67 protein-coding genes (1 of these 67 cut by a window edge) are annotated in these 94,576 nt (G+C 62.8%); 37 read left to right on the top strand and 30 right to left on the bottom strand.

Annotation, left to right across the window (positions count from 1 at the left end; translation table 11 throughout):
• From GE027_RS05800 to GE027_RS05790, 3 genes are all read left to right on the top strand, one after another.
• Window positions 1-1,443, top strand: a 1,443-nt coding sequence (locus tag GE027_RS05800) for an Ig-like domain-containing protein (protein ID WP_153556229.1), incomplete at its 5' end; no start/stop codon positions are given.
• A 253-nt stretch (window positions 1,444-1,696) separates the two neighbouring features.
• The gene (gene speA, locus GE027_RS05795) at window positions 1,697-3,631 is read left to right on the top strand and encodes a biosynthetic arginine decarboxylase (RefSeq protein WP_153556228.1); all 1,935 of its coding nucleotides are present in this window, start codon (window positions 1,697-1,699) and stop codon (window positions 3,629-3,631) included.
• Between the two features lie 88 nt (window positions 3,632-3,719).
• The gene (locus GE027_RS05790) at window positions 3,720-6,194 is read left to right on the top strand and encodes a right-handed parallel beta-helix repeat-containing protein (protein ID WP_153556227.1); all 2,475 of its coding nucleotides are present in this window, start codon (window positions 3,720-3,722) and stop codon (window positions 6,192-6,194) included.
• Between the two features lie 21 nt (window positions 6,195-6,215).
• Here GE027_RS05790 and GE027_RS05785 read toward each other — a convergent pair whose 3' ends face one another.
• Window positions 6,216-7,517, bottom strand: coding sequence for an NTP/NDP exchange transporter (locus GE027_RS05785; protein ID WP_153556226.1), 1,302 nt, complete (start codon window positions 7,515-7,517; stop codon window positions 6,216-6,218).
• A gap of 56 nt (window positions 7,518-7,573) precedes the next feature.
• Between GE027_RS05785 and GE027_RS05780 the strand changes: the two genes are divergently transcribed.
• Window positions 7,574-8,734, top strand: coding sequence for a hypothetical protein (locus tag GE027_RS05780; protein WP_153556225.1), 1,161 nt, complete (start codon window positions 7,574-7,576; stop codon window positions 8,732-8,734).
• A gap of 212 nt (window positions 8,735-8,946) precedes the next feature.
• Here GE027_RS05780 and GE027_RS05775 read toward each other — a convergent pair whose 3' ends face one another.
• Together GE027_RS05775 and aroB are read right to left on the bottom strand one after the other, a co-directional pair.
• Entirely contained in the window at window positions 8,947-9,657 is a 711-nt protein-coding gene (locus tag GE027_RS05775; protein WP_153556224.1) for a ThuA domain-containing protein, read from the bottom strand.
• 8 nt (window positions 9,658-9,665) lie between these two features.
• Window positions 9,666-10,775 (bottom strand): 3-dehydroquinate synthase, encoded by a 1,110-nt coding sequence (gene aroB / locus GE027_RS05770; protein WP_153556223.1) that lies wholly within the window; start codon window positions 10,773-10,775, stop codon window positions 9,666-9,668.
• A gap of 73 nt (window positions 10,776-10,848) precedes the next feature.
• Between aroB and GE027_RS05765 the strand changes: the two genes are divergently transcribed.
• The 3 genes from GE027_RS05765 (at window position 10,849) to GE027_RS05750 (ending at window position 15,332) form a co-directional block, all read left to right on the top strand.
• Window positions 10,849-11,466, top strand: coding sequence for a hypothetical protein (locus GE027_RS05765; RefSeq protein WP_153556222.1), 618 nt, complete (start codon window positions 10,849-10,851; stop codon window positions 11,464-11,466).
• Window positions 11,467-11,770: 304 nt separating this feature from the next.
• Window positions 11,771-13,768 (top strand): DUF5684 domain-containing protein, encoded by a 1,998-nt coding sequence (locus tag GE027_RS23300; RefSeq protein ID WP_237607317.1) that lies wholly within the window; start codon window positions 11,771-11,773, stop codon window positions 13,766-13,768.
• A 250-nt stretch (window positions 13,769-14,018) separates the two neighbouring features.
• On the top strand, window positions 14,019-15,332 hold the full coding sequence (locus GE027_RS05750) for a porin (protein ID WP_153556221.1): 1,314 nt from the start codon (window positions 14,019-14,021) through the stop codon (window positions 15,330-15,332).
• Window positions 15,333-15,721: 389 nt separating this feature from the next.
• Here GE027_RS05750 and GE027_RS05745 read toward each other — a convergent pair whose 3' ends face one another.
• Together GE027_RS05745 and ruvX are read right to left on the bottom strand one after the other, a co-directional pair.
• Window positions 15,722-16,957, bottom strand: coding sequence for a HEAT repeat domain-containing protein (locus GE027_RS05745; protein ID WP_153556220.1), 1,236 nt, complete (start codon window positions 16,955-16,957; stop codon window positions 15,722-15,724).
• A gap of 141 nt (window positions 16,958-17,098) precedes the next feature.
• Window positions 17,099-17,656 (bottom strand): Holliday junction resolvase RuvX, encoded by a 558-nt coding sequence (ruvX, locus tag GE027_RS05740; protein WP_153556219.1) that lies wholly within the window; start codon window positions 17,654-17,656, stop codon window positions 17,099-17,101.
• A 243-nt stretch (window positions 17,657-17,899) separates the two neighbouring features.
• Here ruvX and GE027_RS05735 point away from each other — a divergent pair, with 243 nt between their 5' ends.
• From GE027_RS05735 to xerC, 7 genes are all read left to right on the top strand, one after another.
• Window positions 17,900-24,313 carry a hypothetical protein gene (locus GE027_RS05735; protein ID WP_153556218.1) on the top strand — a complete coding sequence of 2,138 codons (6,414 nt, stop codon included), beginning with the start codon at window positions 17,900-17,902 and terminating at the stop codon, window positions 24,311-24,313.
• A gap of 75 nt (window positions 24,314-24,388) precedes the next feature.
• Window positions 24,389-24,943, top strand: a complete 555-nt coding sequence (locus GE027_RS05730) for a response regulator (protein WP_153556217.1) — start codon at window positions 24,389-24,391, stop codon at window positions 24,941-24,943.
• Window positions 24,944-24,984: 41 nt separating this feature from the next.
• Window positions 24,985-27,105: an excinuclease ABC subunit UvrB gene (uvrB, locus tag GE027_RS05725; protein WP_153556216.1), complete on the top strand. Its 2,121-nt coding sequence runs from the start codon at window positions 24,985-24,987 to the stop codon at window positions 27,103-27,105.
• Between the two features lie 358 nt (window positions 27,106-27,463).
• On the top strand, window positions 27,464-27,853 hold the full coding sequence (locus tag GE027_RS05720; protein WP_153556215.1) for a hypothetical protein: 390 nt from the start codon (window positions 27,464-27,466) through the stop codon (window positions 27,851-27,853).
• A 442-nt stretch (window positions 27,854-28,295) separates the two neighbouring features.
• A complete protein-coding gene (locus GE027_RS05715) occupies window positions 28,296-29,306 on the top strand; it encodes a hypothetical protein (protein WP_153556214.1) in 1,011 nt (336 codons plus the stop codon).
• Window positions 29,307-29,348: 42 nt separating this feature from the next.
• On the top strand, window positions 29,349-29,591 hold the full coding sequence (locus GE027_RS05710; RefSeq protein WP_153556213.1) for a hypothetical protein: 243 nt from the start codon (window positions 29,349-29,351) through the stop codon (window positions 29,589-29,591).
• Window position 29,592: 1 nt separating this feature from the next.
• On the top strand, window positions 29,593-30,495 hold the full coding sequence (gene xerC, locus GE027_RS05705; RefSeq protein ID WP_153556212.1) for a tyrosine recombinase XerC: 903 nt from the start codon (window positions 29,593-29,595) through the stop codon (window positions 30,493-30,495).
• A 73-nt stretch (window positions 30,496-30,568) separates the two neighbouring features.
• Here the strand turns inward: xerC and GE027_RS05700 are convergent, their stop codons facing one another.
• Window positions 30,569-31,390, bottom strand: coding sequence for an enoyl-ACP reductase FabI (locus GE027_RS05700; protein ID WP_153556211.1), 822 nt, complete (start codon window positions 31,388-31,390; stop codon window positions 30,569-30,571).
• A gap of 62 nt (window positions 31,391-31,452) precedes the next feature.
• On the bottom strand, window positions 31,453-31,881 hold the full coding sequence (locus GE027_RS05695) for a 3-hydroxyacyl-ACP dehydratase FabZ family protein (protein ID WP_153556210.1): 429 nt from the start codon (window positions 31,879-31,881) through the stop codon (window positions 31,453-31,455).
• 263 nt (window positions 31,882-32,144) lie between these two features.
• Here GE027_RS05695 and GE027_RS05690 point away from each other — a divergent pair, with 263 nt between their 5' ends.
• From GE027_RS05690 to GE027_RS05665, 6 genes are all read left to right on the top strand, one after another.
• Window positions 32,145-33,416 carry a lactate racemase domain-containing protein gene (locus GE027_RS05690; RefSeq protein ID WP_153556209.1) on the top strand — a complete coding sequence of 424 codons (1,272 nt, stop codon included), beginning with the start codon at window positions 32,145-32,147 and terminating at the stop codon, window positions 33,414-33,416.
• A gap of 208 nt (window positions 33,417-33,624) precedes the next feature.
• A complete protein-coding gene (locus GE027_RS05685; protein WP_153556208.1) occupies window positions 33,625-34,437 on the top strand; it encodes an SDR family NAD(P)-dependent oxidoreductase in 813 nt (270 codons plus the stop codon).
• 548 nt (window positions 34,438-34,985) lie between these two features.
• Window positions 34,986-37,469 carry a DUF1592 domain-containing protein gene (locus tag GE027_RS05680; protein ID WP_153556207.1) on the top strand — a complete coding sequence of 828 codons (2,484 nt, stop codon included), beginning with the start codon at window positions 34,986-34,988 and terminating at the stop codon, window positions 37,467-37,469.
• Between the two features lie 5 nt (window positions 37,470-37,474).
• Window positions 37,475-38,818 (top strand): DUF1552 domain-containing protein, encoded by a 1,344-nt coding sequence (locus tag GE027_RS05675; RefSeq protein WP_153556206.1) that lies wholly within the window; start codon window positions 37,475-37,477, stop codon window positions 38,816-38,818.
• A gap of 433 nt (window positions 38,819-39,251) precedes the next feature.
• Entirely contained in the window at window positions 39,252-42,581 is a 3,330-nt protein-coding gene (locus GE027_RS05670) for a PSD1 and planctomycete cytochrome C domain-containing protein (protein ID WP_153556205.1), read from the top strand.
• Between the two features lie 12 nt (window positions 42,582-42,593).
• Window positions 42,594-44,045 carry a DUF1501 domain-containing protein gene (locus GE027_RS05665; protein ID WP_153556204.1) on the top strand — a complete coding sequence of 484 codons (1,452 nt, stop codon included), beginning with the start codon at window positions 42,594-42,596 and terminating at the stop codon, window positions 44,043-44,045.
• On the opposite strand, the gene GE027_RS05660 is transcribed toward GE027_RS05665, so the two are convergent.
• Window positions 44,035-45,399 (bottom strand): PQQ-binding-like beta-propeller repeat protein, encoded by a 1,365-nt coding sequence (locus tag GE027_RS05660; RefSeq protein WP_237607316.1) that lies wholly within the window; start codon window positions 45,397-45,399, stop codon window positions 44,035-44,037. The two genes, GE027_RS05665 and GE027_RS05660, sit on opposite strands and share 11 nt — an antisense overlap.
• Before the next feature lie 95 nt (window positions 45,400-45,494).
• Here GE027_RS05660 and GE027_RS05655 point away from each other — a divergent pair, with 95 nt between their 5' ends.
• Together GE027_RS05655 and GE027_RS05650 are read left to right on the top strand one after the other, a co-directional pair.
• A complete protein-coding gene (locus GE027_RS05655; protein ID WP_153556203.1) occupies window positions 45,495-45,986 on the top strand; it encodes a SixA phosphatase family protein in 492 nt (163 codons plus the stop codon).
• Between the two features lie 15 nt (window positions 45,987-46,001).
• A complete protein-coding gene (locus GE027_RS05650; protein WP_237607315.1) occupies window positions 46,002-47,231 on the top strand; it encodes a metallophosphoesterase in 1,230 nt (409 codons plus the stop codon).
• A gap of 90 nt (window positions 47,232-47,321) precedes the next feature.
• Here the strand turns inward: GE027_RS05650 and GE027_RS05645 are convergent, their stop codons facing one another.
• The 7 genes from GE027_RS05645 to GE027_RS05615 form a co-directional block, all read right to left on the bottom strand.
• A complete protein-coding gene (locus GE027_RS05645) occupies window positions 47,322-48,011 on the bottom strand; it encodes a response regulator (RefSeq protein WP_153556202.1) in 690 nt (229 codons plus the stop codon).
• A 2-nt stretch (window positions 48,012-48,013) separates the two neighbouring features.
• Complete coding sequence (gene phoU / locus GE027_RS05640; protein ID WP_153556201.1) at window positions 48,014-48,706, bottom strand: phosphate signaling complex protein PhoU; 693 nt, start codon at window positions 48,704-48,706, stop codon at window positions 48,014-48,016.
• 6 nt (window positions 48,707-48,712) lie between these two features.
• Entirely contained in the window at window positions 48,713-49,570 is an 858-nt protein-coding gene (gene pstB / locus GE027_RS05635; RefSeq protein ID WP_153556200.1) for a phosphate ABC transporter ATP-binding protein PstB, read from the bottom strand.
• A 33-nt stretch (window positions 49,571-49,603) separates the two neighbouring features.
• The gene (locus GE027_RS05630) at window positions 49,604-50,899 is read right to left on the bottom strand and encodes a PstA family ABC transporter permease (RefSeq protein WP_153556199.1); all 1,296 of its coding nucleotides are present in this window, start codon (window positions 50,897-50,899) and stop codon (window positions 49,604-49,606) included.
• Complete coding sequence (pstC, locus tag GE027_RS05625) at window positions 50,896-51,855, bottom strand: phosphate ABC transporter permease subunit PstC (RefSeq protein WP_237607314.1); 960 nt, start codon at window positions 51,853-51,855, stop codon at window positions 50,896-50,898. The genes GE027_RS05630 and pstC overlap by 4 nt, the downstream gene beginning before the upstream one ends.
• A 7-nt stretch (window positions 51,856-51,862) precedes the next feature.
• On the bottom strand, window positions 51,863-52,918 hold the full coding sequence (locus GE027_RS05620) for a PstS family phosphate ABC transporter substrate-binding protein (RefSeq protein WP_153556198.1): 1,056 nt from the start codon (window positions 52,916-52,918) through the stop codon (window positions 51,863-51,865).
• Window positions 52,919-53,186: 268 nt separating this feature from the next.
• Entirely contained in the window at window positions 53,187-54,572 is a 1,386-nt protein-coding gene (locus GE027_RS05615; RefSeq protein WP_153556197.1) for a sensor histidine kinase, read from the bottom strand.
• Between the two features lie 198 nt (window positions 54,573-54,770).
• On the opposite strand from GE027_RS05615, the gene GE027_RS05610 reads away from it, so the two are divergent.
• Together GE027_RS05610 and GE027_RS05605 are read left to right on the top strand one after the other, a co-directional pair.
• Window positions 54,771-55,967 (top strand): nucleoside monophosphate kinase, encoded by a 1,197-nt coding sequence (locus GE027_RS05610; RefSeq protein ID WP_153556196.1) that lies wholly within the window; start codon window positions 54,771-54,773, stop codon window positions 55,965-55,967.
• Between the two features lie 64 nt (window positions 55,968-56,031).
• A complete protein-coding gene (locus GE027_RS05605) occupies window positions 56,032-56,934 on the top strand; it encodes a sugar phosphate isomerase/epimerase family protein (protein ID WP_153556195.1) in 903 nt (300 codons plus the stop codon).
• A 106-nt stretch (window positions 56,935-57,040) separates the two neighbouring features.
• On the opposite strand, the gene sucD is transcribed toward GE027_RS05605, so the two are convergent.
• The gene (gene sucD / locus GE027_RS05600) at window positions 57,041-57,919 is read right to left on the bottom strand and encodes a succinate--CoA ligase subunit alpha (RefSeq protein WP_153556194.1); all 879 of its coding nucleotides are present in this window, start codon (window positions 57,917-57,919) and stop codon (window positions 57,041-57,043) included.
• A gap of 109 nt (window positions 57,920-58,028) precedes the next feature.
• Entirely contained in the window at window positions 58,029-59,213 is a 1,185-nt protein-coding gene (gene sucC / locus GE027_RS05595) for an ADP-forming succinate--CoA ligase subunit beta (RefSeq protein ID WP_153556193.1), read from the bottom strand.
• A 256-nt stretch (window positions 59,214-59,469) separates the two neighbouring features.
• Between sucC and GE027_RS05590 the strand changes: the two genes are divergently transcribed.
• The 3 genes from GE027_RS05590 (at window position 59,470) to GE027_RS05580 (ending at window position 65,155) form a co-directional block, all read left to right on the top strand.
• Window positions 59,470-59,658, top strand: coding sequence for a hypothetical protein (locus tag GE027_RS05590; protein WP_153556192.1), 189 nt, complete (start codon window positions 59,470-59,472; stop codon window positions 59,656-59,658).
• Between the two features lie 277 nt (window positions 59,659-59,935).
• Window positions 59,936-61,324, top strand: coding sequence for a hypothetical protein (locus tag GE027_RS23890; protein WP_237607313.1), 1,389 nt, complete (start codon window positions 59,936-59,938; stop codon window positions 61,322-61,324).
• 411 nt (window positions 61,325-61,735) lie between these two features.
• Window positions 61,736-65,155 (top strand): PVC-type heme-binding CxxCH protein, encoded by a 3,420-nt coding sequence (locus GE027_RS05580; protein ID WP_237607310.1) that lies wholly within the window; start codon window positions 61,736-61,738, stop codon window positions 65,153-65,155.
• 410 nt (window positions 65,156-65,565) lie between these two features.
• Here the strand turns inward: GE027_RS05580 and GE027_RS05575 are convergent, their stop codons facing one another.
• Together GE027_RS05575 and nadC are read right to left on the bottom strand one after the other, a co-directional pair.
• The gene (locus GE027_RS05575; RefSeq protein ID WP_153556191.1) at window positions 65,566-66,972 is read right to left on the bottom strand and encodes an undecaprenyl-phosphate glucose phosphotransferase; all 1,407 of its coding nucleotides are present in this window, start codon (window positions 66,970-66,972) and stop codon (window positions 65,566-65,568) included.
• 98 nt (window positions 66,973-67,070) lie between these two features.
• Window positions 67,071-67,997, bottom strand: coding sequence for a carboxylating nicotinate-nucleotide diphosphorylase (nadC, locus tag GE027_RS05570; protein ID WP_153556190.1), 927 nt, complete (start codon window positions 67,995-67,997; stop codon window positions 67,071-67,073).
• A gap of 131 nt (window positions 67,998-68,128) precedes the next feature.
• On the opposite strand from nadC, the gene GE027_RS05565 reads away from it, so the two are divergent.
• Entirely contained in the window at window positions 68,129-68,515 is a 387-nt protein-coding gene (locus GE027_RS05565; protein WP_162006590.1) for a ComEA family DNA-binding protein, read from the top strand.
• Between the two features lie 4 nt (window positions 68,516-68,519).
• On the opposite strand, the gene GE027_RS05560 is transcribed toward GE027_RS05565, so the two are convergent.
• On the bottom strand, window positions 68,520-70,037 hold the full coding sequence (locus GE027_RS05560; RefSeq protein ID WP_153556188.1) for a sensor histidine kinase: 1,518 nt from the start codon (window positions 70,035-70,037) through the stop codon (window positions 68,520-68,522).
• A 295-nt stretch (window positions 70,038-70,332) separates the two neighbouring features.
• Here GE027_RS05560 and tnpA point away from each other — a divergent pair, with 295 nt between their 5' ends.
• Complete coding sequence (tnpA, locus tag GE027_RS05555; protein ID WP_153556187.1) at window positions 70,333-70,785, top strand: IS200/IS605 family transposase; 453 nt, start codon at window positions 70,333-70,335, stop codon at window positions 70,783-70,785.
• Between the two features lie 530 nt (window positions 70,786-71,315).
• Here tnpA and GE027_RS23020 read toward each other — a convergent pair.
• Complete coding sequence (locus GE027_RS23020) at window positions 71,316-71,654, bottom strand: hypothetical protein (RefSeq protein WP_202617335.1); 339 nt, start codon at window positions 71,652-71,654, stop codon at window positions 71,316-71,318.
• Between the two features lie 208 nt (window positions 71,655-71,862).
• Here GE027_RS23020 and GE027_RS05545 point away from each other — a divergent pair, with 208 nt between their 5' ends.
• From GE027_RS05545 to GE027_RS05535, 3 genes are all read left to right on the top strand, one after another.
• Window positions 71,863-73,350, top strand: coding sequence for a sugar ABC transporter ATP-binding protein (locus tag GE027_RS05545; RefSeq protein WP_237607308.1), 1,488 nt, complete (start codon window positions 71,863-71,865; stop codon window positions 73,348-73,350).
• The gene (locus tag GE027_RS05540; protein ID WP_153556185.1) at window positions 73,351-74,676 is read left to right on the top strand and encodes an ABC transporter permease; all 1,326 of its coding nucleotides are present in this window, start codon (window positions 73,351-73,353) and stop codon (window positions 74,674-74,676) included. It abuts the gene before it with no gap.
• A 105-nt stretch (window positions 74,677-74,781) separates the two neighbouring features.
• A complete protein-coding gene (locus GE027_RS05535; RefSeq protein ID WP_153556184.1) occupies window positions 74,782-76,032 on the top strand; it encodes a DEAD/DEAH box helicase in 1,251 nt (416 codons plus the stop codon).
• A 63-nt stretch (window positions 76,033-76,095) separates the two neighbouring features.
• On the opposite strand, the gene pncA is transcribed toward GE027_RS05535, so the two are convergent.
• The 3 genes from pncA to treZ form a co-directional block, all read right to left on the bottom strand.
• The gene (pncA, locus tag GE027_RS05530) at window positions 76,096-76,695 is read right to left on the bottom strand and encodes a bifunctional nicotinamidase/pyrazinamidase (protein WP_153556183.1); all 600 of its coding nucleotides are present in this window, start codon (window positions 76,693-76,695) and stop codon (window positions 76,096-76,098) included.
• A gap of 74 nt (window positions 76,696-76,769) precedes the next feature.
• Window positions 76,770-77,663: an aldo/keto reductase gene (locus GE027_RS05525; protein WP_153556182.1), complete on the bottom strand. Its 894-nt coding sequence runs from the start codon at window positions 77,661-77,663 to the stop codon at window positions 76,770-76,772.
• 58 nt (window positions 77,664-77,721) lie between these two features.
• A complete protein-coding gene (treZ, locus tag GE027_RS05520) occupies window positions 77,722-79,530 on the bottom strand; it encodes a malto-oligosyltrehalose trehalohydrolase (protein ID WP_153556181.1) in 1,809 nt (602 codons plus the stop codon).
• Window positions 79,531-80,126: 596 nt separating this feature from the next.
• Here treZ and GE027_RS05515 point away from each other — a divergent pair.
• Both GE027_RS05515 and GE027_RS05510 read left to right on the top strand, forming a co-directional pair.
• Window positions 80,127-80,585: a carbon storage regulator gene (locus GE027_RS05515; protein WP_162006589.1), complete on the top strand. Its 459-nt coding sequence runs from the start codon at window positions 80,127-80,129 to the stop codon at window positions 80,583-80,585.
• A gap of 99 nt (window positions 80,586-80,684) precedes the next feature.
• Window positions 80,685-82,172 (top strand): TlpA family protein disulfide reductase, encoded by a 1,488-nt coding sequence (locus GE027_RS05510; protein WP_153556179.1) that lies wholly within the window; start codon window positions 80,685-80,687, stop codon window positions 82,170-82,172.
• 132 nt (window positions 82,173-82,304) lie between these two features.
• Here GE027_RS05510 and GE027_RS05505 read toward each other — a convergent pair whose 3' ends face one another.
• The 4 genes from GE027_RS05505 to GE027_RS05490 form a co-directional block, all read right to left on the bottom strand.
• Window positions 82,305-84,077: a cation:proton antiporter domain-containing protein gene (locus tag GE027_RS05505; protein ID WP_237607306.1), complete on the bottom strand. Its 1,773-nt coding sequence runs from the start codon at window positions 84,075-84,077 to the stop codon at window positions 82,305-82,307.
• Window positions 84,078-84,305: 228 nt separating this feature from the next.
• Window positions 84,306-85,259, bottom strand: coding sequence for a Gfo/Idh/MocA family protein (locus GE027_RS05500; protein ID WP_237607304.1), 954 nt, complete (start codon window positions 85,257-85,259; stop codon window positions 84,306-84,308).
• A 14-nt stretch (window positions 85,260-85,273) separates the two neighbouring features.
• Entirely contained in the window at window positions 85,274-87,133 is a 1,860-nt protein-coding gene (locus tag GE027_RS05495) for an ATP-binding protein (RefSeq protein WP_153556177.1), read from the bottom strand.
• On the bottom strand, window positions 87,130-87,936 hold the full coding sequence (locus GE027_RS05490; RefSeq protein ID WP_153556176.1) for a hypothetical protein: 807 nt from the start codon (window positions 87,934-87,936) through the stop codon (window positions 87,130-87,132). The genes GE027_RS05495 and GE027_RS05490 overlap by 4 nt, the downstream gene beginning before the upstream one ends.
• A 202-nt stretch (window positions 87,937-88,138) precedes the next feature.
• Here GE027_RS05490 and GE027_RS05485 point away from each other — a divergent pair, with 202 nt between their 5' ends.
• Window positions 88,139-88,918: a tetratricopeptide repeat protein gene (locus GE027_RS05485; protein ID WP_237607303.1), complete on the top strand. Its 780-nt coding sequence runs from the start codon at window positions 88,139-88,141 to the stop codon at window positions 88,916-88,918.
• A gap of 256 nt (window positions 88,919-89,174) precedes the next feature.
• Here GE027_RS05485 and GE027_RS05480 read toward each other — a convergent pair whose 3' ends face one another.
• Entirely contained in the window at window positions 89,175-90,038 is an 864-nt protein-coding gene (locus GE027_RS05480) for an Lpg1974 family pore-forming outer membrane protein (RefSeq protein ID WP_153556174.1), read from the bottom strand.
• 143 nt (window positions 90,039-90,181) lie between these two features.
• Entirely contained in the window at window positions 90,182-90,931 is a 750-nt protein-coding gene (locus GE027_RS05475; RefSeq protein ID WP_237607322.1) for a ThuA domain-containing protein, read from the bottom strand.
• Between the two features lie 778 nt (window positions 90,932-91,709).
• On the opposite strand from GE027_RS05475, the gene GE027_RS05470 reads away from it, so the two are divergent.
• Both GE027_RS05470 and GE027_RS05465 read left to right on the top strand, forming a co-directional pair.
• Window positions 91,710-93,437: a BBP7 family outer membrane beta-barrel protein gene (locus GE027_RS05470; RefSeq protein WP_153556172.1), complete on the top strand. Its 1,728-nt coding sequence runs from the start codon at window positions 91,710-91,712 to the stop codon at window positions 93,435-93,437.
• 744 nt (window positions 93,438-94,181) lie between these two features.
• A protein-coding gene (locus GE027_RS05465) for a DOMON domain-containing protein (RefSeq protein ID WP_237607302.1) crosses the window boundary here: on the top strand, window positions 94,182-94,576 show its 5' portion. Its footprint extends 292 nt past the window's final position; the window shows 395 of its 687 coding nt (coding positions 1-395); its start codon is at window positions 94,182-94,184; its stop codon lies beyond the right edge, outside the window.

Below are 94,576 nucleotides of genomic sequence, written 5' to 3'. Positions count from 1 at the left end.
AGCGACATCGACGGCGACACTCTAACCGTTTCGCAGGTCGCCGACCCGACCAACGGTTCGGCGACGATTAACGGTGACGGCGACATCGTCTACACGCCGAACCTTAATTTCCACGGGACCGATTCCCTCACGTACCAAATCGACGACGGGGCCGGCGGCGCCAATACGGCCACCATCACCATCACGGTCGCGTCTGTCAATGACACGCCTGTCGCCGTCGACGACGCCGTGACGACGAATGAAGACACCCCGATCTCGATCGATGTCTTGGACAATGACGGCGACGTCGATGGGGACGCATTGTCGGTGGCCATTCACGAACAGCCCTCTGCAGGTTCCTTGCAATTAAATCTCGACGGTTCCATCACTTATACGCCTGTTGCCAACTTCTCCGGCATCGACTCGTTCGCCTACTCGCTTTCCGATCCCCAGCAGGCCAGCGACAAGGCCGTGGTCACCGTCACGGTCGTCCCCGTCAACGACGCTCCCAGGGCCAGCGACGACTCGGCGACCACCCCGGAAGACACGACCGTCACGATCGATGTCCTGGGCAATGACGTCGACCTCGACGACAGCGACCTGACCGTAACGCTCGACGGTCAGGCTGCTCATGGCACCGCGGTGGTCGATGCCCACGGTTGGATCACTTACACGCCCGCGGCAAACTTCCACGGCAGCGATACATTCCGCTACGAGGTTCGCGACGCCAGTGGTGCCAGCGACACGGCCGAAGTCTCCGTTATGGTAAACCCGGTGAATGATCCCCCGGTGGCCAACGCGGACGCAACAACCACGTCGCAGGACACCGCCATCACGATCGACGTGTTGAGCAATGACGGAGATGTCGACGGCGACACTTTGGCGGTCTCGCTCGCTTCGCAACCGGCCAACGGTTCCGCCGCTGTCAACGCCGACGGTACGCTCACCTACACGCCGGTCGCCGGCTTTTCCGGCGAAGACTCGTTCATCTATGAAGTTCGGGATGGGCAGGGTGGACGGGATTCCGCCACAGTGACAGTGACCGTCCAGTCCGGCACGCTGAACGTCGAGTATGCGCTGGACAGCCGCCGTATCAATCTGGGCAGCAATGGCAAGGTCTCGATTACGCTGTGGGGTACGGCCCAGCTGACCGGTTCCCAAATCGATCCCAGTTCCGTGGTTTTCGCCGGTGCCAATCCGTTGCGTTGGAAAGTCATGGACGTCGATGGTGACGGCCACGACGATTTGTTCCTGAAGTTTGCCGTGAATGATCTTCGTGACGTTCTGTCGGCTAGCTACAGCGAAGTAGATTCCAAAGCGAAAACTCGCAGCACGCCCACGGAATTGTCCGCACGGACGATCTGGGATCAGGCCATCGCCGGGTTTGAGATGGTCGACGTGTTCTTGGCCAGAGCCCAGGACGACGACAAGGACGGCAAGGGGCGTGGCAGAAGGAACCGCTGAGCCTCCTGCCTGCGATCGGCAACTCTCGGCGGATGTCACATGGCCATCCCGAATCAGCCTCGGAAATGAACCCGAAAAAAACCGATCACGGCTCGCGTGGTGGACGGCAACGTGGATAAAATCCCCCACTGTCGAACAAGCGCGGCTACGGTACCAGGCGATTCCGTCGAGTTCCGCGAGCGAACGGCGGTTGCTGTTCCCCTGTTCCCGCCCCTACCTCCCACCGGGCGGGCCTCGCGGCCCGCAACCTTTGATGTCGCTTGCCTCTGCGTCCCGAAACTGGACCGTTGCCGAGTCCGCCGAACTGTACGATGTCCAGCGATGGGGCAACGGCTATTTCTCCATCGATCCGGCCGGGAACCTGCTGGTCCACCCCAGCCGCGATCCCCAGCAATCGGTGTGTCTGAAAGAAATCTGCGATCGCCTGCAGCAACGCGGCTACGAGCTGCCGGTGTTGCTGCGCTTCAACGGCATTCTGCGCGATCGCCTACGCGAGATGCACGACTGTTTTGCCACAGCAATGCAGGCCAACGATTACCAAAGCCATTACCGCTGCATCTTCCCGATCAAGGTCAACCAACAACGAGAAGTGATCGAGAAACTGGTCGAGTTCGGAACGGAACTCGGTGCGGGGCTGGAGGCGGGCAGCAAACCCGAACTGATGGCGGTCGCCGCGCATTGCCACCCCAGCATGCCGATCGTCTGCAACGGGTTCAAGGATGACGAGTTCATTCATTTGGCGATGATCTGCCAGAAGCTGGGGCGGACCGTGATCCCGGTCGTGGAGAAGTTCAGCGAACTGGAGCGGATTCTGGTCCATGCCCAACAGCTGGATGTGCGGCCCAATATCGGCATCCGCGTCAAACTGGCCGCTCGCGGCCAGGGTCGCTGGCAGTCCTCCGGCGGCTACCGCAGCAAGTTCGGGCTGACGGTCAGCGAGGTGATGCGGGCGGTAAACCTGCTGGAGTCGCGCGGGATGCTGGACTGCTGCAAGTTGCTTCATTTCCACCTGGGCAGCCAGATCACGAACATCCGCCCGATCAAAGCCGCGATCAACGAAGCGGTGCGGGTTTACTGCGAACTGCATCGGCGTGGTGCCGGCCTCGAATACCTGGACGTCGGCGGCGGTTTGGGAGTGGACTATGACGGTTCGCAGACCAATTACGAATCCAGCATGAATTACACCACGCAGGAGTACGCCAACGACGTGGTCTATCAGATCAAGGTGGTGTGCGACGAAGCCCAGGTGCCGCATCCGATTATTTTCAGCGAAAGTGGCCGAGCCGTTGCCGCCCATCACAGCGTGTTGGTGTTTGGCGTGCTGGGGGTGACCACGCAAGGCGAACAGAACGAAATCCCAGCAACCCTGCCGGACGATTACGAACAACCCGTCGTGGACTTGCACAACACATACCGGGAAGTCAACGCACGCAACGTCGTCGAATCCTTTCACGATTGCCAGGCCAGCCTCGACATGGCAATGAATCTGTTTGCCAGCGGGTACCTGTCGCTGGAGCAACGCGTGGTCGCCGAGAATGTTTTCTTTGCCACCTGCCAGCGGATTCGAAAGTGCGTGCAGGACATGGACTACGTTCCCGAGGAACTGGAAAACCTGGACCGCATGCTGTCGGACAATTACTTCTGCAACTTTTCGCTGTTTCAGTCCGTTCCGGACAGCTGGGCGATCAAACAACTGTTTCCGATCATGCCGATTCATCGCCTGGACGAAGCCCCCACGCGGCACGCCGTACTGGGAGATATCACCTGCGACAGCGACGGCAAGATCGATCGGTTTACCGATCGGCGAAGCGTTAAAAACACGCTGCCGCTGCATCCCTTTGATGGTTCGCCCTACATGCTGGGGGCGTTTTTGGTGGGGGCTTATCAGGAGATCCTGGGCGACTTGCACAATCTGTTTGGCGACACCCACGCGGTGCACGTCGACGTCGATCCGGGCAACGGCCAGCCGATCATCCGCGACATCGTCGCCGGCGACACCGTCCGCGAAGTCCTCGGCTATGTGCAGTACGACGAACGCGACCTGGTGCGGCGCGTGCAGACGATGGTCGAGCAAGCGGTGGGAGAAAACCGCATCGACAACCAACAGGCGGGTCGCTTCCTGCGGTTCTACGAGCAGGGCCTATCCAGCTACACCTACCTGACGGGATCGTCCGCGGAAAACGACTAAGGGCAGGGCGGCGCGGCAGAACGGGTGGCGTTACAATGGGGATCCCTCCCCACCCGTCCTCCCCCAAACTTAACAACCCACTCCCGCCATGCTCCTGCATTCGTTTCGCCGCGGCCTGTTTCTGGCCACGCTCGTTTTGTCGACCAGTTTATCGTCCCTGGCGGTTGCCCAGGATGTGCTTTCGGCCACACCCGAAGGGCCGGCGACGCTGGACGTGGTCCTCGGCCAGCTGCGCACCTTGCGAGAGCAGGGCGATGCGGCCCCCAAAACGATTCGCTTGCAAAGCGGCACGTATCGGCTGGCCGAGACGATTCGCTTGGATGCGGCGTTGGTCGGCGAGGGGCTGACCATCGAAGGCGCGGCGGATCAACCCACGGTGCTGAGCGGGGCGATGGAACTGCAAGCCGACGACGGGACGGAGCAGGGACGTTGGCGATACGACGTGCCGGCCGCCTTCGCCACGGAGATTCCTCGTGTGCTGGTGGTCGACGGTCGCCTGCGTTCACCGGCGAGGCATCCCAACGTGGGCTACGCGAGAATCGTCGCCGCGGCGGAGAATCGCCGCAGCGGTTTTCGGTTCGATCCGGCGGACATCCCCGACGACGTTTCTCCGTATACCGGCGTCTGCGATCTGATCCTGCTGCACGATTGGTCCTCCAGCCGGTTGCCGGTGCGCACGCTGAACCATCAGAACTTCGTTCTGGAAACCGTCGGACCGATCGGTTGCTCGGCGCCGCATTACGCGATCGACCACTTCGAAAAACAACCGCGGTACTGGCTGGAAGGACACCCGGCGCTGGCCGACGTTCCCGGGGAATGGACCTTCGATCGCGAAGCCAACGAAGTGGTCTTGTTGGCCGCCAGCGACGAGCCTGCGCCGCGGGTAGAACTGCCCGTACTGGATCATCTGCTCCTCGCCGGCGATGACGAAGGCGGCCAGATCCAAAATCTAAACCTTCGAAACTTGACCTTCACCGGCTCGCGGTTTCCGATGCCTGCCGGCGGTCTCGCCGGGGCCCAGGCCACGATGCACGAACCGCGCAGCGAGCAAGGCGAACGGACGACGGGCAACCGCCCGATGCTGTCGGCGGCGGTACACCTGACACAGGCCCACGGCTGTGAGGTCACCGATTGCACGTTTCGAGCCCTTGGCAATACGGCCCTGTGGATCGGCAGCCGATCGGTGGACTGTTCGATCCGACAGTGCCGCTTCGAAGACATCGGTGGCAACGGGATCAACCTGGGCGAGAACAATTCGCGGCAGGTCGCCGGTCGTCCCTGGTATCAATCGGCACCCGAACAGGTGCCGCGCAACAATCGTGTCGAGGACTGCGACGTGCGCCGCGTCGGCCGCGTGCTGATGGGCGCGGTCGGGATCTGGGCCGCCCTGCACGAGAACCTGGAGATCGCCAACAACCGCATCGAAGACTGTCCCTACACCGGCATTTCACTGGGATGGCTCTGGAACGATGGCCCTTCGCCCGCGAAGAACAACAACGTGCACCACAATCAGATCCGCCGCGTGATGCAGGTGTTAAGCGACGGCGGCGGCATCTACACGCTGGGTCGCCAGCCGGCCAGCCGCCTGCACCACAACACGATCACCGACGTACCCCTGAACGCCGGCCGAGCCGAAAGCAATGGGATGTTCTTGGATGAGGGCACGACGGGCTTTACGATTTCCGAAAACCGATTTCGCCGTATCTCCAAGAGCCCGCTACGTTTCCACCGCGCCGGCGAAAACCTTGCCGAGCAGAACCAGTGGGAACTGGAAACCGCCGACACGCCGCCGGTCCGCTATAACAGCACGCCGGAAGAGAACATCACGCTGCGTGACAATACCGTGCTGCCGCGCCAGCCTCGCGTCTACTTGATCGGCAATTCTCTGACCTGGGACACCGTGCCGTCGAAACTACAACACTTCGTCAACTGGCATGTCGATTGTGGCAAGAGTCTTCAGCACATTCGGGAAGATCCGGCGCAGCCCTGCGTCACGTCTTCCCACCTGTGGCCGACGGCACTGGACCAATTGCAGTACGACTATCTGGTCGTCCAGCCGCATTACGGCACGACGCTGGACCAGGACCTGCGAACGATCGAGCATTGGTTGCAGATGCAACCCGCGGCGACCTTGGTGCTGCACACCGGCTGGGCCTTTCACGACAAAGCCGACCAGGAATACGCTTCGCAGGATGCCGAAACGATGACTCACAACGAAGCCTATTTCGCTGCCCTGCTCGAGACGCTTCGCCAGCGGCATCCGCAACGCACCATCCGCTCGACGCGAGCCGCCGAAGCCATCCACCGGATCTCCGCGGAGATCCAGCGGGACGAAGCTCCCTTTGATTCCCTGGCTCAGCTGTATCGCGATGCCATCCACATGACCGTCGGGGAAGGGCGTTACCTGATGCACAACCTGATGCGACATGCCCTGGATCAACCCCTGACCGATACAGGCTTCACGTTTTCACCGCAGCAACGGGATCGCAAAGCATACCTCGACGGCGTTCTCGCACATTTCACCTCGGCGGAGCCGCGCCCCACGACGTCCAGCGAGCAATAGCTTGCCGCGAACAGACCGTGATCAATCGACAGACCGGGTCGCCGCCGGCGCTACCGACGAGGCGCGCGTCCACGCGGCCAGACGCTGCTGCCGCCGCCCGAGCCACCAGCCGACGGCTCCCCACAACAGGGCCAGCGGCCCCATGACCGCGATGACGAAAGCGGTGCTCAACAACGCCGGCTGCAGCCAGCCCAGGATGGTGGCGCTGGTCGTATCGCCACCGCGCATGATGGCGGTATCGATGAAGTTCTTGGACTTGTACTTGTCTTCGCGGCTGACCACCGTAAACAGCACCTCGCGCGACGGCACGATCATGCCGTAGGTCAAACCGCTGCACAACACGACCACGACCACCAACGTTTCCAAGCGCGGTGCCAGGTTCAGTGCCAGAAAGCAACCGGCGTAGATCAGCGGTACCGTCACCAGCACCGGCGCGACGCCTTTGCGTCGCGCAATCGCAGCGAACACGAACGTTTGCAAGGCCAGCGTCAACAGTTGTGTGGCCAGATTCAGCATCGCGAACAGCGACGTCCGCTCGGTGGTGGATACAAACCGCTCGACGATTTCGATTTGCGTTAGGTACAGATGCGTTGCGGCGAATTGGCCCAGCAGCAGAAACCCACAGATCGTTAACAGGTACGGCGATCTAACGACGCGCGCCAGTCCGGCCCAAACCGACCCGCCGGTCGGACGAGCCAAACGGGTACTGGGCGTTTGCTCGGGCAACGTTTCGGCGTGCCGCTGCAATTGCGAAGCGAACTGCACCCCCAGTTCCAGGAACACGATCGGCAACAGCAGCAACCAATTTGGACCGAGCTGGCTGGCCAGCGTCGCGGTCAACAGCGATCCGGCCAACGCGCCGCAAGTCCCGCCGGCGGCCACCCAGCCGAACAGCCGTTTCGCCTGGGCGTTGCTGAACAAGTCCGCCATCACACTCCAAAACACCGACGTATTGAACAGGGCGAACAGGCTGATCCACACAAAGAAACCTCGCGCCAACCAAGGCTCCAGCCGCGGTGCGTCCAGCTGCGCCGCGGCCCAAAAAAGGGCGATGTTCACCGCGAAAAAACGGTAGACCGTTTTGACCAACCGCCGCCTCGAAAGGCGGGCTGCCAGAGCGGCGAAGAGGGGCGAAGCGATGACCACGGCCAGCAGCGTGGCCGCGAACAACCCAGGCAATTCCCCGGTCCCGCGCGCTACGGCAAACGTCTCCCGCACGGGACGCAACACAAAGTACGCCGCCAGAATGCAAAAGAACCAGGCGAACGCCCAGGCTACACAGCGGCGTTCGGCGGGAGTGGCCGTCGGTAGCGAGTTTCGCATCACGTTCATCGTATGGCTTATCCTAACGGTTCCTTCCCGTCGACGTGATACAGGCTATGTCCCACTTGCCTTCCGAAAACCCCTACCAGCCGCCGCGCGAGGTCGATGAGCAAGCCGTGCCGCCCCAGCCGGGGCCCATTCGGTATGCGGCAACGCTCACCGCCGAAGACCTGCGGCGCGCGCTCCGCAGCGATTCGCCGCTGCTCAGCGACGGTATTCTGTTGGGCGTCCTGGGCCTGTTGTTGATCGGGTACGTCGTCAACCAGATCTGGTGGGCCACTCGTTCCCTGGCTCCCTTTCCGGTTGCAGCCAGCGAAAACGTCTTCGCGCTATTAATCATCGGCATCCCGACGATGCTGGCCGCTACGGCGTTCTACCGTAAATGGTACGCGGCGGAACTGTACCTGAAACGTTATCCGCGAGCCCTCAAACCGCGGCAAGGGCAATTGGATGACGACGGTTTTCTGCTGCAAACCGACGACGGCGTGTCCTGGTGGCCTCATCATTCGCTGTTGTCATTCGAGCACCGCGAAGAACAATTTATTCTCGCCTACGATCTGCGGGGTGCCTCCAAGCAGATCCTTCCCGAACGCGGCTTCAGCGATCCGGCGACGGCCGGGCAATTGTTCACGCATTACGCGTTGCATAACCCGCGACCAGCGTTGGGGATTCTGGACGAGCGGATCGCTCGTCCGTTTGACGCCCCGGTCCACGTCGGCCAGCGCGGTGCCGATGCCATCGCCTTCGAGGGCATGCTACGCTCGGCCGATTTGACCGGTACGCCGCTGCCGGAGCTGCGCCGTCTCAGCGTCCGCAAGGTCGTCGCGGTCGTGCTGTTGCTGCACCTGGCCTGGATCCTGTTGGTGCTGACCGCTGGCTGGTACTACGCGGCGATGGCGCTGATTCCGTTGTTGGCGGTGGACTATTTGTTCTGGCTGTTCTTTTCCAGAACGCTGCGTCCGTTCAGCGACCCGGAACAACCGCTGATGCACATCTCCGGCTGGCTGGACGCCCGGCGGCTGACGCTGCTGAATAATATCGAACAATCCTCGACCGACTGGTCACGCTTTCACGGCTTCGGGCACACCGAGAACATCCTTTGGCTGCGTTTCGACCGCGACTCCGACCTCTTTATCCTGCTGCCCAAACGCTTCTTCGCCAGCGACGAGCAATGGGAACAAGCGGTCGAGCAGATGCGAACAAGCGTGGAGAGGTAAATCTCAAATCGCAAATCTCCTGCCTCCGGCGGAATTAATGTAGGGGAGCGGAGCGATAGAATGTAACGTTTTCTCCCCTCTCCCCCGCAGCCTGGCTCCGGCGGATTCACTGGTTGGCGTGCGAAGCTCTGGGCGCAACAGCCACGGCAGTGGCGACATGCACTAGCCCCAGGCGCGAGCCTGGGGTGTCGCCTGCGGGTAGACACAACCAACTACGGGCAGTGCTGGGCGTCGATTTGGTAGGGTGAACCGCTGGGGCGGGCCCAGCGGATGGCGTTGCCGAGGATCTTGCGGATGTTTGGGTCGTAATAGATCGGATACGTCTCGTGTCCCGGGCGGAAATAAAAGATTTTGCCTTTGCCGCGGCGAAACGTGCACCCGCTGCGAAACACCTCGCCGCCCTCGAACCAGCTGATCAAAACCAGCTCGTCCGGCTGCGGGATGTCGAAGAACTCGCCGTACATCTCGGCTTGAGGGAGGTCGAAGTAAGCCGCGTCGAGGCCGTCGACGATTTCGTGCGAGGGGTCGACGATCCACAGTCGCTCGCGCTCGCCGGCTTCGCGCCACCGCAACATACACCCGGTGCCCATCAAACGCTGGAAGATCTTGCTGCCGTGTCCGCTGTGCAGGACCAACAATCCCATGCCCTGCCAAACCCGCTGCTGCACGCGTGCGACCACTTCGTCGTCGACCTCGTCGTGGGCGGCGTGTCCCCACCACAGCAACACATCCGTCTCGTCCAGCACGGCTTGACCGAGCCCATGCTCTGGCTGGTCCAGCGTCGCGGTGCGTACGGTGACCTCGGCCCCCAATTGCTCGCCAACCGCCGCGGCCAACACGGCGTGAATACCGTCGGGATAGACCTTTCGGACCGCCTCGTCGGAGCGTTCGTGAACGTATTCGTTCCAGATCGTCACATGCATGGCAAGCCTTATTGGTCGCAACACTTTTCAATCGCGGCCACGATCAACGCCGGGTCGATGTCACCGACCAGTTCCACGTGACCGAGCCGCGTCGGCAGGACAAAACGAAGTTTACCATGGGCCACCTTCTTGTCGCTGCGCATCGTTTCCAGCATGGCCGCCGGGTCGGCATCGGGCCAGTGAACCGGCAACTGCAGGCGGGTCAACAGATCGTGCTGGCGAGCGATAAAAGCATTGTCGACACGGCCCAGCATCTGAGCCAGGTGGGCGGCCATCTGCATCCCGATCGCGACGGCTTCGCCATGCAGCAGTGACCAGTAACCGGCCGTGGCTTCGATGGCGTGCCCGAAGGTGTGGCCATAGTTTAGGATCGCGCGGCGTCCGCTGGTTTCGCGTTCGTCCTCGGCCACGACCGCCGCCTTGGTCTGGCAACTGACGGCCACCGCATGCCGCACGGCGGCCGGTTCGGCGGCCGCCAGCGGTTCGGCGTTCTGTTCCAGCCAAGCGAAGAATGCTTCGTCGGCGATCACCCCGTACTTGGCCACTTCCGCCAGCCCGCTGTGAAAGATCCGCGGCGGCAGCGTCGTCAGGGTCGCCGTGTCGATCGCCACCAACGACGGCTGCCAGAACGCGCCGACAATGTTCTTGGCGTCGGGCAAGTTAATTCCCGTCTTGCCGCCCACGCTGCTATCGACCTGCGACAGCAACGTCGTCGGCACCTGAACCAAGCGGATGCCGCGGTTGAATGTCGCAGCGGCAAACCCGGCCAGGTCTCCCACCACGCCGCCGCCCACGGCGATGACGACCGAATGGCGGTCCGCTCGATCGACTCGCATCTGCTCCCACAACTGCTCCAAACGCTGGACACTCTTGCTGCTTTCCCCGGAAAGCACCTCGGCCGCGTCCACGCGGACGCCCCCGCCGCGGAGCTGTTCGCCCAGCGGTTCGGCCCAACTGCTGCGGACCTCCGAGTCGTAAACCAGCACCGCGTGTGTCATATCGGGCAGACACTGCCGAATTTTATCGCCTACCCCGCTCCACCAGTCCGAACCGATGAAAATAGAATACGGTTGGGCCGACAGCGATACGGCGACTTCTTGCAGCGTTGGTTCAGCCATGAAATTTGAGATTTGAGATTTGAGATTTGAGATTTGAGATTCGAGATTCGACCCTTTTAGGACACGGCCTGCGATGACTCATTCTGACAAACCCGCTGCGGTAACGGAATCGGTGCACGGACCGACGCCGGCGATGCGGCGCGGCTGGTGGGTGTTGTTCGCCTTGGGACTGCTGGCCGTCGGCGTCGTGGGGGCGGCGCTCAGTGTGAAGCTGCGGCGAACCCAGACCGAACATACCAGCCAGTTCTTCGGCGAGGACGCCGTCGCGGCCCTGCAGTCCTCGCGACATTTCCGGTTGACCATGCCGCCTCTGGACGAGGCCGGAGAGGCCGAGCCCACCGAAGCCGAATTCCCCGAGGACGCCGCCGAGCCGGTCGATCTCGCGGACATCCCGGGCGTCAGCCACCTGCGGCGAGCGCTGCTGGACCAACGCAGCTACGACTGGGACACCCGCCGCAGCGAAGACATCGACAGCCTGGTCGCCGATTCGGCCCCCTCGGCTCGCTGGGCCACGATCGTGCTCGACGGCGAGGTACCGCATCGCCCCCCGATCACGCCGACCACCTTTCGGCTGGACCTGACCAACGGCTGGGTGGGCGTGCCGGGCCGCAGCGGCAGCGTCCGGCTGACCGGGCGTGTTCAGCGAGCGGTGCGCAGCAAGTTGTCGGCGATGTACAACGTCGAAGGCTGAAACGCATCGAGGGCGGGGACGCGTCGAAGATGGGGACGCGTCGAAGGCGGGGACGCGTCGAAGGTGGGACTAGGCTGAGTACATCCGGCGGACGGGTGCGTTTAGAGGTGTAACCGGGCCGAAGTCCCCGTTCTTTCAGGCTTTCCCGCCAAAACCGCTGCGAACGGGCGATCAAGGACGCGGCTTGGTTTAGAATAGTTGTTGCCCGGATTGAGGTTCGGGTCCCTCCAAAATCAGCTTGTCCTCCATCGGTCTCTTCTCCCTTCCCGGCGGTCCTTCGGGTGCCGCGGCGAGGTATATACGCATGAATTTGATCCAGCATCCGGCGTTGATGGCTCAAGATAACGCAGGCGCCTTGGCTGCGGCCGGGGCTTTTGCTGCGCTCGTAGTGCTCGTCTCTCTGGTGGTCGGCGTCCTGTTTACGGTGGTGATGATCGCCTCGTTGTGGAAGGTTTTCACCAAAGCCGGCAAGCCGGGCTGGGCGGCTCTGATCCCGGTCTACAACACGATCGTCTGGCTGGAAATCGTTCGGCGGCCGGTCTGGTGGGTGGTTCTGACCTTGATCCCGCTGGTCAACCTGGCGGTGTTGGTCGTGATGTGCATCGATCTGGCCAAGGTGTTTGGCAAGGGTCCCGGCTTCGGCATCGGCCTGGCCCTGCTGCCGTTTATTTTCTTTCCCATGCTCGGCTTCGGATCCGCGCTGCCCGGTGACGTTACCGGGACCGGAGCGGCTCCGACACCTGCGGCAAGCCGAACGGGCGAGGCCGCTTCGTCGCCAGCGGGGACTCGGGCGACCGAACCGGAGCCGGTCGATGCGGACCTGCAGCGCAAGTTCGTGCTCTTTCAAGCCGTCCCGGCGTGGATGATCAGCATGCTGGTCCACGTCCTGTTGCTGCTTGTCATGGCCCTGATGACCGTGGGTGTGGAAGAGCGCATCGTGAACGTGCTGAGCGCCTCGTCCAGCGGTGAAGAGGGTCCGGAGATCGATGAGTTCGCGCTGGAGCAACCCGAAGAAGATTTGCAGGAGACCGAGGAAGAGGTCACCGAGGAGGTGGTCGAGGTGGCCGAGCCGATCGACGAGATGGAACCGGTCGATCTGGACACGCCCTTGGACATGCAAACGGTGCCGATCAGCGTGGTCGACCTGGCCAGTACGATGGCTCCGGTGGCCGATTCGCTGCAGACCTTGTCGGCCGACACCAGCAGCGAACTGGGCAGCCGCAGCAGCGCGGACGTCAAGAAGAGGATGCTGCGCACCTATGGCGGTACCGAATCGAGCGAAGCCGCCGTGGCAATGGCCCTGAAATGGCTCGAGCGGCACCAGATGCCCAACGGCGCCTGGACGTTCGCCCATCAGGCGGTCTGCCGAGACCCGGCCTGCGACCGGTCCGGCACTCACGCCGAAGCCGTCAACGGCGCGACCGCCCTTGCGTTGTTACCGTTTTTGGGCGCCGGGCAAACCCAATTCGCCGGCGACCACAAGAAGACGGTCGAGCGGGGGCTGGCGTTCCTGATCAACAATGGCAAACGCAAGAACCTGGGGGGGCTGCCGTGCTTGGACTTTACCGAGAAGGGCGGCAGCATGTACTCGCACGGGCTGGCCGCGATCGCCCTGTGCGAAGCCTATGCGATGACCGAGGATCCGCGACTGGCCGCCCCGGCGCAAGGGGCCCTGAACTTCATCATGTACGCCCAGGATCCACGCGGTGGCGGCTGGCGGTACCAACCGCGTCAAGCCGGCGATACCTCGGCAACCGGTTGGCAGATCATGGCGCTCAAAAGCGGTTACATGGGCCATCTGACGGTTTCGCCCGCTTCGATCCGCGGCTCGACGCTGTTCCTGGATTCGGTCCAGTCCGACGACGGCGCCCTGTACGGCTACACCGCGCCGGTGGCCAATCGCGGGCAACATCAAGCCTGCCACGCCGTGGGGCTGCTGTGCCGGATGTACCTGGGCTGGGACAAGAACCACCTGGGGATCCAAAAGGGCGTCCAGCACTTGACCGAGATCGGGGTCTTAAAAAACAACATCTACTACAACTACTACGCCGCCCAGGTGCTGCGGCAGTACGGTGGTTCGCAGTGGGATCAATTCAACAACGAACTGCGGGACTGGCTGGTAGCCGAACAGTCCGACAGCGGCCCCACCAAGGGCAGCTGGGCATTCCCCAATGCCGGCCACGGCACCGAGCACGGCGGACGGCTGTACATGACCGCCATGTCGACGATGATCCTGGAGGTCTACTACCGCCACATGCCGCTGTATGCCGACAAAGCCGCCGAGGAAGAGTTCCCGCTGTGAGAGCCGCGGCCGCCGACGCGTCCGAAGCGGCCGATTTGTCGTTCCAATCGGCAAAGTTTTACACACCAGCAAAAGGTTCCTGATAACACCGACCAGTCTTTTGTGGCCTAATCCACCCGCTCATGCCGACCTTCCTTAGCAATCGGCGAATCTTGCTGCGTTCGCACTCCAATCGCCGTCGATACCGGGGCCATAGCGTTGATGTGCCAATGCGGTGCGATCGGGAATTGGTTGTTGCGAGGAATCCGGCATGCGGTTGTTGCGAATCAGTCTGTTGTTGGCGGCCGTGGTCTCGCTGGTCACGCATGGCTACGGTGAAGAGATCACGTTCACCGACCTGTCGCTGGACGCATCGGCCCGGCCGACCGTCGAACAGACCAGTTGGTCGATGCAGACGCTGAGCGGTTGCAACGTGGAGAAACCCGTCAATGGTTGCAACCGCTGCAACCGTCGCGAAGGCCGTCAGATCGACTGGTTGGGGCTGGATGATGTGCGGGTCGGCGGCTGGCTGCAACTGGGTTACCACAGCAGCGGCCTGGGCACCAATCCGCGAGCCAAGCGGTTCAACGACTACCCCGATCACGTCCAGCTGCAACAGGCGTGGTTGTTCGCCGAAAAACTGGCCGACGGCCGCCACGGCTGGGACCTCGGTGGACGCATCGACTACGTCTACGGCACCGACGGCCCCAACACCCAAGCCTTCGGGACCGACGAGTTCGGCGACGATGGCGACTGGGACAATGACTGGGACAACGGTGGCTTCTACGGCCACGCCCTGCCGCAGCTGTACGGCGAAGTGGCCTACGGCGACGTGTCGGTCAAGTTCGGTCACTTCTATACGATCATCGGTTACGAAGTGGTCGCCGCGCCGGACAACTTCTTCTACAGCCATTCCTGGCAGATGAACAACATCGAACCCTTCACGCACACCGGCGTGCTGGGATCCTTCGACCTGACGCAGCACATGACCGCCTATGCGGGTTGGACCGCCGGCTGGGACAGCGGCTTTGCCGACAACGGCGATGCCTTCCTGGGCGGCCTGGCCTGGGTGTTGACACCGCGTTTCAGCCTGACCTACACCACGTCGATCGGGCGGCTGGGTGAATCGATCGACCGCCTCGGCAACGACACCCGTCTGCCGGTCAACTTTGCCGAACGCGGCCACATGCACTCGCTGACCACGCGTTACCGGGTCAGCAATCGGCTGGCGTTCATCTCCCAAAAAGACTTCATCGACACCGAGCTGCAGGACGGTACGAACTGGCGTCGCGGCAGCGGTTTCACCAACTACTTCCTGTATGACCTGAATCGTGATTACAGCGCGGGCCTGCGGTTCGAATGGTGGCAGGTCGACGGAGCTCGGTTCGTGGGCAACCGCGGACAAAAGGACGTCTACATGCTGACACTCGGCTTGAACTGCCGCCCGGCAAGCAACCTGATCGTGCGTCCCGAAGCTCGCTGGGACTGGGGCATCAACGAGAGCGGCATGGCCGTGTTGAACCTGAACGAGAACGGCGAATCCAGTCAGTTCACCTTCGGCGTCGATGCCATCGTGACGTTCTAAGTAAAGCAGCATGGGCCCCGCTGGCCCGTATGCATCGCGTCATCAGCCGCAACGCGCTAGCGTCCGGTTACCCCGCGCACCGCGTCATCAGCCGCAACGCGCTAGCGTCCGGTTACCCCGCGCACCGCGTCATCAGCCGCAACGCGCTAGCGTCCGGTTACCCCGCGCATCGCGTCATCAGCCGCAACGCGCTAGCGTCCGGTTACGCCGCGCACCGCGTCATCAGCCGCAACGCGCTAGCGTCCGGTTACGCCGCGCACCGCGTCATCAGCCGCAACGCGCTAGCGTCCGGTTACCCCGCGCATCGACAGCGCAAGGAAACCGGACGCTCGCACCCGGCGGCTGGCATTGCCCCCCTACACTTGTCCGTCTGGAAGGCGAACGTGCTGCTACCGATCGCGGCGGAGATCGCCGCGGTAGCTGGACAATTGCTGGGCGAAGTACTGTCGCCAACGCGGCTCGTCGTACTGGAAATCGACTTCTGGGGCGATCACTTTCAGGGCCGCCAAGACGTGGGGATTGGTTTTGCGTTCTTTCTTGGTGGTTGGTTTGCCGCCCATCTGCAGCCCACCGGCGCCGCCGTTCTGCCCCATCATCACGTTCATCTCGGTCGAAGGGCCTCCCTTGGGAACGACGTGTTCGGTTACCAGCGCGTCGACCAATTGAAAACGCAGTTCGGGGTTGGGCAGTTCGGCCAGCGCGGCCGCCGCGCTGTTGACCTCTTTGTTGTTCGAACTCTTCAGCATCGGGGCGTATGTGAACTGAGCCGAACGGTAACCGTACTGCGACAAACGCTCCAGCGCCGCTTCGCGGATCACCGGATCGGGTTCTTTGACCCCCACTTCCACCAGCGGCCTGACGGCGGCCGGCGTTCTCATTCGCCCCAACAGATCCACCCACAATAATCGCAGCGACTGCGGCTGGTGCCGGTTGCGGGGATCGGTCAATTCATCGCCGATAGCCACGGCGGCCAGCGGGTCATCGATCGCCTGCAGCGCCTGCAGCGCTTCGGCCGCGCGGTCCCCGCCCCGTAGCACGGTCTTGCGCAGCCGCGCGATGTCCGGAGCCCAGCGTTTGATCTTGGTTTGGGTTTCCTTGCTGGCCAATTGTTCGGCCAGGTCCTCGGGCAGATGGTATCGACCGCCGGAGCGTACCAAGCCGCGTTCGCGTTCCCATTGGGCTCGCGGAATCCACTCGTCGCGCCGTTTGACGTAGCCCAAAGCTTCGCGAGCCGTGCCGTGCTCGGGATCCAACTCGATCACACGCCGCATGTGAAAGCGCGACTGCGCCTTCAACCGGTTCTTGGTGCACCACCGCGCCATTTCGAAATGCGCTTCGGCGTCATCGGGCACCGCCGCGGCCAAGCGGCGGTACTGCTCGGTCAATTCATCGCTGCGGGTTCGCCGGATGTCGCCTTGCGGCAAAGCCACCCGCAAACCGTCCTCGGTTTCCAACAGCGTGTAGGGACGCTTGGCGTTGTCCACCGAACGCGCCTTTCCGGTGACGCGAACCCCGTTGGTCAGCTCCAGCGTCTGCTGGGCCTCGAGCGGTGCGGCAGCCCACGCCAACCCAGCGGCGGCCAGCGCCGCCACCACCTGGTTTCGAACCGCGGCGAATCGTTTCATTGGCTTCAAATGTTTCAAACGTATTAACCGTTTCAAATGCCGTAACCCTCACCTCACTGCGTCGCTGAAGTCGCCAGCCTTTGGACGCCCCCCCCAAACTCTGGCGAGTTCAGCTACAACACGATTATAGTCCGCGGGGCGTTAATCGGTCGAATCTTGAAGGTCTTCCAGGGCGGTTTCGGAACGTGCCGCGGGCGGCTCGTCCAGCGGATGGCCCGGCAAATGGTCCTCGGCGGCGTAACGGGCGGCTTCGAGGTAGGCTTCCAGCAGGATCTGCGCGGCCACCGCGTCCAGCCGTCGTTTGCGTTTGGCGTTCTTCATGCCCCCGGCTCGCAGCCGCCGCGTCGCATCGGCCGTGGTGAAACGCTCGTCGAAAAGGCGTACCGGCAGACCGGTGGCCTCGTACAACCAGCGGGCGAACCGGCGGCTCTCGCGACTCTTCTCGCTCTCGGCCCCATCGCAGTGGATGGGCAGCCCCACGACGAATCCGGCCAGACGTTCGCTGCGCACCAACGAACGGAAGAATTCGGTTTCGCGATCTTTATCGCTCCGCTGCCACACCTCCAAGGGGCTGACCAGAATCCGCCCCGGGTCGCAGACCGCGATCCCGACCCGCACCGTGCCGTAATCCACCCCGGCCAAGCGGCCCGAAGTCGGAAAAGCCGGAGGTTCCGCAGCCGCACCTGGCTCCTTGTTCACCGTATTTGCTCGCTATTGGTAGGAAGTCCCATCAAAATAAACAGGGCTCTTCACGGCCCTCCGGGAACCAGCGCCGGCCCGCCGCGTCTAGTCTCCAAGCCGCTCGGCTGTCCCCAGCCGAGACCGCAAAAAGCCGTTCGGCTGTCCCCGGCCGTGCCCCCCACTCATCCGGATTGTCTTACCATGAAGCGACCTACCCGCCTTCGCCTCCTTGGCTCTCTGGCGTTTTTCTCGGCACTTCTGATGTTAGGCGATCCCTTGCCCCCTGCCCATGCCGAACCGATTGGTTTGATCGAACGCTACGCGCTGGCCGACGACCGGCAGGCGATTCTGGACGAATTAATTCCTGGCAGCGAGGACTATTACTACTACCACTGTTTGCACTATCAGGTCCGCGGGCAACTGGACCTGGCCGAAGCGATGCTGGGCAAATGGGAAAACGACACCAAAGCTGGCCGCAGTGCGCTGTTGGTGTCCATGCGAGATCGGCAACGCCTGCTGACCTACGGCACGTCGCCCGATCGCACGATCGAGTACCTGCGGCAGCGGCTGAACATCAAATTGGACCACGCGGCTCGTCCCCTGCGCGGCACCCGCCAGTACCCGGACACGTTGCCCGCCGACGCATTGGCCGCCGACGCGATGATCGACCAGGCGCTTCGCCACAACCAGGCACTGACGCAGCCGGGATTGATCCGCCTGGGACAGCGATTCGCCGAAGACGACGCGGCCGGAGTGCCGGTGGATCTGGCTTGGTTGCTCGAGCGGGTCGACGGAGCTTGGATGCCGCATCTGGACGACTTGGTCATCCGCCAACTGCAAGGGCGACGTCCGCAGGACCGTCGCTTCGGCGACTTGACCGCCCATCACCAGTTGACCCTGCCACAGCTTCACCGCGTATCGGAGAGCGTCCCGTCAGTGGCGACCAGCGACGCTTTGGTGCACGAAATCCTGCTGCGTCTGCGTCCCGACGACGACACCGACCCCGGACAACAACCCGAGGCCCGCCGAGCTTACCTGATTCGACTGGACCAGTACGTCTCGAACCTGCCCGACGCTTGGAACAGTTTAAAAGCTGCGGTCCTGTACCGGCGACTGGAGGCCGATCTGGCGGCCGGAGAACCCGACCGCTCCGCCTTTGTCCGATACTTGAAACTGCCGCGCAACAGCCCCGTCATGCTGCCGCGTCTGCGTGCCGGGTCCCGCCACCTCGCTAACTTGAGCGAGGATTTCTCCGACGTCGCCTTGGTCCCGCCCATCGGCAATGAAACATCCTTGGTGCGGCAGTATCTGGAGATCTTTCTGCGCGACGCCGACGGTCCCGACGCGTTCGCGGGCTTGCTGCGGGACGACTACCTGAACGACGTGTTCGCCGAAACAAAACTGCTGTACGGCGTGGGAGATCCCCAGCGATGGTATCGGTTGCTCCATCCGGCCGATCAACAACAGCTCAAAGACCGTGTCGAGCTGACCCTGGCGCCGACGAATCCGGCCTACACCGATCCCGAAGCGCCGGCGGAAGTGACCGTCGACATCAAAAATGTCAAAGAACTGGTGGTACGCGTTTACGAAATCAACACCCACGCGTACTACCGCACCCACAACCAAACGATCAACACCGACATCGACCTGGACGGGCTGGTGGCCACCGAGCAGCTTCGTATCCAGTATGACCAACCCAGCGTTCGCCGGCACCGCGAGACGATCTCGCTGCCCGGGATCGAAGGCCGCGGCGTGTGGGTCGTCGATCTGTTGGGTGGTGGACGCCGGACTCGGGCTCTGATCCAACGTGGCGAACTGCAATACGCGCTGAAACAAACGATCGACGGCGTCCAGATCGTGCTCTTCGATGAAGCCCGCGAGGTGATTCCCAAAGGCCGGGTCCGCATCGGCTCGCAGCAGTTTCTTGCCGACGACGATGGCGTCGTCACGATCCCCATGGGCGACAAACCGCTGACTCGCAACGCCGTCATGATGGATGACCGGCTAGCGATCACGGCGACGATCCAGCAGCCGGCCGAGCAGTACTCGCTGGCGGCGTCGATCCTGTTGGTCGATCAACAATTGCAGCCCGGCCGCACCGCTCGGCTGACCATTCGACCGCAACTCTTGCTCAACGGCGAACGTGTATCGATATCCCTGCTCGAGGACGCGACGTTGACGATTGTTTCGACGGATTCCCAAGGCGTTCAGTCCAGCAAACGAATCGAACCTCTGCAGCTGGACGACGTGAACGAAGCAGGCGCAGCGTTTCGCGTGCCCGACCGGCTCAAGCGGCTGGAGGTCCGGCTGAGCGGTTACGTAATGCGTCTGTCGACCGGGCGTCGCCAGAACCTGGAAACGTCGGACAGTTGGTCTCTGAACGGATTCCAGCAAACCGAACACACCGTCGACGCGTTTTTGACTCGCGATGGCACGGACTGGATCATCGAAGCGAGAGGACATAATGGCGAGGCCGTGGGTGCGGTCCCACTGAACCTTCGGCTGGTGCCCATCGTCAGCGGGCACGAGGTCCAGCGAACGCTGCAAACCGACGACGATGGCCGCGTCCGCTTGGGCTCGCTGGCGACGGTGCGGACCATTCATTACGGCGTCGCCGGCGGCCCCGTCCACCGGCGCACGGTGCATACCGACCAGGCCCTCTGGCCGCGACGGCTGCACGGCGTGGTGGGCCATCCGCAGCAGTTACCGATCGTCGCACCCGAGGACGCGCAACCGCTCATCGGCGAACCGCGTTTCGTGCTATTCGAGCTCCGCGGTGACCGGCCCTACCAGGACCGTTCCCAACACTTGCGACAGACCGCCGGCCAACTTCGTTTCACGTTGGACACGCCCGGCGACTACCGCTTGCTGGACCGCCGACAAGACCGGCAGGTTTCGATCGCAGTGACCGCCGGCACGCTGGTGCAGAGCATTGCCACCGGACAGGTCCGCCAGTTAGAGGTTCCGCGTCGCGATCCGGTCGCCATCGCCGAAGTTCGCCGGCAGGACGGGGATGTGGTGGTTCAACTGGGTGGCGATGCCGGGCTGGCGCATGTGCACGTCGTGGCCAGCCGCTACTTGCCCGCTCGTCCGGCATGGCAACAACTGAAACTGCCCGCAACCGGTTCCCCCGAAGCTCGCTACCTGCAACGCATGCAGAATCTGTACCTGAGCGATTTGGAACTGGGTGAAGAGTACGCCTACGTGCTGCGCCGCCAGTACGCCCAGAAGTACCCGGGCGTGATGCTGCCCCAGCCTTCGCTGCTGCTGAACCCCTGGGCCACCGAGGAAACGGAGAACACGACGCAGCAGGCCGCCGACGGCCAAGCCCCGGCGCCGTCGGATCGTGCGGGCATGCGTGGAGGGGAGCCCGCGGCCGAGGCCGGCCAGCGCCACGACGATCGGCAGACCGCCAGCGCTTCCTACGACTTCCTTCGTCGCGGCGCCGGCCTGGCGACGAACCTTCGTCCCGACGATCAAGGCAGGGTTCGCATTCCTGGCGAACTGGTCGCCGCATTCCCGATCCTTCAGATCGTGGCCATCGACCCGGCAACCGTCGTGCAGCGAACCGTCTACGGCCGGTACCAACCGGCGGAGACGCGTGATCTGCGGCTGAGCCGGGCCCTGGATCCGCAGCGGGCCCTGGCTTTCGAACGGACCGTCCGGGTGGCCTCGGCCGAGTCGCCGCTGGAACGAAACGATCTGGGAGCGGCTCGGCTGCAGGTCTACGCCAACGTGGCGGATCTGCTGACGCTGTACAACACGTTTTCGAAAGAGAATCGGCTGGAGGAGTTTCAGGTTCTGGGTTCTTGGCACGAACTGGAAACGGCCGATAAATATGACGCGTACGGCCGCTTGGCGTGTCACGAAGTGCATGTGTTCCTGTACTTCCACGACCGCCCCTTCTTCGACGACGTCGTGCGTCCCTACCTGCAGTCCAAGAAGGAAACGCAGTTCATCGATCACTGGTTGCTCGACCGGGACCTGACGCCATGGACCGTGCCCTGGCAGTACGCAAGGCTGAACGCCGCCGAACGCGCCCTACTGGCCGTCGCGGTGCCAGAGGTACGGGCGAGTGTACTGCGGGATTTGAAGCAGCGAGTCGAGCTGCAGCAGGACGACGATGATCGCATCCGGCAAGCCATCGAATGGGGACTGGCCGGCCAACAACTGCAAGACGCGTCGCCGCAATCCCGTCGGAACGCGATGTACTTCGGCAGGCCCGGCGAAGCGAGCGACAGGGAGGCGTTGGGACGCGTGCTGGAAGAAGCCGAGGAGCGGGGCGAATCGCTTCCGGAAATGGACATGGATGGCCTGGACGTGATGATGGACGATAAGGCGGACTTCGCAGCCCCGCCGGTCGATCGTTACCTCCGCCCTCGCCGGCGCGGGCGAGCGGCGCAAATGTTCCAGCACCTGGACGCAACCAAGCAGTGGGCGGAAAGCCATTGGCACTCGGTGCGGGTGGCTCAGGCCGATGCGGATCTGATTCCGGTCAACGCGTTTTGGCTGGACGTCGCTCGGCACGGTGCCCCCAACCAAGACAACGCCGACGCAAACGATACAAACGACGCCAAGAGGCCCGGCCTTCACCGCGTCAGCGAACACCTGTTGCTGCCGACGGAAAACCGCCACGCCGCCCTGATGGCGCTGGCCCTGTGTGGTTTGCCCCTGGCCAGCGGTGACGTCGATCTGCCCGAAGCAGACGAAGACCAGTACGCGCCGCAGCACCCCGTGGCCGTGGTCACCAAGCGACTGCGAGAGCTGCAGGCGCAAACCGGCGACACGCGTTTGTTGGTCGCCCAACGCTTCGAGCGGCTGGACCAACAGGCAACCGAAATGGACGCCGCTGCGACCGCCCGCGTCGCTCCCGAGGAATACCTCACGCAAACCGGGTACCTCGGGCAAATCGTTTTGACCAATCCCACGCCTGCGCCGATGACGGTCGAGGTGTTCTGGCAAATCCCCGCCGGCTCGCTACCGTTGGCCGGGTCGCTGGCCACCGACAGTGCGACGATTCGCCTGGAGCCGTTCGCCGTGGAACGCCGCGAGTATCGCTTTTATTTTCCCACAGCGGGCCGGTTCACACATTACCCTGTGTGCGTTTCGATCGCCGAACAGACGGTCGCCCGTGGCCAGGAACGCACTTTTAATGTGGTCGAAACGCCCACGACCACCGATTCCCAGTCCTGGCAAGCGGTGGCCCGCAGCGGCACGCCAAAGCAGATCGAAGCGTTTCTGAGCGAGGCGAATCTGCATCGGCTGGACCTGTCGGCCGTTGCCCATCGGCTGCGGGACCGCGCCGTTTACGACGTCGTCATGCAGGCGCTGGACAAGGTCCGTCTCTGGCCCGCGGAGCTGCTGGCCTATGCGCTGCACCATCGTGACGAGGATCGGATGCGGCAGTACCTGTCGATGCAGCGGCAACTGGTTCAATCCGCCGGTCCGGTGCTCAACAGCGAACTGCTGCGGATCGAACCGGTACAGCGAGCCCTGTACGAACACCTGGAATACGCCCCCTTGGTTCGCGCCCGAATCCATCCGCTGCGCGAGCAACCGGAGATCCTGAACAATCGCTTCCTGGAACAGTACCGCGATTTTATGCGGGTCCTGGCCTACCAAACGGGTCCCTCGACCGAGCAACAGCTGGCCCTGTGTTACTACCTGTTGATCCAGAACCGCATCGACGCGGCCCTGGAGCGTTTCCAGCAAGTCGATTCGGCGTCGACCGCGTTACAGCTTCAGCGAGATTATCTGGCCGGCTACCTCGCCCTGCATCAGGGCGACCTACAGACCGCCGCGGAAATGGCCGCTCGGCACGCCGAGCATCCGGTGCCGCGGTGGCGCGAGCGATTCGGCCAGTTGGCCCAGCGGCTGGAGCAGCACCGGGACCTGCGAGCCGGCTCGGCGCTGGTCGCTAGCAACCCGGCCGCTGCCGATGGCACCCCATCCGATGGTTCGGATCCGGCCGATGGTTCGGATCCGGCCGATGGTTCGGATCCGGGCCGCCCAGATACCGCTGGCAGCCCGGCGGTGGACGAGTCGGCGGCGGACTTGGCTTTGATCGATCGCCAGCGGCGTCAGGCCCAAGCGGCGTACCGCCAACCCAGCATCCAGTTGCAGCTGGACGGGAGACAGATTCGCATCGCGCATCGCAACGCCCGCGAGGCCACCGTCAACCTGTACGGCGTGGACTTGGAGCTGTTATTCAGCAAGACGCCCTTCGTTCGCGACGACCTGGGGCGGATGGCCACCGTGCGGCCGGCGTTGCGCAAGAGGATTTCGCTTCGTGACCAGGGCGTGACGGTCCACGCCATCGACGCCTCGCTGGCCGAACAGACCTTGTTGGTGGAGGTGATCAGCGGTTCGGCGCGGGACACCGTGCTGTACTACGGCGGCAACCTCCGCACCTACCTGTCCGAAGGCTTTGGTCAGCTGCAGGCCAGCGATCGCACCAGCGGCCAGCCATTGGCGGGCGCCTACGTCAAGGTTTACAGCCGCACCGCCGACGGCCAAGTCGCCTTCTACAAAGATGGCTACACCGACCTCCGCGGCCGGTTCGATTACGTCTCGCTCAGTGCGCCGGCCCTGGGGAACGTGCAGCGTTTTGCGATTCTGGTGCTGGACGCCGAGAGCGGTGCTAGCGTCCACGATGTCCCTCCCCCGACGCAGTAGCCCCGCGGGTTGGCTAGCCCAATTGGTGGGAGATGCTAGAATGCCCAATCCACTTTCGGGACCAACGATCCCTATATGGCATCGGCTTCCAGCCTGCGCGTCGCCAACTCCAGGCCGCAAACCGGTGTCCCCACCATCGAACGATGCCATCCACCATCGAACGGGCAGAAAATCAATATGGCCGACCTTCCGATCAGGCTTTTGTTAGTTGACGATGACGAATTGGACGTGATGGCGCTGCGGCGTGCGCTGCAGCGCGTGGACTTTGAGTATGAATTGCATGTCGCCAGCGATGGGGTCGAGGCCTTGGAAATGCTGCAGGACCGCGAGCGGATTCCCTGGCCGTTCCTGGTCTTTTTGGACGTGAACATGCCGCGGATGAGCGGCTTTGAGATGCTTGTTGAGATGCGGACCAACCCCACCTTGTCCCGCGTCCCGACCTTTGTCCTGACCACATCCGAAGCCGACGCGGACCGGCATTTTGCGTTTGACCAGCGAGTTGCTGGGTATATTTCCAAATCCCGCACCGGCCACGGCTACGAAAAGCTGGTCGACTTCATACAAACTTATTGGGAGATGGTGGATTTTCCTCCGCCCCTAGGCCTGCCGCCCGCCACGATTAACGGCTGAGCTCGGCCGTCCTCGCTGCGAAACCTTTCTTTGGAGTGCGAATGCCCAAAACCCAGCTTCCGCCGGCCCAGTTCCAACTGAACAGCCCCTTTCCGCCCGCCGGTGACCAGCCGACGGCGATTCAGTCGTTGGTCCAGGGCTTCCAGCAAGGCAAACGCACCCAGGTCCTGCTCGGTGCCACCGGTACGGGCAAGACCTTCACGATGGCCAATACCATCGCCCAGCTCGGCCGACCCGCTCTGGTGCTCAGCCACAACAAGACGCTGGCCGCCCAGCTGTACGCGGAATTCAAAGAGTTCTTTCCGCACAACGCCGTCCACTACTTCGTCAGCTACTACGACTACTACCAGCCCGAAGCCTACATCCCCCAGCGCGACGTCTACATCGAAAAAGACGCCTCGATCAACGAGGAAATCGATCGCCTGCGATTGGCCACCACCAGCTCGCTGGTCAGCCGCCGAGACGTCCTGATCGTGGCTTCGGTCAGCAGTATCTACGGCTTGGGTTCACCGCAGGATTACAAAGACCTGGTCCTGCACGTCCGCCGTGGCGAACAGACGCGGCGCGACCATCTGCTGATGAAACTGGTCGAAGTCCAGTACGACCGCAACGACGTGGCCTTTGAACGCGGCAAATTCCGCGTCCGCGGCGACAGCATCGAGTTGTGGCCCAGCTACGAAGAATTCGCTTACCGCATCGAGATGTGGGGCGACGAGATCGAGCAGATTTCGATGATCAAACCGGTCTCCGGCGAAGTCTTCGATACCTGCGACCAGGTCTATATCTATCCGGCCAAACACTTCGTCATGGGCGAGGACCGGATCATGTCAGCGATCGGCGCGATCAAGCAGGAGCTGGCCGAACGCCTGGAGGAGCTGCAAGGGCAGGGCAAACTGCTGGAAGCCCAACGATTGTCCGCTCGCACCCGGTTCGACATCGAAATGCTGCAGGAAGTCGGCCATTGCCCGGGCATCGAGAACTACAGTCGCGTGCTGGCCGGCAAAGCGCCCGGGGCCACGCCCGACACCCTGTACGATTACTTTCCCGACGACTTCGTCACCTTCGTCGACGAATCGCATGTGACCGTGCCCCAGATCCGGGCCATGTACGCCGGCGACCGCTCGCGCAAAATGACGCTGGTCGATCACGGCTTTCGGCTGCCCAGCGCCCTGGACAACCGGCCGATGAAGTTCGAGGAATGGGAACAGCGCGTCGGTCAGATCGTTTACGTCTCGGCCACCCCGTCGGAATACGAACTGGAGCAGTCCGGCGGCGAAGTGACCGAACAGATCATTCGGCCCACGGGACTGCTGGACCCGGTGATCGAAGTCGTCCCGGCACGCGGTCAGGTCAATCACCTGCTGGACGAAATCCGCAAGCGGGCCGAGATCGACGAACGGGTGCTGGTCACCGCCCTGACCAAGCGATTGGCCGAAGACCTGGCGACCTTCCTGCAAGAACAGAACGTTCGTTGTCGCTGGTTGCACAGCGAACTGAATGCGTTTGAACGCGTGGAACTGCTGCAGGAGCTGCGCGAAGGCAAATTCGACGCCTTGGTGGGCGTGAACCTATTGCGCGAAGGCCTGGACCTGCCGGAAGTCTCGATGGTGGCGATCCTGGACGCCGACAAAGAAGGTTTCCTGCGCAGCGAAACCAGTCTGATTCAGACCATCGGCCGAGCGGCTCGAAACGTTAATTCGCGCGTCATCCTGTACGCCGACAAAATCACCGATTCGATGCGTTTGGCGATCGACGAAACCGAGCGGCGTCGCGCGATCCAACAACAGTACAACGAACAACACGGCATCACGCCCCAGTCGGTGCGCAAATCGATGCGGGCCGGAATCGAACAGGATGCCGCCAAACGCAGGGAATCCACGGCCAAGGCCCAAGCCGAAAAGGACGGCCAGTACGTCACGATCGAGTACGTTGACGAACTTGAACGCGAGATGCTCGAGGCCGCCGAGGCCTTGGACTTCGAGCGCGCCGCTCAGCTGCGCGACCGCGTGTTGCAGTTGAAAGACGCCATCGGCCGGCCCCTGTCGGAAGTCGAACTGACCGGTTCCTCGTCCAGCTCCGGCATGGGTCGTCAGCAAAAACGCCGCAAACGCAGCACCAAAGGCACCGGCCGACGCTCCGTCCCCCGACCCAATCGCGGTTAGTGGGTTGTTGGTTGCAGGGCAAGACTCGTCCGCAAACGATTTGCCGTTGTGAGCGGAACGGCGCAAGCCGTCCGGTATCGCGAAACCGAACAACTTGTGCCGCTCCGCTACCAGACCAATCCGGGGACCGGCACGACCCCCACAACCGGACGGGGAATCTCACTTTGCTGTCTGCGAAGCGGTCTTGCCATCATCGGCGTGCTGCCGAGCGGTCGACAAAACGATCAAGCAACGCACGCACATTCCGCCACCCTGAGCCGTTTGGTCGCTAGCCCCGGTTCTTGACGCGGAATCCCCGTACGAGGCTGACTACCTGAAAACGGACTGACCCGATCGCCCGAGCAGCAGGAAGCTTTCGATGACCGCATCCATCAAACCACTCCTCATCGTCGCCGCCCTGGTCGGCATGTTTGCCGCCGCGCCCACGGCCCGAGCTCAGCAGCCCGCGCAAGCCCCCGAGTCCCAACGCGCTACCCAGCTGGATGCGGACATCATGGAGCTGTTCGACACGCCCAGCCCCAGCAAGCAGCGGGTGGACCAGGCGGCCAGCATCCCCTCGCCGGCTCAGCTGCGTCAGGCCCTGGCTTGGCACCAGCGTCTGCAGCGGGTCGCCCGCACCGAAGCGGCCCTGCGACGCGGCTATCATCTTTCCCGGCCGCCGGGTGTGGTGACGCCCTCGACCACGTCGCGATTTCCCTATCATCGCACCATCGTGATCCCGGTGTACGTCGACCACCTGCACCGCTAGCTCAGTGTCGCCTTTCGCTCCGTCGAAAGTAGTCCGAGACGGCTTCAGCAACTTTCGCGGAGCGAAAGGCAACACTGTCGAAAATCGCCCGAGACGGCTTCAGCAACTTTCGCGGAGCGAAAGGCAACACTGCCGAAAATCGCCCAGGACGGCTTCAGCAACTTTCGCGGAGCGAAAGGCAACACTGCGCGGAGCGAAAGGCAACACTGCCGAAAATCGCCCGAGACAGCTTCAGCAACTTTCGCGGAGCGAAAGGCAACACTGCCGAAAGGCGATACTTTTTTGTGCATTTTGATTCAACTCCGGCGTTGGGGATTGCCGATGCTGACCTGTGGGGGTGGAGGCGCTGCGCGCAGGCAACTGCAATCGGTGATCCATGCACGGTCGGAACTCGCATCGACGCTCTTCGCCAGCGCCTCACCGGGCGGCTGCCGCCTTCGTCGTGCTCTTGCTGCTCTCGGCGGGCTGTAGCGCAATCCCCGAAGTCCGCCACGGGGTCCGGGTCCACAACCCCTTCCCACAGCTGAAGACCGTGGCGATCCTGCCGTTCTTCAATCAGAGCAACGAACCGACGCTCGACGCCGGGTCGGTGACCGAAGCCTACTACGCGGCACTGCAAGCCGTTCCGGGATTCGAAGTCCTGCCCGTGGGCGTCTCCCAGCGGCAACTCGAGGCCTACGCCGCGGTGTATGGCCCGCCGCAGACCGGCCAGCAGTTCCAGGCATTCGCTCGCCTGCTGGGCGTCGACGCCGTGGTCCAGGGGGCGGTGACCGATTACGACCCGTATTACCCACCGCGGATGGGGCTGACCGTCCACTGGTACGCGGCCAATCCTAGTTTCCATCCGATTCCGGTCGGATACGGACTGCCCTGGGGCACGGAAGCCGAAGAGGACATTCCCTCGGAAGTGGTATTGGAAGCCGAGTTCGAACTGGCGCGGCAGCAATTGGCGACGCAGACGCCGCCGCTGCCCGCCGATTCCCCGCCGCCCGCCGGTTCGCCGCCCGCCGGTTCACCGCCTGGGCCGCCCCCTGTTCCTCAGGGACCGCCGCAGCCGCCCGCGGTCGCACCGGCCTTTGCCCAGGAACCGATCGCGAGCCTCGACGGCGGACTGCCGGCCGCGCTGCCGGCGGCCTGGCCCGACCCCAGCGGGCTGATCCCCGACGGCCCCCAGCCGTTTCCGCCGCCGCCGCGTCCCCAGCACGATCCGGTCCTCACACACACCCGGTTGTACGACGGTTCGGACAGCCGCTTCACTCGGCGGCTTGCCGATCACGTCTCGGCTGCGGACGATCGCCGCCCGACCAATTGGCAGGCCTACCTTAGCCGAACCGACGATTTTGTGCGATTTTGTTGCCACCTGCATGTGACGGAAATGCTTGAGGCGCGTGGGGGGGCGGATCAAAGCGATTTGATCCTGAACTGGCCCATCGGACGATACAGATCCCAGTGACGGGATCTAGTCCGACGACGCCAAGCCAACGAGCCACCACGGATGGAAAACGAAATCAACGTACTCGCTCTGGTCAAAGGGGAAGAGCGTTTCATGTTTCTGTTCGACGACAATAATCGCGACGAAACGCTGCGCACGCTGGCTCGCTTTGCTGCCAATCCCGAGCTGGACTTCACGTGGTACGACGCCGCGATGCTGAGCCGAAAGATTCGCGACGCCGTACCCGATCCCGAGCCCGCGCTCAGCCCCTCGCGAATCGACGCCTCGCTGCGAGGACGACGCTAGGATGCGGCGCGAGATTGCCCAGTTCCTGCGATACCTGGCCACCGAACGCAACGCCTCGGACCTGACGATCAAGGCCTACCGCGAGGACCTGATGGGTCTGGTCGAATGGCTCGAGCACGAGCACGGCCAAGTGCCCGCGGTGGACCGCCTGAGCCCCCAGGACCTGCGAGCGTTCCAGGCGGCATTGCAACAGGCCGAGTATGCGCGGAGTACGATCTCGCGCAAGTTGGCCTCGATGCGCAGCTTCTACCGTTTCGCCCAGCGGCAGGGCCTGGCCGATACCAATCCCGCCAAACCGCTGCGCAATCCCCGCCGTCAACGCAAATTGCCGCACGTCCTGTCCAATGAAGAAATGGGACGCCTGCTGGGCACTCCGCCGGGGACCGACCCGGCGGGCCTGCGCGATCGAGCACTTCTGGAAGTGATGTACAGCGCGGGCCTGCGGGTCAGCGAACTGGTGGGGCTGTGCGACGGCGACCTGGACTACGAACAACAAATCGTGACGGTCCGCGGAAAAGGCCGCAAAGAGCGGATCAGTCCGCTGGGTTCCTACGCCATCGAAGCCCTCGAGCGATATGAAGCGGTTCGCGAGCGGGATGCCAAGGAAAACGATCTGGGCCTCGAAGCGGCCGTGTTCGTCAACCGCTTTGGCCGCCGGCTGTCCACCCGCAGCGTCGGACGCATGCTGGAAAAGTACCTGGCCATCGCCGGCCTGGACACGCGGACCAGCCCCCATACGCTGCGCCACAGCTTTGCCACGCACCTCCTGGACCGCGGCGCCGACATCCGCAGCGTCCAAGAATTGCTCGGCCACAAAAGCCTGGTCACCACCCAGATCTACACCCACGTCAGCACGGCCAACCTGCGCGAAGTCTACGAACAAGCCCACCCCCGAGCCAACTAACCAGTGGCATAGGCTTCCAGCCTGTCAACAGTGGCATAGGCTTCCAGCCTGTCAGCAGTGCCCCCCGCGTCCGCTACTCCATCACCTTCTTCACCACCTCGGCATCGAAATAATTCGTCGACATACCGGCGTCGACGACGATTCTCTGGGCCGTGATTCCCGACGAACGCGGGCTGAGCAGGAAGGCGGCGGTCGAAGCCACTTCGTCGGTCGTCAGCGCACGGCCGCGCGGAATGACCTGTTCGGCGTACAGATACGAATCGACGTATCCCGGGATGCCAGCCGAGGCACTGGTCTTGAGCAAGCCGGCCGAGACGGCATTGAACCGGACTTCGGAAAAGCGGCTGAAGGATTTGGTCAGAAACGCCAGCGACGATTCCAAGGCGGCTTTGATCGGTGCCATGTAGCCGTAGCTCTCACTGGCCATCCGCGTCGTACTGATCCCGATCGTGACCACACTGGCATCGGCGGCGAACTGGTCTTTCAAGGCGTTGCACACAGCCGTCAGCGAGAAGCACGAGATGTCGACCGCTTGCAGGAACGCTTCGCGCCGCGTCTCGTGAAACGGCCGGATCCCATCGCGGTAATCGGCAAAGGCAATCGCGTGGACCAGGCCGGCCAGCGGCACGTCGTCGGCGGCCAATTCCGCGCCAAGAGCGTCGATCTGCCCTTGGTCTTCGACGTCGCAAACCAACACTCGCCGATCCTTTAACAACTTGGCCAGCGATTCGCGACGCGCCTCGCTGCGGACGCTGTAGACCACTTCCGCACCGGCCTGTTCGAGCAGCAGCGCGATCCGGTAGGCGACGCTTTTCTTGTTCGCCACTCCCATGACCAGGAAACGTTTGCCGCGGACGGCCAGGAAATCGAAAGCGGCAGGGGAGGGATCGGTCATCGGTCAGCCGAACAAGGGCGGAGGAAGGGAAAGAGGAGGAGGCAAACGCCGGAGCAGAACGCTTACTCCGGTGCCGAAACCGTGCAGGCAAAATCCAGTCGCGCGGCCAATTTGCCATCCAACAGGACGCGGCCGGTCAGGAAGAAAGCGTTGGAGACCCGCTCGTTGAGGGTCACTTCCAGCCGCACCGTATCGCCGGGCTGGACGACGCGTTTGAACTTCACGTTGTCCGCTCGCGTGGCCAGCGGAACCACGCCCGGGCCGCCCGGGGCAACCTTGCTCAACAGAATCGCCCCGGCCTGCATACAGCACTCGCACAGGATCACGCCCGGCACGATCGGCCGGCCCGGAAAATGCCCCTGCACGAAGAACTCATCGTCGCGGAACGTCTTTTCACAAACAATGCTCTGCTCCTCCTGCGATAACAAGCGGTCCAACAGTCGCATGGGAGCACGGTGCGGGATAGCAGCTTCGATCTGTTCGACGGACATCGTGGGGCTTGCGTGGCAGTAAGGTTAAGGGGTCAGGCGGATCGCACGAACATGGTAGGCTTTACTGTAGGCGACAAGCGGCCATTGTCCCAGCCGAGACCCAAAGTAGCTCGGCTGTCCCCAGCCGAGACGAGAACAGCTACCCAAACCCCAAGGGCGGCTCGAGCCCCGTCCATTGCCGCCGGCGCTTCGGGGCTTCATAATCGACACCCACCGTCCGGTGTCCAGCCGCCTGTCCACTTTCCTCGCCGCCCCCGCTGAACATGACCACCTATTTCGCCGAAGGCTCGGCGACCACCGACCTGTCGCGTGACGACATCCGCAGCGCCCTCGAGCAGACGTTTCAGTCGCTTGGCTCCCTGGACAAAGTGCTGATCCTGCCGCCCGATTACACGCGGCTGCCCAGTCGCGCCGGCGAGATCACCAGCCTGACCTACGAGATGCTGGGCAAGCGGGTGACCGACATCATGCCGGCGTTGGGGACGCATCATCCGATGAGCGACGCGCAGATCGCCGACATGTTCCGCGGCGTGCCGGCAGAGTTGATCCGCGAGCACCGCTGGCGCGACGACGTGGTCACGCTGGGCGAAGTCCCCAGCCCGTTCGTTGCCGAAGCCACCGAGGGGATCTACGACAAACCCTGGCCCGCCCAGGTCAATCGGCTGCTTTCTGACGGCGGTCACGACCTGATTTTTTCGGTCGGTCAAGTCGTGCCGCACGAAGTGATCGGGATGGCCAACTACAACAAGAACGTGTTCGTGGGCACCGGCGGGGCGAGGGGCATCAACGAGAGCCATTTCCTGAGCGCGGTCTACGGCATGGAACGGACGATGGGCCGCGCCGACACGCCCCTGCGGCGCATCCTGAACTACGCCCAAGATCATTTCTGCCAAGACATGCCGCTGTTGTACGCTCTGACGGTCATCGAAGAAGACCACCAGGCCCAGCGATTGATCACGCGGGGATTGTACATCGGCGATGACCACGAGACGTTTTACGAAGCCGCCAAGCTGTCCTACGAAGTTAATTTCGTGCACCTCGATCGAGCGCCGAAACACGTCGTGGCGTATCTGGATCCCAGCGAATTCACGACCACCTGGGTGGGCAACAAATCGATCTACCGCACGCGAATGGCGATCGCCGATGGCGGACGGTTGACCGTTCTCGGTCCGGCGGTCAAAGAGTTCGGTGAAGACCGCGAGATCGATCACTTGATCCGCAAATACGGCTACCGCACCACGCCCGAGATCCTGCGTGCGTTCGAGAACAACGCGGATCTAGCAGCCAACCCTTCGGCCGCGGCTCACTTGATTCACGGTTCCTCCGAAGGCCGCTTCGAAATCGTCTACGCCGCCGGCCAACTGAGCCGCGAAGAAGTCGAAGGGGTCGGCTACACCTACGCCGAGCTCGGGCCGCTGCTGGAGCGCTACCCGATCGACCAGTTGAGCGACGGCTGGAACCCGGACCGCGGCGAGGGCGAGTTCTATTTCGTCCGCAACCCCGCGCTCGGACTCTGGGAAGCTCCCCGCGGTTAGCAAAAACAGTGGCATAGGCTTCCAGCCTGTGAAATCAGTGGCATAGGCTTCCAGCCTGTGAAATCAGTGGCATAGGCTTCCAGCCTGTGAAAACAGTGGCATAGGCTTCCAGCCTGTGAAATCAGTGGCATAGGCTTCCAGCCTGTGAAAACAGTGGCACAGGCTTCCAGCCTGTGAAAGAAACCAGCATCCAACCCCCCCGCCCACCATGGCCCCCCACCCCTTCCGTCTAGACGGCCGCACAGCCCTGATCACCGGCGGCACCCAAGGCGTCGGCGCAGCGATCGCTCAAGCGATCGCCGCGGCCGGCGCGAGCGTGGTGCTGCACGGCCTGCGGGATGATGCCGTCGCTCAAGCCACCCTGGCCGCATGCCGCGACGCGGGCGTCCGCTGTGAACTGGTCACCGGCGACTTGGCCGACGACCAACCCGCGGCGACCGAGCGGTTGCTCTCACAGATCGACGCTCTGGGCTGTGCGGTCGATCTGTTGGTCAACAATGCCGGTGTATTTATCGACGAGCCGTTCTTGGAGATGGCGCCGGAGCGTTTTCAACGCACGCTGCAGATCAACGTCGCGGCCGGGTTTCATCTGACCCAGGCGCTCGCTCGCCGCTGGGTCGAAAGCGGCACGGCGGGCCGCGTCCTGTTCACCGGTTCGATCAACGGTTTCCTGGCCGAACCGGATCACGTGGCCTACGACTGCAGCAAAGGAGCTGTCGCGGCGATGGTGCGTTCACTGTGCGTGGCGCTCGCTCCCCACGGGATCCGCGTCAACAGCATGGCTCCGGGGCTGGTCCGCACGCCGCTGACCAATCCGGCGATCGACCTGCCGGGTTTCGCGGACTGGATGCAGCTGCACACGCCGGCGGGCCAAGTGCCCGACGCCTCGGTCTGCGGACCGCCCGCGGTGTTTCTGCTCAGCGACGCGGCCGCGCACGTCCATGGCCAAACGCTGTTGGTCGACGGCGGCATGAGCGTCTGGCAGCAACCCGACATGCCCGAGCACTGGCCAGGAAAATAAAAAAGTGGCATAGGCTTCCAGCCTGTGAACAGTGGCATAGGCTTCCAGCCTGTGAACAGTGGCATAGGCTTCCAGCCTGTGAACAGTGGCATAGGCTTCCAGCCTGTGAAAGCAACGTCTGAATCGAATCTAATTCCGCTACCTGACTGGGCGATCACCGAGGCCGAGCGTCGTCGCGACGAAATGCTCTCAGATCCAAATCCCGGCAAGACGCACACCGAAGTTGTTAATCGAATCCAGCAATGGCGGGATGGCTAGAACCGCACGGTTCCACCCGCTATTCGACGAAGATGTGATCCGAGATGCGACTTGGTACGAAACCAAGGAACCTGAGCAGAAGTCACGGCCGGGACAAAGCCGCTTCGAAATCGCCGTTTTAGCGGGTTTGCCTTGAATCTGGGGTGGCCGAGCCGCTATAATCAACCGTTCCCGCCTTAATAAACCCCCTTGCCAAAAAAGACCTGTTGTTGCCCCGGGCAATTGTCCGACGGTGATCAATAGCTGCTTCGGCAAGCTCCCACCCCATTTACCCCCACTTTGATCTGCTCATGCGGTTACGCGCAGTCATATGCTTGGTAACGCTTGCGGCGTCCTGCCTGCTGTCAGCCGATTCGCCCCTTCTGCCGGGTGGCAAATCCCTGTTGGCTGCCGACGCTGCGAAGCCGAGCCCGACTCCTCATTCGACCCCCGCCGAAGACTGGGCCGAGTCCGGTGCGGACTTGATCCGCTCCCACTGCCTGGATTGTCACAACGAGGACTACCAGGAGGCCGAGGTCGATCTGTCGCAGTTCGCCAGCGTCGAAGGCATCGCCGCCAACCAGGGGTTGTGGAAGCGAGTGCTGGAGATGGTTCAGTTCGGGGCGATGCCCCCCGAAGACGCCGAACCACTGAGCGACGACCAGCGTGCGGGCCTGGTTCAGTCTCTGGACCGCGTCCTCTACAGCGCGGCCTGCGACCTGGATCCTCGGCCCGGCAAAGTGACCGTACGGCGATTGAACCGCGCCGAGTACGACAACACAATCAGCGATCTGTTCGGCGTGCCGCTGAGCGTCTCGGACTCCTTTCCCTCGGATGAGGTCGGGGCCGGATTCGATAACAACGGCGACGTGTTGTCGATCCCGCCAATGTTGTTCGAAAAGTACATGGCGGCGGCGGAACAGGTTTCTCGACAAGTCATCTTTGATCCGCGCAACATCGAACGCAAAGACATCGAACATTCCGGCGATCAGATCCTGACCCTCGGCGATGCTTGGGTGGGCAGCTTCTACGGTCACTTCCTAGCGGCCGATACGATCGCTTGGACCGAGATGCAGGTTCCCTACACCGGCCACTATCGATTGCACATTCGCGGTGGCGCGACCGAAAAGGACCAAACGGTACGAGTCGGCGTGTTCGACGCCGAAGGCGTGTTGCTCGACTCCTGCGAATTGAAACACTACGGCAGCAGTGGCGGCAGCGCTCACAGTTCGGTGAAGGTGACGCTGAACAAAGGTCGCACGCGATTGTTGTTCGGCTTGCTGGAGCAAGACGCCGAGGCCCAGCCTGGCAAAACGGTCCTGGCGGGCGTCGAACGGTTGACCGAAGAAGAGATCGCGGCCGGACGCGCGGCGGTGGGCAAATCCATCAAAGTCGACCGCAAGGCCGCCGAACAAGACGTCGCGTACATGCTTCGCAAGGTCACACTGAATGGTCCCGAAGGCACGCCCGAAGGCTTGATTCCGGCTTCGCACCCGCGGATCCTGACGCACTATCCCGCCAAGGACCGCAGCGTTCGCGAAGCGGCCAAGCTATGCCTCCAGCCGCTGCTGCGGCGAGCTTTCCGCGGACCGGTCGATGACCAAACGGTTGACGCCTATGCGCGACTGACCGAACAGATGCACAAGCGAGAGAAATCGTTCGAGCGAGCGATGCAGGTGACCGTCAGCGCAATCCTCGTCTCGCCCCGGTTCCTGTTCCGCGTCGAACTGCCGCCGGAGAACGACACGCTCGAACCCGGCGCGGTCCGCCCCCTGACCGATCATCAACTGGCCAGCCGGTTGTCGTACTTTCTGTGGAGCAGCATGCCGGACGAGGAACTGCTGCGGTTGGCCGATGAAGGCAAGTTGAGCGACGAAGCGGTCTTGCGCGAGCAGGTTGCGCGGATGTTGAAAGACGAGCGAGCCGAGGCATTGGGCGAGAACTTCGCCGCCCAGTGGCTGGGGCTTCGCAACCTGGACCAGTTCGAACCCGACCCCACGCAGTTTCCCGATTTTGACGATTCCCTGCGTGAAGCGATGCGTCAGGAGACGTTGTTGCTGTTCCGCGATGTGGTCCGCGAAAACCGCAGCGTCCTCACGCTGCTGGATTCCGCCCAGACGTACGTCAACGAACGGCTGGCTGCCCACTACGGCATCGACGGGGTGGAGGGCGACGAGTTTCGTCTGGTGTCGGTGCAGGAGGCGGGTCGCAGCGGCATCCTGACGCATGCCAGCGTCCTGACGCTGACCAGTAACCCGGGCCGCACCTCGCCGGTCAAACGCGGCAAGTGGATCATGGAAACGTTGATGGGCACGCGTCCGCCGGATCCGCCTGCGGGCGTTCCCGAACTGGAGGAAACCGCGACGTCGAATCCCGACGCTTCGCTCCGCGTGCAGCTGGAAGCCCATCGCGCCGACCCGGCCTGTGCCTCCTGCCACCGCGTGATGGACCAATTGGGTTTTGGCCTGGAGAACTTTGGCCCCCTGGGCGGCTACCGCAGTGAAGAACGCGGCCAGCCGATCGACGCCACAGGCGTCCTGCCCGGTGGCCGCAATTTTGACGGCGCCTTGCCCCTGATCGAACAGCTTCGCAAGACCGAGAGCGAGGCCTTCGTCAACACCATGGCTGACCGCCTGTTGACGTTCGCCATCGGTCGCGAACTGACCCCCGTGGATCGTTGTTTCTTGACGGACATCGTCGCCGAATCCGCCGAATCGGAGCACCGCTTCGTGGCTTTGGCGACCGCTGTCGCACTCAGTAAACCGTTTCGCTTTCACACTCTGGAAGAGAAGTAATCACCATGTCGCAGCTGAATCTTAAACGCCGAACGTTTTTGCGTGGTGCGGGCGCCCTCGTGGGCCTGCCTCTGTTGGATGCCATGCTGCCCTCGGTGCAAGGTGTCGCCCAGGCGGCGGCCGGCACTCCGGCGACGGCGCCGACGCGCATGGCTTGCATCTTCTTTCCCAACGGCGCGATCATGCCCGATTGGACGCCCCAGGGCCAAGGGCGTGATTGGCAACTGTCCAAGACGCTCAAGCCTTTGGAGCCGTTCAAGTCGAAACTGAACGTGATCTCGGGACTGGCCCTCGACCAAGGACGCGCCCACGGCGACGGTGCCGGCGACCACGCTCGCTGTTCGGCCACGTTCCTGACCGCCGCCCATCCCGTCAAAACGGCCAGCAACATCTATGTCGGCGTTTCGGTCGACCAGGTCGCCGCTCGCCAATTGGAAGGCCAAACCAAACTCAGCTCGATCGAACTGGGGCTGACGACCAGCCGCAATGCGGGCAGCTGTGACAGCGGTTACAGCTGTGCCTATTCCTCGAACATCTCCTGGCGCAGCCCCACCCAGCCGATGAGCAAGGAGGTGACGCCCAAGGCCGCCTTCGAACGCCTGTTCGGCAACGGCGACGTCAAGGGTCGACGCGAACGCGATTTCTATCGCCAAAGCGTGCTGGACGTCGTGGCCAGTGACGCCAAGGCACTGCTGAAACGCGCCGGCGGTTCCGACAAACGCAAGATCGACGAGTACTTCTCGTCGGTTCGCGATCTGGAACGCCGCATCGAGTTGACCGAAGCGGAAGAGCGGGCCGCGATGCCCGATTTGAAAGTTCCCGATGGACGCCCGGAAACGTTCCGCGAACACGCTCGGTTGATGTACGACATCATGGTGCTGGGCTTCCAGACCGACTCCACCCGTGTCGCTACGCTGATGCTGGACAACGCCGGTGGCAACCGCGTCTACAAAGAAGCCGGCGTCAACGACGCTCACCACGCGCTAAGCCATCACCGCAACCACGCCGACAAGGTGAAGAGCCTGTCGATAATCGACCACTACCTGGTCGAACAATTCGCCTACTTCCTCGAGAAGATGGACAGTGTCTCCGAAGGCACCGGCACCCTGCTGGATCACAGCATGGTCATGTACGGCAGCGGGATCAGCGACGGCAACCGCCATCAGCACCACGAATTGCCGATCGTGTTTGCGGGCGGCGCAGGCGGCCAGTTCCGCACCGGCGAACACATCGTCCGCAAAGAGGAAACGCCGATGGCCAACCTGTTCCTGACGATGCTCGACACCCTGGGAACCCCAGCCGAATCGATCGGCGACAGCACCGGCCGGTTCACCGACATCCTGGCATAGAGGTTCGTCAACAGTTGATTTTCGAGTCTGGTCATAGCTGAAGTCGCCAGACTTTGGATCTTTTCGTTGCCTCGATCCAATCTCTGGCGAACTCGGCTACCCCAAAGTTAAACCTGGACGCGTTTACCAGTAATCGAGTGTCGCCTTTCGCTCCGCGAAAGTAGTCGAGTGTCGCCTTTCGCTCCGCGAAAGTAGTCGAGTGTCGCCTTTCGCTCCGCGAAAGTAGCCGAGTGTCGCCTTTCGCTCCGCGAAAGTAGTACAAAGCAGCTATAAACCACCTCCACAACTTTCGCGGAGCGAAAGGCGACTCTGTTTCCACAACTTTCGCGGAGCGAAAGGCGACTCTGTTTCCACAACTTTCGCGGAGCGAAAGACGACTCTGTTTCCACAACTTTCGCGGAGCGAAAGGCGACTCTATCTGGATGGCTCATCCATGCTCCGTTCTCTTCTCTGCTTCGTCCTTTTGCTGCTGGGCACCGTGGACGGCTTGGCCGAAACGGAAGTGGACTACCTGACGAAAGTCAAGCCGCTGCTGGAGACCAAGTGCTATGCCTGCCACGGCCGTCTGAAGCAGGAAGCCGGCCTGCGGCTGGAAACGGTGCCCCTGATGGAAGAGGGCGGGGCGGTGTATCCGGGCGATGCCGAGGCGAGTTCGCTGATCGAACGGGTGACGGCCGAGGACGATCTGCGGATGCCGCCGCCCCATGAGGGTTCGCCGCTGACGGCCGAAGAGGTCCAGATGCTGCGGCGCTGGATCGACCAGGGCGCTCCGGCTCCCGAAGAAGCGGTTCCCGGCGGGCCCCTGGAACACTGGGCGTTTCAGCCCATCTCGCGGCCGGCTGTTCCCGAAGTCGCCGGTGCCGATGGCTCGGCTGCCACGAACCCCATCGATGCCCTGCTTGCGGCCCGCCACGCCCAAGCCGGTGTTCGTCCGGTCGGCCTCGCCCCGCGTTCGCTGCGGCTGCGGCGGCTGTACTTGGATTTGATCGGATTGCCGCCGACCGTCGAACAATTGAACGACGATCGTCGCTGGGAGGTGATCGTCGACGAATTGCTGCACGACCCCCAGCACGGCGTCCGCTGGGCGCGTCACTGGATGGACGTGTGGCGATACTCCGATTGGTACGGCCTGGGCAAACAACTGCGTTACAGCCAGAAACACATGTGGCACTGGCGCGACTGGATCATCGCGTCGCTGAACGCCGACAAGGGCTACGACCGGATGATCCACGAGATGCTCGCTGGCGACGAACTCGCGCCCACCGACCGCGACGCCCTGGCCGCGACCGGTTTCCTGGCTCGCAACTACTACCTGTTCAACCGCACCACGTGGCTGGACAGCACGGTCGAACACACCGGTAAGGCGTTCCTGGGACTGACCCTGAACTGCGCCAAATGCCACGACCACAAATACGATCCGATCAGCCACAAAGATTACTATCAGTTTCGCGCCTTGTTCGAACCGCATCAGGTTCGTTTGGACCCGGTGCCGGGAACCAGCGACTTTGATGCCGATGGCCTGCCGCGCGTGTTCGACAACCACCTGGATGCGACCACACACCTGCACCTCCGTGGCGACCCCACCCAGCCGGATCTAGAGACGACGATTTCGCCCAGCGTTCCGGAGTTGTTTGCGTCCTACCAACCGCCCATCGAACCGGTCCGGCTGCCGCCGCAAAGCTACGCTCCGGCACTGCGTCCGGAAGCCCAGCAGAGCCTGATCGCCGCGGCCGACGCGAAGGTTGCTGCGGCAAAACAACGGCTGGACAAAGCCCACCAGGCTGTCGAGGTCGCTCGCCAGAAGGCTGATGCCGAACCGTCGACCGAGCCGTCGTTTCATTTCCACGACGACTTCGATGCGGCCGCGCCCGACGACTGGGAGCTGTCCGGGCCGGGTTGGGAGTATCGCGACGGGATGCTGATTCAGTCGCAAGCGAACCGGGACCAGGCATCGCTGCGGCTGCGTCACACCCTGCCACGAGATTTCGAAGTGCGGTGCCGGTACACGACCACCGGCGGGCCGACCTACCGCAGCGTGACCTTCCGTTTCGACGCCAGCGAGGATGGCCGGTACAGCCAATCGGTCTACACCAGCGCCCATGCGCCGGGTCCCAAGGTCCAGGTGGCGTTGTCGCGAGATGGCAAAACGCAGTACCCCGGCGACGGCCGCGTGGCGATGCCGATCCCGCTGGACAAACCTCTCAACCTGCGATTTGCCGTTCGCGACCGGCTGGTCAACGTCTGGATCGATGACGCTTTCGTGCTGGCTTACCAGTTGCCCGATCGCCGCCCCGAGGGCACGTTTTCCCTGGCTCCGTTCGATGCGACCGCAGCCTTCGATGCGATCACCATCCGCTCGCTGGCCGCCGACGTAACGCTGAAACCCGCGGCGAATGCCCCGGCGGCGGCCGGCACCAGCAGCGTCGCCGATGCCAAAGCAGCTGCCGAACGTGCGGCGGCGGCTTGGGAGTTAGCCAAAGCCGAACGCACCGCGCTGGCTTCGGCCTTGGCCGCAGACACCGCCCGTTACGCTGGCGACGATCCCACGGCCGCCGAATCGCTGGCAGAGCAAGCGGCCATCGACCAGGCGTTCCAGCAACGGGCCGAAGCGGCGTTGAAGTTGCTCGAAGCCGGCGAGGACGAGAAGAAACAACAGCAAGCCGAAAAGCTGGTGCAAGCGGCCGAGAAGCAGTTGCAGGCGGCCCGCGCGGGCGAAGGCTCCTACCGCAGCGTTCGCGCCTCGCGCAAGGCCCTCGAAACGCCGGAACACAAATTTGAAGACTACCCGGCGGTCTATCCGGCGACCAGCAGCGGCCGTCGGCTGGCCCTCGCCCGCTGGATGACGGCTCGCGAGAACCCCCTGACCGCACGCGTCGCGGTGAACCATGTGTGGATGCGTCATTTCGGTGAACCGCTGGTCGAGAACGTGTTCGACTTCGGCCTGCAAACGCCACAGCCAGTGCTGCACGAAGTGCTGGATTACCTGGCCAGCGAATTCATCGAATCGGGCTGGAGCTTCCGTCATCTGCACCGCTTGATCTGTACCTCCGACGCCTACCAGCGTGATACCTCGACCGCTGCGGCCGATCCGGCCAGCCTGAATGCCGACCCGGAAAACGATTTGTACTGGCACGCCCATACGCGGCGTATGGAAGCGCAAGTGGTGCGAGACACCGTCTTGCACCTGGCCGGCGTCCTGGATCTGGAGATCGGCGGACCCTCGGTCGCGGTCGATGGCGATTCGGTCCGCCGCAGCATTTACTTCCGCCATTCTCGCGACGATCACAATCGCTTTTTATCGATGTTCGACGATGCCGATCTGCTGCAGTGTTACCGCCGTGTGGAGAGCGTGGTCCCACAGCAAGCTCTGGCGATGGCCAACAGCAAGCTGACGCTGGAGATGGCCGGCCGCATCGGTGACCACTTGGCCGCCTCGAGCGGTGATGCGAACGGTCAGACAGAGGACGACGCCGTGATGGTGACCGGTGTGTTTACGGCTTTGCTGGGTCGCCAGCCCGATCCACAGGAACTGGCCGCCTGCCTCGAGTACTGTGACGCTCTGCGGCGCTTGTGGCGCGAGCAGCATAAAGAAGGGGGCACGTCGGCGGGTCCAAAGTCTGGCGACCTCGGCGACAACGGTAATCCAAAGTCTGGCGACTTCAGCTATGCGGCGGCGGACGATGAGGAAGCGTTTGCGCGGCGCGTGCGAACGCGGCTCGTTCACACCCTGATGAACCATAACGATTTTGTTTCGATTCGATAAAGAGACACGCCCATGACCATGCCCCAGAATCATCGCCAGGACCGCCGAGCGTTTCTCGGGGGAGCGTTGGGTTTCGGTTCGTTGGCATTGGGAACGATGCTGCACAACGACCTGGCCGCTGGCAGACCAGACTCGCTCTGGCAACCGCCCAGCGGCCAGCCTCATTTTGCGCCGCGAGCCAAGAACGTGATCTGGCTGTTCATGCGGGGCGGGGTCAGCCACATGGAAAGCTTTGACCCCAAGCCGATGCTGAATCGGTTGGCCGGCAAGTCGATCTCGGAAACGCCCTTCGCCCACGTCAATGATCCGGAACGGCTGAAGAACGTTCGCGTCGTGGTCGTTAACGATGCCAACGGTCAACAACGAAACAAGCTGTACCCCTTGCAGGTCGGATTTCGCAAACACGGTCAGAGCGGTATCGAGGTCAGCGACTGGTTCCCGCACATCGGTTCGGTCGTCGACGATTTGGCCGTGATCCGTTCGATGTGGACGACCGACGACAACCACGGGGCCCAGGTCCAGTTCCACTCCGGCCGCCACATGCTCGAACCCCGCGTGCCGACGATCGGTGCCTGGGTGAATTGGGGTCTGGGCACCTTGAACGAAAACCTGCCGCAGTTCATCAGCATGGGACCGCGGTTCTTCGATCGCCGCGATGGCCACTACCTGGGGCCCGCCTATGATGCCGTGCCGCTGAAGGTCGATCCGCAGAATCCGCTGGACTATGCCACGCCCGAAGGCGACATCACGCCCGCCGAGCAACGCCTCAGCTTCGACCTGGTACAGCGGCTGAATCACTTGACGGCCCAGCAGTACCCGGGCGATGCCACGCTGTCGGCCCGGACTAAGTCCTACGAACTGGCCTACCGGATGCAGACGGCCGTGCCCGGCATCATCGACTTTTCTGGCGAGACCGAAGCGACGCACAAGTTGTACGGCTTGGACCAGCCGGAAACCAAGGACTTTGGCCAACAACTATTGGCCGCCCGCCGCTTTGCCGAGCAGGGCGTCCGATTTATTCAGATCCAGCACGGTGGCGGTGCGGCCGGGGCCTGGGACCAACACTCCAAGTTAAAGGCGATGCATTCGAAACTGGCCGGACAGGTCGACCGGCCGATCGCCGGGCTGCTGCAGGATTTAAAACAGCGCGGCATGCTGGACGAAACTCTGGTCGTATTCGCAACCGAGTTCGGACGGACGCCGGGATCGCAGGGAGCCGACGGCCGCGACCACCATCCCTTCGGCTTCAGCGTCTGGATGGCCGGCGGTGGTTTGAAGGGAGGCGTCGTGCACGGGGCGACCGACGAAATCGGTTTCCACGCCGTCGAACAACCCCACTACGTGACCGACGTGCACGCCACGATCCTCCACCAACTGGGCCTCCAGCCGCAACGCCTGGAAGTGCCCGGCCACAAACGCTTGGAGCGAGACTTCGGCCACCCGATCACCGACATTATCGCCTAGCTAGATCCACCGCGACGATCTCTTTGTCGTTACGAATGAACGCCGTGCGGCCGGCATAGGCGGGATGACTCCACACGACCTGACGGCCCATCGCCGTGTTGGTCGGTTCGACAACGTGGAACCGGCCGTGCTCTTCATAGCCGTCGGCGGTCAACGTCGCCAAAATCAGATCGCCCGTTTCGCTGAACAACAGGTAACGATCGGTGCCGGCCAACCGCGTTAGGAAGACCGTGCCCTGTTTGACGAAGCGGCGCTGCTCGGGCTGGGTGAACTGGAACGTATCCCACAACCGCTTGCCGGTCTGGACGTCGGCAGCGATCAAGGACCCCTTGTGGCAATCCGCGCCGAAGATCACGCCACCGTCCATCAGCGGCGTGCTGTTACAGGTATACACCGCGTGGTTGCGTTCACCCCGCCACAGTTCGGTCACGTCGGGTTCGTCCTGTTTTAATTGCAGCATCACCGACGTGCTGTGGATACCGCTGGCGTACAGCCGATCGCCTTCACGCTGGGGCCGCGAAACCGACATCCCGTAACTGGGTTTCAGGTCGACGCTCCAGTAGGGCTGGCCATCGGCAGGATTTAAACTGACCAGGGCGTCGGCGTGCCAGACCACCAGTTGGCGTACTCCGCCGGCTTCGACGATGACCGGTGGACAATACCCGACTTCGCTCGCATCCAGCCCTTTCCAGCGGACTTCGCCGGTGTGTTTGTCAAAGGCCACTACGGTCTGCCCCTCGCCGCCCACCATGCAGATCAACAGATCGCCTTCGACCAACGGATGCGAAGCGAATCCCCAGATCGGCACCGGCGCCCCGAAATCTTTGGTAAAGCTGCGTTGCCAGACAACTTGCCCATCGTCGACTTGCAAACACAGCAGGTCGCCTTCGCTGCCCAGAAAATACACGCGGTCCTCGTCCACCGTGGGCGTACAACGCGGGCCGTTGGGATAGGAGATGCTGTAGGGGCGTTCGTAGGCATGTTGCCACAACGTTTCGCCGGTCTTGGCATCCAGACAGTGCACGCGTTCCTGTCCTTGCAGTTCCGCCCGTTGCCCGGGATCATTGACCACCTCGCCCGACCGCCGCAAATAATCCGCCACGAACACACGGTCACCCTGAACCGCGGGACCGGCGTAACCGGCTGCGATCGGCACGCGCCATTTGATGGGCAGTCCGTCGGCTGGGATCGAACGAATCAGTCCGTCCTCTCGGTACACGCCGTCGCGAGTCGGGCCCATCCACTGCGGCCAGTCGTCGGCGGCCAGCACGGCCGGAGAGAGCGTCTGTAGCCCCAGGCCGAACAGCAGCACACCTGTCGCAAAACGCAGTCGCAAAACCAGCAAACCCAGCATGTCTTAAGCACTCCCGGTGGACGGGGCGAGGGGAGAAAGCGTCCCAGCGGACACAGCCTAGTATAACGCGGCCGAATCGGCGACACTGCTCAATCATGACCAAACACCTGATCTTCATGCGACATGCCAAGAGCGACTGGGACGCGCCCCAGGCCGGCGACCACGACCGGCCGTTGAATCGGCGCGGTCGCGGTGCCGCGGACCACATGGCCGACTGGCTGGAGCAACACGGCTACGTCCCGCAGCGCGTGCTCTGTTCCTCGGCCGTCCGCACCCGCGAGACGCTCCAGCGGATGGCGGCCCGGTGGTCGCAGGACGTCGACGCACAGTACCGCGACGAGCTGTACCTGGCCGCGCCGGAACGCTTGCTGAACAGTGTTTGCAGCGAAGGCGGCAGCGCCGACACGTTGATGGTGCTGGCTCATAATCCGGGTCTGGAAGCCGTGGTCCAGCGATTGACGCGAACCTATCAGCCGTTTCCTACGGCCGCGGTCGCCGTGTTTGAGATGCAGCTGGACGCCTGGTCGAACCTGGACGTCGATGGCGGTCACCGCCTGCTGGCGGTGCAGCGTCCCAAAGAGCTTTAAAGGGAGTCGGCAAACGTGTTCTCTGGATCGCTGTCCTCTTGGTTCTGGTGGCCCTACCTGGCGGCCGCGGTCGTCGGCCATTTCGGGTTGTACTTGGCGATCTACAACCGCCTGAATTCACTGGGCATCCCTCGCCGCCGCATCAAGCGACTGGTGTGGGTGTTCCTGGTTATGTGTTTGGTGACGCCGCTGGTGATCGCCGCGTTGTATGACGACTTTTTGGTCCGCGCGTTGTTTGCCGAACCGCCCTGGCTGGCAATGCCCGCTGGCCTGCGCGCCTACACGCTGCTGTGCCTGGCCACCTGGATCTATCCCGGCATCGCTTGGCTGTGGACGCGTCCGATCTTCGGCTTCCAACACCTGCGGGTCGACAAGTCGGCGGAGTACGCGCGGGTCGCTCGGCAAACCGACCAACCGCTAGCGCTGACGCCCAAGTGCCGCTGGCAATCTCGGTTGCCCTTTAATCAGATCCTCGATCTGGCCATCGAGGAGAAGCAGTTACCGGTCGCGGGTCTGCCGCCACGCCTGGACGGTTTGAGAATAGCTCACCTGTCCGATATCCACCTAACCGGCCACATCGCTCCGGATTACTACCGGTACGTCGTCGAACGAGCGACGGCGTGGAACCCCGATTTGATGGCTCTGACCGGCGACATCGTCGACGTCGACCGCTGCATCGATTGGCTTGCTCCCTGTTTCCAGTCCGCGCGGGCGGCAGAGGGTTGCTATTTCGTACTGGGCAACCACGACACGCGCGTGGCCGATCCCGAACAGATTCGCGCCGCGATGACCCGCATCGGCTGGCGCGACGCCGGCTCACGAACGATCCGCAAAATCTTGCGAGGCGTATCAGTGGACCTGACCGGCAACGAAGCTCCCTGGTTTCCCGCTCCACCGGACCTGGCCAGGGGAGCCCCGGAAACCAGCGACGGCCCGGCGGGGCAGGGCGGTGACGCCGCTCCGGCGGACTTTCGACTGGCTCTGTGCCATTCGCCGGACTGCATCCACTGGGCGCGGCGCAGCGGCGTGGAACTGATGCTGGCCGGCCACACCCACGGCGGCCAGGGCCGACTGCCGATCCTCGGGCCCATCCTCTCGCCCAGCCGTCACGGCAGCCGCTTTGCGTCCGGCGAGTTCTACCTGGCGCCGACCACGATGCACGTCAGCCGCGGCGTCAGCGGCGTGCACCTGATGCGGCTCCGCTGCCCGCCGGAACTCGCCCTGTTGGTCCTGCGCGCGGCTTAGGCGATTCGAGTGAAGGGGCGCGGGCGGCTAAAGCCTGGACTCCAGCGCCTATGCGGGAGTAAGTTGTTCTCGCATCCCATCAACCAACAACTACGACGCCGTTTCGCAGAAACGGTAGCCGACGCCGCGGACGGTTTCGACCAGGTGAGCCTTCTCGTCCAGCTTCCGTCGGATGGCGCGGATGTGCACGTCGACCGTCCGCTCCATCACGACCGTGCCGTCGCCGAGTACCGCGTCGAGCAACTCGCTGCGGACGAACACGCGGCCGGGCGAACCGGCCAGCGTTTCCAGCAACCGAAACTCGCTGCGCGTCAACTGCAATGGGGTGTCGTCGACCGTCACTTTGAACCGCACCGGATCGATCACCACACCGTGCGCCCGAATCACGCCGTCGTCGCTGTCCGGCTGGTCGCGGCGGCACAGCGATTTTACCCGCTGCAGCAAGACCTTCACGCTGAACGGCTTGGTCACATAATCGTCGGCGCCCAGCGAGAAACCGATCAACTGGTCGGACTCCTCAGACTTTGCCGTCAGCATCAGGATGCGGATCTTGCGAGTTTCCTTGTCGGCTTTCAGACTGCGACACACGTCCAAGCCATCGATCACCGGCAGCATCAGGTCCAGGATCACGACGTCGGGCCGCCGGTGCTTGGCCTGGGCGATGCCGTCTTCGCCGTCACTGGCGAGAAAAACCTCGTACCCTTGCTGGCGCAAGTTGTAGGAGATCACATCGGCGATCGAGCGATCATCCTCGACAATTAATACGGACGCTTTGGCCATGATCAATGCTTCCCTCCGGACACCGGCGTCCCCTCGATGGTCTCATGTTGATGCCGCACGATCTCCCCTTCCACCAGGTAGATCACGTCCTCGGCGATATTGGTCGCCAGATCGGCGATGCGTTCCAGGTGGCGTGAGGCGGACAAGCAGTGCACCGCAGGCACGACCAAGCGGCTGTCCTGCATCATCATGTCCTGCAGGATTTCGATGATCGCTACGTTGTGTTCGTTCACCTCTTTGTCGCGCAGCCGAATCTGCCGAGCCATCGACGCATCCAGTTTGACAAAACAATCCAGCGCGTCCCGCAGCATCCTTACGGCGGCCGCACTCATCTCTTGCAAGCGTGGCGGAGCGTCGAATTCCCGGAAGGGAACGAAGCCTTGCGAGCGTTCGCAGATATTAACCGCGAGGTCGGCGATGCGTTCCAGGTCGTTATTGATCTTCAGGACTGCCGCGATCCGGCGCAGGTCCGCGGCAACCGGTTGGTGCAGGGCCAGCATCTTCAGGCATTCTTCTTCGATGCGAATCTCTTCCTGGTCGACGTCGTAATCCTCGTCGGCGACTTCCGCCGCCAGGTCCATCCGCCGATCGCACAGGGCCAACATGGCCTTGTCGATCATGGCTTCCACGCGTGACGACAAGGCCAGGACCGAACCGTGCAATCGCTCCATGTCTCGTTGAAAGTGTTTTGTCATCGGATGCTATCCAAATTTCCCCGAGACGTAATCTTCGGTTTGTTGTTCGCGTGGCCTGGTAAAAATCTGTTCGGTCGGCCCGCTCTCGATCAGTCGGCCTTGAAAGAAAAAGGCGGTTTGATCCGAGACGCGGGAGGCTTGCTGCATGCTGTGGGTAACGATCACGATCGAGTACTGCTGGCGAAGTTCGAAGATCAAATCTTCCACGCGAGCCGTACTGGCCGGGTCCAGTGCCGAACAGGGTTCGTCCATCAACAGGATGTTGGGACCGGTCGCGATCGCCCGTGCGATGCACAAGCGTTGCTGTTGCCCTCCGCTCAGTCCCAGCGCGCTCTTGTGCAGTCGATCTTTGACCTCGTCCCAGAGGGCGGCTTTCTTCAGCGCCCATTCGACCAGTTCGTCGGTTTCGCGGCGTGAAATGTTCATGTGCAGTCGCGGGCCGAACGCGACATTCTGGTAAATGGACTTCGGAAACGGATTGGGTTTCTGGAACACGATGCCGATCCGCCGCCGCAGCGCGACCACGTCGGTGGAACGCGCCAACAGGTCGACGTCGTCCTCGCCGACGTCGCCTTTGAGCACCAGATGTCCCTGGGCGTGGGCCCCGGCGACCACATCATTCATACGGTTCAACCACTTCAACAGCGTGCTCTTGCCGCAGCCGCTCGGCCCGATGAACGCCGTCACCTGATGGCGTGGCACGTCCAGCGAGAGCCCATGGATCGCCTGAAAATCCCCGTACCAGGCGTCGAAGTCTTTGATCTCGATGCGGGCCGGCCTCGCCGGCCGGGCGGACTCACTGGCGTCCTTACTGGCAAGCGGCCGCTCCACCACCGGCGGGCGGTTCTTGGATTTGGGTTCCATGGGTCGGACTTGAAGGTTCATGGGCGTTCTGCACTAGGTTTGGCGGAGACGTTGTCGCAGGTAGATCGCCAGGGAATTGACCAACAACAGGATCACCAACAACACGATGATCGCGGCGGCCGCCAGTTCCTGGTAAACCTGCTGTTGGCGTCCTGCCCAGTTATAGATCAAGACGGGCATCGTCACCGCGTCGTCCATCAAGTGTTGGGGCCCGGAGTTCTTGGCGATCGCCGCGCCCAACACCACCAGGATCGGCGCCGCTTCGCCGATCGCGCGGCCCATCGATAGGATCGATCCGGTCAAGATCCCGGGCAGGGCCGCCGGCAGGCACACATTCCGCGTCGTCTGCCAAGTGGTCGCGCCCAGCCCCAGCGACGCTTCCCGCATCGACGGAGGCACGCCGCGAAGCGCCTCCTGCGAAGCGATGATCACCACCGGCAGGATCACCAACGCCAGGGTCAGCCCGGCCGCTAGAAAACTGCGGCCCAGGGGCAGCCGAAAGTAGTACCAATCTTTCTGCGAGTAACGTCCGCCGGTGGCCCCTTCGCGCACCGTCCGTCGCCGCAGCTCCGGTTCGGTGGGTTTCTCGGTGCCCGGTTTCCACAGCGATAACGTGACCCGTTCGCCCGAAGGCAACATCGCTTCAACCGGTTCGGTCACCGTGATCGTCGCCTGCTGTAGATCCTGCTGCGGTATCAACACGACTTCGCCGCGCTGCAGGGTCAAGACTTGGTAGTAGTGACGCACACCCGCCAGCTCCAAACCGGCCGACTCGTTGACCGTGATCTGCCCGAACACATTGAACATGTACACGAACACGGACAGGCCCAGCAGCCCGTAGACGATCGACGGCACGCCCGCCAGATTGGAGATATTCAATTGCACAAATCCGTGCAGGCCCCGCATCGCCTTGTACAGGCCCGTGCAGACCCCGTCCCAACGTCGCTGCCCCAGCGGGATCCACCGCCGCAGAACTCGCAGCTCCGGACGGCGAGGCTTGAACTCTTCCAGGAATACGGCCGTTCCAACACCCAGGGGCAGGGCAACCAAGGCACACACGCCGCACACAAACAACGTCCCCACAATCGCCGGCCACATCCCGGCCTGCTCGGGATGCAATTCGCTGTGCGCATTGGTCAACAGGTCGACCGACAGTCGCGAACCGCCCTGAACCGAAATCGAAATCAGCAGCACCGCCAGGACCAGCACGCTCAGCATCGCAATCGCGATGCACAACAGGTAGAACCAGCGGCTGATTAATTTGCGACGACCAGCCTTGGCGGCTTGATCGTTTGCATCATCTCGCTGCAGCGCGGCAGGCATCGTCATTGATAGGACTCCCGGTAACGCCGACGTACCATTTGTCCCACGACGGTCATCGCAAACGTGATCACGAACAACGCCATCGCAACGCCGTACAGGCTGTAATACTGCACCGTCCCGAACTCGCTCTCGCTCTTGATCATCTCGACGATAAAACCGGTCATCGTCTGGGACTGCTCACGCGGGTCCAGCGTCGCTGTGGCTCGCGTTCCCGCCGCCAGGGCCACGACCATCGTCTCGCCGATCGCTCGGCTGAAGGCCAGCAAAAAGGCCGACACGATGCCCGAAAGCGCCGCCGGCACCACGACTTTGGTAGCCGTTTCAAACGGTGTACATCCCAGCCCGTAGGCGCCTTCCCGCAGCGACGTCGGAACCGCTTGCAAAGCGTCCTCCGACAGGCTGCAGACCATCGGCAGACACAGGATGCCGACGGCGATCCCAGCACTGGTGGCGTTGAAGGTGTCGAACGAACCACCGCTGATCCACTGCAGCCCCGGACTGATCACCAATATCGCGAAGAACCCCAGCACGACCGTCGGGATTCCGGCAATGACTTCCAATGTCGGTTTCAAAAGACTGCGAACCCGCCGCGAAGCAAATTCGCTCAGATAGATCGCGGTCATCAAGCCCAGCGGCAACGCGATCACCATCGCGATCACGGTCACCCGCAACGTTCCCGATAACAACGGCCAGATCCCGAAGCGAGCGTCTTCGATCTCTTTCGCCTGCAAAGCTGTCCAGCGCCCACCGCTAAAGAACTCGCCGAACTCAACGTATTCGCTGGCGAAGAAATGCCAGCTCTGCGTTACCAACATCACCAGGATGCCGACGGTGATCAACAACGTTGCCACGGCGCACGAGCCGAGTCCCACGAGGACGAGGCGTTCGGAAACACTCGCCCAGGCGGTCGACTTGAATCGGCGTTTGGTCAGCGCCGTCGGTTGTGTAATGGTTCCCGTCATGGCGTTGCTAGGAGCTGACCAGGTTGTCTTCGGTAAAGATCTCGGTCACCGAGCCACTGCGGCTGTTTCCCTGGGCGTCCACAAAGTGCGTTCCGGTTTTGACGGCTTCGAAATTCTCGATGGCGCGCGACAGCACCGGCTCGGGTAAGCGTACGTAGCCGACCCTCTCGGCGGTTTCAGGTGCCTTTTCCAGGAAGTATTCGACAAAGGTTTGCACCTGGGCCTTGTTCAGAGATTCGGCGTTGACATAGATGAACAGAGGCCGGCTGAACGGAGCGTACTGACCCGAGGCGATGGTTTCTTTGTTGGGAACGATCGCCTCGTTCAACTCTGGATTGACCACCGGCACCGGACGCAGTTTGTCCTGGTTCTCTTCGTAGTAAGCCACGCCGAAGAAGCCGATCGAATCCTTGTTGCCGGCCACCCCCTGAACCAGCACGTTGTCGTCCTCGTTCAGCGTCATGTCCTCACGCAACTGCCGCTTGTCCTCTTTGGCCAAGACTTCGTGAAAGTAGTCGTAGGTTCCCGAGCCGACGCCGGGGGCAAAGATTTTGATTTCGCGGTCCGGCCAGGACGGATCCACGTCGCTCCATTTGTCGACGCCACCGCCGGCGACGAAAATCTGTTTCAGCTGGTCGATAGTCAGTTGCTCGACCCAGTCGTTATCCGGATGAACGACCAACGTCAGGCCGTCATACGCAATCGGCAGTTCCACGAACGCAACGCCTCCTTCTCGACACGCCGCCACCTCGCCCGGTTTGATCGGCCGCGAGGCGTCGGAGATATCGATGGTCTTCTCCGCAAATTCGTTGAAGCCGTTGCCCGTGCCGGCACCGCCGACCGTGATATCGACGTTGGGAAACTCAGCGTCGAATTGTTCCTTGACCGCGTTGGCGATCGGCAACACGGTGCTGCTGCCGTTGATCTTGATTTCGCCCGTCAGACTGGACTCGCCGCTGGCGGGGCTGGTTGCCTCGCCCGGAGTGCTGGAGGAGTCGCAACCGCCCAGCAGGAGACTCAGCATCGCGATGCAAAGGGCGGTTCGGGTCCGGTAGATATTCATCGAGTCACGTTACCTGTGGGAAAGCGAACACGAAGCAGAAGGAAGCGGGTGATATCCGGAATTGTAAACCTCTATCGGCGGATCCCGAATTGTCACCACAGCACCGGCAGGCCGACGCCGGCGACTAACACAAGCCGTTACGCGGCAAGCACTTATGAACCACACAGCCGCGAATCACCGCCGGAAAACTCGGTGAAGTTATCGTTAAGAACGAGTGTTGCCTTTCGCTCCGCCGAAAGTAGCCCCCGCTCCAACCAACAACCAACAACTATCCCTCAACCCGTGGCAGGGTGACGGTGAAACAGCTGCCACGGCCCAACGTGCTGGTCACCGTCACGCTGCCTCCGAAGGCCTGCGTCAGGTGCTTGACGATCGACAGGCCCAACCCCGTGCTGATCATCGACCGCTCCCGGGCTCGGTCCGCTCGGAAGAAGCGTTCGAAGACGCGTGACAGATGCTCCTGGGCGATCCCAATACCGGTGTCGGTCACTTCGATCACCGCCTCTTCGCCACGGGCTTGCAACCGCACCTCGATCTCGCCGCCGGTCGGTGTGTACTTGATGGCATTGCTCAGCAGGTTATCCAGAATCGTGCGGATACCATCTTCATCGGCCATCACCGTGGCCTCCGCCTGAACGTCGACCGTCAGGCGGACACCTTTGTGACCGGCCGCGTCACGATGGACCTTCAGGGTCGCTTCGAGGACTTCCGCCAGCGGAAGCGCAACGAAATGGAATACCTCCTGTCCCGATTCGACCCGAGCGATCTGCAGGATATCCTGAATCAACTGATGCAGCCGTTCGGCTTGTTCTTCGATCCGGCCCACGAAGTCCAGGTTGTTGGCTTGATCGTTGATGGCCCCCAGTCGCAGCGTTTCGGTGTAAGCCAGAATGGCTGCCAGCGGTGTTTTCAACTCGTGGGACACATTGGCCACGAATTCATGCCGCAGGTTTTCCAGCCGCCGCAGTTCGGTAACGTCATGCAGCACCGCCACGGCACCTTGGGGCGGGTCCCCGGGCAGACAGGATGCCCGCACGCTGAGCGTTCGCACCGGAGTGGTCGTGGTTTGGATCTCTCGGCGCTGGACGCGGCCCGTCGCCAGACAGTTGCGCAGCGACTCGCCCAACGACCAATTGCGAGAGGCTTCCAGGAACGGCCGTCCCTCGGCGTCGCCGGCGACGAAATGCACCATCGTGCGGCTGGCCCGGTTGACCAACAGCACCCGTTCGTCGCGGTCGATCGCCACCACCCCATCGCCCATGCTGTTCAGCACCGCCGACAAACGATTGAATTCGGCTTGCAGGTCCTGCTGTCGATCACTTACCCCCTGCCGCATGGCTTGATGCGTTTCGGCCAGCCGAGAAAACGGATACCCGAGCGTCGTTGTGACCTGTGAAGCCGACTGGTCCCGCATCAATCGCTCGTTGTCTCGGATCACATCGTCGACTAGTTTCAGAACCGGCGTCAGTGCACGCTGGATCCCAATCAGACCGATGGCCAGCGAGGCCAGAACCGCGATCACCAGGGCCGCCCACGTCGACCAGCCAAACGTCGATGATCCGCTCATCATCAGCAGCAGGAGCACTCCCAAGGGGAGCGCGTGTCCCAGCCAAAGCATGCGGCGAATCCGCACCAATAATTCGATCGGGACCATGCACCACACGCCAGCTTCAGGAACTTTTGAGCTTTGGTTCTCGGAAAAAGCCTACCCCGGCCGCAGCGTCCTCGGTAGCCAGGCTGCGAAGCGGGCTGCAAATACGGTATAGTCGCAGCACGCTCCGGCGTACCAATGATTTGCTTCGCCGCTTCGCTGCTTCGTTGCCCCGCCCGCCTTCACCGCTTGCCGATATCGATGACTGAGAACCAGCCCCAACCCACCGACAGCGCCGACCTGGAAATCAAGGATGCCCAGCTGATCTTCAAGTCGGTGTGGGAGCGGCTGGAGGAAGAGATCGGTCACGAAAACCTGCGGTTTCCCAAAGAATTGATTCTGCTGGGCGGTGCTCCGGGGGCCGGCAAGGGAACCCATACGCGGTTCGTCATGAAGGCTCGCGGCCTGACCTGCCCACCGATCGTGATCAGCGACTTGTTGGTCACGCCGGAAGCGACCGCGACCAAGGACGCCGGCGGGATGGTGGGCGACAAGGAGGTGGTGGGGATCTTGCTGCGCAAATTGCTGGACGAGGAGTTTCGCGACGGAGCGGTCCTGGACGGGTTTCCTCGCACCCGCGTCCAGGTGGAATGCTTGAAGTTGTTGGTCGACCGCATCGACCAGTTGTACACCGAGTTCGCCGAAACACCGCTGGCCATCAATTTCCGCCGGCCCACCATCCACGCAATGGTCCTGTTCGTCACCGAAAAGACCAGTATCGAACGGCAACTGCAGCGCGGCCAACAAATCGCCGCTCATAACCGAGAAGTCGAAGAGACGGGCGTCGGCACGCCGCTGCCACTGCGCACGACCGACTTGAGCGAAGAGGCCGCGCGGCGGCGGTATCGCGTTTTCAAAGAGAAAACCTGGGATGCCCTGCAGTCGTTGAAGGAAATCTATCACTATCACTTCGTCAACGCCGAAGGGCCGATCAGTCAGGTCGAGGAGAACATCCTCAAGGAGCTGCAGTACCAGAGTTCGCTGGAGCTGGATCCGCGAACCTACGACCGGCTGCAGCCGTTGCCGCTGGCCGAAGAGATTGGCATCCACGCCCGGCAGTTGCTGGTCAAGCGGCTGGACGGTTACGAGCTGGAACACACCGAGATGTTCATCCGCTGTGTGAACGTGATCCAGGATAAGTTCATGCCGATCATCAAACGACACGCCCTCTCCGGCCGGGCGCACGTCAACAGCGAGGACGCGCTGTTCCAAGACCCGCTGGCGTTATCGATGTTGATCGACATCTTTGCCGAACGCGGTTACCACGCCGTGGTGGACAAGCACATCCAAGAGATCCCGGTGCGAGTCGACCTGAAAACCGGCGAGATCCATCGCAAAGAGAAGACCGTGTTCCGCGTCCAAATCAATTTCAAAGGCAACCCCATCCGCCGCGGCTGAGCGTTGTTGAAGCCTCGGCTGGGACAGTTAACCGACGTTTGTTTCCTCGTAACGAGTACCCGGCATGCTACGTCCTGACCGCCGCACGTTCCTTTCGCTGTCCGCTGCCATGGCGTTTTCTCCACGTTCGTCTCTATCTGCGGCATCGCCTGCGGAGGTGTTTTGGCCGCAGGCGGCCGTGTCGGCTTATTCTTTGCGATCGCATTTCGCCTGGTCCCGCGGACGAGCTCAGGAGCCGCGCGAGCCCGGCATCGATCTGCAAGGCTTTATCGATTTCTGTGCGGCCCATCGTGCTGCCGCGGAGTTGACCGCTTACTTCTTTCCGCCCGACGTCCGCGACGATCAACTGCTCCAGCTGCGTCGCTACGCCTTTCGGCGCGGGGTGCCGATCTGTGGCACGGCGATCGGCAACCGCTTCGATGAGTACCGCGGGGACGAGCTGGAACAGGACGTTGCCGCGGCCCTGCGGTGGATCGAACGAACCGCCCTGCTGGGCGCCTCGCACATCCGCCTGTTCGCCGGCCGAGCAAAAACGCTGGCCGACCCCCAGCGGTTTGAGGCCAGCGTGGCGGCCGTGCGCCGCTGTGCCCAGCACGCCGGCGAGCGAGGCGTGGTCATCGGCCTGGAGAACCACGGCGGCATCACCGCCGAAACCCTGCTGCGCTTTCTCGATGCCGTCGACAGCCCCTGGGTCGGAATTAATTTGGACACCGGCAACTTCCCCACCGATCCCTACACCCAGCTTCGCCAGTGCGCCGACCGCGCGGTGCACGTGCAGTGGAAAGTGGCCATCCGCAACGAACAGGGCCAGCACGAAGACGCCGATTTCCAGCGGCTGGCCGACATCCTCCGCGAGGTGAACTACGCCGGGTACGTGGCCATGGAATACGAAGCCGGCGGAGACGCCCGACAAGAGACGGCCGCCGCGCTTGAGCGCATGAAGGCGGCCCTGGGTATTGGAGGGTAGTTGTTAGTTGTTAGTTGTTAGTTGTTAGCGTCCTATCAACCAGCAACCAGCAACCAGCAACCATCAACCATCAACCATCAACCATCAACCATCAACCATCAACCAACTAACCCTGCCGGTCGATGGCTTCTTTGACCGCGGCGCCCATGTCGGCCGGGGTGGGGGCGACGACGATGCCGGCGTCTTCCAACGCAGCCACCTTTTCGGTCGCTGTTCCTTTGCCGCCGCTGATAATCGCGCCGGCGTGGCCCATGCGTTTGCCGGGAGGAGCCGTGCGACCGGCGATGAAGGCGGCCACGGGCTTGCTGACGTGTTCTTTCACATACGCCGCCGCTTCCTCTTCGGCACTGCCTCCGATCTCGCCGATCATCAGAATCGCTTCGGTCTGCGGATCGTTCTCGTACAGTTTGAACAGGTCGATGTAGTTGGTCCCGACGATCGGGTCACCGCCCAAACCAACGCAGGTGCTCTGTCCCAGCTTCAAACTGGACGTCTGCCAGACCGCTTCGTAGGTCAGCGTCCCACTGCGACTCATCACTCCCACCTTGCCGGGTTGGTGAATGTAACCGGGCATGATCCCGATCTTGCACTCGCCCGGCGTGATCAATCCGGGGCAGTTGGGGCCGATCAGCACGGCATCGCTGGCCCGGACCTTCTCGTAGACGCGAACCATATCCAGCACGGGCACGCCTTCGGTGATCGCGGCGATGATGCGGATCCCGGCATCGAGGGCTTCGAGAATCGCATCGGCGGCGAACGGCGGGGGGACGAAGATCATCGTCGCATCGGCACCGGTTTCCTGAACCGCTTCTTCGACCGTATCGAATACGGGCAGGCCTTCAGCCGTTTGCCCGCCCTTGCCGGGCGTGACGCCCCCGACCATTTTCGTTCCGTACTCTTTGCATCCGCGAGTGTGGAATCCGCCGGCGCTGCCGGTGATGCCCTGGCAAAGGACGCGAGTTTCACTGTTGACCAAAATACTCATGGCGACCGCTATTGGATGTGTTGCTGGTTGGTTGTGTTGATGGATAGCTGTTTTGAAGCGTCGGCGTCCTGAGGCGCTGGCGCCGACGTCGGAAACGTCGTGGGCGCGATCAAGCGATCGCCGCGACGACTTTCTTGGCCGCGTCGGTCAGGTCGACCGCGGTGATCACGTCGACGTCGCTGTCGGCCAGCATCTGCCGTCCCTCTTCGACTTCGGTGCCTTCGAGTCGCACGACCAAAGGAACGTTGAAGCCGACGGTCTTGCTGGCTTCGATCAGGGCGGTGGCGATCGTGGTGCAGCGAGCGATGCCGCCAAAGATGTTCACCAGCACCGCCTTGCAGTTCGGATCGGCCAACAGAATCCGGAACGCTTCGGTGACCTGTTCGGTATTGGCTCCGCCACCGACGTCCAGAAAGTTCGCCGGTTCGCCGCCGTGGTATTTGATGATGTCCATCGTGCTCATCGCCAACCCGGCTCCGTTGACCAGGCAGGCGATATTGCCGTCCAGTTTGACGTAGCTCAGCCCGCTGTCGGCCGCACGCACTTCCGCCGGGTCCTCTTCGTTCAGGTCTCGCAGCTCGAGCAGTTCCTTGTTGCGGAACAGGGCGTTGTCGTCGAAGGTGATTTTGGCATCCAGGGCCAGCATGCGTCCTTCGCTGTCGATGACCACCGGATTGATCTCGGCCATCGCACAGTCTTTCTCGACGTAGAAGCGACACAGGGCGGCCATAAACTTGCCGGCACTGCGAGCGGCCGGGCCGCTGATGCCCAGCTTCTTGCACAGCTTGCGGACCTGAAAAGCTTCGATGCCGACGGCCGGATCAAAGTGTTCCTTGAGGATTAATTCGGGCGTTTCCTCGGCCACCTTTTCGATTTCCACGCCGCCCTCGGTGCTGACCATCAGGACGGGCCGGGCCGCCGCCCGGTCCAGCACGATGCCCATGTACAGTTCGCGAGCGATGTCACAACCCTGCTCGACAAACACCTGGTTGACGGTCTGGCCTTCGGGACCGGTCTGGATCGTAATCAGCGTCTTGCCCAGCAACGCCGCCGCTGCCGCTTCGGCTTCGTCGGCACTGCGAACCAGCACCACGCCTCTCTGCTCCGGGTTGTCGGCAATATGCCCTTTACCGCGGCCGCCGGCATGGATCTGAGCCTTGACCACTGCCAAGGGCTGGCCCAGTTTCTCAAACGCCTGTTTGGCTTCGGCAGCCGTGCGGGCAACAACCCCTTCCAAGACGGGGACGCCTGCCTCGCGAAACAGTTGCTTGGCCTGAAACTCGTGAATTTTCATCGCAGGGTCTTCTACTAGTACTCGTTCTGGGCGGATTCGACAGGTCGGCCCAAAGTATAGAAGGCAACGCGAGAGGCCGGAAGCATAGGCCCGCCCGGCCCTGAGACCGCCACAAAATCGGTTCCAATTTGTCGCAGCCGATACCGCCGCCTTCCGCCAGCCGTTACAAAAAAGTGTCAGATTTCCGGACTCCAACGGATCCGGTGTATCTTGACGTTTACTCCTCTCATCCACGTACCCCAGGAGGCAATGAACCGTGATTAGCGCCGCGGAATTCCTTGCCGTGTTGGTCCTCGCCATGGCCCTGACCGGCGGCAGTCTCGCTTGGTTCTTCTTCGTCCGTACGAATGACCGCGAACGCCGGGAGCGGGAGCGTCGGCTGGCGGAATGGGACGCCGCTCAGCGACAGGCAGAAACCTCGCCCATATCTTCCTCGAAAGACTGAGCAGGTCGGCAGGCGCCCTCCCGCGATCCGCCACTTCCATGTGGGGAGCACACCCCGCCGTTTATTGTGGCTGGCGGGCGTACTCAAAAAAGCACGAAAAAACTCGCGAAATTCCCAGCTCGCCGACTTGAAATCAGGGAACTTTGTCGTCGCCCCGAGCATCGGAGCTGTATCAATCGACGACGGTTCTTGTGATAATCGTTGCTCGGCCGCCGGTGAAGGGACGAAAAATCACCGCCGGTATCGGAACAGAAAATGTACTTCAGGCGGATCCGGCATGTCTTTGCCCCGCAACGAAATTCAAACGCTGCTCGAGGAGTATCTAGACGATGCTCTGAAGGGTGAGCGTCTGTCGGCACTGGAAGCCGCGATCAAGGATGATCCGTGGGTGGCCGACCAACTGCAGCGGCTGCGTGACGAGCGGGCCCTGCGGCTGCGTGCGATGCGAGAAGATCCGCGCCTGGGCAACGCCCAGCTGCCGCCGCAATTTACGCAACGAGTGATGAAAGCCGCCTTGGCTGCCGCCGCGGCCGAGACGGCGAACGAAGCCTCCGAACCGCTGCACGACAGCCGATCGGCGTCGTCCGGCGAACGGCCGACGAACCGAACGGCTTCAGTAGACTCGGCGTCTCGAGTCGCCCGAGCGTTCCAAGGAGATCGCGACCTCCAAGGCGATCGAACCGGCGCGGCCGGATCCGCGCGATTCCGCCGCCGTCGCTGGCTGCGCCCTTTGTCCGGGTCCGTGGGCGTGGCGGCCGCCGTCTTGATCGTCGCAATGCTGATCCCCGGCTCGAATGATCCCGACGAGTTGACTCAGGCCGGCTCCGGGGCGGTGGACCCCGAAAATGTCGACCTGGAAAACCTCGATCCAGAAAACCTCGATCCAAAAAACCTCGATCCAAAAAACCTCGATCCAGAAAACCTTGCTCCAGAAAACCTGGTTCAGGTGATGGAAGAGGTGCCGTTGGCGGATCCTGCCCCCGAGCCCGAACCCAACCGTCTCGAAACCGCCGACCCTGCGCCCGCCGCTTCGTCGGACTCACCACGAATCGCGGCGAACACTCTGGAACAACCGACTCCCTCGCCGCAACCACGAGCGATGGAAACCGACTTACCGGCAACCGCACCGCTGGGCTTCGTGATGGTCTACGAAGTGACGCAGACCCCGGAGGGCGCAGCCAGCCGAGCGGTCCTGGGCGCATTGACCAGTGCTGGCATCGAAGTGGCCGCGCGGCGTGAAGTCAGCGAACAAGTGGTCGGCTACCTGCGCGATGCCAAACTGGTCGCTGCGGAGGATGCGTCGCCGGAGGCCGACCGAGCGGAGATCCTGTACATCGAAGCGTCCGGGAAAGCGTTGGACCAGTTCATGGTCTCGCTGTTCGCCGATACCGATAACGTCGCCCAGCTGCGGTGGAACATGGCGATCGACCCGCCGCTTTCGAAAGCCGTCCAGAACCTGCAACAAGTGCACCCCGCTTCGGTCCAGCATTCCGCAGACGCTTCGACCGCCTGGCCATTGGTCAGCGAACAAGGCGAGCGTGCGGACTTCACGCTCAGCCCGGAACGGCCCCCTCTGATGCCGCTCGAACGTGACGGCTGGAACGGCATGGCTTCGGCCAGCCAAGGACCGGACATCCGCAGCCAGTTGATCCTGCTGATCCGCTAGTGCTGCGTCACTATCTGATCGGCGGGCCTAGCCGTAGCTGAAGTCGCCAGACTTTGGACCTTTTCACCGCCTCGATCCAGTCTTGGGCGAGATCGGCTTCGCGAAAACGGAACCTGGACGAATCGCTAGGACGCCTGCTCATCGGCAGAAGAAGTCTCGCCCACCGCCGGGCAGGATCGCGATTTTGCTCATGACGTCGCGGCAAGGTGCTTTACAATAGACCTCGTGGCATAGGCTTTCCGCCTGTGCAAGTCGCGCGGCCTTTCCGGTCGTGGACCGCGTTCCCTCTCGGCTGGGGACAGCCGAGCTACTATGTTTCCTCTCGGCTGGGGACAGCCGAGCTACTATGTTCCCTCTCGGCTGGAGACGGCCGAGCTACTAGTGTCCCGTACTCGCCAAAAGTCGCTTTCGATGCTGCTGCCCTCTTCTCATACCGCGTCCTTCGCTCGGACGCCTCACCGCTTGCCGCTCGCCCACCGCCTGTCGCCGAGCATGTTGCTATGGACCGCGTTGGCGTATCTGCTGGCAGCGGCCACGACCGCCACAGCGGCCCCGCCCAACGCTCCGGTCGTTGCCGAAGCTTCGGACGAACCGCAGCAGGCCCTGGCTCAGATCCGCTTGCCGGAAACCTGGAACGCGGATTTGTTTGCGGCCGAACCGATGGTCGCCAACATCGTGGCGTTCGACGTCGACAACCGCGGCCGTCTGTTCGTCCTGGAGTCGTTTCGTCAGAACAAAGGCGTCACCGACAACCGCGGACACGACGAGCAGTGGTTGCTGTCGGACCTGTCGGCCAAAACGGTGCAGGACCGCATCGATTACCACAAACGCCTGCTGCCCGATGAGGGTGCTTCCTACACCGAAGAGATCGATCGCGTGCGACGGTTGGTCGACGAGGATGGTGATGGAAAGGCCGACCAGGTGACGACGTTTGCCGAAGGGTTCAATCGGCTGGAGGAAGGCACCCTGGCAGGGGTGCTCGCGCGCGATCAAAGCGTGTACCTGACCTGCATTCCCAAAGTCTGGAAGATGCTGGACAGCGACGATGACGGCAAGGTGGACGAGTCGATCGTAATGTCCGATGGCTACGGCGTGCGAGTGGCGTTTCGCGGCCACGACCTGCACGGCCTGGTCGTCGGTCCCGACGGACGGCTGTACTACAGCATCGGTGACCGCGGCTACCATGTGCTGACGCCCGATGGCCGGCGTCTGTCCAATCCGGCCACCGGAGCGGTGTTTCGCTGTGAACTGGATGGCAGCAACCTGGAAGTGTTCGCCACCGGCATGCGAAACCCTCAGGAGTTGGCGTTCAACGACGTCGGCGACCTGTTCAGCGGCGACAACAACAGCGACAGCGGCGACCGCGCACGCCTGATTCACATCCTCCAGGGCGGCGACACCGGTTGGCGGATGTACTACCAGTACCTGTCCGACCGCGGCCCCTTCAACCGCGAACGGATCTGGGAACCGTTTCATCAGGAGCAACCCGCTTATCTAGTCCCGCCGATCGCCAACTTTGCCGACGGCCCGTCCGGTCTGACGTACTATCCCGGCACCGGTTTCGGCTCGCGGCTGGACGACCATTTTCTGCTGGCCGACTTTCGCGGCACGCCCGGCAACAGCGGTATCCGCTCGTTTCGCCTGGAACCCGATGGCGCGTTTTACAAGCTGGCCGAAGACGAACAATTGATCTGGAGCGTGCTGGCGACCGACGTCCAGTTCGGCCCGGACGGAGCGATCTGGATTTCCGACTGGGTCAACGGCTGGAACGGCGAAGGCAAAGGACGGATGTACCGCGTGACCGATCCCGCCCACGCCGGCAAACCGATCGTTGCCGAAGTCCAGCGACTGCTGGGTGGCGACTGGAACAGCGTCGATACCCAGCAACTGGGCAATTACCTCGGCCACCAGGACCGCCGCATTCGACTGGAAGCCCAGTGGCAATTGGCCGCTCGCGCCGAGTTGCCGCTGTTGTTGGACGTGGCTCAGGATGCCACGGCTTCGCGGCTGGCTCGCTTGCATGCGATCTGGGGTGCCGACCAAATCGTCCGTCGGCAGGCCGACGGGTCGGAGAGCCGAACCGCAGCGGTACAGACGATCGCGTCGCTGCTGACCGATGACGAACCTTTCGTGCAAGCGGCCGCAGCCAAGTTCGTCGGCGACAACGCAGCCGCTGGCAAAGCTGCCCCCGAGGTGCTTGCTCGGCTGCGGCGGCTGCTGCGCGACCAGCACGCTCGCGTTCAGTACTTCGCCGCCATGGCGATCCATGATCTGGGCGATGCCGACGCGGCGGTCGAGATCGTTTCGCTGCTGCAAGCCAACGACAACCGCGATCCGGCGCTGCGGCACGCCGGCATGATGGCCCTGGCCGGCGCCGTTCCAGCAGAGCAGATCGCGCAGTTGAAAGACCATCCCAGCGAGGCGGTTCGCCGCGTCGCGGTGGTGGCCCTGCGTCGCCTGCAGCACCCGTCGATCACCCAGTTCTTGGCCGACCAATCACCGTTGGTCGTGGCCGAAGCGGCGCGTGCCATCCACGACGAACCGATCGGCGTTGGCCTGGAGGCGCTTGCCGAGCTGGCCAAAACGCCCCGCGATAACGACTCGCTGACACGCCGCATTTTGAACGCCAACTACCGCCTGGGCACGCCCGAGGCGGCACGGCGTCTGGCCGTGTTTGCCGAACGTGCCGGGGCTTCCGAGACGATGCGGTTGGAAGCCCTGGCGATGCTGGAGGAGTGGGCCAAACCGGATCTCCGCGACCGCGTCCTCAACGACGTGCGTCCCTTGCCAGAGCGTTCCGGCGACGTGGCTCGCGATGCCCTGCGAGAAGTGATGCCGGGTTTGCTGCGAGCCGGCGAAGCGGTGAAGACCAAAGCCGTGGCCTTGGCCGCGTCGATGGGGCTGGAAGATGTGGTCCCGATCCTGATCCAGCGAATCAATACCAAGGATCTGAAGCCGTCGGCGCGGGCGTCGGCCCTGTTGTCGCTGTCGAAACTCAACGCCGGTCAAGCCGCGGCCGTCGCCCGGCAGTCCCTGCGTAGCAACCAAGCCGCCTTGCGGATGGCGGCACTGGAAGTGCTCGCCAAAACGCAACCCGACCAGGCGGCGCCGTTTTTGCGCAAGGCCACCGAAAGCGAGTCGGTCGAGGAACGCCAACAGGCCTGGGATCTGTTGGCCCGCAGCAGCGACGAATTCGCTCGCGATGTGATCGAAGCCGGGATCCGCAAGTTCCTGGACGGTTCACTGCCGGCCGATACCCAGTTGAACGTCCTCGAAGCCGCCGAAGGCAAGCTGGATGAATCGCTGCGGAGCCGACTGCAAGCGGCCCTGGACCAGCGGACCGAAACCAGCCCGCTGGGCAAGTGGTTGCCGAGCCTGGAAGGTGGGTCGGTCGCGGCCGGCAGAAAGATCTTCACGGGCAAGACCGAAGTCTCCTGCGTCCGGTGTCACAAGATTGGCGGCAGCGGCGGCGACGTGGGTCCGGACCTCAGCGACGTCGGCAAGAAGCGTGATCGCAAGTACTTGCTGGAATCGCTGGTCCTGCCCGATGCGGCCATCGCGGAAGGTTTCGAAACCACCGTGCTGGCCGACGATCTGGGCAATACCTATACCGGCATCGTCCTGAAGGAAACCGACCAGACGATCGAACTGATCAACCCCGAGGGCGACAAAGAGGTGATCGACCAGGAAACGATCGTGGCGAGGAAGAAAGGCAAATCGGCGATGCCCGCCGATATCGTCAACTTCCTCAGTCCCCGCGAAATGCGTGACCTGGTCGCCTACCTGGCGTCGCTGAAGGAAGCCCCCAAAGCCGGCCCCGAAGGCCACTGAGCCCAGAGTCGCCTTTCGCTCCGCCGAAAGTAGCCGAGAGTCGCCTTTCGCTCCGCGAAAGTAGCCCAGAGTCGCCTTTCGCTCCGCCGAAAGTAGCCCAGGACATCCTCAGCAACTTTCGCGGAGCGAAAGGCAACACTGCGCGGAGCGAAAGGCAACACTGCGCGGAGCGAAAGGCAACACGGCTGACCGCAGGTTGCCCTTCGGCACCGGGCTGCCGTCGCGTCCAGCGGCTATCCGCTACTGTCCAAACGCTGGCGAGTTCCGCTACGGGGAATCGGCTAAGCAGGTAGGCAGGAATGATTGGGGGTAATCTTATTAGCCGTTTGGGCGCTAGCCCACGGTTCCAGGCGGTCCACCTTGGCTAACGCCAAAACGGCTGATTTGCCGAAAGACTCCTGCCTACCTGCTTAGTACGCTTCGGGTTGCCGCCAGGCGACCAGCAGGGTCTTGGCCAGGATCTTCAGATCCAGCCACAGCGACCAGCGGCGGATGTACTGGTGATCCAGCTCGATGCGCTGCTGCATTTTATCCAGGGTGTCGGTTTCGCCACGGCTGCCGGACACCTGGGCCAGTCCCGTGATCCCGGGTTTGACTTTGTGCCGCAGCATGTAACCGCGGATCTGACCGCGGTACTGTTCGTTGTGGGCCGTGGCATGCGGACGCGGTCCGACCAGGGACATCGATCCTTCCAGAACGTTGAACAACTGGGGCAGTTCATCCAGGCTGGTTTTGCGGATGAATGCTCCCACGGGCGTGATCCGCGAATCACCCTTGGTGGCCTGTTTAACGACCGCCCCGTCGTCGCAGGAACGCATCGAACGAAACTTCCATACCCGGATCTCGCGGCCGTCCAGCCCGTAACGACGTTGGCGAAAGAAGACCGGTCCGGGCGACGTCCATTTGACGGCGATTGCAATCAGAAACATCGGGATCGCGGCCAAGACCAAAGCGGCCGAAGCCAACACAAAGTCGGCCGCTCGCTTGGTCACGCCATCGACGCCGTACAGCGGGTTTTCAAACACGCTGACCGCCGGCAAGCCGCCCATCTGCGTCCACCGCGAGTGCAACAGTTCGAAAACGAAAAAGTCGGGAACGATGTACACCGATACCGTGGAATTGCTCAACTGATCCAGCAGATAACGGATGCGATTTTCGGCGCGCATCGGCAACGTGATCAGGATGCTATCGATCTGGCCCGCTTGAGCCGCGGCAACCAACGCCGCGAGATTGCCCTCCAGCTCCGCCGGGATCCCCGAACGCTGGGGCAGACGAGCCTCTTGGCGATCGTCATAAAAGCCGACGAAACGCAGTCCCAATCCCGGATCGCTGTGAATATTGTCGGCAGTCTGCATCCCCAGGTCATTCAACCCAGCGATGGCCACTCGGCGGACGCCCACACCGCGTTGTAGCAGCCCGCGCTGGAGGATCCGCGCAGCCATACGGACCAGCGTGATCATGCAGGGTGCGGTGACGAACCAGACGGCCAGAACCGCTCGTGAGAACAGTTCGTTGTAGCGCGTCGCAATGCCTACCAGGGCGAGCGTCAGCACGCACAAGGTCCAGGTCCCCAGCACCACCAGAATCTCCCGGTCGGCCGCTTCGCCACTGAACCGCCGGGTCAACCCGGTCAATTGAGACAGCAACAGAAACACGACCACGGCGATCAGACCCATCGCCAGTCCCAGCTCTCCCAGCACCCCATGGGCCGACCATTTGACGGCGAGCAGCGTCAGTAGGATGCAGCCGGCATCCAGAGCGGGCTGCAGAAAATCCCAAAAGGAACGATCCGCGCGAATGGATTGTGAAGCAGGCATGCAGCGGCTTTGGCACAGTGCGAACAGAAGGAACCGGAACCGAGACGGGGCGGGACAAATTGCCGTCCAGGGTCCCGCCTCATCTGCCCAAACCTAGCTCACGGTTGCTGCTGCCAGTCCAACCCCAGGTCCACCCACACGGCCTGGTGCGTTAAAGCTCCGCTGCTGATGCGTTCCACACCGGTCGCGGCGATCTCGCGGATCGTATCGATCGTGACGTTGCCGCTGGCTTCCAGTTCCACTGTCGGCGCCTGCTGATCGCGAAGCTGGACCGCCGAACGCAACTGCTCCAGGGTGAAATTATCCAGCAGCACGATATCCGGGCCGGCCGGCAATACCTCGGCCAATTGCTCCAGGCAGTCGACTTCGATCTCGACGATCTCCGGGGCGGCGGTCATCTCGGTGCGGCCCTCGGCCCACTGCCGTGCCAGCTCGGTCGCCGCCCGGGGCGACAGTCCCTTGGCCGCTTCGCCGGCCAGGGCCAGATGGTTGTCCTTGATCAGAAACCCGTCGAACAAGCCCGTACGGTGATTGCGTCCACCGCCGCACCCCACGGCGTACTTTTCCAGCCGCCGCCAGCCGGGCGTGGTTTTACGCGTGTCGTAAAGCGCGGCCGAGGTGCCGGCGATCTCCTGGACGTAGCGGCCGGTCAGCGAGGCGACGCCGCACAGTTTGCACAGCACGTTCAAGATCAATCGCTCGCAGGTCAACAGATCGCGAGCGCTACCCTCGAGCCGCAGGATCGGCTGGCCGGCATGCAGCGTGTCGCCGTCGCGAGCCAGCGGTTCGGCCTTGAGGTCCGCCTCCGTTTCATCGAGGATCCAATCCACCGTCACCAGTCCGGCACAAATGCCCGTCTGTCGCGGCACGACTTGACACGCCCCGCGTTGGTCGTTGGCGATCAAGCAAGCCGTCGTCCAGTCGATCGAACGTTCCAGGTCCTCCCGCACCGCCAACCGCACCAACTGGCGGCAATCGTCTTCCATCGCTGCATCGGGCACGACTTTGGCATAATCGCGTTTCATGGTGGTTCCGTCTGCTTCCTTGGTGGCGGTATCGGGTTGTGGTGGCGCCGCGGGCCATCGTTTAATCTTTGCCAAGCGGCATTTAATCTTTGCCAAATGGCATTGTAAAGCAAAACACCGGGATGAAAGGGATGGTGTCCAGCAGTATCGACCAACCGCAAATCCAGCGACTGGTGATCGCCCTCAGCCTCGTGTTGGCGCTGGCCGCGGGACTCTCGTGGTGGTCGGCCCAGCCGCCGCAACAGCAACAGCAAGCGGCACCGCCGGCCGCAGCGGTGCAAGCCGGCGGAGCCGGTAGAGCGGGTGCTGAACCACCGCTGTTGCAAGTCGACATCAATCGTGCCGAATTCGCCGAGCTGTGCTTGTTGCCAAATATCGGCCCGGTGGCTGCCCGGCGGATCGTCGCCGAGCGCAACGCCGGAGGCGAGTACGAGTCGCTGGAGGATGTGGCACAGCGGGTACGCGGCATCGGTCCCAAAACCATCGAACGATGCCGTCCGTATCTGATCGTGCCATAGTCGCTCAGCTGTTCCGGGGCGAACCGGGCAATCGACTTTTCGCGGCTTGATGTTGCAGCCGCCGGCCTTGTTGTCCGACGTGCAACGCCAACCGTCGCAATTCGTCGTCCAGCCGCCGCGTAGCGATCTGTGAGACTGCCGGCAAAGCCCCGCCGCCGCGGACCATCTGATAATCCGCCGCCGGAATCGACGCCGGTGCGACCAGCGAGCCTCGCACCAACAGATCCCGCACGCTGGCCCGGCAGGATCGCGAACCGATAGGCAACTCCAACAGTTCCGTCCAACTCAGCCGAGCGGTGGGCAAGCTGGCCGACCACTGCTTCTTCAGATCGTCGATACGTTGCCGAGCCTGGCGCAGGTCGGCGTCCAACAACAGGACCCAGCGACGTTGGTCGGTGCGAAACGCCAACTCATACAGTTGGGTGCTGTCCTGCAGCCGCTGTTCAACCTGCTCGGCGATCCGGCTGGCCACCGTCTCGCCCAAGCGGATTCCCACGGCCACCGCGCAGTGTCGGTTGCGCGGCGGTGTGCCGTCGGGCAACAATGCCACCATCGCCGCGGTGCGGCCGTGCGAATGCGGCGGTTCGGCGGGCGGCGATGAGGGTGGATCCAGTCGCACGTTCGGCATCGCTTCGGCCGCTGCGGCGGCGCTACGGCGCGGCGTGACCTTGGGCGGCTGGACGAATTGACTGCGCCAACGCACCCAAGCGTCGGCGACCGAAGCGGGTCCGGCCGCCGGCAATTCGAAGGCGACCTGCGTGCCCACGCCGCGGCAACTGGTGATCTCCAGTGTGCTGAAGTGCAGGGCGGCCATCTGGCGGCTGATCGCCAACCCCAGACCGCTGCCGCCGGTGCCGGAGACGCCGCGTTGTGAGAACGCGTCGATCGCCGAGAGGTCCATTCCAGGGCCGTGATCCGCTACGGTGACGCGCAGCATGCCGCTGGCCGCCACCGCCTCGATCCGCACCAGAACCTGTTCGCCGCCCGGCAATACCTGGGCGGCGTTGCCGATCAGGTTCAACAGCAAACGCGATGTTTTCGCCGGATCGGCGTACACCTCTGGCAGCGATTCCGGCCGATCCCATACCAGGCTCAGGTCGCATCGAGCCAGTGCCGGTGTGGCCGTCTGCGTGACCGAACGCACGATCTGCAGCGGATCGACCCAGCGGCGATAGACCTGCGGGGCACCGCTGCGAAGTTGCTCCAGCGACATCATGTCGGCGATCAATTGCTCCATCGCCTCGCACTGCTCGAAGACCCCGTCCAGGCAGCTGCGCTGTTCGGCCGTGATGGGTCCGAGGTAGCCGTCGTTGACCAAGCGTGCCGACTCGCGGATGGCGCACAGCGGGGTGCGCAGATCATGAGCCGTCTCGCTCAGCAGGCGGCTGGCGTGATCCAGTGGCAGGTTGTTGCGATGCGCAGAAGTGACCGTTGCCGCTGTCGCACGCCGGCTGCCCTGGCGTGCCGCCAGAGCGACGCCCGGTCGCGCGGCGGCCTTCGGCTGGCTGGAGTACTGTGACATGCGAACCTCGTTGAAATGCGAAAGCCCCTTGGTCGCTGATCGGTCGCCACCAGTCACAGGCGTGAGCAGCTTCGTCCCCGGCGTGACGTTTTGACAAGGCGACTGATGAGTCGAAGACGCTTTAACGGTCTTGCCGGATGTGCGGACCCGGGGACTCACGTCCCCGGCAAGGGCTGTGCCGCCCTTCGGGCTAAGAGCCAAGCACAGACTGTGTAGAAGGCCGACACAGCCACCATCGGCCGTGGTACGCTGAAGGTTCTCTACTGACGACTTCTTTTCGCAAGGGGCATGCAAGATGTCAACGCACCACTGTCTGCTTTATCACATCGTGTTCAGCGTCAAACATCGCAAACCGCTACTGAGGAAGACAGAACTTCGCACCAGCGTCTGGTCTTATATGGCCGGCGTAGTAAAAAACGTTGAAGGCTTTGCACTGGAAGTGGGTGGCTTCGAAGACCACGCCCACCTACTCGTTCGAATCCCTACCAAGCTAGCCGTCGCGGACTTCGTGAAGAAGGTGAAGTCGAATACCAGCAACCACATCAACAACGTGCAACCGCGTGGTTTCGACTTCCACTGGCAAGACGGTTACGGCGCCTTCACGGTGAGCCAATCTCAGAAAGACCAAGTCGCGCACTACATACAGAACCAAGTAGAGCATCATCGGAAGATGTCCTTCAAGGAGGAATATCTGCGATTCCTCAAGCGTCACGAGGTTGATTATGACCCTGAGCGATTATGGAGTTAACCGCAAGCTGGTCTGCACCTGTGCCGCCCTCCGGGCTGAGCGTTAGAATCGCGCGAACCCGGGGACTCACGTCCCCGGCAGGGGCTGTGCCGCCCTTCGGGCTAAGAGCTCGCGTGCAGGCTGTCCGCCGGACACCAGCGGCAAGCCACGCAGCGGCCTCCAAACAAACCATGCCGCAACATTTCCGCCCGACCGCAGAACCAGCCTGCGTGCAGGCTGTCCGCCGGACACCAGCGGCAAGCCACGCAGCGGCCTCCAAACACTCCAAGCCGCAACAATTCCGCCCGACCGCAGCACCAGCCCGAAGGGCGACACAGCCCCTGCCGACGGTGTCAACCGTCGGTCCGCCCACCCCCGAACAAACAAAAGCCCCGGAGGGGCGACATAGCTGGTCTGCACCTGTGCCGCCCTCCGGGCTGAGCGTTAGAATCGCGCGAACCCGGGGACTCACGTCCCCGGCAAGGGCTGTGCCGCCCTTCGGGCTAAGAGCAACTCGCAGCCCAAACATCCCCAACTCCAACCCACCAACTTCATCCACCAACTCCATCCTCCAACCACAACCACAACCACAACCACAACCACAACCACAACCACAACCACAACCACAACCACAACCACAACCACAACCACAGCCACCTACTCCATCCACCAACCACTTCCACCAGCCACATCCACCAACCACATCCCACCAACCACATCCCACCAACCACTTCCCACCAACCACATCCCACCAACCACATCCCACCAACCACTTCCCACCAACCACTTCCCACCAACCACTTCCCACCAACCACTTCCCACCAACCACTTCCCACCAACCACTTCCCACCAACCACTTCCACCAACCACTTCCCACCAACCACTTCCACCAACCACTTCCACCAACCACTTCCACCAGCCACATCCCACCAGCCACAGCCACCAACTCCATCCCACCAACCCCTTCGCCCTCACCCCACGCGGCCTGTTGAAAGCGATTAAAATCTTCGGAACCTTCCGCCGGTGTGGCTTTTCCATTCCTTTGCTCGGCTTTGTTCGATGTCCCGCTCTGCCGATTCCGTCTCCTCGACGCCACGCATGCGTGTTCACTCGGTCTGCAAACGCTTTCCTGGCGTCCAGGCCCTGGCAGACGTTTCGCTGGCGGTCCGCCCCGGCGAAGTGCTGGCGGTGATCGGAGAAAATGGCGCCGGCAAGAGCACGCTGATGAAAATCATGGCCGGCATCCAGCCGCCCGATGAGGGCTCGCTGGAAATGGACGGCCGGCCGGTCGAGTTCACTTCGCCGGCCGAGGCGATCGCCGCCGGTGTGGCTTTGATCCACCAGGAACTGAACCTGGCCGAGAACCTGACGGTCGCCGAAAACATCTTTCTGGGCCGCGAACCCCGGCGTTGGGGATGGCTGCGAAGCGGACCGATGCAGCGCCAGGCGGCCGAGCACCTTCGCAGCGTGGGCCTGGACATCGACCCCGCCACCACGCTGGGCGAGCTGCCGCTGGCGGCGCAGCAATTGGTCGAAATCGCCAAGGCACTCTCGGCCAACGCTTCGCTGGTGATCATGGACGAACCGACCAGCAGCCTCTCGGCACGCGAAACCCAGCGGCTGTTCACCGTCGTCGATCGACTCCGCCGCCAAGGCGTCAGCATCGTCTACATCAGCCACCGCTTGGCCGAAGTTCAGCGGCTGGCCGACCGCGTCGAGGTGCTTCGCGACGGCCGCAACGCGGGCACGTTGTGCGGCGAGGAGATCACTCACGATGCGATGGTCAGCCGCATGGTGGGCCGCGACCTGAACCAATTCTTTCCGCATTCTCCGCACGCAGCCGGCGAGGTGCGGCTGAGCGTACGGGGCTTGGTCGTGGCCACCGCGCCGCAGCACACGATCGATCTGGAAGTTCGCGCCGGCGAGGTCGTGGCTCTGGCCGGACTGGTCGGTGCGGGCCGATCCGAATTGGTCGAAACCATCTTTGGCGTCCGCCCCGCACTCGGCGGCCAGATCACCGTCGACGGCAAGCCCCTGCGCGGCGGCACGGTGGCCGCCAGCATCCGCCACGGTGTGGCACTGGTTCCCGAGGACCGTAAAGCGACCGGCCTGCTGCTCGACTCCAGCGTGCGAGACAACATGACGCTGGCCGCTTTGGGCGACGCCCCTTCGGCCCCCTGGCGATCGCCCACCTGGGAACAACGCGTCACGTCGGAGTTGATCGAGCGGCTGGGCGTGCGCACCGCCACTCAGAATACCCCGGTCGCCACGCTCAGCGGCGGCAACCAACAGAAGGTCGCCCTCGGCAAGTGGCTGCTCCGCGAACCGGCCGTCCTGCTGCTGGACGAACCGACCCGCGGCGTCGACATCGGTGCCAAGCACGAAATCTATGAACTGATCGAATCGCTCTCCGCCGACGGCGTCGCCGTCCTGTTCGTTTCCAGCGAGATGGAAGAGGTGCTGGGCATGGCTGACCGCGCACTGGTCATGCACGAGGGCCGGATCGCTGGCGAGCTGGACCGGTCGGAACTGAGCGAGGAAGCGTTGATGCAACTGGCGGTCGGAACCGCGCGAGAGGACACGTAAATGCGATCTAGAAACCTGGGCATCTTCGTCCTCCTGCTGGCGATCGTGGGCCTGACCACGTGGTTCAACGGCCTGTTCCTCGATCCCGGCAACATCCGCTCGCTGATCCGCGACACCAGCCTGTACGGATTGATTTCGATCGGCGTGGCCTTTGTCATCATCACCGGCGGGATCGACCTGTCGATCGGGTCGCTGATCGCCCTGTCCGGCGTGATCTTCATCACCATTGGCGATTTCCAAAAGTACGAAGTCGACTACCAATCCTCCGTGGCCGCGGTGCAGCCATTCCGCGAACCGGAGCCGGGCGAGCCCGAGCCCCAGACCGTCGTGCGACTCCGCGATCGCCTGCCCACGGTCCGCGCCGGCGACCAATTACAGACCGAGCAGGCCAGCCTGCTGGTCCTGGGCACCGAGCGGATCGAGGGCCAGACCTGGCTGAGGGTGCGCTCTGGCGGCTCGCCGCCGACCATCGGCCAAGCGGTTGCTCTGACGCGTTCGGGTCAGAGCGTGCGGCATGTGATCACGGCGCACCGCAGCCCCTGGACGTGCGGGGCCATCGTGCTGGGGTTCTGCGCGGTGGTGGGTCTGGTGCATGGGTTACTGGTCGCCTGGGGGCGACTGCAACCGTTCGTCGTCACCCTGTGCGGGCTGCTGATTTACCGCGGCATGGCTCGCATCCTTTCCGATGACACGGCCAAGGGGTTTGGTAACGCGATGCTGGAGTTCCGCCAGAGCGTCGGCGGGGCCGCGTTCGAGTTCCCGCTGCCCTTTGCCGGCCGGATCGCGGGCACCAGCACAGCCTGGGTGACCTGGATCGAGTTTCCCTGGACCGGGGTCTTGCTGGCGTTGGTCACCGCGGCAGCCTGGATTTTTCTTTACAAAACCGTCTACGGCCGGCATCTGTTGGCCCTCGGCCAGAACGAACAGGCGGCGCTCTACAGCGGCATTGCCACGCGGCGGCTGACCGTCCTGGCCTACGTCATCTGCTCGACCCTGGCCGGCTTGGCGGGCATCCTGTTCCTGGTCGACTGGACGACGATGGCGCCCAGCACGGCCGGCAACTTCTACGAACTGTACGCGATCGCCGCGGCGGTCCTCGGCGGGTGTTCGCTGCGGGGCGGGCAGGGCGCACTACTGGGCGTGATCGCGGGCGCAGCGGTGATGCGTTGTCTGTACAAATCGATCGATCTGTTGGGGATCGGCAAGGAGTGGGAATTCGTGGTCATCGGAACCGCCTTGTTTGCCGGCGTCGTATTCGACGAAGCCGTCCGCCGCTACTCGGCCCGCAAAAAACTGGCGGCACGAGCCGGCGCGACGTCAGAATAATCGCGGCAAAGACTTGAAAGTGGGCTACTGTTGAGGACCCGAGGAATTGTTTAAAACATAGCCCTCTCCTATTTTCTCCTCATAACGCAAGTCTGATCAGTGTCAATGAACAAGTCTGCGGACGAAAAGCCGACGCGGTTCAAAGACCTCGACCTCTCGCCAATCATGCAAGCCGCCTTGAAAAAGGCGGGGTTCACCGACGCCACGCCCATCCAGGCCGCGCTGATTCCTTTGGCGTTGGATGGTCTGGACGTCATCGGTCAGGCCCGCACCGGTACCGGCAAAACGGCGGCCTTCGGCATCCCGATCCTGGAACAACTGGATTCGCTGGAGGACTGCCGAGACCCCCAAGCCTTGGTCGTCGTCCCCACCCGCGAATTGGCTGATCAGGTGGGCCGCGAAATCGAACGGCTGGCCTTCGGCGTGCCCACCGAGATCTGCGTGCTGGCCGGCGGCAAGAACATGAACCGCCAACTGCGGCACCTGAACAACGGCGTGCAGATCGTCGTCGGAACCCCGGGCCGTATTCACGATCACATCCAACGCGGCACCCTGCGGACCGACAGCATCTGGTGCGTGGTTCTGGACGAAGCGGACCGGATGCTGGATATCGGCTTCCGCCCGCAGATCGAACGCATCCTGCGGCGCTGCCCCCGAGACCGCCAAACCCTGCTGTTGTCGGCCACGCTGTCCTCGACCGTCCGCCGGCTGGCCGAGTCCTACATGGTCAAGCCCGAGGTGATCGACTGCAGCAAAGACGAAATGTCGGTCGAGACCATCGAACAGCGCTATTTCACCGTCGCCCAGGACCGCAAAAGCAAGCTGCTGTTCCGCCTGCTCAAACGCGAGAACCCCGAACAGACCATCGTCTTCTGCCGGACCAAACGCGGGACCGACCGGTTGCAGCGATTGTTATCGAAGGAGTTCGAGTCCGTCGGCTGTATCCACGGCGACATGCAGCAGCGTGAACGCGACCGCGTGATGCAGTCGGTTCGCGACCGCAAGCTGAAGGTGTTGGTGGCCACCGACGTGGTCGGCCGCGGCATCGACGTCAGCACGATCTCGCACATCGTCAACTACGACGTTCCTCAGGATAGCGACGACTACGTGCACCGCGTGGGCCGCACCGGGCGGATGGGCCGCGATGGCGTGGCATTCACGTTTATCGTGCCCGGCGAAGGCGATTTCCTGACCTCGATCGAACAACGCATCAACAAAGAATTGATCCGCGACACAATCGAAGGTTTCGAAGCCGTCGAACCGCCGCCCCAAGCTCCGGCCAAAGAAGAAGCGGACGACCAGCCCAAACGCAAAAAGCTGAACCCCATGAACCGCCGTCGCCCCCGCCGCCGCTAGGCGCCCGGGAAAGCAGGACGAGTTTTTTGATCCGCGATTTTGGTCTACAGATCCGTCGGCGTTCTAGACAACGAGCGTAACGCCGGCGGCTTGCATTTCCGCTAGGGCTTTGTCGCTGTCGCCGGCGGCGAGGTTGACGCCGCGGACCCCGGCTTGGAACACGCGCACCGTATAGCCCAACTGCCGGGCATCGAGCGCCGTAAAACGCACGCAGTAGTCGGTCGCCAGGCCGACGATGTCCACCGCGTCGACGCCGGCTCGCTTCAAGGTCGCGTCCAGGCCGGTGGCGTGGCGGTGATCGTTGTCGAAGAAGCCGCTGTAGCTGTCGATCTCGCGTTCAGTGCCCTTGAAGATCACATGATCGATGCGCCGCACATCCAGCTCCGCCGCGAAGTCCGCACCGTGCGAGCCCTGCACACAGTGGTCCGGCCAGAGTACCTGAGGCTGGCTGCCCAGCGTCACGACATCGCCCACGTTCTGGCCCGGATGCTGGCTGGCAAAGGACAGATGGTTCGGCGGATGCCAGTCGCGCGTGGCCACCACACAGGCGTAGTCGGCCATCAGCGCGTTGGCAATCGGAATCACCGCGTCGCCGTCGGGCACGCCCAACGCGCCGCCGGGCAGAAAGTCGTTCTGGATGTCGATCAAGAGCAGGGCATGCATGGTGGGTGATGGGTTGGGGGGAGCTTTTCACAGGCTGGAAGCCTATGCCACTGGTTTCTTCACAGGCTGGAAGCCTATGCCACTGTGGCGACGCGGCGGTGGATTTCGTTTAACAGGTCGTCGGGTAGGGGGCCGGCTTCGGCCGCCGCCAGGTTCTCTTTTAGATGCTCGGCGTTGCAGGTGCCGACGATCGTGGTGTCGCAGGCCGGATGCGACAGCGTCGCCCGCAAGAGCAGCGTCGCTCGCGACATGCCCTCGGGCTTCACTTCATCCAACCCGGCTCGCTGCCAGACGTCGTTCAGCGCCGGCCGCTGGATCTCCGCGTCGGGACCGCCGTGAGCGATGCCGCCACGCACGATGACGCCCGCACCGCGGTCCGCGGCTCGCTGCATCGCATCGCTGTGCTCCGGAGCCAGGCAAGAGTAGGGCATCTGAAAGGTGTCGAAGACGTCCAGGTCGATCAGGCCGTCGACGTCGGGCAGTTTGCTGGACACGCCGATGAATCGCACCAAGCCCTGACGCCGAAAATCTTCCAGCAAATCGATCAGCCCCTCCCGCTGGAGCGTCTCTGCGTCGCCGCCGTGAAACTGCAACAGGTCCACGTGATCGGTCTGCATCCGCTCGAGACTCGTCTCCAGATTGGCTCGAATCACGTCGGTGCGCCACTGGTGATCGATCTCCAGGTGGTCCTCGTGCTGGGTGTAGACGCAGCCGCACTTGGTCGCCAGATAATACTCGTCGCGACGGGCCGAGATGTAGCGCCCGATTCGCTGTTCGGCGATGCCGTAATCCGGGGCGGTGTCGATGAAGTTAATTCCCGCGTCCAAGACCCGGTTCAAGAAGGCCTCAGCATCGGCTTCGTCGACCACCCGCTTGCCCCAGGTCCGCGGTCCGCGCAGCCCCATGCTGCCGTAGCCGAGCTGGGTGACCGAGAGGTTGGTTTTTCCGAGGGTTCGTTTCGCGGGCATGATGAAGCTTTCTTGGAGTTGGAACAGACAAAAACAGATTTACATAACTCGAACCTGCTTAGGACTTCGTCAGGCGGTGCACTTCGCCCAGGCCCACCAGGACCGAGTAGGCCCCCAGGTTCCAGTGGTTTGGCCGGCGGTCGTCCGCTTCGCAGCTGCTGTGCAGCAATACGTCGCCGTCCACCTCATACTGTAGTGGCGCAGGCGTGTGGTCGGGTTCGTGCAGCCGCATCAGGGCGAAGCCAGCCCGGCCCTCGTGCCGATAGGCAAATGCGGCCATGGCATCGTGCTCGCTCCAAGCCGCCTTGAGATTTTTCCAGCGCAACAGATCATCGTTCTGCCAAGCCGTCCGCAACGAGATCAGTTGGCGGTACCAGCGACGCATACTGTCGCTGTGCGGCGCGTCTTCCCCCAGCTTCGACCGCTCGAACGCTTCGAGCGACAGCGGCGATTCGACGTTGGTCCAGTCGTGCTGGGGGTACTCGGCCTTTCGCCCCTCCTCGACGGCTTTGCGCAAAGGCTCGTCGCCGAAATCGGTAAAGAAGAAGAACGGCTGTTCGGCGGCCGACTCTTCGCCCATGAACAGCATCGGAATGGCCGGATACAACAACATCAGTGCCGCGGCCGATCGGTGGGCCTCCAGCGAAGTTAATTGATGCAGCCGCCGGCCGTGGGGATGGTTGCCGACGAAGTCGTGGTTTTGAATCGACACGACCAACGACTCCACCGGCACCGGATCGACCGGTTCGTCGATCTCGATGCGTCGCCGCTGCACCCCCAGGCCGCCCAGAAAGACGAATCCGCGTCGCAGCGTCAGGTCCAGGTCGTAATGCTGGCGATACTCGCGGCTGGACATCTGCTCCTCGGGACGCACCAGCGCAGACACCGAATGCAAAAAGTCGTCACACCAGATGGCGTCGAAACCATGCCCGCGGCGAGCCAACGGCCGCAGCAGGTCCTCGTCATAGACGTTGCTCTCGGCGATCAGGTGCAGCGGTCGCCGCGTGTGCTGTTTGAGTTGCTCGAAGCGCTGGCCGATCTCGTGCACGACGTGAACCGGCGAGTGGTCGGCCATGCAGTGCGTCGCGTCCAGCCGCAAACCATCCAAATGAAAATCCTCGATCCAGTAGGCGGCGTTCTGGATGATAAAAGCCCGCATCTGCTCGCTGCCGGGCTCATCAAAATTCGGGGCGTCGCCCCAGGGCGTCTGATGCTGTTTGGACACATACCCGCCGAACTCGTGCAAGTAATTTCCCTCGGCGCCGAAGTGGTTGTAGACCACGTCCATGATCACGCTGATCCCGATCCTATGGGCGGCGTCGACCAAGCGGCGCAGATCATCGGGCGAGCCGTAGCCGTAACTGGGGGCGAACAGATTCACGCCGTCGTAGCCCCAGTTGCGAGATCCCGCGGCCTGAGCCACGGGCAATAGCTCGATCGCGTTGATGCCCAGCGATTTCAATTCCTCCAGCCGCTCGATCGCAGCGGTGTAAGTGCCCTCGACGGTGAACGTCCCCACGTGCAATTCGTACAGCACCATCTGCCGCGTCCGGATGCCCGCGAAGTCGGCGTCGGTCCAGGCAAAACCGCGCTGGTCTACCAGCTGGGATGGCCCATGAACGCCTGCGGGCTGAAACCGGCTGGCCGGATCAGGCCGGAGGGCTCCGGACGGCAAGCGAAACCAGTAGCGGTCCCCGGCGGTGGCCGGCGTCCGAACCGTAAAAACGTTGGCTTCGTCCGCAGTCATCGCCAGCGCCTCGGCCGACTCGTCGGCCCACTGCAGATCAAGGCTCTGGCACCCCGGAGCCCAAACGTGAAACGAAACCGTGCCGTCGTCGTGGAACTGAGGGCCGAATCTATGATGCATCGTCGGCGTTACCTGCAAGGATTTGAGATTTGAGATTTGAGATGTGAGATTTGAGATTTGCTGACTCCAGCGGAATTAATGTACGGGAACGAATGTTCCTAAATCGCGGAGCGATTGATTGTGGTAAGCACGTCGCAACCTTTAATTCGACATCACTCTCCCCTTGGGAGAGTCGGGCTCTTAGGCCCGGAGAGGGTTTTCGTAGGGCCCTCCCCGGGCCTAAGAGCCCGACCCTCCCGCTGCGCGGGAGGGTGTTGTCGCGGGGTTTCACCGAAAGATTCATGCCGACGTGCTTAGCCCCAAAGCGCGAGCCCGGGGAAACGTAAACATCACGAACAAAAGCGGCACCCCAGGCTCGCGTCTGGGGTTACCACATGTCGCCACTGGCGTGGCTGATGCGCCCGAGCTTCGCACTCATACATAAGATCCGCTAGAGCCAGGAGATTTGCGATGCACTAAACCCATGAACACTACACCACCTGGATAGAAAAACCTCCCAACAGGCAAATCACGGTTGTACACCACTCTATCCAGGGTTACACTTCCAACAAGTTGGGAATTCGTTATCGGTCGATTCGGAGGATGGGATAATGTTGGTGCTGTCACGTAAACCTCAGGAAACAATCACGCTGCCGGACCTTTCGGTGTTGATCCGTGTGTTGCGCTGCGGCGCGCATCAAACCCAGATCGGTATCGACGCCCCGCGTTCGATCCGCGTCCTGCGTGGCGAGCTCGGGCAGGAGGACCTACGTTCCTTGTCGGATGAAAGCCCCTCCGAGCATTTGCTGCAATGGCTTGAGCAACTGGAATCGCAGGTTTCCGCCCTCGTGGAACTGTCGCCACTGCGAGACCGCTCGCTGGCCGCGGCCGTTGCGGAAGATGCTCAGCAAACCGTAGGCCGGATCCGTCGTCAAATCGTCCGCGGTCTTGCCGCCTCGACGGGCGTTGCCGAGCCGGCACCGGAATGCGCGGCGGCGAAGGGCGAAGCGGCGCCGCTGGTGGTCCGGCAAGAAGGTGCGCCGTACCGGAGCGAAGCGTTGCTGCCATCGGCTTGACGCTGCTTCGCCCCCCAAGTCGACAGCAGTGATATACTTCTGCTTGTGGGGTAGAGCGGCGTTCGTTCGCCCCGTTGCCTTTCTCGGGGAATTCTTGTCATGACCTATTCTGTTTTGCTGTTGCGCGCGCTGCGCGTGGCCCTGGTCGCTTTGCCTTTCATGGCCGTTACGGAGATGCCGACTGGCTTTGCCCAGGACGCCGAAGCGACGTCCGGTGAGGCGGATCTGAGCGACTCGGCGGAGCGAGCCGCGCAGATCGAAAGCCTCGTCCTAGAAGGCAAGCTGGACGATGCGGCAGCGGCGTTGGATGAGGCGTTCGCCGATCAGAGCGGCGACGAAGTCGGCATGCTACGACGCCTGCAGTCGCTGCGGCAGATGGTGGCCGTTCGCTATGCCAGCGGCCGGCAGTACGACAAGGCGACCGCACAGTATCAGAAGCTGTTCGAAGAGCAATTCCAGCGCACCGAGGATGTCGACAGTGCTCAGCAATTGGCGTCCAGCGCCCAGCAGCTGGCCGCCTTTGCTTTGCGTTCCGGTGCGGAGCCGCAGGCCACCGATGCGTTGGACCGCACGCTTGCCCGCCTCCGCGAGCTGCAATCCGACGACTCGGCCGCACTGCTGCCAGCGGTCGCCAGTTTGCTGGGAACCAAAGCCGTCGCGATGGCTCGCGCGGGCCAGCGAGACGAAGCCAAAGAATTAATTACCGCGGAAGTGCAGAGCCTGGCCACGCACGCCAAGACCGAAGAATCGGCCCTCGCCCACATCAGCCTGTTGACACTGCTCGGTACCCGCAGCGGCCTGGGTGTGGGCGACGAAGCCTACAACGAACAGCTGCACGAAGCCCTGGACGCGGCCATGGAAGCGTTTCCCGAATCGGACCGCCTGCGCATGCAGTACGTCAACATCGCCGGCATGGAGATCGCGTCGAGCTATCGCGACGATCCCGAAGCGGCTATGGAGCGAATCGACGAAGTCATGGATCGCGTGGGCGAGTATGCCGAGGAAAACTCGGCCCTGTCTCGCATGCTGTCGCGAATCAAGTCGTATGAAAGCCGCATCGAGGCCGCGCGGAAGCAGACCGAAATGATCGGCAAACCCGCGCCGCCGCTGCAGATCGACGCCTGGGCCAACGTCGAGGGCGGCGGCGAAGGTCTGGAAGACTCGCTGAAAGGCAAGGTTGTGCTGTATGACTTCTGGGCCGTCTGGTGTGGCCCCTGTATCGCCACCTTCCCGCACCTCCGCGAGTGGCGAGAGGAGTTCGGCGAGCAAGGCTTTGAGATCGTCGGCATCACCCGCTACTACAACTACACGTGGGACGAGGAAGCCGGTCGGGCGGTCCGCAGCGAAGATGCCACCCCCGAACAGGAACGCGAAGCGATCGCCCAATTCCTGCAGTCCAAGGACATGAGCCATCCGACGATCTTTACGCCCCAGGACAGCACGCTACAGCAGGAGTACGGCGTGACCGGTATCCCGCATGCCGTGCTGGTCGATCGCGAGGGCAAAGTGCAAATGATCAAAGTCGGCAGCGGACCGGCCAACGCCGAGGCCCTGCACGGGAAAATCCAGGAACTGATCGCGCAGTAGCCCCGAAGCTGAACTCGCCAGAGTTTGGATCGGAGATCTAAAATTCGCTGACCCCGGCGGATTCTAGGGAAGAAAAAGAACGTTTACTCCCCTCTCCCCCGAGTCCTGGCGAGCCCGAGCCACGACGTGGTCCTACGACGGGTCCTTGTAGGCTTCGGCGCGGTCGAGGGCGTCTTCGATGTAGTAATTGAATTCTTCGGCGTCTTCGGCGTGCAGCACGTCGTAGGCGTGGGCGGCACTGCGAGCGTGATACAGTTGTTCGCGAAGGTTCAAGTCGCGGGTGATCGCCCGGGCAAAGGCCGCCAGCACTTCGAGGTGCCGTTTGCGATCGGTCGGCGGCGTGGCCAACAGCAACACGGCATGCACCGGTTGGCCGTCGGGCGTGTCCAGGTCCAGGCCGTTGGAGCTGATCCCGAGGATCCCCGTTATGTCTTCGCCCTGGTCCAAAATAGCGTGCGGAATCATCAAGCCCTGCGACAAACAGGTGGTCGCCATCTGTTCGCGTTCGAGCACGCGTTGCACGAAATCTTCCTGCGGCAAACTGGGCCGATGCGTGGTCGCGTACAGTTGGTTGGCCAGGCACCGGATCACCTCCTCTTTGGTGTTTCCCGCGACGTCGACCGAAATGTGTTGCTCGTCCAGAAAATCCAGCAATCGCGGCGCGTCCTTGCCCGTCTCGCCGGCGCGTGACAGGGCCAGGCGTGTGCCGCTGGGACCGAGCAACTGGTTGATCGCCAGAGCCGCCAGGCCCACGGTCGTCACCGTGTCGGCCACGTCCTGTAAATGGACGTTGTCCTGCACCAGAAAAATCAGGCCAACCGCCACGCCGCCGTGCGGCAACAGGGCCAGCCCCAAGTTGTTGCGGACTCGCGTGGGAACGTCGGCTAGGCCCATCGCCGCGAAAGCCCCCACGTACTTGCCCACCAGCCGAGCCAGAAAGAACAGCAACACCAGCCCGACGGCTTGCAGCACCAAGGTGAAATCCAGTTTCATCCCGGCAAACGTGTAGAAGGCGGCAAACAGCACGCCGCCGATGGTGTGCAGGTAGGCGCCCGTTGACCGCACTGTGTCGTGCCGCAGATTGGAAAGCATGATGCCTGCGAACGTGCAGGCCAGGATGCCCGAATACCCAAAGCCCACGGCCGCCCCCCAGGCTCCCAGGATCACCGCCACCATGGTCGGTCCGAGGAATGCCGGGCCGACGACGGTGCGGGTCAGCGCCAGGGCGATCAGCGCGGTCAGCGTCCCCACGGCGAATGCCATTCCGAATTCAATCGCCACCGAAACCAGGGCGTGCTGCCAGTGGTCGTGCCAATCGGCGTTGGCATCGCCCAGACCGGTCAGGTAGGCGGTCGCGAACACGAACACGCCGACGGCCACCATATCGATCAATGCGACCGCCGCGACCAGCGTTCGGGTCAGGATCCCGCGAGACCGCGTTTCCTGGACGACCAGGACGGTGGTTCCCGGCGCGGCTGCGATGGCGATCGCCGCCAACAGCAAACTGGCTCGCCAGGTCATCTCTTCCGGCTTCATCCAGCCGCCGACAAAGTACATCGCGCCGACGACCACCAAGGGGGTCACCAGGGCTTCGCCGACCAGCAAAAACCCCAGGCGTTTGCCCGAATTTCGCAGGCTGGCAAAGTGCAGCGCGGCGCCGACCGTAAAGGCGATGTAGCCCAGCACGAAACTCATGTACGGCGCAAACGCCGAGGCCGCCGTGACCGTCAATCCGGTGTAGGGCGCATGATACGACTCCAGCCCGCGCAGCAGAATTCCGGTGCAAATCCATCCGGTCACCTTGGGCAGGTGGATTCGGCTGACCAATTCGCCGCCGATAATGCCAGCGACCAGGACCAGCGCCAGTTGATACAGCGGGTCGGCGGGAACAAATTCAAAGTTCAAAACGGCGGCCTGTCGAAAAAGTGCTGACGGTCGGTTTTGGAGTAACGGCCAAATCGTAGCGTTTCGCCTAGCCGCGTGGCACCTACAGGGGGCGGGCAGAGCACCAAAAAGGATCGTTTTTTTACGCGCCCCACCTCGATCGCCCCCACCCGGACTGCCCACCCCAGGCCGCTCACCCAGGCCGCTCACCCAGGCCGCTCACCCAGGCCGCTTACCCAGGCCGGCGGATCAACCCAAGTGATTCGAGCGGCCGGCCGAACGGTAGGCCGCCTCCATGACTTCGTTGGCGGCCCAGCCTTCCTGGCCATCGACGCGAGGCGGACGCCCTTGCCGGACCGCGGCGACGAAATCGGCGATCAGGGGTGCACACAAATTCTCCGCCGGCGGAAGGTGTTCGCTTTGCCGGCCTCCGCCGAGTTCCACGACCAGGCGGTCGCCATTGAGCGGTTCCGCGATCACGCGGCCCTTGGTACCGATGATTTCCAGGCGATCCGGATCTTCACTGCCGAAGTGACACTGCACCGTGGCCACCGCGCCGGACTGAAATCGCATCACCACGACGGCGGCATCCTCGGTGTCGTAGCTTGCCGCCACGGTTTCGCAGATGGCTTTGACCTCGGTAACGTCTCCCAGCAGATGCGTCAGGACGTTGATCCTGTGGCTGCCGACATCCATCAGCGCTCCCCCGCCGGCGGCCTCGGATTGCATCCGCCAGGCACCTTCCTCGCCCGGAGCCATATCCAGCGGGGTGGCCGTGATCGCACTGGCGCCGAGGACCGTTCCCAGTTGGCCGCTGCCGATCAACTGCTCGAGACGCTCGACCATCGGGTAGAAGCGACGATAGTAGGCCACGCCCAGGCGGACGTCAGCCCGTTGGCAGGCCTCGAGCATGGCTTGGCATTCGCGGCCATCACGAGCCATGGGTTTTTCGACCAGCACGTGCTTGCCGGCGGCGGCCGCCGCCAGGGTTTGCGGCAGGTGTTCACGGACCGGCGAAGCGATGTAGACGGCATCGACGTCGGGGTCGTCGATCAGGGCCGCCGCATCGGTAAAGGCTTTCTCGTCCGCGATCCCAAAGTCCTGGCAGAACTGCTCCAGGGCCGCGGGGCTCCGCCGACACGCGGCCATCAATTCGCTGTGTGGGTCTTGAAGAATCGCCGCGGCCACGCGCTTGCGAGCCACGTCCCCACACCCAATTATGCCCCAACGCAATCTTCCCATGATGCTTCCGCCTGCTCGGTCGTCTCAAACGTGTTGTCGATCATGTCCAGTAACGCTTCCAAGCGGAAGGGTTTGGTCAAGTATCCGCTGCATCCGGCTGCCAAACACTTCTGTTCGTCTCCGCTCATCGCGTGCGCGGTCAGGGCGATGACCGGCAGATCGATCCCGCGAGCGCGCAGTGTTTGCGTCGCCGCATAGCCATCCATCACCGGCATCTGCATGTCCATCAGGACCAAGTCCGGCTTCTCGACGCAGTCTTCGATCAGGTCCACGCCCTGCTGGCCGTTCTCGGCATAAGACACGCTCGCCCCGGCTGCGGTCAAGACCCAGCCGATCAGTTCGCGGTTGATTTCGCCGTCCTCGCACAGCAGGATCGACATGCCCTCGAGATCGGTTCGGTTGGCCGGCGGGCTGGTGGGTTGCGGCGCTTCCGGCAGAGGAGCGGCTGGGTTGTGCAGGGCGATCCCGTCGAGTGAACCGGCGCGGATGAACAACCGGAAACAACTGCCGCGACCGACTTGGCTCTCCACCGAAACATCGCCGCCGAGGGCTCGAGCCAGTTGGCGGCTGATCGGCAACCCCAGGCCCGTTCCGCCAAAGCGTCGCGTGATCGAATTGTCGGCTTGCTGGAACGGCGAAAAGATGCGTTCCAGTTTCTCCGGGTGGATTCCGATGCCCGTATCGGTGATCTCAACGACCAATATCGATCCCTCGTCGGTGCGGTGGATGCCGGCGGTTAAACGCACGGTGCCGTGTTCGGTGAACTTGATGGCGTTGCCCACCAGATTCATCAACACCTGGCTGAATCGCATCTCGTCGGTTTCGATCGTTTCGGGCACGGCCGTCCGCCAACAGGACTCCAGCTCGATCCCTTTCTCGGCGGCTCGCACCCGGAGCACCGAAACAATCTCATCGATCACCTTGTCCGGCCGGCAGCGGCCGAGCTGGCAGTCCAGATGTCCCGATTCCATCTTGGAAATATCCAAGATGTCATTGATCAAGCGGAGCAGATGTTGGCCGCTGCGGTGAATCGTCTGCAGGAACTTTTTCTGTTGTTCGGCCGTGTGTCCGCCCCGCTGCATCACCTCGGTGAATCCCAGCACGCCGTTCAGCGGGGTGCGAATCTCGTGGCTGACCTTGACCAGAAAATCGTCTTTCGACTTGTTGGCCAGCTCCGCTTCGCGTTTGGCGTTTTCCAGGTCCGTCAGCAGGTTGGCCGACTGCCGCATCTCGACGTTGCTTTGCCGAATGATGATGAACAGAAAAACGTCTTCAAAGGCGACCCAGGCCGTGTGTTCGACCCATCGCCAACGGCTGGCCGTCGTGATGCCGAACACCGATTCAGACCACCACACGCCCCGCAGGAAATGGTCGCCGGCCACCACCAGGGACGCCAAAGCGATGACGCGCCAGTCGCGGTAGGCCGCCAGAATGGCCAGCGAACCGAAGACATGAAAATGCGTTTCGATGCGACCGCCGCTGAGATGAATCAACAGGCAGGAGAACAAGGCTTGGGCCACCGCAATGCACAACCGCGTGCTCAGCCGTCCCGGCCGCCAAGCAATCATCGCCAAGGGCAAACTGGCCAACAAGCCACCGCCGACGATGGCGAAAATCACATGGGCGTGCACCATGCTTTGCGCGCCGATCCAGGTTCGCGGCGATACCCACAGCGCCACGACCACCCCGGCCACCCACTGCAGCAACAGAATCACCCGAAACATTCGGTCCGCACGGGTGTGCAAGGACAATTGTCGCATCACGAGCTTCTGTCGAGTTGCCTCTCGCAGCGACCCCTCGGGCCAGCACGAGCGGAGGATGGATAGAGGGTTCATAGCGCCCTCGGCAATGGCGTTTTGCGGGGCGTTTGCGCGGCGGTGGCGGCTTGGCTGTCGTCGCTGGGTGCCGCTCCGGAGGGCAGGCACAGCTGACAGCCCAGCGCCGGAAACGTCTCCGCCGACAAGCTTGGACGAGGCGACGAAACGGAATGACCGGTTAAGAGGGAAGGCGAGGGGGTAGCCTGACGACACAACAAATCGTGCAGGCGAGCGGCCGCCGGATTATCTCCTTCTAAACCGCGAGCGGCTGTGATTCCGCCGGCAAAGAGGCGGTTGCCAGCCGAATCAAACAGCAACACCGTGCCGCTGATGCGACCGCCGAACCGCTGAGATTCCTCGCCACCAACATCCAGCACCACCGTGCTGCGAGGCAGCTGACGGCAGCGGCGGAGCAGGTCGGTATCGGTCCACGAAGAATCCGTTTCCCTCTGCGCTTCGTGACGCGGTGAAGCCGACGCCTCGGCGCCGCTGGGCACGCTGGCCAGCACCAGCACGCGCGGCTGTTGCTCACGCCGCAGAAGATTGCCATCGAGCAGACGTTGCAGCTGGCGAGTCGAGGCTCGGGTACAAGGACAGCGCGGGTGGATCAGATACACCAGCGTGTCTCGCCGGGCTGCAAGCTCCAGCCGACTCGTCGCCGGCCAGGAGGTGGCGATGGACGATTCGGCGACCGGCGGCCGGCGAAATTGATAACGGGTCGTCGCGTACCACAGCCCGCCCAAGCCGACCAACCAGAGGGTTCCCAAAACGATCCACGCGACCGGGCGCCACCCTTTGTAGAACTGTTGGTCCGATCGCATCGCGTATAATCCGCATCATTGAATTGCGTGAAGCCCCTGCGTTGGAAAAGCGTAAGCCATCGCCGATCCGCGGCCTTCGAAACCAGAAAAAGCGTGGGCGTTTGCTCTGTGGATCCATCCGATCGGTTCGGTTGTGTCGAATACACGGCGGTATAATCTCCACCTGCGTTTTGTTCGCCTTCCCTCCTGCGAGAAGATGCCGATGCGTCCCCATATTCCCCGCCGTTCTCGCTTCCGTTGGTACCCCGCAACCGGCAAGACCATTTTTATGGCTTTGGCTTTGACCCTAGCGGGAGCCGGCGTGGACCGGAGGGCAACCGTGTTTGGGGAAGACTCGCACCGCGACCGGCACGCCGCGGCGATCGCACGCGCCGAAGCATGGGTTGCCGCCGGAGCAGACTCGCCGTCCCTGGCCGACGCGTACGTGCGACTGGGCGACGCGTTTCTGCGTGGCGGCAGGACAGCCGAAGCTGTGGAAAGTTTCGAGCACGCCCTGCGGCTGCACCGTGAGTCAGGGCTGCGCAGGGACCTGCGGCCGTACCTTTGGCAGTACGGCATCGCGCTGTACTTTGAAGGGCGGTTCGCCGACGGTCGGCGGCTGTTCGAGGCGCACCGCCGCGTCAACCCGCACGATGTGGAAAACGCGGCTTGGCACTTTCTGTGTGCGGCTCGCGAAACCGATCTGAGCCGTGCCCGCGACATTCTGTTGCCGGCTCCAGCCGACCGGCGAGCGCCGATGAAACAGATTCTGGCTCGCTTGGCCGGCGGCGATGACGCGGAGATCCTCGCCGCGACCGAGGCGCTGCAGGACACCCCCGCCCACGCGCAAGCTCGCTTCTATGCCGACCTCTATATCGGCTTGATCGCCGACGCCGAAGGCCGGCGAGACAAAGCCCAAAAGTATCTGGACCGGGCCGCGGCCAGCGACCTGACCCACTACATGGCCGATGTGGCACGCGTCTACGCCGCGCACCTTCGCTAAACGGGCTGTCGCTTTATTGAGCCGTTTAGGCGCTAGCCTCGGTTTCGTCTGCGGAACGCCGATCGCTACGCAGAGTACCGCCCGCGGCTTTTCATCAAAGCCGCGGGCCGAAAACACAGCGTCATCTCGTCGGCGTCGCAGGCGGTCGACTCCCTCGCGCCCGTGGCCCTGCGATCAACTCGGCGGGGTAACCATTGGGGAGAAGGGCTGAGCTGCAGCAGGTACGGTTGCCGCGGTGGAGCTAGCCGCGATGCGACTAGCGACGCAGGGTGATCGAGAACACCGGACCGGCCAGAGCCACGTCCACGTCTTCGGGGTCGATATTCGGAGCCACGCTGAGGCTGCTGTACATCTGGTGCTCGTAGCCGACTTCCGCGATCAGCTCGACGCCACGGCGGAGCATCCGCGTGTAGTCAACACCCAAGCGCAGTTCGGTGATCGGCACGATTACGTTGTCCAGTTGGAAAGGACCCGCTTCGTTCTTGCCGTACAGGGCGCTGTAGCGAACGCCGGCGTTCAATCCCAATCGCTGGGTCAAGCAACGGCGAGCCTGACCACCCATCGTCAAGCCAAAGCCGTCGAAGTCACGCCCCAGGCTGCCGTTCTCGTCGGAGAAATCGATCGATCCCCAGCGCACACCGCCAAAGGCTTCGAAGTCCCAGTTACGCAGTTTCAGGGCACTGGTCGCTTCGATGTCGTACAGCCGCACGTCGAAGTACTCGTTGGGAGCTCCCCCATCGGTGTCGAACGTGAAGAAGCGGCCACGGAGTCCCACGCCGTAAGCGTTCTCATAACCGGCTTCGACGCGCAGGGCGGCCTGCGTGTCGAAGTCTTCAAACCAGCTACCGAAGGCCGTAGCACCACCGGCACCGTGGTTGGCGTACAGCGACAACAGAGGCAGTTCCATCGTGCCGTAGTAATGGCTGCGGGGCTTGGGCTTGCAGCTCTGGGCGCAGGGCTCGCAATTGATGGCCGACTGGTGGCCGACCAACTGGATCGGCTCATCGACCGCGTCGAGAGCTTCGGCAAAATTCATCCGCTGGGTGGTTTCCTCGGCTTGTGCCAACACTCCGCACAGCAGACCGATGGAAAAAATCGTCGAAAACACGAGCTTCTTCATAGTGATACTCCGTTTCACCTGGGTCAAAACGTCCCGGCGGACGTGCCGAACGCTTGCTAGGTGATGCTTTCGACCGCGGGGGGTCCTCCGATACAGCAGGAACGCTGCCGCTGCTGCGTCCGCTGCAACCGGAAAAGTTTCGCTCAGCCCTCCAGGCGTCCGGCCGCCCAGCGAATCCCCCGGCACAGGGTGTCCAAGAAAACCGGATCCTGGAACGTTTCGTTGGAATGTCCGTAGGTGGTTCCAAAGACGCGAGCTTTGCCGTAGGTGTTGACCCAGTAGACCGGATGTGCCTCGCCCGTGCGCTCGCTCTTGCTGGTGGCCAGAGGCGTCGCCTGGGGCCACACCTTTTCGATGATGTACAGTTCGTCCTTGGCACTGACGTAGTCCTGGGGAAAACCTTTCATGATCGGGTGCTCCGGCGCGACCACCTCGACCGGATAGCGGCTTTGATGGTCGTGCCGACGGCTCGTTACGCCCAGCATCTGCCGCCAATCGTCGATCTTGGCATCGCGGTAGGTGTGCATCGCACAGTGGATCACCACGGCGTTCGCGCCCTCATGATGGGCTTTGGTGATCCGCCGGATGTAATCGGGATCTTTGGTGGCGGCGAAGCATTCGTTGTGGATCACCACGTCGAATCCGGCCGCCCAGTCGCGGCGGTCGTACAGATCGATCTTGGCCGAGGTGCCTTTGCCGCCGTCGTTGACGACCGTCCACTCGGCCCGCACGCCACGCTCCTGCAGGGCCAGCTGCATGGCTTTGGTTTGAAAGGGGTAATCGTGGCAGCAGCCGCCGGTGACCAACAAGATCTTCAGCGGCGTCTGCGCCGTGTTCTCTTTGTCCGGTTCCGCCGCCGGGGCCGGCACCGCCAACAGCGAAGCGACCAGCATCACTGCCGCAGCAGCCCAGTCGGCTGGCGGCCGAGCACTTCCGCACTGGCGAACGGATCGAAAACAACAGACACGGTCGAAAGAGGGGAAACAGTGCATCAAACAGGAATTCCAAAGAGGTAAGTAAACAGCAACCAGGCAGCCGTCGCCTTTCGCTCCGCCGAGTGTCGCCTTTCGCTCCGCGAAAGCAGCAGCACAAGCAATTAACTTTCGCGGAGCGAAAGGCGACACTCCCAACTTTCGCGGAGCGAAAGGCGACACTCCCAGCTTTCGCGGAGCGAAAGGCGACACTCCCAGCTTTCGCGGAGCGAAAGGCGACACTCCCAACTTTCGCGGAGCGAAAGGCGACGCTCTCTCAACTTTCGCGGAGCGAAAGGCGACGCTCCCGCGATTTTACTCCGAACAGCGAAGGGGTGCGGACTGGGGAAAGAGCCGGGGCGGGCGGCGGGCAAACTGTAACGACGTTGCTTGTTTTCCGAGAGCGTCCGGGAAAAGTGGGGGGTGTCCGAGGGGTTTGATGCCGCTTGTCGAGCTCGCCAGGTCGATGCAGTTCACTGATCAGCCATCGTCGCCAGCGTACAGCCAGCCGCCGGGTTTCCCACGGGTTCTGTTCGGAGTGCGGCCGGCCAACGGAATGCAGTGTATTGACAGGGAATGGATAACCCGCCCCAACCAAAACGGATCACGCCGTCAAGCTCGGCCTCGAGGACTCCGCTTCCGCTACAGGAAGCGAGCCTTCAGCGGATCAGCGGCGCTGACAACCAATAGGAGTCGATCGGTGAAAACTAATCTTATGCGAGGCTTGGCGCTAGCGCTGGGCTTCAGCGTCGCAACCGTCGCTCAGGCGCAGTACAACGGTTATCCGGCAACTCCCGGATACGCCCCACAGCAGCCTGCCAGCTCGGTGCCCCTGCACCCCAGTTTGTATCCCAACACTTCGGCCCAGCAGCAGGCGGCCCAGCGCGTGGTCGCCCAGCACTCGGCGCCGCAGCAGCCGGTCACTCAGCGAGCGTCGGCTCCGCAGTCGGTTCCCCCGGCTCCCCGCACCGCCTACCGGCCCACCCAACCGGCCGCATCGCCGATGGCGGCTTCGGCTTGGGGCAATTACCGGCGACCGGCATCCACACCGTTCCAAACCGCATCGACCGGCAGTGGCGTCGCAACCGGCCAGCCCGTTCCGCTGCCGGCCCCCCAAGGCGGTCCGGCGGCCCACGGCGGTGCGGCTTACGGCAGCTCGATTGCCGAACAGCCCTGCCACAGCTGCAACGATCCCCAGGTCGGCCATATCTATAACCACGCTGCGGCTTCGTCCTGGAGTGGCGGACTCGAGTACGGCGGGGCGGCATCCTGCGGTCCGGTGCCCGTGATGGCTCAGGCACCGCTGCGAAATTGGTTCGGCGGCGCAAACCTGCTGTTCCTGGATCTGGAAGAGAACTGCGATCGCCGGTTGTTGTTCGACACCGCGATGCCCCTGACCACGGCCCTAAGCTCCAGCCAGGTCGACCCCGGCAGCAACGTCGCTTTCGAAACCTACTTCGGACGCTACTTCAACTGCGGCCAACACGCTCTGTTGGTCAATTACTTCTTCTTCGACCCCACCTCGGAGACCGCCCGCGTCGATGCCGGCACCGGTGCCAACGGCCGAAACATGAACGTGGCCATCGATTACCGCGCCGCGATGCCCTCGTGGAACAACATCATGTATGACGTCGGCAACGACGGCATGCCCGGCAACGACGTTCCCATCTACGGCCTGTTCGATGGCAACGTCCGCTACCGCACCTCGCGGGACGTCTCGTTCCAGGGCATCGAGCTGAATCTGGTCAGCTTTGGCCTGGGCGGAGCACGCCGGGCGGCCAGCAGCCCGCTGGCTTGCGGTGACACCTGCGGCCCCGTGCCCGGATGTGGCGGCGCCTGCGGTCCGATGATTCCGCCCACCAGCAGCAAGCTGCAGATCCAAACCACGCACGGCCTGCGATGGTTCCAGTTCAAGGACAGCTTTGAATTCGCAACCAGCCAGACCGACACCGTCTACGGCGCCACGGCCGACGACCTGTACTACAACGTCGACACCGAAAACAACCTGTTCGGTTATCAGTTCGGCGCCCGCCTGGACTACTGCCTCGGCCACAAGCTGAACCTGTACGCCGGCACCAAGATGGGCATCTACGCCAACGACGCCCGCTACCGCACGCGGCTCGGCTCGATGCAGTCGACCGGCTACGTCAGCAACTACTACCCGACCATCCAGGGCCGGGCCGTGGCCATCGACAATTCCGAAACCGTCCTGGCAACCCTGGGCGAACTGGATCTGGGCTTGGGTTACCGCATCAACAACTGCTGGAGCGTCCGGGGCGGTTACCGCTTGTACGGCATCAGCGGTGTGGCCACCTCGGTCGGCTCGATCGCCGACGACCTGGCCAACCTGCCCGAAGCGGGCAAGGTGTGTGCCGACGACAGCCTGCTGTTGCACGGCGGCTACATCGGAGCGGAATACAACTGGTAAGCGGCTCGCTTCGAGCGATTGCCCCACTGCGAAATATCGGCCGCGACGCTTGCTCGACTCGGCCCGATAGCCGAAGCCTCGGACATCTGTTCTACAGGTGTCCGAGGTTTTTTCGTGCGCCGACGCGTTCCGCCCAGCACGCCCGCGCCCGCCGTTTGCACGCCCCGGCCCCGAAGCGTATTCTCAAATCTCAGATCTCCTGACTCTAACGGATTCTATGAATAGGTAAGGAAGCTTTCTCCCCTCTCCCCCGCGGCGCCGCGAGCGCCAGCGAGTGAAGCAGTGGTGGGAGAGGGGCCGGGGGTGAGGGGGCTCAGGTGCAACGGAATGACTCATGGCGTACGATCCCCAGGGCTGTGCACCACATCTAGATACGGCAATGATGCTGCTGCTCTGCATTCCCCCTCACCCCCGCCCCCTCTCCCCCAAATCCTGGCTCGCTTAGGCTCGCCAGGATTTGGGGGAGAGGGGAGAAAACGTGATTGTCCATACATAGAATCCGTTAGAGTCAGCGAATCTCAGATTCCAGATCCCAGATCTCAGATCGAGCACGAGCACGAGCACGAGCACGCCCCTAACTCGCCACTCGCCACTCGCAACTCGCAACTCGCAACCAACAACCAACAACCAACAACCAACAACCAACAACCAACAACCAACAACCAACAACCAACAACCAACAACCAACAACCAACAACCAACAACCAACAACCAACAACCAACAACCAACAACCAACACCCCCCATGTCCCAGCTGCTCGACCCGACGTTTCCGTTTCGCTTTGAAGTCGCCATCCGGCAGTTCCGCCTGGAGTGGCAGGAGCAGGGGTTAGAGCTGCCCGACGCGTGCCGGATGGCATCCTGGGGGGCGTTGGCCGAGCGGCCGCTGTACGCGGACGTCCGCATGGCTTGGTCGCCGGCGGGGCTCGGTTTCTCGGTGCGGACCACCGGCAAACGCCAGCTGCCCTGGTGCCGGGAGAGCCGTCCGGCCGAGAGCGACGGCTTCCAGCTGCTGCTCGACACCCGCTGCTCGCCCAATATCCACCGTGCCAATCGCTACTGCCACCGCTTTCACTTCATGCCCATCGGCGGCGGAGCGAAGCGTGATCGTCCCTACGCGACGCTGTTGGCGATTCATCG

This window comes from Roseimaritima sediminicola (assembly GCF_009618275.1).
Classification (GTDB): domain Bacteria; phylum Planctomycetota; class Planctomycetia; order Pirellulales; family Pirellulaceae; genus Roseimaritima; species Roseimaritima sediminicola.
The sequence above is the reverse complement of the archived record's forward strand: the minus strand, read 5'-3'. Positions and strand labels throughout refer to the sequence as shown.

What these genes read in the sequence shown, in the direction of transcription:
- speA (WP_153556228.1), top strand. Translation starts at nt 1,697, where the DNA reads ATGTCGCTTGCCTCTGCGTCCCGAAACTGGACCGTTGCCGAGTCCGCC.
- GE027_RS05790 (WP_153556227.1), top strand. Translation starts at nt 3,720, where the DNA reads ATGCTCCTGCATTCGTTTCGCCGCGGCCTGTTTCTGGCCACGCTCGTT.
- GE027_RS05785 (WP_153556226.1), bottom strand. Translation starts at nt 7,517, where the DNA reads ATGCGAAACTCGCTACCGACGGCCACTCCCGCCGAACGCCGCTGTGTA.
- GE027_RS05780 (WP_153556225.1), top strand. Translation starts at nt 7,574, where the DNA reads ATGTCCCACTTGCCTTCCGAAAACCCCTACCAGCCGCCGCGCGAGGTC.
- GE027_RS05775 (WP_153556224.1), bottom strand. Translation starts at nt 9,657, where the DNA reads ATGCATGTGACGATCTGGAACGAATACGTTCACGAACGCTCCGACGAG.
- aroB (WP_153556223.1), bottom strand. Translation starts at nt 10,775, where the DNA reads ATGGCTGAACCAACGCTGCAAGAAGTCGCCGTATCGCTGTCGGCCCAA.
- GE027_RS05765 (WP_153556222.1), top strand. Translation starts at nt 10,849, where the DNA reads ATGACTCATTCTGACAAACCCGCTGCGGTAACGGAATCGGTGCACGGA.
- GE027_RS23300 (WP_237607317.1), top strand. Translation starts at nt 11,771, where the DNA reads ATGAATTTGATCCAGCATCCGGCGTTGATGGCTCAAGATAACGCAGGC.
- GE027_RS05750 (WP_153556221.1), top strand. Translation starts at nt 14,019, where the DNA reads ATGCGGTTGTTGCGAATCAGTCTGTTGTTGGCGGCCGTGGTCTCGCTG.
- GE027_RS05745 (WP_153556220.1), bottom strand. Translation starts at nt 16,957, where the DNA reads ATGAAACGATTCGCCGCGGTTCGAAACCAGGTGGTGGCGGCGCTGGCC.
- GE027_RS05735 (WP_153556218.1), top strand. Translation starts at nt 17,900, where the DNA reads ATGTTAGGCGATCCCTTGCCCCCTGCCCATGCCGAACCGATTGGTTTG.
- GE027_RS05730 (WP_153556217.1), top strand. Translation starts at nt 24,389, where the DNA reads ATGGCATCGGCTTCCAGCCTGCGCGTCGCCAACTCCAGGCCGCAAACC.
- uvrB (WP_153556216.1), top strand. Translation starts at nt 24,985, where the DNA reads ATGCCCAAAACCCAGCTTCCGCCGGCCCAGTTCCAACTGAACAGCCCC.
- GE027_RS05720 (WP_153556215.1), top strand. Translation starts at nt 27,464, where the DNA reads ATGACCGCATCCATCAAACCACTCCTCATCGTCGCCGCCCTGGTCGGC.
- GE027_RS05710 (WP_153556213.1), top strand. Translation starts at nt 29,349, where the DNA reads ATGGAAAACGAAATCAACGTACTCGCTCTGGTCAAAGGGGAAGAGCGT.
- xerC (WP_153556212.1), top strand. Translation starts at nt 29,593, where the DNA reads ATGCGGCGCGAGATTGCCCAGTTCCTGCGATACCTGGCCACCGAACGC.
- GE027_RS05700 (WP_153556211.1), bottom strand. Translation starts at nt 31,390, where the DNA reads ATGACCGATCCCTCCCCTGCCGCTTTCGATTTCCTGGCCGTCCGCGGC.
- GE027_RS05695 (WP_153556210.1), bottom strand. Translation starts at nt 31,881, where the DNA reads ATGTCCGTCGAACAGATCGAAGCTGCTATCCCGCACCGTGCTCCCATG.
- GE027_RS05690 (WP_153556209.1), top strand. Translation starts at nt 32,145, where the DNA reads ATGACCACCTATTTCGCCGAAGGCTCGGCGACCACCGACCTGTCGCGT.
- GE027_RS05685 (WP_153556208.1), top strand. Translation starts at nt 33,625, where the DNA reads ATGGCCCCCCACCCCTTCCGTCTAGACGGCCGCACAGCCCTGATCACC.
- GE027_RS05680 (WP_153556207.1), top strand. Translation starts at nt 34,986, where the DNA reads ATGCGGTTACGCGCAGTCATATGCTTGGTAACGCTTGCGGCGTCCTGC.
- GE027_RS05675 (WP_153556206.1), top strand. Translation starts at nt 37,475, where the DNA reads ATGTCGCAGCTGAATCTTAAACGCCGAACGTTTTTGCGTGGTGCGGGC.
- GE027_RS05670 (WP_153556205.1), top strand. Translation starts at nt 39,252, where the DNA reads ATGCTCCGTTCTCTTCTCTGCTTCGTCCTTTTGCTGCTGGGCACCGTG.
- GE027_RS05665 (WP_153556204.1), top strand. Translation starts at nt 42,594, where the DNA reads ATGACCATGCCCCAGAATCATCGCCAGGACCGCCGAGCGTTTCTCGGG.
- GE027_RS05660 (WP_237607316.1), bottom strand. Translation starts at nt 45,399, where the DNA reads ATGCTGGGTTTGCTGGTTTTGCGACTGCGTTTTGCGACAGGTGTGCTG.
- GE027_RS05655 (WP_153556203.1), top strand. Translation starts at nt 45,495, where the DNA reads ATGACCAAACACCTGATCTTCATGCGACATGCCAAGAGCGACTGGGAC.
- GE027_RS05645 (WP_153556202.1), bottom strand. Translation starts at nt 48,011, where the DNA reads ATGGCCAAAGCGTCCGTATTAATTGTCGAGGATGATCGCTCGATCGCC.
- phoU (WP_153556201.1), bottom strand. Translation starts at nt 48,706, where the DNA reads ATGACAAAACACTTTCAACGAGACATGGAGCGATTGCACGGTTCGGTC.
- pstB (WP_153556200.1), bottom strand. Translation starts at nt 49,570, where the DNA reads ATGGAACCCAAATCCAAGAACCGCCCGCCGGTGGTGGAGCGGCCGCTT.
- GE027_RS05630 (WP_153556199.1), bottom strand. Translation starts at nt 50,899, where the DNA reads ATGACGATGCCTGCCGCGCTGCAGCGAGATGATGCAAACGATCAAGCC.
- pstC (WP_237607314.1), bottom strand. Translation starts at nt 51,855, where the DNA reads ATGACGGGAACCATTACACAACCGACGGCGCTGACCAAACGCCGATTC.
- GE027_RS05620 (WP_153556198.1), bottom strand. Translation starts at nt 52,918, where the DNA reads ATGAATATCTACCGGACCCGAACCGCCCTTTGCATCGCGATGCTGAGT.
- GE027_RS05615 (WP_153556197.1), bottom strand. Translation starts at nt 54,572, where the DNA reads ATGGTCCCGATCGAATTATTGGTGCGGATTCGCCGCATGCTTTGGCTG.
- GE027_RS05610 (WP_153556196.1), top strand. Translation starts at nt 54,771, where the DNA reads ATGACTGAGAACCAGCCCCAACCCACCGACAGCGCCGACCTGGAAATC.
- GE027_RS05605 (WP_153556195.1), top strand. Translation starts at nt 56,032, where the DNA reads ATGCTACGTCCTGACCGCCGCACGTTCCTTTCGCTGTCCGCTGCCATG.
- sucD (WP_153556194.1), bottom strand. Translation starts at nt 57,919, where the DNA reads ATGAGTATTTTGGTCAACAGTGAAACTCGCGTCCTTTGCCAGGGCATC.
- sucC (WP_153556193.1), bottom strand. Translation starts at nt 59,213, where the DNA reads ATGAAAATTCACGAGTTTCAGGCCAAGCAACTGTTTCGCGAGGCAGGC.
- GE027_RS23890 (WP_237607313.1), top strand. Translation starts at nt 59,936, where the DNA reads ATGTCTTTGCCCCGCAACGAAATTCAAACGCTGCTCGAGGAGTATCTA.
- GE027_RS05580 (WP_237607310.1), top strand. Translation starts at nt 61,736, where the DNA reads ATGCTGCTGCCCTCTTCTCATACCGCGTCCTTCGCTCGGACGCCTCAC.
- GE027_RS05575 (WP_153556191.1), bottom strand. Translation starts at nt 66,972, where the DNA reads ATGCCTGCTTCACAATCCATTCGCGCGGATCGTTCCTTTTGGGATTTT.
- nadC (WP_153556190.1), bottom strand. Translation starts at nt 67,997, where the DNA reads ATGAAACGCGATTATGCCAAAGTCGTGCCCGATGCAGCGATGGAAGAC.
- GE027_RS05565 (WP_162006590.1), top strand. Translation starts at nt 68,129, where the DNA reads ATGGTGTCCAGCAGTATCGACCAACCGCAAATCCAGCGACTGGTGATC.
- GE027_RS05560 (WP_153556188.1), bottom strand. Translation starts at nt 70,037, where the DNA reads ATGTCACAGTACTCCAGCCAGCCGAAGGCCGCCGCGCGACCGGGCGTC.
- tnpA (WP_153556187.1), top strand. Translation starts at nt 70,333, where the DNA reads ATGTCAACGCACCACTGTCTGCTTTATCACATCGTGTTCAGCGTCAAA.
- GE027_RS05545 (WP_237607308.1), top strand. Translation starts at nt 71,863, where the DNA reads ATGCGTGTTCACTCGGTCTGCAAACGCTTTCCTGGCGTCCAGGCCCTG.
- GE027_RS05540 (WP_153556185.1), top strand. Translation starts at nt 73,351, where the DNA reads ATGCGATCTAGAAACCTGGGCATCTTCGTCCTCCTGCTGGCGATCGTG.
- GE027_RS05535 (WP_153556184.1), top strand. Translation starts at nt 74,782, where the DNA reads ATGAACAAGTCTGCGGACGAAAAGCCGACGCGGTTCAAAGACCTCGAC.
- pncA (WP_153556183.1), bottom strand. Translation starts at nt 76,695, where the DNA reads ATGCATGCCCTGCTCTTGATCGACATCCAGAACGACTTTCTGCCCGGC.
- GE027_RS05525 (WP_153556182.1), bottom strand. Translation starts at nt 77,663, where the DNA reads ATGCCCGCGAAACGAACCCTCGGAAAAACCAACCTCTCGGTCACCCAG.
- treZ (WP_153556181.1), bottom strand. Translation starts at nt 79,530, where the DNA reads ATGCATCATAGATTCGGCCCTCAGTTCCACGACGACGGCACGGTTTCG.
- GE027_RS05510 (WP_153556179.1), top strand. Translation starts at nt 80,685, where the DNA reads ATGACCTATTCTGTTTTGCTGTTGCGCGCGCTGCGCGTGGCCCTGGTC.
- GE027_RS05495 (WP_153556177.1), bottom strand. Translation starts at nt 87,133, where the DNA reads ATGAACCCTCTATCCATCCTCCGCTCGTGCTGGCCCGAGGGGTCGCTG.
- GE027_RS05490 (WP_153556176.1), bottom strand. Translation starts at nt 87,936, where the DNA reads ATGCGATCGGACCAACAGTTCTACAAAGGGTGGCGCCCGGTCGCGTGG.
- GE027_RS05485 (WP_237607303.1), top strand. Translation starts at nt 88,139, where the DNA reads ATGCGTCCCCATATTCCCCGCCGTTCTCGCTTCCGTTGGTACCCCGCA.
- GE027_RS05480 (WP_153556174.1), bottom strand. Translation starts at nt 90,038, where the DNA reads ATGAAGAAGCTCGTGTTTTCGACGATTTTTTCCATCGGTCTGCTGTGC.
- GE027_RS05475 (WP_237607322.1), bottom strand. Translation starts at nt 90,931, where the DNA reads ATGCTGGTCGCTTCGCTGTTGGCGGTGCCGGCCCCGGCGGCGGAACCG.